At 69.7% G+C, this 113,226-nt stretch carries 105 protein-coding genes and 1 tRNA gene (2 of these 106 only partly in view); 59 read left to right on the forward strand and 47 right to left on the reverse strand.

Annotated elements, in window-relative coordinates; all coding sequences use genetic code 11:
* Nucleotides 1–497: the final stretch of a Gfo/Idh/MocA family protein gene (locus ACZK5N_RS09140; RefSeq protein WP_463624814.1), read on the forward strand. 724 nt of this gene lie to the left of the window's left edge; the window shows 497 of its 1,221 coding nt (coding positions 725–1,221); its start codon lies beyond the left edge, outside the window; its stop codon occupies nt 495–497.
* A gap of 61 nt (nt 498–558) precedes the next feature.
* On the opposite strand, the gene ACZK5N_RS09145 is transcribed toward ACZK5N_RS09140, so the two are convergent.
* The 5 genes from ACZK5N_RS09145 to ACZK5N_RS09165 all read right to left on the reverse strand — a co-directional run bounded on the left by ACZK5N_RS09145 (nt 559) and on the right by ACZK5N_RS09165 (nt 10,813).
* A complete protein-coding gene (locus ACZK5N_RS09145) occupies nt 559–3,939 on the reverse strand; it encodes a choice-of-anchor Q domain-containing protein (RefSeq protein ID WP_463624815.1) in 3,381 nt (1,126 codons plus the stop codon).
* A gap of 106 nt (nt 3,940–4,045) precedes the next feature.
* Nucleotides 4,046–5,104 carry a LacI family DNA-binding transcriptional regulator gene (locus tag ACZK5N_RS09150; RefSeq protein ID WP_459018979.1) on the reverse strand — a complete coding sequence of 353 codons (1,059 nt, stop codon included), beginning with the start codon at nt 5,102–5,104 and terminating at the stop codon, nt 4,046–4,048.
* Between the two features lie 175 nt (nt 5,105–5,279).
* Nucleotides 5,280–7,727 (reverse strand): carbohydrate-binding protein, encoded by a 2,448-nt coding sequence (locus tag ACZK5N_RS09155; protein WP_463624816.1) that lies wholly within the window; start codon nt 7,725–7,727, stop codon nt 5,280–5,282.
* Entirely contained in the window at nt 7,717–8,739 is a 1,023-nt protein-coding gene (locus ACZK5N_RS09160; RefSeq protein WP_463624817.1) for a LacI family DNA-binding transcriptional regulator, read from the reverse strand. The genes ACZK5N_RS09155 and ACZK5N_RS09160 overlap by 11 nt, the downstream gene beginning before the upstream one ends.
* Nucleotides 8,732–10,813, reverse strand: coding sequence for a glycoside hydrolase family 36 protein (locus ACZK5N_RS09165; RefSeq protein ID WP_463624818.1), 2,082 nt, complete (start codon nt 10,811–10,813; stop codon nt 8,732–8,734). The genes ACZK5N_RS09160 and ACZK5N_RS09165 overlap by 8 nt, the downstream gene beginning before the upstream one ends.
* Nucleotides 10,814–11,082: 269 nt before the next feature.
* Here ACZK5N_RS09165 and glmU point away from each other — a divergent pair, with 269 nt between their 5' ends.
* The 3 genes from glmU (at nt 11,083) to ACZK5N_RS09180 (ending at nt 15,133) form a co-directional block, all read left to right on the forward strand.
* Complete coding sequence (glmU, locus tag ACZK5N_RS09170; protein ID WP_459018983.1) at nt 11,083–12,564, forward strand: bifunctional UDP-N-acetylglucosamine diphosphorylase/glucosamine-1-phosphate N-acetyltransferase GlmU; 1,482 nt, start codon at nt 11,083–11,085, stop codon at nt 12,562–12,564.
* 5 nt (nt 12,565–12,569) lie between these two features.
* Nucleotides 12,570–13,544, forward strand: a complete 975-nt coding sequence (locus ACZK5N_RS09175; protein WP_459018984.1) for a ribose-phosphate diphosphokinase — start codon at nt 12,570–12,572, stop codon at nt 13,542–13,544.
* A gap of 164 nt (nt 13,545–13,708) precedes the next feature.
* Entirely contained in the window at nt 13,709–15,133 is a 1,425-nt protein-coding gene (locus tag ACZK5N_RS09180) for a sugar porter family MFS transporter (protein ID WP_459018985.1), read from the forward strand.
* Nucleotides 15,134–15,145: 12 nt separating this feature from the next.
* Here the strand turns inward: ACZK5N_RS09180 and ACZK5N_RS09185 are convergent, their stop codons facing one another.
* From ACZK5N_RS09185 to ACZK5N_RS09220, 8 genes are all read right to left on the reverse strand, one after another.
* The gene (locus ACZK5N_RS09185; RefSeq protein WP_527252187.1) at nt 15,146–16,351 is read right to left on the reverse strand and encodes an Nramp family divalent metal transporter; all 1,206 of its coding nucleotides are present in this window, start codon (nt 16,349–16,351) and stop codon (nt 15,146–15,148) included.
* 94 nt (nt 16,352–16,445) lie between these two features.
* Complete coding sequence (locus tag ACZK5N_RS09190) at nt 16,446–18,944, reverse strand: FGGY-family carbohydrate kinase (RefSeq protein ID WP_463624819.1); 2,499 nt, start codon at nt 18,942–18,944, stop codon at nt 16,446–16,448.
* Nucleotides 18,944–20,107 (reverse strand): L-rhamnose isomerase, encoded by a 1,164-nt coding sequence (gene rhaI, locus ACZK5N_RS09195; RefSeq protein WP_463624820.1) that lies wholly within the window; start codon nt 20,105–20,107, stop codon nt 18,944–18,946. Before rhaI ends, ACZK5N_RS09190 begins: the two co-directional genes overlap by 1 nt.
* Nucleotides 20,108–20,204: 97 nt before the next feature.
* Nucleotides 20,205–21,200: a LacI family DNA-binding transcriptional regulator gene (locus ACZK5N_RS09200; protein WP_463624821.1), complete on the reverse strand. Its 996-nt coding sequence runs from the start codon at nt 21,198–21,200 to the stop codon at nt 20,205–20,207.
* Between the two features lie 88 nt (nt 21,201–21,288).
* On the reverse strand, nt 21,289–22,113 hold the full coding sequence (locus ACZK5N_RS09205; RefSeq protein WP_463624828.1) for a carbohydrate ABC transporter permease: 825 nt from the start codon (nt 22,111–22,113) through the stop codon (nt 21,289–21,291).
* Nucleotides 22,114–22,118: 5 nt separating this feature from the next.
* The gene (locus tag ACZK5N_RS09210; RefSeq protein ID WP_463624822.1) at nt 22,119–23,051 is read right to left on the reverse strand and encodes a carbohydrate ABC transporter permease; all 933 of its coding nucleotides are present in this window, start codon (nt 23,049–23,051) and stop codon (nt 22,119–22,121) included.
* 148 nt (nt 23,052–23,199) lie between these two features.
* Entirely contained in the window at nt 23,200–24,537 is a 1,338-nt protein-coding gene (locus ACZK5N_RS09215) for an ABC transporter substrate-binding protein (protein WP_463624823.1), read from the reverse strand.
* A gap of 145 nt (nt 24,538–24,682) precedes the next feature.
* Nucleotides 24,683–27,457, reverse strand: coding sequence for a family 78 glycoside hydrolase catalytic domain (locus tag ACZK5N_RS09220; RefSeq protein WP_463624824.1), 2,775 nt, complete (start codon nt 27,455–27,457; stop codon nt 24,683–24,685).
* A gap of 181 nt (nt 27,458–27,638) precedes the next feature.
* On the opposite strand from ACZK5N_RS09220, the gene ACZK5N_RS09225 reads away from it, so the two are divergent.
* The 11 genes from ACZK5N_RS09225 to ACZK5N_RS09275 all read left to right on the forward strand — a co-directional run bounded on the left by ACZK5N_RS09225 (nt 27,639) and on the right by ACZK5N_RS09275 (nt 39,161).
* Nucleotides 27,639–28,637: a LacI family DNA-binding transcriptional regulator gene (locus ACZK5N_RS09225; protein WP_463624825.1), complete on the forward strand. Its 999-nt coding sequence runs from the start codon at nt 27,639–27,641 to the stop codon at nt 28,635–28,637.
* Between the two features lie 82 nt (nt 28,638–28,719).
* On the forward strand, nt 28,720–29,613 hold the full coding sequence (locus tag ACZK5N_RS09230) for a GTP-binding protein LepA (protein WP_459018993.1): 894 nt from the start codon (nt 28,720–28,722) through the stop codon (nt 29,611–29,613).
* A 142-nt stretch (nt 29,614–29,755) separates the two neighbouring features.
* A complete protein-coding gene (locus ACZK5N_RS09235) occupies nt 29,756–30,361 on the forward strand; it encodes a 50S ribosomal protein L25/general stress protein Ctc (RefSeq protein WP_459018994.1) in 606 nt (201 codons plus the stop codon).
* The gene (pth, locus tag ACZK5N_RS09240) at nt 30,358–30,942 is read left to right on the forward strand and encodes an aminoacyl-tRNA hydrolase (protein ID WP_459018995.1); all 585 of its coding nucleotides are present in this window, start codon (nt 30,358–30,360) and stop codon (nt 30,940–30,942) included. The genes ACZK5N_RS09235 and pth overlap by 4 nt, the downstream gene beginning before the upstream one ends.
* Nucleotides 30,943–30,973: 31 nt before the next feature.
* Entirely contained in the window at nt 30,974–34,468 is a 3,495-nt protein-coding gene (gene mfd, locus ACZK5N_RS09245) for a transcription-repair coupling factor (protein WP_459018996.1), read from the forward strand.
* 65 nt (nt 34,469–34,533) lie between these two features.
* Complete coding sequence (locus ACZK5N_RS09250; RefSeq protein WP_459018997.1) at nt 34,534–35,037, forward strand: hypothetical protein; 504 nt, start codon at nt 34,534–34,536, stop codon at nt 35,035–35,037.
* Nucleotides 35,038–35,054: 17 nt separating this feature from the next.
* Complete coding sequence (locus ACZK5N_RS09255; RefSeq protein ID WP_459018998.1) at nt 35,055–35,663, forward strand: nucleoside triphosphate pyrophosphohydrolase; 609 nt, start codon at nt 35,055–35,057, stop codon at nt 35,661–35,663.
* Nucleotides 35,664–35,739: 76 nt separating this feature from the next.
* Nucleotides 35,740–37,020, forward strand: a complete 1,281-nt coding sequence (gene eno, locus ACZK5N_RS09260; protein WP_459018999.1) for a phosphopyruvate hydratase — start codon at nt 35,740–35,742, stop codon at nt 37,018–37,020.
* 30 nt (nt 37,021–37,050) lie between these two features.
* Nucleotides 37,051–37,686: an FtsB family cell division protein gene (locus ACZK5N_RS09265; protein ID WP_459019000.1), complete on the forward strand. Its 636-nt coding sequence runs from the start codon at nt 37,051–37,053 to the stop codon at nt 37,684–37,686.
* Between the two features lie 36 nt (nt 37,687–37,722).
* Entirely contained in the window at nt 37,723–38,247 is a 525-nt protein-coding gene (locus tag ACZK5N_RS09270) for a DUF501 domain-containing protein (protein ID WP_459019001.1), read from the forward strand.
* Entirely contained in the window at nt 38,244–39,161 is a 918-nt protein-coding gene (locus tag ACZK5N_RS09275; protein WP_459019002.1) for a Ppx/GppA phosphatase family protein, read from the forward strand. The genes ACZK5N_RS09270 and ACZK5N_RS09275 overlap by 4 nt, the downstream gene beginning before the upstream one ends.
* On the opposite strand, the gene ACZK5N_RS09280 is transcribed toward ACZK5N_RS09275, so the two are convergent.
* From ACZK5N_RS09280 to ACZK5N_RS09290, 3 genes are all read right to left on the reverse strand, one after another.
* Complete coding sequence (locus ACZK5N_RS09280; protein WP_459019003.1) at nt 39,147–40,640, reverse strand: flotillin family protein; 1,494 nt, start codon at nt 40,638–40,640, stop codon at nt 39,147–39,149. The genes ACZK5N_RS09275 and ACZK5N_RS09280 overlap by 15 nt on opposite strands.
* A gap of 22 nt (nt 40,641–40,662) precedes the next feature.
* Entirely contained in the window at nt 40,663–41,181 is a 519-nt protein-coding gene (locus tag ACZK5N_RS09285; protein WP_459019004.1) for an NfeD family protein, read from the reverse strand.
* Nucleotides 41,182–41,242: 61 nt separating this feature from the next.
* Nucleotides 41,243–41,962 carry a hypothetical protein gene (locus tag ACZK5N_RS09290; protein ID WP_459019005.1) on the reverse strand — a complete coding sequence of 240 codons (720 nt, stop codon included), beginning with the start codon at nt 41,960–41,962 and terminating at the stop codon, nt 41,243–41,245.
* Nucleotides 41,963–42,117: 155 nt separating this feature from the next.
* Between ACZK5N_RS09290 and ACZK5N_RS09295 the strand changes: the two genes are divergently transcribed.
* The gene (locus ACZK5N_RS09295) at nt 42,118–42,675 is read left to right on the forward strand and encodes a hypothetical protein (RefSeq protein ID WP_459019006.1); all 558 of its coding nucleotides are present in this window, start codon (nt 42,118–42,120) and stop codon (nt 42,673–42,675) included.
* 234 nt (nt 42,676–42,909) lie between these two features.
* Here ACZK5N_RS09295 and trhA (ACZK5N_RS09300) read toward each other — a convergent pair whose 3' ends face one another.
* Nucleotides 42,910–43,587 (reverse strand): PAQR family membrane homeostasis protein TrhA, encoded by a 678-nt coding sequence (gene trhA / locus ACZK5N_RS09300; protein WP_459019007.1) that lies wholly within the window; start codon nt 43,585–43,587, stop codon nt 42,910–42,912.
* Nucleotides 43,588–43,729: 142 nt separating this feature from the next.
* Between trhA (ACZK5N_RS09300) and ACZK5N_RS09305 the strand changes: the two genes are divergently transcribed.
* Nucleotides 43,730–44,197: a TY-Chap domain-containing protein gene (locus ACZK5N_RS09305; RefSeq protein ID WP_459019008.1), complete on the forward strand. Its 468-nt coding sequence runs from the start codon at nt 43,730–43,732 to the stop codon at nt 44,195–44,197.
* Between the two features lie 153 nt (nt 44,198–44,350).
* Nucleotides 44,351–44,424, forward strand: a tRNA-Leu gene (locus tag ACZK5N_RS09310).
* Nucleotides 44,425–44,427: 3 nt separating this feature from the next.
* Here ACZK5N_RS09310 and ACZK5N_RS09315 read toward each other — a convergent pair.
* Complete coding sequence (locus tag ACZK5N_RS09315; RefSeq protein ID WP_459019009.1) at nt 44,428–45,846, reverse strand: MBL fold metallo-hydrolase RNA specificity domain-containing protein; 1,419 nt, start codon at nt 45,844–45,846, stop codon at nt 44,428–44,430.
* Nucleotides 45,847–45,973: 127 nt separating this feature from the next.
* Between ACZK5N_RS09315 and ACZK5N_RS09320 the strand changes: the two genes are divergently transcribed.
* Nucleotides 45,974–46,801: a Bax inhibitor-1/YccA family protein gene (locus tag ACZK5N_RS09320; RefSeq protein ID WP_459019010.1), complete on the forward strand. Its 828-nt coding sequence runs from the start codon at nt 45,974–45,976 to the stop codon at nt 46,799–46,801.
* Here the strand turns inward: ACZK5N_RS09320 and ACZK5N_RS09325 are convergent.
* A complete protein-coding gene (locus ACZK5N_RS09325; RefSeq protein WP_459019011.1) occupies nt 46,791–47,483 on the reverse strand; it encodes an NUDIX hydrolase in 693 nt (230 codons plus the stop codon). The two genes, ACZK5N_RS09320 and ACZK5N_RS09325, sit on opposite strands and share 11 nt — an antisense overlap.
* 93 nt (nt 47,484–47,576) lie before the next feature.
* Between ACZK5N_RS09325 and ypfJ the strand changes: the two genes are divergently transcribed.
* Nucleotides 47,577–48,467 carry a KPN_02809 family neutral zinc metallopeptidase gene (ypfJ, locus tag ACZK5N_RS09330; protein WP_459019012.1) on the forward strand — a complete coding sequence of 297 codons (891 nt, stop codon included), beginning with the start codon at nt 47,577–47,579 and terminating at the stop codon, nt 48,465–48,467.
* Nucleotides 48,468–48,470: 3 nt separating this feature from the next.
* On the opposite strand, the gene ACZK5N_RS09335 is transcribed toward ypfJ, so the two are convergent.
* The 3 genes from ACZK5N_RS09335 to ACZK5N_RS09345 form a co-directional block, all read right to left on the reverse strand.
* Nucleotides 48,471–49,481: a hypothetical protein gene (locus tag ACZK5N_RS09335; protein ID WP_459019013.1), complete on the reverse strand. Its 1,011-nt coding sequence runs from the start codon at nt 49,479–49,481 to the stop codon at nt 48,471–48,473.
* A 26-nt stretch (nt 49,482–49,507) separates the two neighbouring features.
* Nucleotides 49,508–50,137: a peptide-methionine (S)-S-oxide reductase MsrA gene (gene msrA, locus ACZK5N_RS09340; protein WP_459020351.1), complete on the reverse strand. Its 630-nt coding sequence runs from the start codon at nt 50,135–50,137 to the stop codon at nt 49,508–49,510.
* A gap of 73 nt (nt 50,138–50,210) precedes the next feature.
* Nucleotides 50,211–50,894 (reverse strand): uracil-DNA glycosylase, encoded by a 684-nt coding sequence (locus ACZK5N_RS09345; protein ID WP_459019014.1) that lies wholly within the window; start codon nt 50,892–50,894, stop codon nt 50,211–50,213.
* Between the two features lie 117 nt (nt 50,895–51,011).
* Between ACZK5N_RS09345 and ACZK5N_RS09350 the strand changes: the two genes are divergently transcribed.
* Nucleotides 51,012–51,806, forward strand: a complete 795-nt coding sequence (locus ACZK5N_RS09350) for a hypothetical protein (protein WP_459019015.1) — start codon at nt 51,012–51,014, stop codon at nt 51,804–51,806.
* Between the two features lies 1 nt (nt 51,807).
* On the forward strand, nt 51,808–52,269 hold the full coding sequence (locus ACZK5N_RS09355) for a DUF2089 domain-containing protein (protein ID WP_459019016.1): 462 nt from the start codon (nt 51,808–51,810) through the stop codon (nt 52,267–52,269).
* 1 nt (nt 52,270) lies between these two features.
* On the opposite strand, the gene greA is transcribed toward ACZK5N_RS09355, so the two are convergent.
* From greA to ACZK5N_RS09370, 3 genes are all read right to left on the reverse strand, one after another.
* Nucleotides 52,271–52,771: a transcription elongation factor GreA gene (greA, locus tag ACZK5N_RS09360; RefSeq protein WP_459019017.1), complete on the reverse strand. Its 501-nt coding sequence runs from the start codon at nt 52,769–52,771 to the stop codon at nt 52,271–52,273.
* 12 nt (nt 52,772–52,783) lie between these two features.
* Nucleotides 52,784–53,185 carry a DUF4307 domain-containing protein gene (locus tag ACZK5N_RS09365; protein WP_459019018.1) on the reverse strand — a complete coding sequence of 134 codons (402 nt, stop codon included), beginning with the start codon at nt 53,183–53,185 and terminating at the stop codon, nt 52,784–52,786.
* Between the two features lie 179 nt (nt 53,186–53,364).
* On the reverse strand, nt 53,365–53,949 hold the full coding sequence (locus ACZK5N_RS09370; protein WP_459019019.1) for a rhomboid family intramembrane serine protease: 585 nt from the start codon (nt 53,947–53,949) through the stop codon (nt 53,365–53,367).
* 51 nt (nt 53,950–54,000) lie between these two features.
* Between ACZK5N_RS09370 and ACZK5N_RS09375 the strand changes: the two genes are divergently transcribed.
* Nucleotides 54,001–56,010, forward strand: coding sequence for a thioredoxin domain-containing protein (locus tag ACZK5N_RS09375; protein WP_459019020.1), 2,010 nt, complete (start codon nt 54,001–54,003; stop codon nt 56,008–56,010).
* Between the two features lie 10 nt (nt 56,011–56,020).
* On the opposite strand, the gene ACZK5N_RS09380 is transcribed toward ACZK5N_RS09375, so the two are convergent.
* From ACZK5N_RS09380 to trhA (ACZK5N_RS09400), 5 genes are all read right to left on the reverse strand, one after another.
* On the reverse strand, nt 56,021–56,650 hold the full coding sequence (locus ACZK5N_RS09380; RefSeq protein ID WP_463624826.1) for a hypothetical protein: 630 nt from the start codon (nt 56,648–56,650) through the stop codon (nt 56,021–56,023).
* Nucleotides 56,637–57,209: an RNA polymerase sigma factor gene (locus ACZK5N_RS09385; protein ID WP_459019022.1), complete on the reverse strand. Its 573-nt coding sequence runs from the start codon at nt 57,207–57,209 to the stop codon at nt 56,637–56,639. The genes ACZK5N_RS09380 and ACZK5N_RS09385 overlap by 14 nt, the downstream gene beginning before the upstream one ends.
* A 101-nt stretch (nt 57,210–57,310) precedes the next feature.
* The gene (locus ACZK5N_RS09390; RefSeq protein ID WP_459019023.1) at nt 57,311–58,114 is read right to left on the reverse strand and encodes a DUF4397 domain-containing protein; all 804 of its coding nucleotides are present in this window, start codon (nt 58,112–58,114) and stop codon (nt 57,311–57,313) included.
* Between the two features lie 208 nt (nt 58,115–58,322).
* A complete protein-coding gene (gene phoH2, locus ACZK5N_RS09395; protein WP_459019024.1) occupies nt 58,323–59,669 on the reverse strand; it encodes an RNA 5'-3' helicase PhoH2 in 1,347 nt (448 codons plus the stop codon).
* Between the two features lie 159 nt (nt 59,670–59,828).
* Entirely contained in the window at nt 59,829–60,506 is a 678-nt protein-coding gene (gene trhA / locus ACZK5N_RS09400; protein WP_459019025.1) for a PAQR family membrane homeostasis protein TrhA, read from the reverse strand.
* Nucleotides 60,507–60,591: 85 nt separating this feature from the next.
* Between trhA (ACZK5N_RS09400) and ACZK5N_RS09405 the strand changes: the two genes are divergently transcribed.
* Nucleotides 60,592–61,392: an isoprenyl transferase gene (locus ACZK5N_RS09405; RefSeq protein ID WP_459019026.1), complete on the forward strand. Its 801-nt coding sequence runs from the start codon at nt 60,592–60,594 to the stop codon at nt 61,390–61,392.
* A 45-nt stretch (nt 61,393–61,437) separates the two neighbouring features.
* The gene (locus ACZK5N_RS09410) at nt 61,438–61,992 is read left to right on the forward strand and encodes a DUF4245 domain-containing protein (RefSeq protein ID WP_459019027.1); all 555 of its coding nucleotides are present in this window, start codon (nt 61,438–61,440) and stop codon (nt 61,990–61,992) included.
* A gap of 6 nt (nt 61,993–61,998) precedes the next feature.
* On the opposite strand, the gene ACZK5N_RS09415 is transcribed toward ACZK5N_RS09410, so the two are convergent.
* The 3 genes from ACZK5N_RS09415 to ACZK5N_RS09425 are packed head-to-tail and all read right to left on the reverse strand — an operon-like array spanning nt 61,999 to nt 64,190.
* Nucleotides 61,999–62,196 (reverse strand): exodeoxyribonuclease VII small subunit, encoded by a 198-nt coding sequence (locus tag ACZK5N_RS09415; RefSeq protein WP_459019028.1) that lies wholly within the window; start codon nt 62,194–62,196, stop codon nt 61,999–62,001.
* The gene (gene xseA, locus ACZK5N_RS09420) at nt 62,189–63,418 is read right to left on the reverse strand and encodes an exodeoxyribonuclease VII large subunit (protein ID WP_463624827.1); all 1,230 of its coding nucleotides are present in this window, start codon (nt 63,416–63,418) and stop codon (nt 62,189–62,191) included. Before xseA ends, ACZK5N_RS09415 begins: the two co-directional genes overlap by 8 nt.
* A gap of 19 nt (nt 63,419–63,437) precedes the next feature.
* Nucleotides 63,438–64,190 carry a hypothetical protein gene (locus tag ACZK5N_RS09425; protein ID WP_459019030.1) on the reverse strand — a complete coding sequence of 251 codons (753 nt, stop codon included), beginning with the start codon at nt 64,188–64,190 and terminating at the stop codon, nt 63,438–63,440.
* Between the two features lie 41 nt (nt 64,191–64,231).
* Between ACZK5N_RS09425 and ACZK5N_RS09430 the strand changes: the two genes are divergently transcribed.
* On the forward strand, nt 64,232–65,206 hold the full coding sequence (locus ACZK5N_RS09430; RefSeq protein ID WP_459019031.1) for a 4-hydroxy-3-methylbut-2-enyl diphosphate reductase: 975 nt from the start codon (nt 64,232–64,234) through the stop codon (nt 65,204–65,206).
* Nucleotides 65,207–65,210: 4 nt separating this feature from the next.
* Here ACZK5N_RS09430 and ilvA read toward each other — a convergent pair whose 3' ends face one another.
* Nucleotides 65,211–66,476, reverse strand: a complete 1,266-nt coding sequence (ilvA, locus tag ACZK5N_RS09435; protein WP_459019032.1) for a threonine ammonia-lyase IlvA — start codon at nt 66,474–66,476, stop codon at nt 65,211–65,213.
* Nucleotides 66,477–66,728: 252 nt separating this feature from the next.
* Between ilvA and ACZK5N_RS09440 the strand changes: the two genes are divergently transcribed.
* Nucleotides 66,729–67,013, forward strand: coding sequence for a hypothetical protein (locus ACZK5N_RS09440; protein ID WP_459019033.1), 285 nt, complete (start codon nt 66,729–66,731; stop codon nt 67,011–67,013).
* An 18-nt stretch (nt 67,014–67,031) separates the two neighbouring features.
* On the opposite strand, the gene ACZK5N_RS09445 is transcribed toward ACZK5N_RS09440, so the two are convergent.
* The gene (locus tag ACZK5N_RS09445; RefSeq protein WP_459019034.1) at nt 67,032–68,555 is read right to left on the reverse strand and encodes a DNA recombination protein RmuC; all 1,524 of its coding nucleotides are present in this window, start codon (nt 68,553–68,555) and stop codon (nt 67,032–67,034) included.
* 92 nt (nt 68,556–68,647) lie between these two features.
* Between ACZK5N_RS09445 and ACZK5N_RS09450 the strand changes: the two genes are divergently transcribed.
* The gene (locus ACZK5N_RS09450; RefSeq protein ID WP_459019035.1) at nt 68,648–69,913 is read left to right on the forward strand and encodes a M18 family aminopeptidase; all 1,266 of its coding nucleotides are present in this window, start codon (nt 68,648–68,650) and stop codon (nt 69,911–69,913) included.
* Here the strand turns inward: ACZK5N_RS09450 and ACZK5N_RS09455 are convergent.
* From ACZK5N_RS09455 to ACZK5N_RS09470, 4 genes are read right to left on the reverse strand one after another with little or no spacing between them, the layout of a single operon-like run.
* Complete coding sequence (locus ACZK5N_RS09455; protein ID WP_459019036.1) at nt 69,910–70,773, reverse strand: iron ABC transporter ATP-binding protein; 864 nt, start codon at nt 70,771–70,773, stop codon at nt 69,910–69,912. The two genes, ACZK5N_RS09450 and ACZK5N_RS09455, sit on opposite strands and share 4 nt — an antisense overlap.
* Nucleotides 70,770–71,747, reverse strand: a complete 978-nt coding sequence (locus tag ACZK5N_RS09460) for an iron chelate uptake ABC transporter family permease subunit (protein ID WP_459019037.1) — start codon at nt 71,745–71,747, stop codon at nt 70,770–70,772. The genes ACZK5N_RS09455 and ACZK5N_RS09460 overlap by 4 nt, the downstream gene beginning before the upstream one ends.
* A complete protein-coding gene (locus ACZK5N_RS09465; protein ID WP_459019038.1) occupies nt 71,744–72,760 on the reverse strand; it encodes an ABC transporter permease in 1,017 nt (338 codons plus the stop codon). The genes ACZK5N_RS09460 and ACZK5N_RS09465 overlap by 4 nt, the downstream gene beginning before the upstream one ends.
* 7 nt (nt 72,761–72,767) lie before the next feature.
* Complete coding sequence (locus ACZK5N_RS09470) at nt 72,768–73,718, reverse strand: siderophore ABC transporter substrate-binding protein (RefSeq protein ID WP_459019039.1); 951 nt, start codon at nt 73,716–73,718, stop codon at nt 72,768–72,770.
* A gap of 449 nt (nt 73,719–74,167) precedes the next feature.
* Here ACZK5N_RS09470 and ychF point away from each other — a divergent pair, with 449 nt between their 5' ends.
* The 4 genes from ychF (at nt 74,168) to ACZK5N_RS09490 (ending at nt 77,126) form a co-directional block, all read left to right on the forward strand.
* Complete coding sequence (ychF, locus tag ACZK5N_RS09475) at nt 74,168–75,241, forward strand: redox-regulated ATPase YchF (RefSeq protein WP_459019040.1); 1,074 nt, start codon at nt 74,168–74,170, stop codon at nt 75,239–75,241.
* A 114-nt stretch (nt 75,242–75,355) separates the two neighbouring features.
* Nucleotides 75,356–76,195: a serine O-acetyltransferase gene (gene cysE, locus ACZK5N_RS09480; protein ID WP_459019041.1), complete on the forward strand. Its 840-nt coding sequence runs from the start codon at nt 75,356–75,358 to the stop codon at nt 76,193–76,195.
* A 62-nt stretch (nt 76,196–76,257) separates the two neighbouring features.
* A complete protein-coding gene (locus ACZK5N_RS09485) occupies nt 76,258–76,686 on the forward strand; it encodes a CBS domain-containing protein (RefSeq protein ID WP_459019042.1) in 429 nt (142 codons plus the stop codon).
* A 35-nt stretch (nt 76,687–76,721) separates the two neighbouring features.
* Nucleotides 76,722–77,126, forward strand: a complete 405-nt coding sequence (locus tag ACZK5N_RS09490) for an NUDIX hydrolase (RefSeq protein WP_459019043.1) — start codon at nt 76,722–76,724, stop codon at nt 77,124–77,126.
* 1 nt (nt 77,127) lies between these two features.
* On the opposite strand, the gene ACZK5N_RS09495 is transcribed toward ACZK5N_RS09490, so the two are convergent.
* Entirely contained in the window at nt 77,128–77,937 is an 810-nt protein-coding gene (locus ACZK5N_RS09495) for an aldose epimerase family protein (RefSeq protein ID WP_459019044.1), read from the reverse strand.
* Nucleotides 77,938–77,990: 53 nt separating this feature from the next.
* Here ACZK5N_RS09495 and ACZK5N_RS09500 point away from each other — a divergent pair, with 53 nt between their 5' ends.
* The 7 genes from ACZK5N_RS09500 to dapC all read left to right on the forward strand — a co-directional run bounded on the left by ACZK5N_RS09500 (nt 77,991) and on the right by dapC (nt 86,297).
* A complete protein-coding gene (locus ACZK5N_RS09500) occupies nt 77,991–78,524 on the forward strand; it encodes a GNAT family N-acetyltransferase (protein ID WP_459019045.1) in 534 nt (177 codons plus the stop codon).
* Nucleotides 78,525–78,533: 9 nt separating this feature from the next.
* On the forward strand, nt 78,534–79,043 hold the full coding sequence (locus ACZK5N_RS09505) for a phosphoribosyltransferase (protein ID WP_459019046.1): 510 nt from the start codon (nt 78,534–78,536) through the stop codon (nt 79,041–79,043).
* A gap of 129 nt (nt 79,044–79,172) precedes the next feature.
* The gene (tkt, locus tag ACZK5N_RS09510) at nt 79,173–81,227 is read left to right on the forward strand and encodes a transketolase (protein WP_459019047.1); all 2,055 of its coding nucleotides are present in this window, start codon (nt 79,173–79,175) and stop codon (nt 81,225–81,227) included.
* Nucleotides 81,228–81,332: 105 nt separating this feature from the next.
* Nucleotides 81,333–83,009, forward strand: a complete 1,677-nt coding sequence (locus ACZK5N_RS09515) for a S49 family peptidase (protein ID WP_459019048.1) — start codon at nt 81,333–81,335, stop codon at nt 83,007–83,009.
* Between the two features lie 77 nt (nt 83,010–83,086).
* Nucleotides 83,087–84,784 carry a VanW family protein gene (locus ACZK5N_RS09520; protein WP_459019049.1) on the forward strand — a complete coding sequence of 566 codons (1,698 nt, stop codon included), beginning with the start codon at nt 83,087–83,089 and terminating at the stop codon, nt 84,782–84,784.
* Nucleotides 84,785–84,888: 104 nt separating this feature from the next.
* Nucleotides 84,889–85,209, forward strand: coding sequence for a ferredoxin (gene fdxA, locus ACZK5N_RS09525; RefSeq protein WP_459019050.1), 321 nt, complete (start codon nt 84,889–84,891; stop codon nt 85,207–85,209).
* Entirely contained in the window at nt 85,209–86,297 is a 1,089-nt protein-coding gene (gene dapC, locus ACZK5N_RS09530) for a succinyldiaminopimelate transaminase (RefSeq protein WP_459019051.1), read from the forward strand. Before fdxA ends, dapC begins: the two co-directional genes overlap by 1 nt.
* Here the strand turns inward: dapC and ACZK5N_RS09535 are convergent.
* Nucleotides 86,290–87,303, reverse strand: a complete 1,014-nt coding sequence (locus tag ACZK5N_RS09535) for a LacI family DNA-binding transcriptional regulator (protein ID WP_459019052.1) — start codon at nt 87,301–87,303, stop codon at nt 86,290–86,292. The genes dapC and ACZK5N_RS09535 overlap by 8 nt on opposite strands.
* A gap of 134 nt (nt 87,304–87,437) precedes the next feature.
* Here ACZK5N_RS09535 and arfA point away from each other — a divergent pair, with 134 nt between their 5' ends.
* The 7 genes from arfA (at nt 87,438) to ACZK5N_RS09570 (ending at nt 97,161) form a co-directional block, all read left to right on the forward strand.
* A complete protein-coding gene (gene arfA, locus ACZK5N_RS09540) occupies nt 87,438–88,940 on the forward strand; it encodes an arabinosylfuranosidase ArfA (protein WP_459019053.1) in 1,503 nt (500 codons plus the stop codon).
* A 20-nt stretch (nt 88,941–88,960) separates the two neighbouring features.
* Nucleotides 88,961–90,286 carry an ABC transporter substrate-binding protein gene (locus ACZK5N_RS09545; protein ID WP_459019054.1) on the forward strand — a complete coding sequence of 442 codons (1,326 nt, stop codon included), beginning with the start codon at nt 88,961–88,963 and terminating at the stop codon, nt 90,284–90,286.
* Nucleotides 90,286–91,251: a carbohydrate ABC transporter permease gene (locus ACZK5N_RS09550; protein ID WP_459019055.1), complete on the forward strand. Its 966-nt coding sequence runs from the start codon at nt 90,286–90,288 to the stop codon at nt 91,249–91,251. The genes ACZK5N_RS09545 and ACZK5N_RS09550 overlap by 1 nt, the downstream gene beginning before the upstream one ends.
* A complete protein-coding gene (locus ACZK5N_RS09555; protein ID WP_459019056.1) occupies nt 91,248–92,081 on the forward strand; it encodes a carbohydrate ABC transporter permease in 834 nt (277 codons plus the stop codon). Before ACZK5N_RS09550 ends, ACZK5N_RS09555 begins: the two co-directional genes overlap by 4 nt.
* On the forward strand, nt 92,078–93,100 hold the full coding sequence (locus ACZK5N_RS09560) for a glycoside hydrolase family 43 protein (RefSeq protein WP_459019057.1): 1,023 nt from the start codon (nt 92,078–92,080) through the stop codon (nt 93,098–93,100). Before ACZK5N_RS09555 ends, ACZK5N_RS09560 begins: the two co-directional genes overlap by 4 nt.
* Before the next feature lie 283 nt (nt 93,101–93,383).
* Nucleotides 93,384–95,240, forward strand: a complete 1,857-nt coding sequence (locus tag ACZK5N_RS09565; protein ID WP_459019058.1) for an ABC transporter transmembrane domain-containing protein — start codon at nt 93,384–93,386, stop codon at nt 95,238–95,240.
* Nucleotides 95,233–97,161, forward strand: coding sequence for an ABC transporter ATP-binding protein (locus ACZK5N_RS09570; RefSeq protein WP_459019059.1), 1,929 nt, complete (start codon nt 95,233–95,235; stop codon nt 97,159–97,161). The genes ACZK5N_RS09565 and ACZK5N_RS09570 overlap by 8 nt, the downstream gene beginning before the upstream one ends.
* On the opposite strand, the gene ACZK5N_RS09575 is transcribed toward ACZK5N_RS09570, so the two are convergent.
* On the reverse strand, nt 97,158–97,982 hold the full coding sequence (locus ACZK5N_RS09575; protein WP_459019060.1) for a hypothetical protein: 825 nt from the start codon (nt 97,980–97,982) through the stop codon (nt 97,158–97,160). The two genes, ACZK5N_RS09570 and ACZK5N_RS09575, sit on opposite strands and share 4 nt — an antisense overlap.
* Nucleotides 97,982–98,914: a 2,3,4,5-tetrahydropyridine-2,6-dicarboxylate N-succinyltransferase gene (gene dapD / locus ACZK5N_RS09580; protein WP_459019061.1), complete on the reverse strand. Its 933-nt coding sequence runs from the start codon at nt 98,912–98,914 to the stop codon at nt 97,982–97,984. Before dapD ends, ACZK5N_RS09575 begins: the two co-directional genes overlap by 1 nt.
* Before the next feature lie 117 nt (nt 98,915–99,031).
* On the opposite strand from dapD, the gene ACZK5N_RS09585 reads away from it, so the two are divergent.
* From ACZK5N_RS09585 to ACZK5N_RS09615, 7 genes are all read left to right on the forward strand, one after another.
* The gene (locus ACZK5N_RS09585; protein WP_459019062.1) at nt 99,032–100,603 is read left to right on the forward strand and encodes a circularly permuted type 2 ATP-grasp protein; all 1,572 of its coding nucleotides are present in this window, start codon (nt 99,032–99,034) and stop codon (nt 100,601–100,603) included.
* Nucleotides 100,597–101,517, forward strand: coding sequence for an alpha-E domain-containing protein (locus ACZK5N_RS09590; RefSeq protein ID WP_459019063.1), 921 nt, complete (start codon nt 100,597–100,599; stop codon nt 101,515–101,517). Before ACZK5N_RS09585 ends, ACZK5N_RS09590 begins: the two co-directional genes overlap by 7 nt.
* A 22-nt stretch (nt 101,518–101,539) precedes the next feature.
* Nucleotides 101,540–102,382: a transglutaminase family protein gene (locus ACZK5N_RS09595; protein WP_459019064.1), complete on the forward strand. Its 843-nt coding sequence runs from the start codon at nt 101,540–101,542 to the stop codon at nt 102,380–102,382.
* Between the two features lie 95 nt (nt 102,383–102,477).
* Nucleotides 102,478–103,548, forward strand: a complete 1,071-nt coding sequence (gene dapE / locus ACZK5N_RS09600) for a succinyl-diaminopimelate desuccinylase (protein WP_459019065.1) — start codon at nt 102,478–102,480, stop codon at nt 103,546–103,548.
* Nucleotides 103,545–104,279, forward strand: coding sequence for an LOG family protein (locus ACZK5N_RS09605; protein ID WP_459019066.1), 735 nt, complete (start codon nt 103,545–103,547; stop codon nt 104,277–104,279). The genes dapE and ACZK5N_RS09605 overlap by 4 nt, the downstream gene beginning before the upstream one ends.
* A gap of 3 nt (nt 104,280–104,282) precedes the next feature.
* Nucleotides 104,283–104,672, forward strand: coding sequence for a hypothetical protein (locus ACZK5N_RS09610; protein ID WP_459019067.1), 390 nt, complete (start codon nt 104,283–104,285; stop codon nt 104,670–104,672).
* Nucleotides 104,673–104,769: 97 nt separating this feature from the next.
* Nucleotides 104,770–104,937 carry a DUF3117 domain-containing protein gene (locus ACZK5N_RS09615; protein ID WP_459019068.1) on the forward strand — a complete coding sequence of 56 codons (168 nt, stop codon included), beginning with the start codon at nt 104,770–104,772 and terminating at the stop codon, nt 104,935–104,937.
* A gap of 60 nt (nt 104,938–104,997) precedes the next feature.
* On the opposite strand, the gene glgA is transcribed toward ACZK5N_RS09615, so the two are convergent.
* Nucleotides 104,998–106,179, reverse strand: a complete 1,182-nt coding sequence (gene glgA, locus ACZK5N_RS09620) for a glycogen synthase (protein ID WP_459020352.1) — start codon at nt 106,177–106,179, stop codon at nt 104,998–105,000.
* A 96-nt stretch (nt 106,180–106,275) separates the two neighbouring features.
* Between glgA and glgC the strand changes: the two genes are divergently transcribed.
* Complete coding sequence (glgC, locus tag ACZK5N_RS09625) at nt 106,276–107,502, forward strand: glucose-1-phosphate adenylyltransferase (RefSeq protein ID WP_459019069.1); 1,227 nt, start codon at nt 106,276–106,278, stop codon at nt 107,500–107,502.
* 58 nt (nt 107,503–107,560) lie between these two features.
* Here glgC and ACZK5N_RS09630 read toward each other — a convergent pair whose 3' ends face one another.
* Nucleotides 107,561–108,214, reverse strand: coding sequence for an O-methyltransferase (locus ACZK5N_RS09630; protein ID WP_459019070.1), 654 nt, complete (start codon nt 108,212–108,214; stop codon nt 107,561–107,563).
* Nucleotides 108,215–108,247: 33 nt separating this feature from the next.
* Here ACZK5N_RS09630 and ACZK5N_RS09635 point away from each other — a divergent pair, with 33 nt between their 5' ends.
* The 5 genes from ACZK5N_RS09635 (at nt 108,248) to ACZK5N_RS09655 (ending at nt 111,926) form a co-directional block, all read left to right on the forward strand.
* The gene (locus tag ACZK5N_RS09635; protein WP_459019071.1) at nt 108,248–108,469 is read left to right on the forward strand and encodes a biotin/lipoyl-binding carrier protein; all 222 of its coding nucleotides are present in this window, start codon (nt 108,248–108,250) and stop codon (nt 108,467–108,469) included.
* Nucleotides 108,469–109,368, forward strand: a complete 900-nt coding sequence (gene dapA / locus ACZK5N_RS09640) for a 4-hydroxy-tetrahydrodipicolinate synthase (protein ID WP_459019072.1) — start codon at nt 108,469–108,471, stop codon at nt 109,366–109,368. Before ACZK5N_RS09635 ends, dapA begins: the two co-directional genes overlap by 1 nt.
* A gap of 115 nt (nt 109,369–109,483) precedes the next feature.
* Nucleotides 109,484–110,065, forward strand: a complete 582-nt coding sequence (sigE, locus tag ACZK5N_RS09645; protein ID WP_459020353.1) for an RNA polymerase sigma factor SigE — start codon at nt 109,484–109,486, stop codon at nt 110,063–110,065.
* A 6-nt stretch (nt 110,066–110,071) separates the two neighbouring features.
* Complete coding sequence (locus ACZK5N_RS09650) at nt 110,072–111,490, forward strand: zf-HC2 domain-containing protein (RefSeq protein ID WP_459019073.1); 1,419 nt, start codon at nt 110,072–110,074, stop codon at nt 111,488–111,490.
* An 82-nt stretch (nt 111,491–111,572) separates the two neighbouring features.
* Entirely contained in the window at nt 111,573–111,926 is a 354-nt protein-coding gene (locus ACZK5N_RS09655; protein WP_459020354.1) for a Sec-independent protein translocase subunit TatB, read from the forward strand.
* Between the two features lie 4 nt (nt 111,927–111,930).
* Here the strand turns inward: ACZK5N_RS09655 and ACZK5N_RS09660 are convergent, their stop codons facing one another.
* On the reverse strand, nt 111,931–113,085 hold the full coding sequence (locus tag ACZK5N_RS09660) for an Mrp/NBP35 family ATP-binding protein (protein ID WP_459020355.1): 1,155 nt from the start codon (nt 113,083–113,085) through the stop codon (nt 111,931–111,933).
* Nucleotides 113,086–113,153: 68 nt separating this feature from the next.
* A protein-coding gene (locus ACZK5N_RS09665) for a hypothetical protein (protein WP_459019074.1) crosses the window boundary here: on the reverse strand, nt 113,154–113,226 show its final stretch. 317 nt of this gene lie beyond the right edge of the window; only the last 73 of its 390 coding nucleotides appear in the window; the start codon falls outside the window, past its right edge; the stop codon is at nt 113,154–113,156.

Consider the following 113,226-nt stretch of genomic DNA (forward strand, 5'->3'; position numbering starts at 1 on the left):
ACGAGTTCCGCCGGGTGGGCTACTGGAAGGGCCACGAGTCCCGGTTCCGCTTCTATGGCACCGAGGAGGTCTTCGAGCAGTCCGGCGACGGCGCGACCCTGAGCGTCAAGACCGAAGGCGAGGACTACGCCAAGGGCGCGACGCTCGACGTGAGCGACCTGCTCGCCACCGGGCCCGGCGAGCTGCCGGAGGGCTTCGGTGACGTGGATCCTGCGCTGATGCAGAGCTTCGCCTCCGGTAGCGCCAAGGTGCAGGACCGCGCGCGCCTGCCGCGCGAGTTCGACGGCGCCCACAACGGTCACGAGGGCAGCCACCACTACCTCGCCGACGACTTCGTCCGTGCCGTGACAACGGCCACCCAGCCCCCCGTCAACGCCTGGCGGGCGGCCCGGTTCACCCTGCCCGGGGTCGTCGCCTTCGAGTCCGCACGCCAGAACGGGGCGCGGCTCCCGATCCCGGACCACGGCGACGGCCCGGCCGATCCCGGCTGGGACTGACCCCGGTAGCAGGGTGGAGGCGAGCCACCCGCCGACGTGCTATCCGGCCTGCTGGGTCAGGTCACGGCACCTCCACCTCGAAGGCCCCGGCGTCGGGACCGGCGCCCTGCGGACGCGCGACGCCGCGCTGGTCCGTGGCGGGTGCCGCCCCCGCATCGCCCGCGTCGATGGCGGGGCTGCCGGGCAGCAGCGAGTGGGTGAGCGTCGGTCCGCCGTTGTCGGCGAGCGGCCCGAGGAGCGCGTCCGCGACGACGACGTCCGTGTCGGACGCCTCGCCGCACGATGCATCCCCGAGGACGTTGGCGCCGCCCGACTCCATTGTGAACGGACCGCCGTAGAAGATGACGCACTCGTCGCCCGTGTTCCCGGACACCAAGGAGCCCTGGATCGTGGCCCGGCCGTCCAGGGCGCCGAACGAGCCGAGGAACAGCCCGCCCGCGGTTCCCCCGGGTGAGCTGTTGCCGGTAACGGTCGAGGACGAGACAGTCAGGGCGCCGTCGGTGTGGAACACCCCGCCCCCGTGCCAGCCCGTCGACGCGTTGCCGCTGATCGTGCTGTTGACGATCGTCGTGTCGCCGAGCGACCGGATGCCGCCGCCGACGTCGTTGGCGGAGTTGCCGCTGACGGTCGAGCGCTCGATGGTGATGGTGGAGTTGAAGAACCCGTACACCCCGCCCCCGGCGCCGCCGGTCACGGAGTTGTCTCGCACCGTGCTGTCGCGCAGCACGAGCGTGGCGCCTTCGCCGGTGTAGATCCCGGCCCCGCCCTTCCAGAAGTCGATGCCACCGGTGGTGACCTCGCTGTCAGCGACCACGACGTGGTCGAGCGTCAGGTTCCCATTGTTGAGCACGCCGCCGGCGAGGTCGAAGCCGTAGCCGTCGCGCAGCGTGAGCCCGGTGACCGTGGCCGTCACGCCTGCGTTGACGACGAGCGCCCGCCTGGAGCCCTGGCCGCTGACGGTCAACCCCGGCGCCGCCGACGCGTCGATGGTGACGTCCTTGCCCAGTTTGAGCTCGGAGCCGCTGAGGATGGTCGCCCCGGCCAGGTCCTCGGAGAAGGTGACCGTCCCGCCGGCGCACACCGCGCCCAGCGCGGAGCGCAGGGACCCCGGACCGGTGTCCGCGTCCGTGGTGACCTCCATGGCCGAGGAGCAGGTCAGGCGCAGGTCGTCGGCCAGAAGGAACTGGCCGCGCTTGGTCTGCGCGCTGAGGGTGATCGCGCGAACGTCTGCGAGGTCGAGCGTGGCGCCGTCGTCGTTGATGAACGAGCTGAACGGAACCGTCATCGTGCGCCATCCCGCGACGTCGTCGCGGAAGGTCGAGGTGAACGTCACCGGACGGGCCACGGGCTGGTAGACGCGCACGTAGTCGATCTTCAGGGTCTGGGGAAACACCGTGTTCGCGCCCACCGACCCACCGAAGTTGCCACCGACGGCGGTGTTCATGATGAGGAAGAAGGGGTGATCGAAGACCCACTGGTTCGGGTCCACGTCGGCGGGAGCGGCGTCGTGGAACTCGATGCCGTCTACCGTCCAGGTGATCTCACCGGGGGCCCACTCGACTGCGAACGTGTGGAAGTCGTCGGCGACGGGGACGTCGAAGTCGTACGTGCCACCGTAGGACTGTCCGCCCGAGTAGCCAGGGCCGTGAATGGTGCCGAACACCGTGTTCGGGTTGCGGCCCACGTTCTCCATGATGTCGATCTCGCCCGACGCCGGCCACGGGTTGCGGTTGATGTCGCTGCCCAGTGCCCACACCGCGGGCCACAGGCCCGAACCGGACGGGACCTGCGCGCGGGACTCGATGCGCCCGTACTGGAACTCGGCCTTGTCCTGAGTCACCAGGCGGGCGGAGGTGTACTGGCAGGGGCCGTAGTAGCACTGCTGCGCCGTCTCGGGGTCGGTCTCCCGGGTCGTGATGACGAGGTTGCCCTCGCCGTCGGTGGCCACGTTGTCGGTGCTGTCGGTGTAGTACTGCAGCTCGTCGTTGCCCCAGCCAGGCTTGCCGATGATCGTGCCGTCGCCGATCTCGTGGGTCCAGATGTCGGCGTTCGGCGCAGTGCCGGCGGGCGTGTTGAACTCGTCGGCCCAGGCGAGCTCCCAGGTCGCAGGATCCGCGTCGCCCTCCTGCGTGGCATTGTTCTCGATGCCGACGCTCACCTTCTTACCGCTGCCGGTGCCGTGGTAGAGGAACTCGAGCCCGGCCGAGCTGCTCCAGTCCTGGGGCGCTGGGAACTCGCGGCGCACCGCGGTGTAGCCCGAGGTGGGGAGCGAGGCCTCGAGCACGTTTTCGTACGCGTCCTGGGCAGGCACGGCGAGCGGGTCGCCGGCGGCGATCTCACGGGTGTCGACCGTGGTGCGCTTGGTGGCCTCCCAGAAGTACGCTCCGGCCTCGAATCCGTCGACGAGGCTCGGGTCGTAGCTCTCGTCGTCGAGCATGAGAAGGCGGGTCAGCGGGGGCCGTCCCATCGCGGCGCCCTGAGGGTTGCTCAGCTCGAGGACGACTCCACGCTCGCCCTGGTAGGCGTCGTCGTCGATCGTCTCGACGGCGATCGTCGCGCGGGTCTGGTTGGGTTCGAAGGTGACCGTGCCGGAGCTGGGCACGTAGTCGCGCTCGGGTGTCGCGGTGCCGGTGGTGGTGGACCAGTCGACGGTCACCGGATCGGCCGAGGGCTTGCTCAGCTTCACCTCGACCGTCGCGGTCGATCCTTCCACCACCTGCGTGTCGGCCACGGAGAACCCGACGGTGAGCGGCCGCTCCGGCGCGACCCCGTAGAGCGTGAAGTCGTCGAGGTAGTAGGACTGGGTGCCGCTCGTCGCGAGCGTCCCGAACGCCCAGCCATGGACCTCGGTGAGGCCGAAGCCGTCGTTGGGGGCGCCGTTGCCGATCTCCTTGCGCGTCATGTCGGCGAACGGCAGCTGGATCGTCTTCCAGCCGGAGAAGTCGTCGACGAAGGCCGCGCTGAACCGTTCCGCGGTGTCGGTGGTGGACCCGGGGGTGGTGTTGTCGATGACGTCGATGAACAGGTTGGTGCCGGTGTTCTGGCCGTAAAGCTCGAACTGCAGGCCCTCGAAGGCGCTCCAGTCCTGGGAGACCCACTCGGCCCCGGTCTCGTCCTCGAAGCCGTGGATGATCACGCCGAAGGAGTTGACGGTGAAGTCGCCCTTCAGCACGTGGTTGCCCTCAGCGGACCCCGGTTCACGCTCCGGTGCAGACGTGGTGCGCTCGAAGGTCGTCGTGCTGTTCGGATCGGTGGCGACGAAGAAGCCGAGCGGCACGCCGCCGGAGGTGGAGGCGCCGGTCACCAGGGGAGCTTCGAAGTCGTCGACGACAGGAAGCTCATTGGCGATGGCGGAGGGAGCGGTGAGGAACGAGAGCAGCAGGGCGGTCGCCAGGACGGCGCCACCTGCTCTCGGGACGGAAGGGGACCCCGGTCCGGACATGCGGTGGCCTTTCGTGTGGGGGCTCCACGGGCATCGTCGCCCGTAGAGAGCGCTCCCAGAGAGCGCTCTCTCAGTGAACCAAAGAACTTCCGCCGAGGCAAGGGGGTCAGGCGGATTCGCGCGCGACCAGCGTGACCGGGAGGACGAGCCTGTCCAGTCCGTGCAGATCCGGGAGTCCGGGCTCAGGCGGGGCAAGCCGATCCGGGCGTACGGCTCCCAGAAGCATCCGCGCCATCGCGCGACCCTGCAGCACCGTGTCCTGACGCACCGTGCTGAGCGGCGGCTCCGCGGCGGCCGCCAGGGGGATGTCGTCGAAACCGACCACCGCCACATCGTCCGGCACCCGTCGACCGGCGCGGCGAAGGGCGCGCAGGGCGCCCAGCGCCATGAGATCGGATGCGGCGACGATCCCGTCGATCTCCGGGGAGCGGCTCAGCAGGCGCTCGGTGGCCAGCTCGCCGCTCGGCTGCGTGAAGTCCCCGTGCTCGACCAGGTTCGGGTCGAAGAGTGCCCCGAGGGCCTCGGTGAAGCCCCGTAGGCGGTCGATGCCGGCGGACATGTCGGCGGGTCCTGCCACCGTGGCGATCCTCCGGCATCCCCTCGCCATGAGGTGTTCGGCGGCGATCCGCCCACCACCGACGTTGTCGTTGTCGACGTAGGGCACGCCCGCGGAGTCATCGATAGGGCGCCCGCCGATCACGAGCGGCATCCCCGCGTCGAGCATCGCGCGGGGGATGGGGTTGTAGGTGGCGTGCTCCGAGATGAGCAACACCCCGTCGAGCGGTGCGCTGCGCAGGTAGCGTTCGATGCGGTCCAGATCGGGGTAGGACTGCGCCATCAGCAGGGTCAACTGGACGTCGGCGTCCAGCAGTTCCTGGCTCACCCCGCGAACGATGGCGGAGAAGAACGGGTCGCCGAACACCCGAGGGTCCGGCTCGGCGGCGACCAGGGCGACGGCGTCGGTGCGGCTGGTGGCGAGCGTCCGGGCCGCGTGATTCGGGACGTACCGCATGTCCGCGATCGTCCGCTTCACGCGCTCACGCAGCTCCGGATCCACCGTCGAGACCTCGTTGACGACGCGCGACACGGTTGCCCTGGAAACCCCGGCGGCGGCTGCGACCTGCTCGAGATTGGGGCGTCGTGGGGTGCGGGCCGATGATGCCACGACGTCTCCTCGCTACTGCCTTCCGCCGCGGCTGCGGCCTGACGCGATGCTACTCGGAGGGCTGCGCCGGAGCGGACGCGCCCGCACCCGAAGGAACCGTGCCACAGATGCTCGTCAGCTGGGCCTGATCTCCAGCCCGGAGGTGGATGCGATGACCACGGGGGATCTGGCCGACTCACCCTGACAGCGGCTGGACACGCAGGGGGGCGACCGTGACCTCACGGATGAGCGGGAGGTCGCCGTCCGGATTGAGCAGGCGTAGCGGCTGGTCCTTCGTGATCAGGGTCACCGGGATGGCGCGCTCGAGGACGTTGTCCCAGGAATATGTGTAGCGGCAATGGGCGCGGCCCACTCGTCGGTGCCCCTCCCACACCTCGATGCGCCGGTCCACCACCTGGGGGTTGTAGTCGTGGTCGCCTCGGAGCTCCGCGTTGGCGTAGGTCACCATGACGACGAACTCGCCCGCGGAGGACAGGGCCCCGGCGCGGGCGATGGAGCCCCCGTCGTGCCAGGGCAGCCGGATCACGGCGGCGTCGCCCTCGACGGCGCGCGTCACGAGCAGCGACGTCACCAGGGATGTTCCGGCGGGGCAGCTGAGCTCGATCTCGTTGACGCCCTGCACCAGGAACACCCTCGCAGTGCCCACATCGGCCCCCGCCGCGACCTCGAGGTTTCCGGCGTCCTGGCCATTGACCCTCACCGCAACACTCGCGCCCCCGTCACCCACCACCGCGACCGCAAGATCGTGGTAGCCCGACTCCCAAGCCGATGCGTACACGTCGGCGCGCCCGGCCCCAGCCAGCCTGGCCCCGCCGTCGCCCAGCGTCGTCCAGTCCAGACGGGCGCCGTCGAACAGCCTGAACGTGCTGGCCGGGTAGGTGGCGGGATCACCATCGGTGGCGTCCATGAGCACGAACCGGTCCAGGGTGACCTCGGCCCCCGGGAGCAGCGAGACCCCGTCGACGCTCGTCCGCAGCGACAACTCGCGCCGACCCGCGGCCAGCGGCACCGTCGCCTCCGCGCTCCCGCGGTACTTCCCCCGCGACCGTTCGTTGAGCGCGAGACTCGCCGGATGGTCGACGAAGACCGCGAACCCGCCGTCGACGAACAGCGCGTGACGCCCAGGCTCGCCTGCTGCGCTGCCGATCGCCTGAAAGCGGTACGTCCCGTCGCGGGGCACCTCCACCGTCCACGCGGCCGACGAGGAGACCTCCCGGAACGACGACACGTCCGCCCCACCCGCGGCCAGGAACTGCCAGCCCTCCTCGGCCTTCGGGTCGTACCGCGACACCTCGGCCCCCGTGAGGACCGTGTCCTCCGCCTCCACCGTCGCGCACCACGGATCAACGGCCGACGCCCCGGCCACGGCGGGGGTGATCAGCGCCTGGTAGGCGCAGAACCGGTCGTAGGGCGCGACGGGGAGGCTGAGCCCACCGTCGGCCAACGGCACCGCGCGCACCGACGACACCACCCGCGGCGCGGCGTGCAGTCCGTCGACGCCGGTCAACGCCGCCTCCCGGACCTCGATGTCCACCCGAGCCCCGAACAGTGCCGGGTCCAGCCCCGCCACCTCCAGCAGCACGTCGCTGTCCGTCCCGCCGAACAACACGGTGGCGCGGCGGTTGGCGTCGTCGACGGCGGCGATCCCCTGGAGGGTGTCCGGCACGTCGGGCCGCGGCGGCGTGACCGCCACCGTCGTCGCGCCCTCCAGGTCGCCGTACCACTTGAGCATCCACCAGCCACCGTTGGCACCGTGCGCGCGGGCGGTGTTGTCCGACAGGTTGCCCGCGTAGTTCCAGTAGGCCATCTGGGCGTCCACCTTGGTGTCCTCGAACATGGCCAGCCACTGGATCAGCTGCCCGGGGACGGCCATGTCTCGGAGCATGCCGTACTCGGTGATGTTGACGTCGATGGGCGCGATGCCCCGCTCGGCCTCCATCGCGCGATACTCGCGCAGGTGCCCCCTGTAGGTGCCGAGGTTGTCGATGCCCAGCTCGTGCCAGATGAAGACGTCCGGGCGGCAGTCGTGGACGACGGCGAACTCGAGGAAGTCGGCTGTGCGCTCGGGCTGCCATTGCATGTCGCCAGGCCCGCCGATCCTTGGCGCGCCCAAGCCGTGGCGCGCCCAGACGCGCCGGATCACGCCCACGACTGCGAGCCAGTCGGCGAGGAACTGCTCGCGATGCACGGGCCACTCGGGGTACCAGTTGCCGCCGTCGGGCTCGTTGAAGGGGATCAGCACGTAGTCGCGGGGCCGGGCCGAGCGGGTGGCGACGGCCTCGGTGATCCGTTCCACCACGTCGAGGAACGCCCAGGTGCCGTCCGGGCCGTCACCGGGCCTCCGGCCGCCGTGATACGGCCAGTCCGGGTAGTGGTCCTGGATGTAGATGTACATGTCGCGGCCGTGCTTGGCGAAGAAACCCCCCTCGACGGCGAGCGCGTCTCCGCTGGGGTGCTGCGTCCCGAACGGTGCCTTCTGACTCGTGTTGGTGAGGTGGGCGCCGTTGAGCAGCGCTGCCGTGGGGACGCCGTCGTCGCCCAACCCGTACAGCGTGCCGGAGGCGCCGCCGCGGAACGGGCCGACGGGGGAGGAGAAGTCCACGACGAGTCGGTCAGTGGTCACGGGCGGGCCTTCCGGTGCGGGGCGCGGCGGTGCTGGCGCGCAGGACGAGGTCTGGGGTGAGCGTGATGCGGGATGGTCCGACCGCGCGGTCGCGGAGGAGCTGCCAGCCTCGGCGGCCCAGCTCGGCGAAGTCCTGGGCGACGGTGGTGAGCGCCGGGTCCCACAGCTGTGCGAGTGGATGGTCGTCGAACCCCGCGACACTCACGTCACGCGGGACGCATACGCCCAGGTCTCGGAGGCCGGCGATCAGTCCCATGGCCACCTCGTCGTTTCCGCAGAACACTGCCGTCACGTCGTCGCGCCGAGCGAGCGCGGCTCCGAGAGGGCGGGCCTCGGCCGGGTCCCAGCCCGCCTCGATGATGACGGGCACCTGCCTGCCCGCCGCGTGCAACGCCCGGCGCCAGCCCGCGGTGCGGCCGCCCTCGCCCCCGGGGGAGGGGACGCGTACGTGGTGCACCGTCGGATGTCCAAGTGAGAGCAGGTGTGACGTGAGCGCGAAGGCGCCGGCGTCCTCGTCGATGACGATCTGCGCCCTTCCGTCGAAGCGGCCCCCCGCGAGCGCTACGGCCGCCACCCCGGAGGGCAGGCGATTGAGTGCCGCAACGCCCGCCGGGTCGAACGCCAGCACGATCACCCCGGCCACGGGCTGAGACAGGGCCAAACCGACGGCGGCGTCGAGCTGCGCCTCCCCGGCCCCGTCCAGCGCGGTGATGGTGACGAGGTGGCCGTCGGCCCGCGCGGCCTCCTCGATCCCGCGGAGGGTCTCGGCGTAGCCGTAGCGCGACGTGTTGCCCGCCAGCACCGCGACGACGCCGGGCGCCCGCCCACCCAGCGCCCGGGCGGCGGGATTCGGCGTGAAGTCCAGCTCTGCGACGGCGGCGGCGATGCGGGCGCGCTTGTCGTCGCTGACCCGCGCGGCGCCGGTGAGATACCGCGACACCGTCGGCACCGAGACCCCGGCCAGGGCGGCCACGTCCCTGATGGTGGCGGGCGGCGCCGGCGTCTCACCCACGGCGCTCCGAGGGCGTGAGTCGAATCAGGCGGGCGCTGGTGGTCAGGGCGGTCTCGGCGTGCAGCAGGCCGGTCGCGGCGTCCCAGCGGAGGTCCCAGCCGCCCGCGGCCTGCGGGAACACGGCGGTCACCGTCGCCTCCCGGCCCACGAGGCGGGGGACCGGCAGCGCCACGCCCTCGGCCTCGCCCCGCTTCCACAGCGCGACGAGGGCGTCGTCGCCGGTGCGGAGTCCGACGGCGACCCAGGTGTCCGCCCACGCAGGCAGTCCGAGCGGCCAGAAGGGGAGGGCGTGCGGGAGTTCGGCGCGCAGCCCTCTGGCTGCGGCGACCCCCTCGCGGACGAGGCCGAGCTCAGGCTCCGTCATGGTGTTGAGGTACCCGGAGAGGTAGATGCGGCCGACCAGCCCCGTGACCAGGCAGAACGCGATCTCCTCGGGGTCCATGCCGGGCTGCGGGTAGGCCCAGCTGGCGGCCTGTTCGGGGAGCATCTGCAGCGGCGCCGACGCGGCGATCGGCGGGTAGAGCCGGAAGTCCTGCTGGTCCGAGGTGGACTGCAGCTGCAGGCGGCTCAGCATGGCGAAGTCCGCGCGCATGCCGCCGGAGCCGCAGTTCTCCAGGATGAGCCCGGGGTGACGGTCGAGGACGCCGTCGAGCCAGGCCAGCACGGCGCGCGAATGCTCCAGCAGCCCATGTCCGACGCTCGGGGCCGCGTGATCCGTGCCCGAGCCGGGGTTGATGTTGTAGTCCAGCTTGAAGAAGCCCACCCCGAAGTCGCGCACGAGCCTGTCGACGACGTCGTCGAGGTGCGCGCGGGCGGCGGGGTGGCGCAGATCCAGGTGGTAGCGGTCCTGCTCGACGATCCGCTGGCCGTGCCGCTGCAGGAACGCCCCCGCGGGAAGCCGGTCCGCCATGGGGCTGCGCACGCCGATCACCTCGGGCTCGAGCCAGAGGCCGGGCGTCATGCCGTGGCCCCGGATCCGGCCGAGCACCTCGTCGAGCCCTCCCGGGAAGCGGCTGGTCGACGGCAGCCACTCGCCGACGCTGTCCCACCAGTGTCCGGAGTCGTCGTACCAGCCGGCGTCGACGCAGAACACCTCCGCGCCTACTTCGGCCGCCGCGTCGATGAGGGGGAGCAACTTCGCGCTGGTGGGATCGCCGTTCAGCGTGTTCATGTAGTCGTTGAAGCACACGGGGAGCAGCTCGTTGTCCGGGTGCGGGCGGCGCGCGGCGCGTCGGTAGCGGGTCATCGCGGCGGCGGCGTCGTCGAGGGAGGCGCCGAGGGCGACGGCGGACGCGACGGTGGTGAACGACTCTCCCGGGGCCAGGACGAGCGTCCAGGCGTGGTCCAGGTCCGTGGGGCCCGACAGGGCCACGGAGAAGTCCTCGTGCTCCTCACCCACCTCGATCCGCCAAGGCCCGTTGTGTTCCACCTGCCACAGCCAGGCCGCGCCCTCGGAGTCCGAGGTCGCGGAGGCGACCGGGGCGTGCTCGCCGCTGGACCAGGTGCCGCGGGAGACGAGTGTCGCGGTGCCCCTCGGCCGCACCCCGGTGAGCTGGGCGGCGATCGCCGGGAACAGGTCCGGACGGAAGGACCGGGCGCTCCACCGCGACTCGGCCAGCCAGTCGCTGGCCGCGCTGTGGAACTCCCAGGCCCCCGCGTCGCGCACGCCGAGCGGCGCGGCCCAGGAGGAGACGGACCGCAGGCAGACCGGTACTTCCCCGGTGGCCGTCACGGTGACCTCTGAGGAGAACGCGGCCACGCCGTCGGGGGAGGCCAGGAGCACGTCGGCCTGGATACCGGGGGTGGCGAGGGTGAGGCGGAGGCGGTGCCACGCACCCTCCGTTGACGTTTCGTGCCGGACGTAGCGGAGGTGTTCCCCGAGAGCGGTCATCCCGACGCGGGTGCTGGCCAGCGCGTGCCCGGAGCCGGCGGTGAGGATCTGAACGAGGCCGACGGGTTCGGCGGAGCTGACCTCCACCCCGTCGGCCCTCGCCGTGGTCAGTGCCACTGGCCCATCTGGACTCGTGGAGAAGGTCAGCGTGAGCCCTGCGTGCCCCCAGGCCAGATCGGTCACGGTCACTCCCTCGTCGCGCGGTCGCGGCCAGTCAAACACAGTCTGATAACGTTTTCAAGCGACCTTCATCGCGGAAACGCTCCCCCAGTGCGGGTGTCCCCGCTCAGACCCGAGCGAGGACACCGTCACTGGGGGAGAGATTCCGCGCTCCGGCCCCTTCGGTGGTCACCCGAGAGGCGTACAGCGCGCAGGGGCAGGGGCGGGGCTGGTATTTTGACCGGGTGAGCCCCCGGCGGAGCTCGCGGTCGGCGACCGAAGGAGAAACACCCGTGTCCACCACTGACAGCGACCTAGCGCCCGTCGCGGCAGTCGTCGTTCTCGCCGCCGGCGGCGGGACCCGCATGAAGTCGGCCAAGTCGAAGCTCCTCCACGAGGTGGCCGGGAAACCGATGCTCAGCTTCGCCGTCTCCGCGGCTGCCGCGCTGAACCCGGCGCACCTCGTCGTCGTGGTGGGTCACCTCCGTGAGCAGGTCTCAGACCACCTCGAGAAGCTGTCCGAGGCTGTTACCACCGCGGTCCAGGACGACCAGCTGGGCACCGGCCACGCCGTCGCGTGCGGACTGGCTGACCTCGGCGAGTTCGAGGGCGACGTGGTGGTCACCTACGCCGACGTGCCCATGCTCACCGGAGACACCCTCCGCCAGCTGGTGGCCGTGCACCGCGCCCACCACCACTCGGTCACCGTGCTGACGGCGCGCGTCGAGGACCCCACCGGCTACGGCCGCATCATTCGCGACGGCGACGCCGTGACCGGGATCGTCGAGCACAAGGACGCCAGCGACGAGCAGCGCGCCATCGACGAGATCAACTCCGGTATCTACGTCTTCGACGCCGCCACTCTCCGCGAGGGACTGGCCTCCCTGACCACGGACAACGCACAGGGCGAGCAGTACCTCACCGACGTGCTCACCTTCGCCCACCAGCGCGCCCAGCGCGTGGGCGCGCATCTGATCGACGATGTGTGGCAGACCGAGGGCGTCAACGACCGGGTGCAGCTGGCCCGGATCAACCTGGAGATGAACCGCCGCATCCGGGACGCCTGGATGCTGGCCGGCGTCACCATGGTGGACCCGTCGAGCACCTGGATCGACGTGGACGTGGACCTCGCTCGCGACGTGCTCCTCATGCCCGGCGTCATCCTCCAGGGCGCCACGACGGTGGGGGAGGGTGCCATCATCGGCCCGGACACCACGCTCATGGACGTGGAGGTCGGCCCTGGCGCCGAGGTGATCCGCACGCACGGCTCATTCGCGGTGATCGGTGAGAACGCCACCGTCGGCCCGTTCGCCTATCTGAGGCCCGGCACGGAGCTGGGTAAGGGCGGCAAGATCGGCACGTTCGTCGAGACCAAGAACGCGGTGATCGGCGACGGTGCCAAGGTGCCCCACCTCACCTACGCCGGGGACGCGATCATCGACGAGGGCGTCAACATCGGCGCGGGCACGATCTTCGCCAACTACGACGGCGTCAACAAGTCCACGACGCATGTGGGCACGCGGGCGTTCGTCGGCTCGAACACGGTTCTCGTGGCGCCGGTCGACATCGGTCCCGGGGCCCTCGTGGGTGCCGGGTCGACGATCACCGATGATGTCCCGGCGGGGAGCCTCGCCCTGGCGCGGGGCCGGCAGCGCAACATCGACGGCTGGATGACCGAGCGTCGACCCGAGTCGAAGGCGGCGGCCGCAGCCGCCGAGCACGACGGCAGCGTCCACCCCGCTGTCCTGGAATCCCGCGAGAAGAAGAAGGCCTGATCGACGTGTCGCAGATCGCCAAGAACAACAAGCACCTCATGCTCTTCAGCGGGCGCGCCTTCCCCGAGCTGGCGCAGGAGGTGGCCGCCATCATGGACGAGCCGATCGTGCCCACGCGTGCGCTCACCTACGCCAACTCCGAGATCTACGTGCGCTTCGAGGAGTCCGTTCGCGGCTGCGACGCGTTCGTCATCCAGTCCCACACCGCCCCGGTCAACGAGTGGCTGATGGAGCAGCTCATCATGGTCGACGCGCTCAAGCGGGCCTCTGCCAAGCGGATCACGGTGGTGGCGCCCTTCTACCCGTACGCGCGCCAGGACAAGAAGCACCTCGGCCGCGAGCCCATCTCGGCCAGGCTGGTCGCGGACCTGTACAAGGCGGCGGGCGCAAACCGGATCATGTCGGTGGATCTTCACGCGGCCCAGATCCAGGGCTTCTTCGACGGTCCCGTCGACCACCTGTGGGGCCTCCCCGTCCTCTCGGAATACGTCAAGAAGAACTACGACGTGGGCAACATGTGCGTGGTGTCGCCCGATGCCGGCCGGGTGCGGCTGGCCGACATGTGGACCGACGTGCTCGGCACCCCGCTGGCCATCGTCCACAAGCGGCGCGACCACGACAAGGCCAACACCGTGGCCGTGCATGAAGTGGTGGGCGACGTCGCGGGCAAGGTGTGCATCCTGGTCGACGACATGATCGACACCGCGGGCACCATCGCTCAGGCGGCGCAGGCGCTGCACGACCGCGGCGCCTCCAAGGTGATCACCGCGGCCACGCACGGCATCTTCTCCGGGCCCGCAGTCGAGCGCCTCAACGCGGCCAACGTCTCCGAGATCATCGTCACCAACACGCTGCCCATCCGCACGGAGCAGCCGATCAACAACCTGACCGTCCTGTCCATCGCGCCATTGATCGCCAAGGCGATCGCCGCTGTCTTCCTCGATGGCTCCGTGACGTCGTTGTTCGGGGGAGTGTCCTAACCTTCGTCCAGACAATTCTGACTCCGCCGATCTCCACTAGGACTCTTAGTGGGGGTCGGCGGGTCTTTTGTAAGTACATGATTTAGAGTGTGTGCACGGGCCCAGGTGCCAGCCGGCCCGGAATGAAGACTCATCGTCGAGCACTGACGGACAGGGAGGCGCACATGACAACGATTCGGGACGCACAGAACCAGGTGGCGCTGCCGCCCCTCCGGCCGGGCGCGCACCAGCGCCGGCTGGACAACATCGCGATCGTGGCCACCTTCGGCGGCCTCCTGTTCGGCTACGACACAGGCGTGATCAACGGCGCGTTGGAGCCCATGAAGATCGAGCTGGGGCTCACGAGCTTCACCGAGGGCCTGGTCACCGCGACCCTGCTCGTCGGCGCGGCCATCGGCGCCCTCATCGGCGGCCGCATGAACGACCGGCTGGGCCGCAAGAGGACGCTGACCATGGTCGCCGTCGTGTTCTTCATCGGAACCCTCGGCTGCGTGTTCGCCCCCGGCCTGGCCGTGCTGCTGCCGGCCCGCTTCGTCCTGGGCGCCGCCGTCGGCGCTGCCTCGGTGACGGTGCCCGTCTACCTGGCCGAGCTCGCCCCGACGGAGAGGCGTGGTGCCCTCTCCGGCCGCAATGAGCTCGCCATCGTGCTGGGGCAGATGCTGGCCTTCGTCATCAACGCCGTGATCGCCAACGTGTGGGGCGATCACGAGGGCGTCTGGCGCTACATGCTTGCGATGTGCGCGATCCCCGCGGTGGCCCTGTTCATCGGCATGCTCAAGATGCCGGAGTCGCCCCGCTGGCTGATCTCCGGCGGACGGCACGCGGAGGCACTCGAGGTCCTCGAGCAGGTGCGTACCCCGGATCGGGCCCGCGCCGAGATCGACGAGGTCGAGGGACTGGCCCGGGTCGAGGCCCGCACCCAGCTCGGCGGGTGGCGCGACATGGGCGCCCCCTGGATCCGGCGGCTCGTGCTCACCGGCCTCGGTCTCGCCATCGCCCAGCAGCTGACCGGCATCAACTCGATCATGTACTACGGCACCGAGCTTCTGAAGGAGGCCGGCTTCTCCTCGGATGCCGCCATCGTCGCCAACATCGCCAACGGCGTGCTCGCCGTGGTCGGGTCGGCGCTGTGCCTCTTCCTCCTGGTGGACCGCGTCCCGCGGCGCACCATGATCGTCGGTGGGTTCGCGGCGACCACGCTCGTCCACGGACTCATCCTGGTGGCCGCGGCCACCATGCCGCAGGGCACCACGCGGGCCTGGGTGATCCTGACGCTCTGCGTCACCTTCGTGTTCTTCATGCAGCTGGCCCTCAACGTGCCGGTTTGGGTGTGCCTGTCCGAGATCTTCCCCCTGCGCATGCGCGGTTTCGGCATGGGCGTGTCCATCCTGGGCATGTGGCTGATGAACGCGGCCCTCACGTTCGCCTTCCCGATCATCGTGAGCGTGTCGGGGCTCCAGGGCGTCTTCGGCCTCTTCTTCGGGGTCGGCGTCGTCTGCTTCGTGCTGCTGTGGAAGTACCTCCCCAACACCAGCGGACGCTCGCTGGAAGAACTGGAGGGGTCGTTCCAGGCGGGCATCTTCCGCTGAGCGGTACAGGGGCTACAGGCTGGTGACGATCACGGCGACGTTGAGCGCCAACACGGCCGCCACCACGGCCCACGCGACAGCGGTCAGCCACACGGGGTTGCGGTACTCGCCCATGGTGCGTCGGCTGGCCGTCAGCGCCACCAGGGGCACCACCGCGAACCCGATGCCGAAGCTCAGGATCAGCTGGGACTGCACGAGCGCCTGCGTGGGCGGCAGGCCGGCCAGCAGGATGGCGACGGCGGGCACCAGCGTGATCAACCGGCGCACCGTCGGAGTGATCCGGGGCGAAACGAGGTCGCGGACCATGCCCGCGCCGGCATCGGTGCCGACGATGGCCGAGCCCACGCCGGAGAACAGGAGTCCGATGGCGAAGACTGTCGCGGCGACGGGGCCCACGAGCGCCGCGACCTCGCCGTGTGCGGCCTCGATGGAGTCGACCGTCGCGCCCCGCAGGGCGGCGGCGGCGAAGAGCAGCATCGACACGTTGACGAAGGCCGCGACCGTGAGCGCCACCGCCACGTCCACCCGCTGCACGCGCAACAGCCGCGGCACCGTCTCCTCGGATCCCGAGTGGCGGGTCCGAGCCAACTCTGAGTGCAGGTACACGGCGTGCGGCATCACCGTGGCGCCGAGCATCGCGGCGACAAGCTGCAGCGACTCGGCGCCGTCGAACCTCGGGACGAGACCGCCCACCACCTGGATCGGATCCGGTGGCAGCCACAACAGGCTGGACAGGAAGCCGATCGCGATGATCGCGAGGACTCCGGCGAGCAGCGCCTCGAAGAAGACCTCTCCGCGGGACCGAAGCCATTGCAGCACCAGGATGGACACCAGGCCGACGATCACGGCCCCGGCGGGGAGCGGCAGCCCGAAGAGCAGGTTGAGCGCGATGGCGCCGCCCACGACCTCGGCCACGTCCGTGGCGATGGCGACGGTGAGCGCCTGGGCCGCGTACAGCGCGCGCCACACCGGCCCGCCGCGACGCCTCAGCAGGGCGGACCGGACCAGGCCGCTGAGGCTCTCGCCGGTCACCACGCCCAGCTTTGCGGAGAGGTACTGCACCAGCATGGCCATCAGGCACGCCAGCACCAACGACCACACCAACAGGTAGCCGAAGGTGGCCCCTGCGGTGAGGTTGGCCGCCACGTTTCCGGGGTCGACGTAGGCCATCGCCGCGACGAACGCGGGGCCCAGCAGGGCGACGGTGCGGCGACCCATCATGCCCGGAGTCTAGGCAACCATGGGCCGATGGTGTGAACCTGCCATCAACGCCGCCCCCCGACGGAGGCTCCGGCCGTCGGCTGAAGCCGGATCAGGCCTTGGCAACCTGCTGGCGGTAGGCCTCGGCCTCCCAGGTCTCGATGAAACGACGCTCCTGCTCGTTGAGTGCCCGGACCCGGCCCAGCGCCGTCGCCGCGCGGCCGACGGTCAGGGCGTCGACGTAGACCTGCAGCGCGGTTGTGGCGGACTTCTCGGAGTCTCCCACCGCGACCACGCCCGCGCCCGGGACCACCGCGATCACGGGGTCCACGCCCCGAGCCTCGCGGAACGCGGCGAGCGCGGCAGGTACTGCGTCGGCGCCTCCCGCGACGAGCGGGAACGAGCCGGCGTAGACGATCTGGTCCGGGATCAGCGGACCCTCGACAAGGAATTGCGCGCCGGCCTCGGTTGCCGGGAAGGTGCGCGCGATGTCGCCGTCGTCGGTGGCCACGGCCACCGCGTCCAGCGCGGTGCGGAACGCCTCGGCGACGGCGTCCAGGTCCGCAGTGGACCGCGCGGCCGGCTCGTCGGCAGAGGCCGAAGCCACCGCCTCCTCGATCCTGGCGAGGATCCGGTAGCTCTCGGCGCGCACCTCGCCCGGGTTGTCGCCGGCGACGATGAGGCCGTGGTTCATGAGGAACGTGGCCTTGGGGGCGGGCAGGCCGGTGCGGGCGGAGAACTCGTCGCGGCGTGCCGCGATCTCGCGGGCCAGCGGGAGGCCGGGATCGACGTAGGCCACCCACAGCACGTCGTTGCCGAACAGTTCGGTGGTGAGCCGCTCGCCGTCGGCGTTGCAGGTGACGGCGTTGATGAGCAGCGGGTGCGTGTGGAACACGTAGGTGTCCGGGATCAGCGCGTGGAACAGGATCTCCACCGACGGGCGCCGGGGGCCGTCGTCGAGGCGGGCGAGCCCGGCGATGTGGTTGACCGGGTCACCCAGGGCGGGGTCCGGGTCCGGGGCGTCGAGGGAGTCGAGCAGCACCTGCAGGTCCAGTGGCACCAGGTCCTCGGCGGTGATGCCGGCCAGGGAGACGCCGCTGGGCTTGATCCACAACACACCGTCGGCCTTGGCCGACGAGTTGCCGCCACCCGCGCGGACGAAGCCGGGATTGGCGCCGAACTCGTTGGACAGCGACGTGATCTCGGCGAGTTCCTTCTCGGGGCGGGGGAGGTACCGGGTCACGGTGGAGGAGGCCATCACTGTCTTTCTGAGGTCGGAGAGGGTGCCGTCGAGGAGGCCGACGGCGCGGGCGGCCACCAGGCAGTTGCCGAGCGCGGTGGCCTCGACGGGGCCGGCCGAGACCGGCAGCCCGGTGCGGTCCGCGGTCCGCTGGCACAGCAGGCGGTTGAGGCTGCCGCCCCCCACCACGACGACGCGCCCGGGCGTGCGCGCGGTGATCGACGACAGCTCGCCGATCACATCGGCGTAGGCGTCGGCGAGTGACTCGATGAGCGCGCGGGTGAACACGGCCGGGTCGTCGAGCCGCTCGTCGCCGCCGGCCAGTGCCTTGACGCGGCCGACCATGTCCCCGGGTGGGAGCAGGCTGGGGTGGGTGGCGTCGAAGTGCGGGGCGTCGGTGACCGCGCGGGCGGCCTCCACGAGGTCGGGAACGGGCAGCTCGCGGCCCTCGGCCGCCCAGTGGCGCACCGCCTCGGACAGGATCCACAGCCCCATGACGTTCTTGAGGTAACGCACGGTGCCGTCCACGCCGCCCTCGTTGGTGAGATTCGCCTGCCGCGACTCCTCCGTGAGGATCGGCGCGTCGAGCTCCATGCCGACCAGCGACCAGGTGCCCGACGAGATGAACACGTCGTCGGCCCCCAGCGGAGCGCCGACGACGGCGGAGGCGGTGTCGTGCGAGCCCACCGCCACGAGCGGCACGCCGGCGGCCGGGCCGGTGACGATCTCGCCCACCACCGTGCCGGGCTCCACGACGTCGGCGAAGATGCGACGCGGGAAGCCGAGGCGGTCGATCAGGTCCCAGTCCCACTGGCCGGTGCGGGGATCCAGCAGTGCGGTGGTCGACGCGTTGGTGCGCTCCGCCACTTCCTTGCCGGTGAGCCAGTAGGCGAGCAGGTCCGGGAGGAGAAGGAAGCGTGTGGCGCGCTCCAGCCGGCCGGCGGCGAGGTCGTCGGCCAGCTGGTTGACCGTGTTGAACGGCACGTCCTGCAGCCCGACGCGCGAGTACAGCTCCGCCTCCCCGATCCGGGCCCGCACGAGCGTGCGGCCGCGCTCGGTGCGGGGATCGCGGTAGTTGAAGGGGAGTTCGAGCAGTCCGTCATCGCCGAGGAGGCCGTAGTCGACGGCCCAGCAGTCGATGCCGAGCGCGGCCACGCCGTGGGGGGCGGCCTCCATCGCGCGGCCGATGCCGGCCTGGATCTCGTCGAACAGGGCCACGACGTCGAGCCGGAGCCCGTCGTCGCTCTGGTGGGCGGCGGTGGAGAAGCGGTGCACCTCGTCGAGGCTGAACCGCCCCTCCGTGAGCGTGGCCAGCACCACCCGGCCGCTCGTCGCGCCGAGGTCGACGGCGATGACGGACTGCTGCGGCATCAGGCGTCCCAGCCCGCCTGCGCCCCGCCCACGCGCTCCTCAGCGATCTTCGCCAGGTAGCCGGAGTCCGCGAACGCCTTCATCGGGTCTGCCGCGAGCCCGCGGGCCTCGCGCCACTCGGCCAGCATCGGGCGAACGTCGGTGTAGAAGGCGTCCATCATGATGGCGTTGGCTCCGAGGACGTCGTTGGAGTCCTGAGCCGCCTGCAGCGCGTCGGCGTCGACGAGCAGTACGCGGGCGGTCATCTCCTGGACGTTGAGCACGGAGCGGATCTGGCCGGGGATCTTGTCCTCGATGTTGTGGCACTGATCCAGCATGAACGCGACGCCGTTGGCCGGGTCGAAACCGTCGCCGCGGCGCACCTCCCACAGGATGCGGAACAGCTGGAACGGGTCCGCCGCGCCCACGACGAGGTCGTCGTCGGCGTAGAAGCGGGAGTTGAAGTCGAACGAGCCGAGCTTCCCGAGACGCAGCAGCTGGGCGACGATGAACTCGATGTTGGTGCCGGGGGCGTGGTGGCCGGTGTCCAGGCAGACCAGGGCCTGATCTCCGAGCGCGTTGACGTGGGCGTACGAGGTGCCCCAGTCCGGCACGTCCATGTGGTAGAAGGCCGGCTCGAAGAACTTGTACTCCAGCACGAGCCGCTGCTCGGCCCCGAGCTGGCTGTAGATCTTGGCCAGCGAGTCCGCCAGCCAGTCCTGACGACGGCGGATGTCACCCTGGCCCGGGTAGTTGGTGCCGTCGGCGAGCCAGATCTTGAGGTCGGTGGAGCCGATCTCGTTCATGATCTCCAGGCACTCGAGGTGATGGTCGATCGCCATCTGGCGGACTGATTCGTCGTTGTGGGCGAGGCTGCCGAACTTGTAGGCCTCGTCCTGGAAGGTGTTGGAGTTGACGGTGCCGAGTTCGACGCCCAGATCAGCCGCGTAGGCCTTGAGCGCGGACCAGTCGTCGACCTTGTCCCATGGGTAGTGCAGCGCGACCTTCGGTGACAGGCCCGTGTACAGGTTCACCTGGGCGGCGTCGGCCAGCTTCTCCTGGATGGTCCGGGGGGTGCCGGGCGTCCCGAACACGCGGAAGCGGGTGCCCGAGTTGCCATAGGCCCACGACGGGACCTCGATGACCTGGGCCTCGAGTTGCTTGCTGATGGTGTTGCTGATCATGGAGCGCCTCCTCGCGCAATTTAATCGTTTCAGGCGATTGATTGAAACGATACAACAGTGGGTGGGGCCGGTCAATGACCGGGTTGTGATCCGCGGATCACAGGACGCTCGACGCCCGGGGAATCAGCGTCGGCGTGTAGGTGATGGTGCGGTGCTCATGCGTGCGTCCGGCGTCCTGGTCCGCGATCTCCTCCAGCAGCAGGTCCGCCGCCGCGGCGCCGAGCTCCCGCCTCGGCTGGGCCACCGAGGACAGGGGCACCGTGGCGGCCGCGGCGAAATCGATGTCGTCGTAGCCGACGATGGCCACGTCGTGCGGCACCCGGATCCGGGCAGCCACCAGACCCTGAAGAAGGCCGATGGCGATCATGTCGTTGGCGCAGAAGATGCCGGTGGGCCGTTCGCTGACGGGCAGGACCGCCAGATGCTCCGCGGCGGACCGCCCGGACGCGAAGCTCAAGGAGGGCACGGAGATGGCCAGCAGGCTCGCTCCAGCCTCCTTGGCCGCCCGCTCGGCGCCGTCGCGACGGTCGCGCACCTGCGCAAGCGTCGAGGGTCCACCGACGAAGGCGAGGGCGACGTGCCCCTCGGCGATCAGGTGTTCGGCCGCGATCCGCCCGCCGGCCACGTCGTCCACACCGACGGTGCAGCCGGTGCCGCCGTGCGCCCGATCAACCAGCACCGTGGGGATGCGGGCATGCAGAAGGGCGTCGACCTCCGGCGGCGTGGCGCCGATGGGGCCGAGGATGACGCCCCGGACCCGCTGGTCACGGAAGGAGCGCAGCACCGATGCCTCGCGCTCCGGGCGGTTGTCGGAATCGCCGATGGTGGCGGCGAAGCCGGCTTCCTCGAGCCGCGCCTGGGCGCCGCGCAGGACGTCGGCGAAGAACGGGTTGGCCACGTCCATGACGCCCAGGCCGACGATCCGGCTCTTGCCGGCGCGCAGCGCCTGTGCCTGCTGGTTGGGTGCCCAGCCCAGTGCCGCGATGGCCTCCTGGACGCGCTCCCGGGTCGCCGGCAGCACGCGCTCGGGGTTGTTGACGACGTTGGACACGGTGCCGATCGAGACTCGCGCCATGTCAGCGACGTCACGCATGCTCAGGCGCGGATGGGGGTTCACCGGGCTCCGATCGGGATCAGGGGTCGGCGCATACTCTACGCGCCGTACCCCGGGGGGCACGTCGTCATCCCTTCACCGCGCCCGACGTCATGCCGGCGACGATCTGGCGCTGGAAGAAGATGTACATGATCAGCGGCGGGATGGTGATGAGAAGGATGTTGGTGAAGAGAAGGTTGTACGAGGTGTTGAACTGGCTCTGGAAGTTGAACAGGGTCAGCTGCACGGTGGCGTTCCTGTCGCCTGGGAGGAAGTAGAGCGGGTTCTGGAAGTCGTTGAACACGAACACCGATTGCACCACCACGACCGTGACGACAACTCCCCGCAGCAGCGGTAGGACCACCTGGAAGAACAGCCGCATCGGGCCGGCGCCGTCGACGATCGCCGCCTCATCGATCTCCTTGGGAATGCCTGCGATGAACGCCCGCATCATGAGGACGGTGAACGACAGGCCGAAGGCCACCTCGATGAGGATCAGGCCGGGCAGGGTCTTGAAGATCCCGAGAGTCTGCATCACCCAGATGGTGGGCACGACGGCCGGCGGGATGATCAGGCCGGCCAGCACGAGACCGTTGATCCATGGATTGATCCAGTTCTTGCGGCGCTGGAGCACGTAGGCGATCATCGCGCCGAAGATCACCATGAGCGTGACGCTTGCCACGGTGAGGATGGTCGAGTTGATGAACGCGATGATCAGCATGAAGTCGCGGGTCTGGATCACGTCGACGATGTTCTGCCACAGCACGATCTCGGTGGGCCAGGAGAACTGGAGCAGGTTCGCCTCGGCCTTGGGCTTCATGGCCGTGAGCAGGATGAAGGCGAAGGGCAGCAGGAAGATCACGCTGGTCAGCGCGATCCCGATGATCCCGACGATGTAGCCGATGGGCCGCATCCTGGTCACTGGGCCACCTCCTTGGAGTTGAGCCACCGCGAGAGTGGGTAGATGATCGCGGTCACGACGATGAAGAGGATGACGTTGCCCGCGGTGGAGAGGCCGTAGAAGCCCGCCTGGTACTGCTTGTAGATCACCGAGGCGATGACGTCCGAGGCGAAGCCGGGACCTCCCTGGGTGGTGGTCCAGATCAGGTCGAAGGAGCGAAGGCCGCCGATCAGCGACAGGATGATCACCGTCGACGTGGCGGGGAACGAGAGCGGCAGCATGATGCTGCGGAAGATGTCCCACGCGCTGGCGCCGTCCACCTTGGCGGCCTCGTAGTACTCCTGGGGGATGGCCACCAGGCCCGCGATGTAGATCAGTGTGGCCAGGCCGATGCCCTTCCAGACGTCGATGGCGGCCACGGTGAGCAGTGCGATGTTGGGGTCGACCAGCCAGCGCGGCCCCTCGATGCCGACCACGCCCAGTGCTGCGTTGACCACGCCCGACGTGGGGTTCAGCAGCACCTGGAACGTGAGGCCCACACCCACGGCCGAGACGAGCACCGGGAAGAAGGTGACCGAGCGCAGGTAGCCGCGGGCCCAGATGTGCTGGACCAGGACGACGGCCAGCAGCATGCCCAGCACCACCTTCGTGCCGGAGGTGACGAACGCGTAGATGAGGGTGTTGACCAGCGCCCCGACGAGGCCGGGCTCGCTGAAGAAGGTGACGAAGTTGTCGAAACCTACGAACGTGGACTTGAACAGCGTCCATCGCGTGAACGCGAAGTAGAAGGACAACACGGTGGGGACGATGAAAAGGGCGATGAACACGATGCCGCCCGGCAGGAAGAACCACAGCGGGTAGCTCTTGTCGATGTGCACGGGGGAGATGCGCGGCTTGGCGGCCGGCTGCGACCCGGCTGCCGCGCGCGGTGGGGAGTGGGTGGCGGTCACGGAGGCTCCTTGATGGCTGAAGATCACGTCGTCGTGGGCGGCTGCGGTGCCGCTGGTTTCAGTGTCGTGGGGAACAGGAGGGAGGGTGGGGAGGAGCGAACAACCCCACCCTCCGCGGGTGTGTGTCCGGCCTAGCGGCCGGGGTGGATCACCAGCCCTCGAGGCCCAGCTGCTGGGCCTGCTTCTCGACGTCCTGGTCGTACAGCTTGGCGCCGTCGGCGGCGGAGCGGATGCCGGAGCCGACCTCGACCGTGATCTTCTCGAGGTTCGGGCCCTTCACGGGCGAGAGGAACTCCAGCGCGGGGCTGGCCTTGCCCTCGTCGAAATAGACCTGCAGGTCGCCGACGGCGGCGGGCAGATCATCGGGAAGTTCGCAGCCCTTGACGAGGTACGGGCCGGTGGGGGTCACGGCGGCGGTCTGCGCGTCGCAGGCCTCGGGGGTGGCTACCCAGTCGACGAACTTCTTGGCCGCCTCGAGCTTGTCGCCCTCGGTGGTCTTCGGGATGTAGAGGCCGGCGGGCGTCCAGGCGGTCAGGCCGTTGGATGCGGCGTCGTCGCCCGGCTGGGCGAAGAAGCCGATGTTCTCAGCAGCGTCCTCGGAGAGGCCCACGTAGGTGTTGATGACGAAGGACAGCATGGGGTAGTGGGCGCCTTCGCCGCTGACGAGTTGGTTGAGTGCCTGATCCAGCTTGGCTGTGGCGAAGTCCTCGTTCATGTAGCCGGCCTTGTAGACGTCCTCGAGCCGCTGGAAGCCCTTGATGGCGGGCTCGTCGACGTACTTGGCCTGGTTGGCGGTGTACTTCTCGGCCCAGTCGGGCTGCTCGGCGGTGACGTTGTGGAAGTCCGCGAGGACGAACAGCTGGGAGGTCCAGGTGTCACCGTAGCTCTGGATGACCGGGTCGATGCCTGCGGCCTTGATCTTCTCGTTGTTGGCCATGAACTCGTCCCACGTGGTGGGCACCTCGAGTCCGAGATCGGCGTAGACGGCCTTGTTGTAGAGGATGCCGCCGCCCATGGCCTGGCCCACCGGGACGCCGAACATCGCCTCGCCGCTGCTCACGGCGGGCTTGAACGCGTCGTCGACGCGGTCCATCAAGGCCTCGCCTGACAGGTCGACCAGGGTCGTCGTCGGATCCAGGGCCTGGAGCAGCGAACCGGAGTTGTACCAGAAGACGTCGCTCATCTCGTCGGTGGCGAGACGGGTCTTGATCATGTTGTCGCCGTCGGCGCCCCCTGGTCGCGACTCGACCTCCACAACCACTTCTGCCTGGGCCGCATTGAAGCCGTCGGCGATGGCGTTGGCCGTGTTGAGGGAAGCCTCCGAGTTGTCGACCAGCAGGGTGATCTCGACGGCCTCGGCGGCGGGTGCGCCGCTACCGGAGGCGGTGGGATCGTCGGTGGAGCCGAGCGATCCGGGGGTGCAGGCGGCCAGCGCGGCGGCCGCGACGATCGCCATGCTGGCGATTCCGGTCTTCTTGAGATTCATGTAGTGCCCTCCGTTGGACTCAATCAGATGAAACGTTTCACCTGCATGTTGAAAGGTTAAAATGTCGCTGGTCGCCCTGTCAAGGGGTTCCAGATCTCAGTTTGGTCACGCCCGCCGCGACGGGGCGCCGGGCGTGACCGGTTGCTCAGGCCTGGCTCTCGCGCACCACGGCCATGATCTCGTCGCGGCCGCCGTCGCTGCCGCCGAGGGTGAACGCGTCCACCAGGACCTCCACGGGGTCCTCGAGGTGCGCGGCCATCCGGTCGGCTACCGAGGCCTCGTCGGTGAAGTGCACCATGCCCCTCAGGGGCGCCGCGATGGTGCCCTCCACGAAGCGGTCCCATCGCGTGGGATCGTCCATGAGTTCGCGCACTGTCGAGGGCGGACCGTAGGCCGGCTCGGGCAGGCTGACGCGCCACTCGTGGGTGCCGGATCCCGCCTCGACGGGGGCGCCGGGCAGGTCCACGTCCGCGGTCACGCCCGGGGGGATCGTGGCGGAGACCACCACGTCGTCGCCGTCCCGCTGCCAGCCCACCGCGATCTCGCCGAACGGCGACAGGTGGCGGGCGGAGGCGTGCGTCAGGCCGCCGCCGGGGCGCGGCGCTATGCGGATCCGCCGGTAGCCGGGTGCGGCGGGGGCGAGACCGGCGACGGTGCGGTGCAGCCAGTCGGCCACCGCGCCGAGGGCGTAGTGGTTGAAGGATGTCATCTCGCCGGGGTTGATGGTCCCGTCGGGCAGCATCGAGTCCCAGCGCTCCCAGATGGTGGTGGCACCCATGGTCACCGGGTACAGCCAGGACGGGCAGCCGGTCTGCAGCAGCAGCCGGTAGGCGGTCTCGACGTGGCCGTGGTCGGCCAGCGCATCGGTGACCAGGGGCGTGCCGACGAAACCGGTGGAGATCCGGAAGCCGGAGATGCGCACCAGATCGGCCAGTCGGGAGGCTGCCGCAGCGCGCTGTCCGTCGTTCTCCAGGAGGTCGAACACCAGGGCCATGGCGTAGACGGTCTGCGCGTCGCTGAGGATGCGGCCGCCGGGGGTGACGAACTCGCGGCGGAAGCCGGCGAGTGCGCGATCAGCGACGGAGCGGGCGTAGGCCTCGGTTTCTGCGTCGCCGACGATGGCGGCGGCGCGGGCCGTGAAGTCGGCGCTGCGGTACACGTGGGCGGTGGCCACCACGTCGGGGTCGGCCTTGGCGCGGGCGGGTTCCTCCGGGGGGGCCGTCGGGTCGAGCCAGTCGCCGAACTGGAACCCGCCGGACCACACGCCGTCGTCGCCTGCCGCCTTGTCGAGGAACTCCACCCACCGGCGCATGCTGGGCAGCTGGCGGGCCAGGACCGCGTCGTCGCCGGTGCGTTCGTGCAGCACGGTGGGCACGATCGCCGCGGCGTCGCCCCAGGCGGTGGCCACCATGCCGCCGAGGACGTTGGGCACCACGATGGGCACGCCGCCGTCGTCGAACTGGTCGGCCTCGAGGTCGCGCAGCCACGAGCGCAGGAAGCTGGTGGCGTCGTAGAGGAACTCGGCCGTGGGCGTGAACACCTGGATGTCACCGGTCCAGCCCAGGCGCTCGTCGCGCTGCGGGCAGTCGGTGGGCACGTCGACGAAGTTTCCACGCATGCCCCACACCACGTTCTCGTGCAGCCGGTTGAGCATGTCGTGGGAGGAGTTGAACCAGCCCGTGCGCTCCATGTCGCTGTGGATGACCACGGCCTCGGCCGAGACGATCTCGGCCTCGTCGACGCCGTCGACGCGGGCGTAACGGAAGCCGTGGAAGGTGAAGGTGGGCTCCAGGACCCCGTCGCCGGTGCCCGCGAGGTGGTAGGTGTCGGTGGCCTTGGCGGTGCGCAGCGGACGGATGCCGAGTTCGTCGTGCTCCAGCACCTCGGCCTGGGTCACCACCACCTGGCGGCCGGACTCGGCGCGCACGGTGAGGCGGACCCACCCGACGACGTTCTGGCCGAAGTCGATCAGCAGAGCGCCGGACGGGGAGCGCCACGTCTTCTGGGCGGGCACCACCTGGGTGACACGAACGGGCGGGCCGTCGGGGGCCACCAGCAGGCCGAGGTCGGCGTCGATCACTTCGACGGCGTCGTCGCCCCGGGGCTCGGTGATCCGCAGGTCGGTGGTGCAGCCGTCGTAGATGTCGTCGGCCAGCACGCGCCAGGTGTGGGCGCGCCAGGTGTCGTCGGTGCCGAGGACGAGCCGCGTGCCGTCGGCGGTGAGAACCTCGAGTTGGGCCAGGAGTGCCAGCCGGTCGCCGTAGATGGCGCGACGGTTGCCCCAGGTGAGGCGGCCGCGGTACCAGCCGTTGCCGAGCAGGGCGGAGACGTCGTTGGCGCCCTCCTGAAGCAGGTCCGTGACGTCGTGGGTCTGGTAGCGGAGCCGGTGGCTGTAGGTGGTCCAGCCGGGGGCGAGGTACTCGTCGGCTACCCGCCGGCCGTTGATGGTCATCTGGTAGAGGCCGTGCGCGGTGACGTGGAGGCGGGCGCTGACCACGTCGGCGGGAAGGGTCCACGCGGTGGTGAGCAGCGGCGCCGGGGTGAGGATGCCGCCGAGCGTGGCGGGGGAGATGAAGCGGGCCCGCCAGTCTTCCGCCTCGAGGAGGCCGGCCTCGATCGCGACGGGTTCACTCCATGCCGCCCACTCGCCGTCGTTGCCACGGGCGCGGACACGCACGACGGCGCGCTCGCGGGAGGCGAGGGGCGCCTGGGGCCAGGCGACGAACAGCTGCTCGGCCGAGGCCTCCTCGTGCACGGTCGCCGCGCCGTTGCGGTCGATCTCGATGGCGTAGCCGGACTGGACCCATCCGTCCGGGGCGTCGGTCACCTGCCAGGACAGGCGAGGGGCTGGGTCGCCCAGGCCAAGGACGACGGGTGAGATGGGACGGTTTTCGACTCTGAGCCGCGTGGTGGTGGTCATGCAGGTTTCCTCGACGTTGAGACGCACGCTTCCGTATGAAACGTTTCACCATCATGGTGGACCGAGATGGGGAATTCGTCAAGGGCCCGTCGGGGATGCGCGCGATCACAACTGGAGCGTTTCACCCCGGGGCCCTACATTGCTCTGTATGAACCCGCGCGCCGGCGGCAGGCTGCCCAGCATGAACGACGTCGCCCGTGAGGCGGGCGTGTCCCTCGGCACGGTGTCCAACGTGCTCAACCGGCCTGAGGGGTGCCGACCGGAGACCGTCGCACGAGTGCAGGCAGCCATCGACCGCCTCGGTTTCGTGCGCAACCTCAACGCGCGTTCCCTCGTGGGGGCGGGCTCGCACGCCATCGGGCTCAATGTGTTCGACCTCGGCAATAGCCTCTTCGTGGACATCGCCCGAGGGGCCCAGGCGGCCATCCGGGAGCGCGGCCATCAGTTGGTGATCACGGATTCGGACACCGATCCGCGGCAGCAGCGCGAGCACCTCGACTACTTCGACGAGACGCGCGTGGCCGGCGTGCTCCTGGCGCCGCAGTTCGACCCCGACGGCGACGTGGGTCGCCTGGCCTCCCACGGCCGTCGTGTGGTGGTGCTCAACCACGACACCCCGGGCGCCACCTGGTCCACGGTGCTGGTGGACAACGAGCACGTCGGGTACCTCGCGGCCACCCATCTGATGCAGCGCGGCTGCCGCCGGCTCGCGTTCGTCGGCGTCCCGGAGTCTCTGCAACCGGCCGACGAACGGCGCCGGGGCGTGCGACGCGCCGTCGCGGAGGCCGCCGGTGTTCAGGTGATCGACATCCACACCACCGACCTCCAGGTCGCCGGCGGCATCGTCGCCGGACGACGGCTCGTCGACCTGCCCCCGGGGGAGCGCCCAGACGGAATCATCTGTGTGGCCGACCTCACCGGGATGGCCGTCATCCAGGTCTTGGCCGCCGGCGGAGTGCGTGTGCCAGAGGATGTTCTCGTGATGGGCTGCGACGCCAACAGCAACGCGTGGGGCGGCCCGGTCACGCTCACCACCGTCTCGCAGCACGGCGACGAGATGGGCGCCGTCGGGGCCCGGATCCTGCTCGACGAGCTGGCCGACCCCACCCGGCCACCGACCCGCCACGTGATCAGGCCGGAGCTGATCGAGCGGTCGTCGACGGCGGCGCCCATGCACTGATCCGTGGTCGGCCGGGTGGTGGACTGGGTCATGACCGGGTGGTGGGAATCGGCCATGCTTGGAGGTGACTAGGAGGAGCGCCATGGCCGCACTGATCACTGACGCCTCGCTGAAGAGCTTCGTCCTGGAGCTGGGGGACAGGCATCCGCCGATCCAGCTGGGCTCGGCCGACCGAACCGTCCACAATCCCGAGGCGGTGCGCCGGCGGTTCGCGCACGTCATCGACTATCTCGCGCGCGTCGAACTGGAGGTGGACCGCAACGTCCTCGAGCTGCTCACCATCCTGCCCGATGTGAGCGAGGTGGACCGGATCTTCTACCAGGACGTCTGGTACGACCAGGAGATGGCGCACGGCTACCTGCTGGACCAGCTCCAGGGCGACCTCGGCATGGAGCCGCAGGAGCCGTTCATGACCATCCCGCTGCGCATGAAGCTCCTCGGCGCGCTCGCGCACTGGGAGCCCGTCCACGACATCTCACGGATGCTCTACTACCTCACCGGCGCGTCGACCGAGCGGCAGGCGGTCCTGGCGTACTCCTCGCTGATCAAGGAGCTCACCCGCATGGGGGAGACGGCCATCGCGGAGACGATCATCCACCCCATCAAGCAGCAGGAGCCCGGCCACTTCGCCTTCTACCGGCTGAGCGCTGAGAAGATGGTGCAGGACGGGGTGCTCAGGCCCTGGCAGGTACAGGTGGCGCGGCTGCTGCGCGCGAACTCCTTCACCATGGTGGGCGTGGACTACGTGACGTACTACCAGAAGGAGTTCGGGGGAGTGATGGCCGAGCTGGGCATCGACGCGGAGATCGAGATCTACGCGCGTGAGATCGGGCGGCTCGAGGCCAAGCTGCTGTGGGCCAACGAGAAGGGGATGGAGTTCCCGCCCTACTTCCTCACGGCGCTGCGCGAGTCCGTGGAGATGTACCGCGGGCAACGGAACTTCGATCAGCCGCGTCCGAACCAGGTCGTTCTCTAGGCCGATTCGCACGCCCCCACACCCGGGGGGTAAGCTTACGGGGCTGCCTGGCGAGGGACCCCCAGGGTCCGTGATCGACTAGCCTCCTTCCTCGCTCGGCGCCCGCACGCGTAGATATCCAAAGAGCTTGAGGAGTTCACCCATGGCCGACGTCGATCTGACCGCCACCACCCGCACCGAGTTCGGCAAGGGCGCCTCGCGCCGTCTCCGTCGCGCCGGTGCCACCCCCGCCGTGCTCTACGGCCACGGTATGGATCCCGTGCACCTGGCCCTCCCCGCCCGGGAGACCTTCCTCGCGCTCCGTCAGCCCAACGTGCTGCTCCAGATCACCGTCGAGGGCGAGCCCAAGCCCTTCCTCGCGCTGCCGAAGCAGATTCAGCGCCACGCCATCCTGCACTCCATCGACCACATCGATCTGGTACTGGTCACGGCCGGCGAGAAGGTCACCGTCGAGGTCCCGCTGGTCTTCACCGGTGAGGCGGAGCGCGGCGCGCTGGTCAACCACGAGCTCAACAACCTCACGGTCCTCGCGCCCGCCACCGACATCCCCAACGAGCTCGAGGTCTCCATCGAGGGCCTCACCATCGGCTCGCACCTCACCGTCGCGGACATCACGCTTCCCGAGGGCGTCATCGCGGGCGTCGAGGGCGATGTCGTGGTGGTCAGCGTCGGCCAGGCCCCGGTCGCGGACCTCGGTGAGACCGACGTCGCCGAGGGTGCGTCCGAGGGCGTCCCCGCGGCCGAGTGACCGATTCCACCTTCCTCGTCGTCGGGCTCGGGAACCCGGGCCCGACGTACGAGGCCACCCGGCACAACGTCGGGTACTGGGCCGTAGCGGACCTTGCGGACCGCTACGGTTCGTCGTTTTCCGTGAACTCGCGCCAGCGGGCGGAGCTGGCCACGGTGACCCTCCCGGGTCCGGAGCCCATCAAGCTGGTGCTGGCCAAACCCACCACCTTCATGAACGACTCCGGTTCCGCGGTGAAGTCCGTCGCGGCGTTCCACAAGATCAAGCCCTCGCACGTCATCGCCGTCCACGACGAGCTGGACCTGGATGCCGGCCGGCTGCGCGTGAAGATGGGCGGCGGGGACAACGGCCACAACGGGCTCAAGTCCATCCGCGCCCACCTCGGCACCGGTGACTTCCACCGCGTCCGCGTGGGCATCGGGCGGCCGCCAGGCAGGCAGGACGCCGCGGCCTGGGTGCTGGCGAAGATGAAGCCCTCGGATCTGGAGGGGCTGCGAGTGGACGCAGCGGTGGCGGCGGACGCCGTCGAACTGCTCGTCCGCGAGGGCCTCGTGGCCACGCAGAACCGCTTCAACTCCTGACGAGCGCGTCCTGTCGGAGAGCCGTGGAAGGATGGTCGCTGTGAAGTTCCCCGGACTGCTGCGCGCCCTCGAGCGCGATCCCGCCCTCGCCGCGACCCTCGCGGATTCGCGGCGCTCCGGCGTCACCACGCTGGACGTGACGGCGGTGCCGCCCTTCTTCCCGCTGCTGGCCGCCTCCCTCGCCGAGGAGTCCGGACGCACCGTCCTGCTGGTCACCTCCACCTACCGGGAGGCGGAGCAGGTCACCACCGAGCTCGGCAGCCTGCTCGGCGAGGACCAGGTGGCCTACTACCCTGCGTGGGAGACGCTCCCGCACGAGCGGCTCTCCCCGCGCGCGGACACCGTCGGCCGCCGCCTGGCCGTCCTGCGCCGCCTCGCCGGGAAGGGGGAGCAGCCCCCGCCCCGCGTCGTCGTGGCGCCCATCCGCTCCGTCCTGCAGCCGCAGGTCAGAGGGCTGGCGGACATGGCTCCCGTGCGCATCGTCGTCGGCGAGGAATACCCGCTCTCCACCCTGCTCGCGGACCTGTCCGGTGCCGCCTACAACCGTGTGGACCTGGTGGAGCGGCGCGGGGAGTTCGCCGTGCGTGGCGGCATCGTGGACATCTTCCCGCCCACGGCGGAGCACCCGGTGCGCATCGACTTCTTCGGTGACGAGGTGGACGAGATCCGCTCCTTCACGGTCGCGGATCAACGCTCGACGGGGGAGACGGCGGACGTCGTCATCGCGCCGCCCTGCCGCGAGCTTCTCCTCACGACTGCGGTGCGCAACCGCGCCAAGCGGCTCGCGGCTCAGCACCCCGAACTCGGCGACATGCTCGGCCGCATGGCCGAGGGGCAGGCCGTCGAGGGCATGGAGGCGCTCACGCCCGTGCTGGTGGACGGGCTGGAGCTCCTGGTCGACGTTCTGCCGGCGGGGTCGCTGGTGCTGGCCGCATCACCGGAACTGATCCGGGCGCGCGCCACTGAGCTGGTGCAGACGAGCCAGGAGTTCCTCGAGGCCAGCTGGGCCGCCGCGGCCGGGGGCGGGAAGTCGCCGGTGGATCTCGGGGCCTCCGCCTACTGGAGCCTCTCGGATGTGCGCCAGCACGCCCTGTCCATCGGGCACGGGTGGTGGTCGCTGTCGCCGTTCGCCGCGGACGACCAACCCCACGCGATGGACGCGGATTCCGTGCATTCGCGCACCGTCCGCGTGACCACCACGGAGTCCTTCCGCGGCGACACGGAGGTGGCCACCCGGCACATCGCCGCGAAACTGGCCGACGGGTGGGGCGTGGTTCTGTGCGTCGAGGGCCGCGGGCTGGCCGCTCGCATGATCGAGGTGCTCGAGGAGGCCGGCATCGCCGCCGCCCTCGACGACCTTGCGGAGCCGCCGACGCCCGCCCGCGTCTCGGTGGTGCTGTCCTCCCTGCGCCAGGGATGGCGCGCGGATGAGGCCAGGGTGGAGGTGATCACCGCGGCGGAGCTGACCGGCCAGACGGTCCTGGACCGGGCCGAGCGCAAGCTGCCCGCCCGTCGCAAGGCCGCCATCCAGCCGCTCGAGCTCAAGGCCGGTGACCCGGTGGTGCACGAGCAGCACGGCGTGGGCCGCTTCGTCGAGCTGGTGCAGCGCACGGTGCAGGGCGCCGCGCGGGACTACCTGGTCGTCGAGTACGCCCCCAGCAAGCGGGGACATCCGGGGGACCGGCTGTATGTGCCGATGGACCAGCTGGATCAGCTCAGCCGCTACGTTGGATCCGAATCGCCCACGCTGGACAAGATGGGCGGCGGGGACTGGACCAAGCGCAAGGCCAAGGCCCGCAAGGCCGTCCGCGAGATCTCCGCCGAGCTCATCAAGCTCTACGCGGCCCGGCAGGCCACCAAGGGCCACGCCTTCGGGCCGGACAACGTCTGGCAGCGCGAGCTGGAGGACGCCTTCAGTTTCGTGGAGACCCCGGACCAGCTCTCCGCCATCACCGACGTGAAGGCGGACATGGAGAAGGTCGTGCCCATGGACCGCCTGATCTGTGGGGACGTGGGCTACGGCAAGACGGAGATCGCGGTGCGCGCCGCCTTCAAGGCGGTGCAGGAAGGCAAGCAGGTGGCTGTCCTGGTGCCCACCACCCTGCTCGTCACGCAGCACTACCAGACCTTCGCGTCGCGTTTCGCGGGCTTCCCCGTGCACCTGGCTCAACTGTCGCGGTTCCAGACCGATGCGCAGTCCAAGAAGGTGGTCGACGGCCTGGCCACGGGCCGGATCGACGTGGTGATCGGCACCCACCGGCTGCTCAGCAAGGAGATCCAGTTCAAGGACCTCGGGCTGGTGATCATCGACGAGGAGCAGCGGTTCGGCGTGGAGCACAAGGAGCGGCTGAAGGCCATGCGCGTCAACGTCGATGTGCTGTCCATGTCCGCCACCCCCATCCCGCGCACCCTGGAGACGGCGATCACCGGCATCCGCGAGATGAGCGTGATCGCCACACCGCCGGAGGAGCGGCACCCGGTGCTGACCTTCGCGGGTCCGCACGACGACGCCCAGGTGAAGGCCGCCATCCGCCGCGAACTGGCCAGGGAGGGCCAGGTGTTCTTCGTGCACAACAGGGTGGGCACCATCGAGAAGACGGCCGCGCACCTGCGCGAACTCGTCCCCGAGGCAAGGGTGGTCACCGCGCACGGGCAGATGAGCGAGACGCGCCTCGAACAGGTCATGCTGGACTTCTGGGAGCGCCGGGCGGACGTGCTGGTGTCGACCACCATCATCGAGGCCGGCCTCAACATCCAGTCCGCCAACACCCTGATCATCGACCGCGCGGACACGCTCGGGCTCTCCCAACTTCATCAGCTCAGGGGCCGGGTGGGCCGTTCCCGTGAACGCGGCTACGCATACTTCCTCTACCCGGCGGACCGGCCACTGAGCGAGGCCTCGCACGAGCGCCTCGCCACCATGGCCGCCAACACGGACCTCGGCGCCGGCATGGCCATCGCCATGCGGGACCTGGAGCTTCGCGGGGCGGGCAATCTCCTGGGGGAGGACCAGTCAGGCCATATCGAGGGCGTCGGGTTCGACATGTACCTGCGCATGGTGGGTGAGGCCGTGGCGAACTACCGCGGCGAGGACACGGAGCCCGAGCCGCAGATGCGCATCGAACTGCCGATCGACGCGCACATCCCGGAGGACTACATCTCCTCGGAGCGGCTGCGGCTGGAGAGCTACAAGGAGATCGCCGAGATCCGCACCGAGTCCGATGTCGACGCAGTCCGCGCCGAGCTCACGGACCGCTACGGCGAGCTGCCGCCCCCCGTCGACGCGCTCCTGGGCGTGTCCCGGCTGCGGATGCTGGCCCGCTCGCACGGGATCCAGGAGATCGTTCCCCAGGGCAAGATGGTGCGTTTGTCCCCGCTGCATCTGCCGGAATCGAAGCAGATGAGGCTCCAGCGGCTGTACCCGGGCGCCAGCGTCAAGGCGTCCGCAGACCAGGTTCTGGTGCCCAAACCGGAGGACGATCACCTGGCCTGGGCCACCACGCTGCTGGCGCAATTGTTCGCCTGAAGCCATGCGCTAGGCTGACGGCGGCGCCCGCCGCGGCCCCACCGAAGGTTCTCGAGAGGACACCCATGAAGCTGATGCGCCTTGTTCCGCTGGTCGCCGCCGCGGCCCTGTTCGCAGGCTGCAGCCCCATGCCGAGCACCGCCGCCCAGGTGGGCGACGTGCGCATCACCGAGGCCCAGCTGGACCGTGACGTCGCCGGCTGCGAATCCGTAGGCATCGGCAGTGACCAGGTTGAGCGCAGCGCGCTCCTGATGTCGGAAATCCTCGGCGCCATCGCGGACCGGATCGCGACGGACGCGGACGTGACGGTCACCGACGAGGAGGCGCTGGCGGTGTTGCGCGAGAACGCCGCTGAGAGCCCGGCGCTGGGCAACGACGAGTGCGCGAGGGTCGCGGCCAACAGCGCCAAGCTGCAGCTGCTGGTCACCAAGCTCGGCGAAAGTGCCGATATCGCGGCGCTGCAGCAGCAGTTCGAGGCGGTCGAGGTAAACCTCAACCCGCGCTACGGCCAGTGGGATCCTGCGGGCGCAGGCGTCACCGGCACCGGCTCGATGTCGGTTCCCTCCTGACCCCCGACGCCACGGCCATGACCTCGGAGCTCGAACGGCTGCGCCAGGTCATGGCAGAGCTGCGGGTGCGGTGCCCGTGGGACGCCGAGCAGACCCACCGCTCCCTCCTCAACCACCTCATCGAAGAGGCGTGCGAGGTGGTGGACGCCGTGGAGACCGGGGACGACGTCGAGCTGCAGGAGGAGCTCGGTGACCTCCTGCTCCAGGTGTACTTCCACGCCCGCATCGCCGAGGACGAGAACCGGTTCACGATCGAGGATGTGGCGCGCGGCATCGCGGACAAGCTCGTGCGGCGCCATCCCCACGTGTTCGCCGACGAGGACGTGCCGCAGGACATGTGGCAGTCGTGGGAGGAGCGCAAGCGGGCAGAGAAGGGAAGGTCCTCGGCGCTGGAGGGGATCGCCGAGTCGCTCAGCGTCCTGGGGCGCGCCCACAAGGTGATCTCCCGCAGCCGGTCACACGGCGTCGCCGTCGACCTCCCGGACGAGCCGGTGGACGAGGCCACGGTGGGTCGCGGCATCCTCGCGCTGGTGGCGCGCGCACAGGCGCACGGCATCGACGCCGACGCGGCCGCCAGGCACGCGCTCCGGGAGCTCGAGAGCCGCGTCCGGAGCGCGGAAAGTTAAGCCGTCCCGCCGCTGCTTTCCACCTCGTGGCTAGCTAGGCTGGACAGATAAGAGAAACCTCTTTGAAAGGGAGCACATGGCATCCATCGAATTCATCCAGGCACGCGAGATCCTCGATTCTCGAGGAAACCCGACCATCGAGGTCGAGGTCGAGCTTGACTCTGGTGCCAGCGGCCGCGCCGCTGTCCCCTCCGGTGCCTCAACCGGCGCCTTCGAGGCCGCTGAGCTCCGCGACGGTGACAAGGGCCGCTTCGGCGGCAAGGGCGTGCTGACGGCCGTCCAGAACGTCACCGAGGTCATCGGCGAGGAGATCCTCGGTCTCGACGCCTCCGAGCAGCGCATCGTCGACTTGGCCATGATCGAGCTCGACGGCACGGAGAACAAGTCCAAGCTGGGCGCCAACGCCATCCTGGGCGTGTCGCTGGCAGTGGCACACGCCGCCGCCGAGGAGGCCGGCCTGCCGCTGTACAAGTACGTCGGTGGCCCCAACGCCCACATCCTGCCCGTGCCGATGATGAACATCCTCAACGGTGGATCCCACGCCGATTCCAACGTCGACATCCAGGAGTTCATGATCGCGCCCATCGGCGCCGAGAGCTTCGCTCAGGCCGTCGAGATGGGCGCCAGCGTCTACCACGCCCTCAAGGCCGTCCTCAAGGAGAAGGGCCTCAACACCGGGCTCGGTGACGAGGGCGGGTTCGCTCCCAACCTCGAGTCCAACCGCGCCGCCCTGGACCTGATCGTCGAGGCCATCAAGAAGGCCGGCTACGAGCCCGGCGTCGACGTGGCGCTCGCGCTCGACGTCGCGGCGTCCGAGTTCTACAAGGACGGCGGCTACGCGTTCGAGGGTGCCACCAAGACGGCCGACGAGATGGTGGACTACTACGCCGAGCTCGTCGACGCCTACCCGCTGGTCTCCATCGAGGACCCGCTCAACGAGGAGGACTGGGACGGCTGGAAGGCCATGACCGATCGCCTCGGGAGCAAGGTGCAGATCGTGGGCGACGACCTGTTCGTCACCAACGTCACCCGCATCCAGAGGGGCATCGACACCGACACCGCCAACGCGTTGCTGGTGAAGGTCAACCAGATCGGCTCCCTGACGGAGACCATCGACGCGGTGGACCTCGCGCACCGCAACGGCTACCGCACCATGATGTCGCACCGCTCGGGTGAGACCGAGGACGTGACCATCGCGGACCTGGCCGTCGCGCTCGGCTGTGGCCAGATCAAGTCCGGCGCCCCCGCGCGCACGGACCGGGTGGCGAAGTACAACCAGCTGCTGCGCATCGAGGACGACCTGGACGAGGCGGCCGTCTACGCCGGTCGTTCGGCCTTCCCGCGTTTCAAGGGATGAGTTGAGGGCCTGATCCGGCACACTGGATCAGTGCCTCAGACTCCTCGGAACAAGCCGACCACCAGTGGTCCGGGTCGCGGAACTCCGCGGGCCCGGACCACTGCGCGTCCGGGGGAGCGCACCCACCGCCCCCGCGTCGAGCCGCTCGCCGAGCCGGACGTCCGGGCGGCCATGGACACCCGCCCGGGTCCGGTGCCGCGCGCGCAGAGGGCGCTGTCGGCCACGTGGCGGCTCGCGGTCCTCCTCGTCGTGACCGCCGGACTGGCGCTGGTGCTGGCGCACTCGCTGCGGGTGTACTTCGCGCAGTCTCAGGAGATCGCGGCCGTTCGGGCCGACATCGCGGCCAAGCAGGAACGGATCGCCGACCTGGAGGACAAGCTCAACCGCTGGAACGATCCGGAATACGTCCGCTCCGTCGCCCGGGTCCGGCTCGGCTGGGTGATGCCCGGCGAGGTGGGATACCGCGTCATCGGCGCGGACGGGCAGCCGCTGGACGGCGCCACCATCGAGGACGCCCCGGGACCCGGCGAGACCGGTCTGTGGTGGGAGCGGATGTGGGGCTCCGTCGCGGTAGCGGACCAGCCCGTTCCCGAGCCCAGCGCGTCACCGGCGGCGGATCCCGACCGCACCGTCGCACCCAGCCCGGCGCCGACGCCGGAGCGCTGAGATGGCCGCTAGGCTCGGGCATCGGAAGGAGGCCTCATGACCCAGACCCAGCACCCGGACGCCCACGACGGCGGGCCCAGCGAGGCGGACCTCGCCGCCGTCGAGGCGCAGCTCGGACGTGAGCCGCGCGGTGTCGCGGCCGTGGCGTGGCGCTGCCCCTGTGGGAGGCCGGGCGTGGTGAAGACGCAGCCGCGGCTCGCCACCGGCACCCCCTTCCCCACCACCTACTACCTCACCTGCCAGCGCGCCGTCGCCGGATGCTCCACCCTCGAGGCGTCGGGCCTGATGGCCGAGATGACCGAGCGGCTGGCCGCCGACGGTGAGCTGGCGGACCGGTACCGCGCGGCCCACGAGGCCTACCTCGCGGACCGTGCCGAACTCGGCCACGTCGAGGAGATCGACGGCATCTCGGCCGGCGGCATGCCCACGCGGGTCAAGTGCCTGCACGTGCTCGTCGGCCACTCGCTCGCCGCCGGACCCGGCGTCAACCCCCTCGGGGACGAGGCGCTGGCGCTGCTCGGCGAGTTCTGGACCACCCCCTGCCTCCCGGAGGACGCATGATCACCGTCGCCGCCGTCGACTGCGGCACCAACTCCATCCGCCTGCTCATCCTGCGCCGGGAAAGCGACGGCGGCGTCACGGAACTGGCCCGAGAGGTGCGCCTCGCCCGCCTGGGTCAGGGCGTCGACGCCACGGGTGAGTTCCACCCCGACGCACTCGCCCGCGCGGAGGTCATCTTCGAGGAGTTCGCGGGCCTGATCGAGCGCCACCAGGTGGGTGACGTCAGGTTCGTCGCCACCTCTGCCGCCCGTGACGTGAGTAACCGCGACGTCTTCGAAGCCTCGGTGCGCCGGCGCCTGAATGTCGAGGTGGACGTCATCTCCGGCGACGAGGAGGCGCTCCTCTCGACGATGGGTGTCCTCAGCGGCGTGCACACGCCAACGCCGGCGCTGGTGTTCGACATCGGCGGAGGGTCGACCGAGCTGATCGTCGTGCACGACGGCCCCACCATCGCCTCGGCGGTCAGCCTGGACATCGGCGCCGTCCGGGTCCGGGAGCGCCTCATGCCCTCGGATCCCGCCACGGCGGACGAGGTGGCCGCCGCCCGCGCGCATGTCGGCAACCTCCTCGACGGCGCGGGCGTGGACTTCGCCTCCCTGACCTCCGCCATCGGCGTCGCCGGGACCGTCACGAGTGTCGCGGCGTCGGTGCTGGGGCTGCAGGAGTACTCCCGCCAGGCGGTCCATGAGACGGTGCTGAGCCGCGACGACATTGCCCGCACGGTGGACCGCTGGCTGGCGCAGACCGCCGAGGAGACCGCCGCAGAGCCGTGCATGCACCCGCTCCGCGCCGCCGTCCTCGGCGCCGGCGGGCTGATCCTCGACGAGATCTCCCGCCGCGTCCCGGGAGGAGCGGTGCTGGTCAGCGAGACCGACATCCTCGACGGGATCGCGCTCGGGCTACTGCACCGCTGACTCCGGGGCCGCGTCCCTGGCGGCGAACCGGTCAAGGACCGCGGTGAGGTCGTAGCCGGTGGCGTCCTTCACCATCTGCATCGTCTGCAGCATGTTGGAGGTGACGGCCTTGGGGAGTGCCGCAGCGCCCTCGGTGGACACGATCGTCAGCGTGTCGATGTTGCCCATCGGCGCGGCGATCTTCTCCGCGATCTGTGGCAGCACCTCGATCAGCATCTGCAGCACGGCGGCGTCGTTGTAGTGCGCGAACGCCTCGGCGCGCTTGTTCATGGCCTCGGCCTCCGCCTGGCCGACGGCCAGCACCGCGGCCGCCTGAGCCTCGCCCTCGGCGCGGACCGCTTCCGCTTCCGCCGTGCGCCGGGCCTTCTCAGCCTCGCCGCGGCGGGCGCCCTCGATGGCCTCGGCCTCCGCCAGCGCCGAGCGCCGGGACTTCTCGCCGACGCCGCTCAGCCGGGCCTTCTCCGCCTCCGCCTCGGCGTTGGCGATCGAGGCGGCCTTCCGGGCGTCGGCCTCGAAGATGGCCGCGTTGCGCTGAGCCTCAGCGGCCGTCTCGACGCGGTAGCGCTCGGCGTCGGCTGGGCGCCGGACCTCGGTGTCGAGCTGGCGTTCCTTCAAGGCCGCCTGCGCCACGGCCACCTTCTCCTGCTCGAACAGGATGGACTGGTCCCGGTCCGCCTGCGCGAGGGGCCCGGCGGCGGCCGCCTGGGCGCGGGCGGCGTCGGTCTCGGCCTGGATCTCGGCCTGCTTGAGGACGAGGGCGCGGGTGGCGATCGCGATCTCCTGCTCGGCGGCGATCTGCGCCTGCTCGGCCTCGCGGCGCGCTTCCGCCTCCGCCACGGCGGCCATGCGGCCCAGCTTGGCCGACTCGGGGCGGCCCAGGTCCGACAGGTAGGTGCCGTCGTCGGTGATGTCCTGGATCTGGAACGTGTCGAGCACCAGGCCCTGTCCGGTGAGCGAGGACTCCGACTCGTCCGTGACGCGCTGCGCGAAGGCCGCCCGGTCGCGGATGATCTGTTCGACCGTCAAGGACCCGACGATGGAGCGCAGCGAGCCGGCGAGCGTCTCCTGCGTGAACGTCTCGATTTCGGCCTGCTGGCTGAGGAAGCGCTGGGCGGAGGCCCGGATCGAATCCTCGTTGCCGCCGACCTTCACGATGGCCACGCCGTCGACGTTGAGCTTGATGCCCTGGCCGGACACGGCGTTGCGGATGGTCACCATGATGCGACGTGACGACAGGTCCAGCACGTGGAGGCGCTGGATGAACGGAACCACGAACACGCCGCCTCCCATGACCACCTTCTGGCCGCTGAGGTCGGTGGAGACCAGCCCGGTCTCGGGGTTGCGCACCTCCTTGCCCTTGCGGCCGGTGATGATGAACGCCTCGTTGGGTTTGGCCACCTTGTAGCGGCTGGCGACGAGGAGGCCCACGAGGAGCAACAGCAGGAGGAGTCCCGCGATCGGGAGCAGGGCGGGGGGCATGGCAGTGCCTTTCTAGGCGGGATCAGTCGGTGATCTCGGGGGTGTGGTCTGTGGGTGTGACCTCGACGGCGGTGGGTGACATCACTGAGGAGACCCACACCTCGGTGCCTGCAGCGACGGGCCGGGCGGACCGGGCGCTGACCTTGCGCACGTGGCCGCCGACGGTGACGTGGATCTCCCCGTACCCGTCGGCGGGGATGGGGGTGATGACACGGGCCGGGTGGCCGATCATCGAGTCCGAGCGGAAGGTCGCGGCGTCTTCGCCGGCACGCAGCCGCCTGGTCAGCCACAGGGCGCCCCACGCGGCGGTGGAGCCGATGGCTCCGCCGACCACGACGGCGAGCAGCGTGTTGGGGACCAGTGCCAGGGAGAGCGCGCCGCCGAACCCGAAGGCCCCGACGAACGCCGCGATGCTGGAGATCGAGAAGAGATCGCTGTCCAGGGCGTCGAGGCCGAGCACTCCGTCGAGCACATCACCGAGGATCAGGGTCGCCAGTACGAGCGCGATGCCGACAGCGCCGATGATCAAGAACGTAGTCAACGGCTGCTCCCCTCCGGTGGGTGGACACTCCCAGCGTAGCGGGCGCCCCGTGCACCTCTCGCTAGGCGAGCATGCGGGTGCCGGTGGGTGTGGTCTCGTAGCGGTAACCGAGAGGGCTGAACCAGTAGAACTGTCCGGGTCTGGGTTGGTCGACGCGCCAGTGTCGTGCGGTCTTGGCGCGGTGGGCTTTGCGTCCGAGGGGGGCGAGGTTCCCGACGCAGGTCTGGCCGTGGCAGCCCGGCACGTAGGGCTGGGTGTGATCCAGGTCCAGGCCGTGGGCTCGGCGCTGTGAGTAGGGAAACATTTCGTGGTGCAGGGTCAGTAGGAGGGCCTTCTTCAGCCCCACGGTGGGCACGTAGTGGTCCTCGGCGGGGATTTCCGGCAGGTCGATCACCGGCTGCACTGTGATTTCGAGGCCCGGAAGGAGTTCGGCCAGCAGCGCGGTGGTGATGTGCCCGGCCTTGTCGACGCGGGCAGCGCCGGTGAGGTGGCCGATGGCGTCGGTGTGGATGTGGACGGCGAGCTCCAGTTTGGGGCGGAGCTTGGCCAGCGGCGTGGTGATGGTGCCGCAGAGGGCGCCGACGCAGTGCGGATCGTGCCGCTGTGCGCCCCCCGACTCGTCGGGAGGGTCCGGCAGGGCGACGCCCGCACCGAGCGGGATGCTTTGGTTGTCGGGCGTGGCGGCCGCGCTCTCGAGGGCGACGGCAGAGGGGCCGTCCAGGAGGGCGGGTTGTGCGGCGCGTTGGAGGAGGGCCAGCGCGTAGGCGGGGTTGGCGAGCACTCCGAGCGCCTTGGCGCGCAGGATCGTCTTCGACGTTGCGGGCTGCTCGGCTGCGAGGAGGTCCGCGATGCGGCGACGGCCGCGTCGAGGTAGCGGGCGTCGATCACGTCGAGGCGGCCGGTGAGGTTCATCACCCCGTCGTACAGGCCCCAGAGGTGGACTCCGCGGGTGGCGCGCTGTTGCCGTTCGCGTTCCGCGGCGCGGGCCCGGTCTGCCTCGATGATCATCTTCCGCAGCAGGTTGAGCGAAGCCGTCCAGCCCAACGCATCCTGCTTCGCGACCCACCGCATGGTGACATGATCTGCCATGTCGGCCGGGAGGTCCAGGCACAGCTCTGCGGCCTTGCAGGCACGCGCCGCCTCGATCTCCCCCTGCTGCACCGCGGTGTACAGGCGGGGATGGCGGTGTTTGAGGTTGAGTGCGGCGGCGAGCTTGGAAGCGGCGACGACCGGGGGGCAGCGCAGGAGCCCTGCCAACTCCAGACCGATGAACTCGGACACCGCCGGGGTGCCGCTGCCGCCGACGATCACCTTCCGCTCCGCGAGGACTTCCAGCACGTCGTCGTCCTCGACGTGGTACTGCTCGGCAAGCTCGCAGATCAAGGTGAGCGTGGTCGCCTCGGCGAAGCGGCGCAGCTCGTCGACGGAGCGCAGCTGCTCCGCGATCTCGCGCGCCGAATCCTTCATGTGCTCCACGCTAGAACCGACCACTGACAATTTTCGATCAGGCGTACCAATCGGGTGAAGTCGTAGAGAGATTCTTTCTGGCCGGGCCGACGTCCGCTGGGCTGGCAGGACGCCGGCGGCTTGGGCCACGTCCGCAACGATCCTCGCTCTGCGGATGAGTTCAGCGGAGCAACCGCGGCCGACGGTGGTACGGGTGATCGACGCCTGTGAACTCCGAGAGCGGCAAACGAGCCGCGTCTCGTCGTCTCGACAAGGCGTGGATCACGCCGGCAGCACGTAGCGATACATCAAGAGGTAGTGCAGGAACGCCGCCACGGCCACGAGCACGTGCCAGATCTCGTGGAAGCCGAACCGGCCGGGCCAGGGGTTCGGCCGCTCGATCACGTAGATCACGAAGCCCGTGCTGTACACCAGACCGCCCGCCGCAAGCAGGACGAGTGCCGTCGGCGGGAGCGAGACGTCCGCGCCCAACAGCGCGATGGTCATCCAGCCGAGCGTGATGTAGAGGGTGTTGGTGACGTACTTCGGGATTCGACGCCACACCGAACGGAGCACGATCCCTAGAATCGCGACGGCCCACACCGCGCCAAACACCGCCCATCCGTAGACACTGCGGAAGAGCACCAGCACGAGGGGAGTGACCGTGCCGGCGATCAGGGTGAAGACCGATGCGTAGTCGAGCGTCCGCAGCGCCTCGTTCACCCGGGGTCCGCGGTCGAGCCCATGGTGGAGCGTGCTCGCCGCGAAGAGCGTCATGAGGGACAGCCCGTAGACGCCGAACCCGACGATCTTCCAGGGGTCTCCCTGAGCGACGGCCTGGGAGACGAGCAGGACCGTCCCCATGACCGAGAAGCAGAAGGCCACCAGGTGCGAGAGGGTATTGAACCGCTCGTCGGTCACGTGGATGCTGCCGTCCCTGCTTCTGATAGCGCTGTTCACCAGCCGCCTTCCGCCGTGTGGCCGTGCGTGAGGGGGGTCCCGTCACGACGCAGTTTACCGGGGCGAAACTGTCGTACCTGCGCCCTAGCGTCGGCGTCAGTCGTCGACACTCAGGTCGGCGCGCGGACGGTAGGAGGTCCTCATGGACGACGTGATCGATCTGGAAGCCACGGTGGAGGCGTCGTGGCGGACGTTCGAGCAGGAGTACGCAGCCGCGGTGCGGGAGTTGCGTCCAGGGCAATACCTGCTGGCGAGTATCGATGACGGCTACGTGGACGATGACGACGAGGACGGCGGATCCGGGATGGAAGCCACCCCCTCCGTCATGACCTTCGCATGGGAGGGCGAGGTCGGCGTCATCGTGGAGGGCAACGATGTCCTGGCCTGCGCCTATCGCTTGACCCGGGCCGACATGTCCGCGTTGCGGAAGTGTGGGCTGCGCCGTTTCAGCAGGCACAGCTCGGCGTATCGGCTGGTGCTCCCCGTCAGTGAGGCGATGCAGGCCGCGGCCGTGGCAGCCTCCGTGCTCCGCGACGTGTTCTCCGTGATCCACCCAGCCTTTCTCAAGGGTGGAGGATTCGCCGTTCGCGGCGACGGGTTCCGCGACTGACATCGGCACGTTTCCGGCAACGGCAGTGGGAGGGAGGTGACGGCCTTCGGGCTGCTGCGCAAGTACAGGTACCCGTCGGACCGATCAGAGGAGGCGGTGAAGCGGGTGGTGCACCAGATGGAGGTGTTGTCGCGCGGCTAGAATCGCCGTCGCGCCCTCGTGGCCCAACTGGCAGAGGCAGGCGGCTTAAACCCGCTTCAGTACGGGTTCGAATCCCGTCGGGGGCACCCTCAGTCCGCGACGTCCAGGTCATCGGGATCCACGCCGTCGGCCAGCAGGCTGACCACCTCGCCGAACCGTGGCACCACCGCCACCCAGCCCAGCTCGTCCTCGATCCGACGAGCGAACGTGGCCGCGACCTGCGGCTCGCCGTGCGTGATGAACACCGTCTCTGGCTCCCTGTCCAGCTCACGCAGCCAGTCGAGGAGGTCGGAGGCGTCCCCGTGCACCGAGAACTCGTGGTCCCGGACGATCTCAGCCTTGACGGGCACGTACCGGCCGTTGATCTTCACCGAGTGGGCGCCCTCCTCGAGCGCACGGCCGCGCGTCCCCTCTGCCTGGAAGCCGGTGAGGACCACCGTGTTGCGCGGGTCCGGCAGAAGCCGCTGCAGGTGATAGAGCACCCTCCCGCCCTCCGCCATGCCGGAGGAGCTGACGATGATCATCGGGTCGGTGCGGCTGTTGAGCTTCTTCGAGTCCCGCGCCTCGCGAGCCTCACCGAGGTCGAGGTCGGTGAAGTCGGCCAGTGTGATGTCCTCGGCCAACTCGCCCAGCGATTCGTCGGCGTACACGGCCAGGGCCGCGATCGACATCGGCCCGTCCACGACGACGGGTACCCGAGGGATGCGACCCTCCCGCGTCAGGCGCACCAGCGCGTGCAGCACCGTCTCGGTCCTGTCGATCGCGAACGCCGGCACCACCACCTGCCCGCCACGCTCGACGGTGCGACGGATGGCCGCGGCGAACGGCTCGTGCGCCAGCTCGGGCTCGAGATGCTCGCGGTCGCCGTAGGTGGACTCACAGAGCACGACGTCGGCCCCGGGCGGCGTCTCACGGGGCTTGAGGATGGGGTGGTCGTGGCGGCCCAGGTCTCCGGAGAACAGCACGCTGCGGTCCCCGAACCGGACGTGGATGCTCGCGGAGCCGAGGATGTGGCCCGCGCGCACCCAGCGGGCGGTGACACCGTCGAGGTCCACATCGGTGTCGAACGGGACGGGGCGCATCAGCGGCAGAGTGTCCTCGACGTGCACGCCGGTGTAGAGCGCCTCGGGCGGCTCGTGCCTCGAGTAGCCGCCGCGGAGCGCATCCGTGACCGACTGCTCCTGGAGCCGGCCGGAGTCCCGCAGCACGATCTCGGCGAGGCGGATCGTGGCCTCGGTGCACCAGATGGGCCCCCGGAACCCGTGCTTGACGAGTGCCGGAAGGTAGGCCGAATGGTCCGTGTGCGCGTGTGTGAGGAGCACGTCGGTGATCGAGGCGGGATCAACCGGGAAGTCCGCCCGGTTCTGGGTCCGCCACTGCTTCTCGCCCTGGAACATGCCGGCGTCGACGAGGATCCGCCTGCCGCCGAGGGTCAGCAGGTACTTCGAGCCGGTGACAGTGCCGGCCGCACCGAGGAACGTGAGGGTCGCGGTCTGAGGAGTGCTCATGACTCCGATCGTCGCACGACGGCGGGGTCGCCACGCCGAACCCGTCGAAGGGCAGATGTGTTGCGGTCCTCGGTACCATGGAGACCGACAGACTCCTCCTTGGGTCAGCCCAGAAAGAGCAAGTGACATGGCAAATCCGATCATCGGTCGCCCCGACGCCTTCGCGCGGAACGCTGCCCCGCAGCAGCAGTACCCGCAGCCCGGCTACGGCTACGACCAGCCGCAATACTCCCAGTACCCCCAGCAGTCGCCCTACGCACCCTCCCAGCAGCCGGCCCGCGTCGGCGGCGTGATGACCCTGGACGACGTCATCGCCAAGAGCGCGATCACGCTCGGCGTGGTGCTCGTCGTGGCCATCGCCACGTTCATGTTCATCCCCACCAGCCTGCTGATGCCGGCCGTGATCGTGTCGGCCCTCGTCGGGTTCGTCACGGTGCTGTTCGTGGCCGGCAGGGCCAAGCTCCCCGTCGGCGGCGTGCTGTTCTACGCTGCGGTCGAGGGCGTCTTCGTGGGCGCGTTCTCGCTCCTGTTCGAGCTGATGTACCCCGGCATCGTGGTGTCCGCGGTGCTCGCGACCTTCGTCACGGCAGGCGCCACGCTCGCCGCGTACAAGTTCTTCAACATCCGCGTCACCGCCAAGTTCCGCAAGGTGGTCTTCATTGCCACCGCGTCGCTGGCGGCCGTATTCCTGGTCAACCTGGTGCTCGCGCTGTTCGGCATCGATCTCGGCATCCGCGACATCGGCTCAGGCGCCGGACTGCTGTCCATCGGCATCTCGGTGCTGGCGGTCATCCTCGCGGTGCTCAGCCTCGTCGTGGACTTCGACTCGATCGAGCGCGGCATCGCGGCCCAGGCCCCGGCTCAGGAGTCGTGGCGCGCGGCCCTCGGCATCACGGTCACCATGGTGTGGCTGTACACCGAGATCCTGCGCATCATGAGCTACTTCAGGAACTGAGCGGACGGCCCAGCTTCCGGGCGAACTGCGACAGCAGCGTCCGGGAGCTGTTGGTCCAATGCAATCTGCGCCATGAGCGCGTCGGCACCCAGCTGGCCTCTTGCGTCGATCCACCCACATCGTGGACGACGGGGTCACTGGGTGTCTTGCATGTGGCGCCGTAGATGACCCGCAATGCGTGGAAGTCCTCCAGCCTCCCGGAGAGCGAACGGCCCACCCAGTGCTCGGACTCCAGGGTCAGCACCCTGTCGATCACCACCTCCTGGCCCGTCTCCTCGTAGATCTCGCGCAGCACCGCATCCGACGGGGACTCACCCGGGTCCACCCCACCGCCCGGCAGCGCCCAGGTTCCGGGGGCCGCCGTGGCTGAGGAGTTCACGGTGCCCAGGATCCCGCGGTCCGAGAACACGAGCGCGTAGGCGCCGACACGCTGGTGCAGCCGGGGCGTCTCCTGCGACGGGGCCACGTAGACCGTGTGACGCTCCTGAGGGCGGTGGTCCGCCGCGCACACCTCGCGCACGAGCCACGTGAAGACGATGTCATCGCTCTGCATGGTGGCCCCGAGGGGGCGGAGGGGCACGAAGCCATGGTCGAACATGGTGACCCGGGGGTGGCGTCCGTGCTCCACGGGGAAGCCTGCCACCGGCGCCCCCACGGGACTGGTGACACCGACGACGCGCATTGGACAAGTCTAGTCGCTGGTCCGGAGATGATCCTCTGCCGCGTCGACGGCCGTCCGGTTAGGATGGACGGACCAAGCGTGAGGGAGCGATCCATGGAGTTCCGGGACAATGCCCGCATCGACAACGCCAACGTCCGCTACGGCGGGGGAGGCGGCGGTCGCCGTGGCGGCCGCGGGATCGCCGTCGGTGGCGGCATCGGCGGCCTCATCATCACCCTGCTCCTGCTGGTCTTCGGCGGGGGCAACCTGGGCATCAATCCGGACGACATCCTGGGCGGTGGTCAGGCGCAACCCTCGACGGTGGGCCAGAACCCCGAGTGCCAGACCGGCGCGGACATCGACACCAACCCGGACTGCCGATGGCCGGCCTACGTGGTGGCCATCGAGAACTACTGGAGTCAGGTCGTCGAGGGCTACCAGCCCGGCACCACCCAGCTGTTCACCGGCCAGGTGGCGACGGCATGCGGTACCGGTTCGTCTGAGATGGGCCCCTTCTACTGCCCCGGAGACCAGACCATCTACATCGACACCGAGTTCATGGGCGTTCTGCTCAACCAGCTCGGCGCGGCCGGCGGTTACGCCGCGGAGGCCTACATCGTCGCCCACGAGTACGGCCATCACATCTCCAACCTGACCGGCACCATGCAGCAGGCGCGCTCCATGGGCAACGACACCGGACCCACCTCCGGCCAGGTGCGCCTCGAGCTCCAGGCCGACTGCTACGCCGGGGTGTGGTTCAACAACACCCTCAAGGATCCGCAATCGCCCATCGAGTCGATCACGCAGGACGACCTCAACCGCATCGTCGACGCCGCCCGAGCAGTCGGCGATGACCACATCCAGGAGCAGCAGGGCGGCCGTGTCGTTCCGGAGAGCTGGACGCACGGTTCATCCGAGATGCGGCAGCTGTGGGTGGCCAAGGGCTTCAACAGCGGAGACCCGAACGTGTGTGACACGTTCTCCACCGACGATCTGGGGCAGTAGCGGTCAGCCGACAAGGTCGGTCATGTCGCGGCCTTCGAGGTCCGCGTAGTGCACTTCGCCCTGGCAGTCCACGCGTGCCACCGGCGCGGAGCGCTGGAGGCTCATGTCGATGAGCACGTCGCACTGCTCCTCCGACGTGGTCTGGAACTGAGCCACGGTCTTGGCGAGTGCCGCGGGTTGGATGAGCGCGGGGTCGAACGTGGTGAGAGCGGGCGAATCGGTGCGCCTCGTCTCGAACACGGGGACGGCTCCGACGCGCGCGCGGTTCAGCACCACGCCTGGATCCACGTCCGGCAGGTCTGCCCAGTACCCCCGGGCTAGGTTGAAGCCGACGGCGTACACCTCACGGGCGTCGCCCAGAACCTCGGCGAGTCCGGCGGTGATGTCCGCCACCGAGGTCACCCCCAGGACCGCGACCGCGGTGCCGTCCTGCCGGTAGAACACGGTCTCGGACTCCGGGCGGGAGGTGACGGTCATGAGTACCTGACCGTCGCGGTAGTCCACGATCTGGAGCACCAGGTCACCGCGTACCCCGCGCAGGTCCGCCACGTCGAACATTCGGCCGACGGACTCCAACGGGAAGTCATTGGGGTCGAAGGTGGCCTGGTCGAAGTACTGCACGTCCGAGTCCACTCGGTCGATGACGCCATCGCGCCATTGGTAGGTGGCCACGCCGAGGTCCGGCAGAAGGGCACTGAGGGTCGCGGCGTCACTGGTGACGTCCACCTTGAGCACAGGGAGGCCACCCGCCACGCGGTGCAGCTCCCCCACGACCTCGGCGGCCGAGCCGTCGACCAGATCCTCGGTGACAGGGAAGCTGACGGGCAGGGCACGGGCAGGGAGCGGGCTGCCGCTGGGCGACGGGGCGGCAGTGGGGGAGTTGCTGACGGGCGGCGCCGACACGCCGACTGTGGTCGACGGTGCGGCGGTGCCGGTGGGCGCGGGAGTTGGGTCCGTACAGCCGGTGGCGACGGCGAGGGCAAGCGCTGCCACCCCCACCCGCCAACTCCGCATGGCGCAAGTGTAGGAGACGCCGGTGGTCAGCTCCGCGGGCCGCAGGTCACGCCCGTGGCGTGGTTGGGGCAGTAGCCCTGGGGATTCTTGTGCAGGTACTGCTGGTGCTCCACCTCGGCGTAGTAGAACACCTGCCCGGGAGCGATCTCCGTGGCGATCCGGCCGAACCCGGCGTCCGTCAGCTGAGCCTGGAACTCCTCACGCGTGCGCTCGGCGGCCTCCCGCTGTGCCTCGTCGACGGGGAAGACGGCCGATCGGTACTGGGTGCCGACGTCGTTGCCCTGGCGGTTGAGCTGGGTGGGGTCATGATTCTCCCAGAACAGGCGCAGCAGGTCCTCGTACGAGACGCGGACCGGGTCGAACACCACCCGCACCGTCTCCGTGTGGCCGGTCCGGCCGGTGCAGGTCTCCTGGTAGGTGGGGTTCGGGGTGATCCCACCCATGAACCCCACGGCGGTGTTGACCACGCCGTCGACCTCCCAGTACAGGCGCTCCTCGCCCCAGTAGCAGCCCAGGGCGAAGTAGGCCACCTCGCAGCGCGGGGGTACCTCGTCGAGGGGAAGTCCGAGCACCGCGTGCCTGGGGATGGGCGCCAGGACGGGGGACGTGCGCCCCGGCAACGCGTCGGCTTCGCCCACCTTCTGGGGCGTGGACATGCGGGCATTGAGCCAGGCGAGAACGTCGATCTCCATGCTCCCGATGCTAACCCCGATGGGCAACCGGTTCGTTTCACCCTGCAGAGGGCAGGCGCCAGTCGATGGCGGAGCCGCCCTGCGCTTCGAGGAGCCGGTTGGTCTGGCTGAAGGGCCTCGACCCGAAGAAGCCGGTCCGGGCGGACAGGGGCGACGGGTGGGCGCTGGCGATGACCGGGACCTCACCGAGCAGCGGACGGGCCGTCTGGGCGTCCCTGCCCCAGAGGATGGCCACCAGCGGTCCGCCGCGGCCGGCCAGAGCTTCGACCGCGCACGCCGTGACCGCCTCCCACCCCTTGCCGCGGTGGGACGCGGGGGCGCCCGGGCGCACGGTCAGTACCCGGTTGAGCAGGAGCACGCCCTGCTCGAACCAGCGTGTGAGATCCCCGTGCTTCGAGGCGGGGATGCCGAGGTCCGCGTCGAGCTCGCGGTAGATGTTGACCAGACTCCCCGGCAGGGGACGCACCTCCGGCGCCACGGAGAACGACAGGCCGACGGGGTGGCCCGGCGTCGGGTAGGGGTCCTGGCCGAGGATGAGGACCCGGACGTCCGCCAAGGGACGCGTGAACGCCCGGAGGATGTTCTCGCCGGACGGCAGGTATCCGTGCCCGGCCGCGATCTCCGCGCGCAGGAAGGCGCCCATGGCCGAGATGTTGTCCTCGACCGGGCCAAGGGCCTCCGCCCAGTCCGGAGCGATGAGATCGGTGAGCTGCTTCGGCATGGGGCAACTCTGGCACACGGCCCCGGGCGATCGGTTGGGTCAGGGTTGAGCCTGACTCGACCCGGGAAAGTGGCAAGCCTGCCTTTCCGTAATGGAAAGGCCGATTACCATTGAGTCATGAGCAATCCCGATATCGGTCCCATCTTGGACGATCTCGCCGCCGGCCGCATCGACGCCGCCGAGGCTAGCCGCCGCATCGAGGCGGCCAAGGCACCCACCCCCGGGGTCAAGGCCGGCACCGACATTCCCGAGGACACCACCACCAACGGCGGCCCGAAGGTGGGCGGGCTGGCGCGGGTGGCCGTCACCGCCGTCGGGCGCCGGGTGCGCATCGAGGGTGACGCGTCGGTCACCACGCTCACCATCGACGGCCCGCACGTGCTGCGGCGCGTGGGCACCGTCATGGAGGTCAACTCCACCGGCGAGTTCGGCCCGAGTTTTCAGGGCTTCTCGCTCATCCGGCCGCCGCGCAACCTGGAGGACCTCCGCGACATCGGTCTGGGCAAGGAACTGGTGATCCGCGTCAACCCCTCGCTCATCGTCGACGCCGAGGTCACCACCGGCGGCCTGCGCACGGTCGGGGTGCCCCGCCTCGGCCGCATCCGCGTCACGGCGGGCGGCTCGAACCTGGAGGACGTCCACGAGATCGAGGACCTGCTCAGCCAGGCGGGCGGCATCGCGGTGAGCGGCCCCATCAGCATGGGACGCTCCCGCCTACGCGTCGAATCGGGCACCCTGACCGTGCACCTCACCAAGGGGGCCAACGTGACCATCCGCGGCGAGGCGCGGCTCGGCCGGATCAGCTGGCCGGGTGGCAGTGAGGGCGTCGACGAGTACGTGGTGGGCAACGGCTCCGCCCGGCTCGACATCGCCGTCGTCATGGGCATGGCCACGATCAAGACGGAGGACTGAGATGACCGGACGCCACCTCTACCACGCTCCCGCGGAGTGCCCCGTGTGCGGGGACCCGCTCATGACCATCCGTAAGGGCTGCCTGCACTGCGGCACCGAGATCGCCGGCGAGTTCGCCAGCTGTGACTTCTGCGCCCTCTCCGAGGCGGACCTCAGCCTGCTTCGCGTGTTCCTGGGCTCACGGGGAAACCTCCGAGAGGTGGAGAAGCACCTCCAGGTGAGCTACCCCACGGCTCGGGGCCGGCTGGATGCCGTGTTGGCCAAGCTGGGACTCACCCCGAGCGCGGAAGCGGAACCCACCGTCGACGCCGCGCCCGCCCCGCCCCACGCTGAGGGGGGCGACGAAGCGTCCGAGTATGGCGAGGAGGTGCCGGCCACCGGATCAGCCCAGGATCAGATCCTGGCGCGCGTGGCGAGGGGGGAGTTGAGCGCGGAGGTCGCGGCTCAGCTGCTGAGGGCCTGAATCAGAGGAGATCGATCTTGGTGACCACCACTGTGATCTCGCGGCCGTTGGGTGCCTCGTAGGTGACCTTGTCGCCCAGTTTCGCGCCCACGACGGCGGCGCCGAGCGGCGCCTGGGGTGAGACCGCGTGGCCCACCGAGGAATCCGTGCCGAGGATCTCCCGGGAGCCGAGCAGGAACGTCTCGGTGTCCGACTCGTCCCCGTCGAAGGCCACCGTGACCACTTTGCCGGGGGCCACCTCGTCGTGCGCGCCCTCGGGCTCGCCCACCTGGGCGCGGCGCAGCAGGTCCTCCAACTGGCGGATGCGGCTCTCCATCTGCCCCTGCTCCTCGCGGGCGGCGTGGTAGCCCCCGTTCTCGCTGAGGTCACCCTCTTCGCGGGCGGAAGCGATGCGGGCGGTCACTTCCGGGCGCCCGACCGTCTTCAGGTCGTTGAGTTCGGCCGCGAGCTTGTCGTGGGCCTCTTGCGTGAGCCAGACCACGTCGGTAGAAGTTTCGGACATTGAGCAAGCCTATCAGCCCACCGTGCGGCAGCCCTCGATGCTCACGCTCGTGGCCTCCTTCACCGTGCGCAGGGTGATGTGGACATCTGTGAGCACGGCGTCGCCGGCGGGGACCTCGACAAGCTGCTCGGCCACCTTCTCGAACGATGTGGCCTGTGCGTACACCTGGCACTCCACCGGGACCGCCGGGTCCTCCCGCTGGATCACGAGCTCGGCGGTCACCTTGGAGGGGCTCTCCACCTCGAACCCGCGGATCATCGCGGCCACCGGCGGGCTGGAGCGCACCACGCCGGTGACGATCACCAGGATGATGGCGCCGAGGACCGCCGCCCCCGCCAGGCCTCCGAGGATGAAGTCCACGGGGGAGCGCTGGGGATAGCGGGCGGCGATGCGGGCTTCGTCCTGGCTGGTCACCGGTCCATTGTGCCCTGACACGCCCACCGGTCCCGCCGGGCCTGCCAGAATGTCATGTTCGCGCCCGAGCCCCCCTAGGGGCCAACGCGGCTCGGTGCTCAACCCCAGGCTCGCCGGGGACCCGCACGCGACCTCCTCTCCGGGCTTCGTCAGGTGCCGCTGGTCCCGGAGTTCTACATCTAGACGGGAGCGGAATCGCGGCGGCGGTGCAGCTGCCACGCGGCGGCCACGCCTCCGACGGCTCCGCCCAGGTGGGCCTGCCAGCTGACGCCGGCGGCGGTGGGGAAGACGCCCCACAGCACGGAGCCGTAGAGCAGGAACACCACCACCGCGATGGCGATCTGGCCGGGCCTCCCGCTGAAGATTCCGCGCACCAACAGGTAGGCGAGCCAGCCGAAGATCACTCCGGAGGCGCCCGCCGTGATGGTGCCGAGGGGGGACAGCAGCCAGGCCGCCAGCCCCGACGTCACCACCGACGTGAGGCTCGCCACCATCCATCGGACGACGCCGGCGAGATAGGTGAGCACGCCGAGCACCAGAAACGGCAGCGAGTTGCCGATCAGGTGGCCCCAGCCGTAGTGCAGGAACGGCGCGAGGAGAATGTTGGGCAGATCCTCGGCCTGGCGGGGCTCGATCCCGTAGTAATCCAGGCTGTTGAGTGTCATGGCGTCCACAATTTCCAGCACCCACATCACGGCGAGGAGGCCGCCGATGATGACGAGGGCGCGGGACAGGGTGGGCTTGCTGACCGGCTCGACGCTCATGCCACCAGTGTGACGGACGAGGGCAAGCACGCGGCCGTTACCCTTGTCCGCATGGTCAACCGCCTCGCACAGTCCGCCAGCGACTATCTCCTCCAGCACGCGCACCAGAACATCGACTGGTGGGAGTGGTCACCTGAGGCGCTCGAGTCCGCCGTCGAGCTGGACCGTCCCATTCTGTTGTCCGTCGGCTACGCCTCCTGCCACTGGTGCCACGTGATGAGCCACGAGTCCTTCGACGACGCGGAGATCGCGCGCTACATCAACCAGCATTTCGTGGCGATCAAGGTGGATCGGCAGCAGCACCCCGACGTCGACGCGCTGTACATGGTGGCCACGCAGGCCATGAACGGTGGCACGGGCGGGTGGCCGATGACCGCGTTCCTCACGCCGACGGGGGAGCCGTTCTTCACCGGCACGTACTTCCCGCCGGTGGCCCAAGGGGGCCAGCCGTCCTTCCGTCAGGTGCTGGAGGCGATGGCCGACGCCTGGCATTCACGCCGCGACAAGGTGGTTGCCTCGGCCGCGTACGTGGTGCAGACGCTGAGGTCGCAGGCCGCACCGTCGCCCGACACCTCCCCGGACCTCCGGGCCGCCATCGACGCCGTCGAGTCGTCGTTCGATCTGATCCACGGTGGGTTCGGCGGGCAGCCCAAGTTCCCGGCGCCCACCCTCCTTGACGCGCTGCTCGTCAAGGGCGACCCCAGATCGCTGGAGCTGGCGCAGCGCACCCTCGAGGCGATGGCCCGCGGCGGCATCCACGATCAGGTGGGCGGCGGCTTCCACCGCTACGCCGTCGACCCGGGCTGGGTGGTGCCGCACTTCGAGAAGATGCTCTACGACAACGCCCTCCTCCTGGGCGCCTACGTCCGCGGGTGGCGGCGCACGGCGGACCACGATGCGGGCCTGCGGGCTCTGCTGGAGCGCACCGCGTACGGCATCGTCGAGTGGCTGGAACGGGAGATGGTCACCGACCACGGGGGATTCATCAGCGGCCTCGACGCCGACTCCTGCGACATCCGCGGCGCCGTCCACGAGGGAATCTTCTACCTGTGGAACCCTGAGCTGCTTGACGACGCCCTCGGCCCCGAACTGGGGGAGTGGGCCGCGGACGTGTTCCACGTCACCCGAGGTGGCACCTTCGAGGACGGACTCTCCACGCTGCAACTGCGCGGGCGCCCGGACTTCGCCAAGCTCGAGTCCGTGGCGGCCATCCTGCTGGAGGAGCGCGCCACGCGGTTCCGGCCCGGGTCGGACACCCTGGTGGTGGCGTCGTGGAACGGCTGGGCCATCTCGTCGCTCGTCACGGGGGCGTTGGTGTTCAACGAGAAGGGGTGGCTGGAGCTGGCGGTCCGCGCCGCTCAGCACCTCGTCGACGTCCACCTGGCCGACGGCGACCTCCGGCGGTCCTCGCGCGACGCCGTGGCCGGGCCGGGCGTCGGCGCCGCGGAGGACTTCGGCGCCGTGGCGGAGGCCTTCGCGCTGCTCGCGGGAGCGACGGGTGACGCGGCTTGGCTGCGTCGGTCCGAGGGGTTGGTGGACCGCGCGGTCGAGCTGTTCGGACACGACGACGGCGGTTTCTACGACGCGGCCGACACGGGGCTCTTCGACCGTCCCCGGTCCACCACGGACAACGTGACCCCGAGCGGCACGTCGGCTCTGGTGGCGGCTCTCCGGGTGGTGGGTCTCCTCGCGGAACGCCCGGACCTGATCGAGCGCGCCGACGCGGCCGCGCGCACCACCTGGCCCGCCGTGGCCGAGAGTCCAAGGTTCGCGGGGGCCGCGCTGGCAGACCTGCTCATCAGTGACGAGGCTCGCCGCGGGCTCAAGCCGGCGGTCGCCGTCGTCGTGAGCCAGGACCCGTTCGACGAGCTGGCGCGCGCGTCTTGGCGGCTGGCGCCGGCCGGATCCGCCGTCGTCACCGCTCCGGCCGGGGCCGAGGGCTGGGGCTCTCATCTGGAGAACCGGACCGCCCACGCGGTGTACGTGTGCCGCGGCACGGTCTGCTTCGACCCGGTGACGGACTACAACGAGCTCAAGACGCCGCTCTGGACCCGGGTGTAGAACGGCCCGCTTACTGCTGGAGCGCGCCGCGCATGATGGTGTCACCCGAGTGCCGAGGCTCGTCGTCGAACAGCTCGTTGGACAGGTCCACGATGAGGTAGCCGGCCTCGATGAGCGCCTCGTCCACGGTGAACCGCCCAACGGTCTCGGCCGTGAACACGCCCACCGAGATCATCCGCGCCAGGTCCGTGTTGATGAGCCAGACCTCGACGTATCCGCTGGGGTTCGCAACGCCCTGAGGTACCTCCACGGACAGGCTGTACCCGGCGCTGCGCCGCAGGAGTTCGGCGGTTCCCAGCCGTTCGTCCGGACGATCCAGCGGGGTGAGGACTGCCCGCCGGACGGCGTCGCCGGCGTCATCGGGTCCCACTGCCGCCCACATCCCGGCGGCCCCGGCCGCGGCGCCCAGCAGCAGTCCACCCACACCGAACAACCATGCGCGCCGGCCGACGGTGGGACCGGCCGCCGGCGCGCGCCGGGGGGTGGCGTCCTGAGCGGCCCCGGGGGAGACGCCTGTGGCCGCCGCGATGGCCTCCCATGTGCCCGGCCCAGGATCCGACCATGCGGGTTCGGTGCGCGCGGCCCGGCGGAAACGCTCGGCCACCTCGTCGAGTGGGTACTCGCGGTCAGACACCTGCATCCACCTCCTCGAACACTGCCCTCAGCCTTTCCAATCCTCGTCTGACGTGCGACTTGACCGTGCCCAATGGTAGGGCGAGCCGCTGTGCGACCTCGTCATGCGTGCGGTCCTCCAGGTACACCATCCGCAGGATCGTGGCCCGGGGATCACCCAGGGTGGCGAGAGCGTCGTGCACCACCACCGCATCGACCACCGCGTCGGTGCGCGCCGCCTCGACGGGCGGGTCACCCACCAGGGCCTCCCTGGCCACCGCTTCGTCCGTGCGAAAACCGCGGGACCTGGCGCGCAGCGCGTCGATGACCTTGAGCTTGCAGATCCCGATCAGCCAGGCCGGCAGCGATTCGTCGGTGGCGCGCAGAGTCGCCCGGGATTTCCAGGCGGCGATGAACACCTGTTGGGTCACGTCGTCCGCGTCCGTGGAGGAGCCGAGCGAGCTGCGCGCGATCGTGTGGACGAGTCGGGACCAGCGCGAGAAAGCTTCCCGAAGGGCCGATTCATCACCTGCCGCGAAGCGCGCGGCCAACAGGCTCACCGGGGTGGCAAGCGTATCGGCGGTCACGCAGATCAGTGTGGCACACCCCTCTCCGGCTTGGTGGTGGCGCGGCGAGGCTCCCGTCCCGCGGAGCGGTCCGCGGGACGGGAGCCGGCCTCTCGGATGGATCAGGCCTGGCTGCGCGCCCGAGACCGCTGGGCCGCGACCACCGTGGTGGCGACGCCGGCGATCATGAGGGAGGCGGCGGCGAGGCTGAGGAATGACGTGTCGCCCGGGCCCTCCGCGCCGGTGCTGGGCATGCCGTGCACCAGCTTGACGCTCTGCACGGCGAGGGCGAGGCTCTCGTCCTCCAGGGAACCCCATGCGTAGACGATGGTGTTCATCCCTGCGGCCACGTCCACGTCGGCCGGGCCGAGGACGACGGTGTCGGTACCGGCTGCGACGACGTCAGCCGCGACCGTGCCGGCCGCGAGGGCAAGCATGGCCTCCTTCGGGTTCTCGAGGCCCGGTACGACGACGGCGCCGCCCGCTCGGACGTCCACCGCAGGGGCGGCGGCCACATGGCGGACCGTCAGGCGGGCCCCCTCGTCGGAGGCGGAGGTGTCGTTGACGAACGGGGTGAGTGCGGGCTTGCCGTCGGCGGTGAGGTGGGCCACGACGGTGATGTTCGCGCCGGCCGGGACATTGACGTCCATGGCCTCCACGACTGCCGCACCGTCGGCGCCGGCGCCGGCCGCGACGACCTTGAGGTCGTATTCGCCGGCAGGAAGCATCTGGGGATCGGTCAGGGTGCCGGGGGCGAAGTTGGTCAGCAGTTCGGCGCCGTTGGCGTAGACGTCGACGGTGGCGCCCGGGACTCCGTGCAGGATGGAGACCGTGGCGGTGTGGTCGTCGGCGTGGGCCAGCGCGGCGGGTGCGGCGACGGCGGCGAGGGCCAGGGAGCCGGCGGCGAACAGGCGGGCGAGCTTCATGGGAGTGTCCTTTCGAAGTGTCCACGGGCGACGATCGCCCTGACATGGAGTACTTCGCCGGCTCCCCCCGATTCGGATGCACCGAATGCGACTTTTTTTCAAGGAACTTTCTGCACCGGCTCCCCGGGTCTCTGAGGAGGCCGCCGACGCGGTCCCTGAGCCTCCTCAGGGACCGCGTCGGACGCAGCCGTCGCCTGGCTGACTTCCGTCAGGAGAGCTCGTCGACCTCCAGCATGTCGGTCACCAGGGCCGCGATCGGCGAGCGCTCGGAGCGGGTCAGTGTCACGTGGGCGAAAAGCGGGTTGCCCTTGAGCTTCTCGATCACCGCGACGATGCCGTCGTGCCGGCCCACCCGCAGGTTGTCCCGCTGCGCCACGTCGTGGGTGAGTACCACGCGCGAGTTCTTCCCTACGCGGGAGAGCACCGTGAGCAGCACGTTGCGCTCGAGCGACTGGGCCTCGTCGACGATGATGAAGGCGTCGTGCAGCGACCGGCCCCGGATGTGGGTCAGCGGCAGCACCTCGATCATCTCCTGCTCCAGGAGTTCGTCGATGACGTACTTGTTGGTCACCGAGGAAAGCGTGTCGAACACGGCCTGCCCCCAGGGTGCCATCTTCTCGCCGGCGGTGCCGGGCAGGAACCCGAGGTCCTGGCCCCCGACGGGGTAGAGCGGGCGGAACACCATGACCTTGGTGTACTTGCGCTGCTCGAGCACCGCGTCGAACCCGGCACACAGCGCGAGCGCGGACTTGCCGGTGCCGGCGCGACCGCCCAGGGAGACGATGCCGATGGAGTCGTCCATGAGCAGGTCCAGCGCCACCCGCTGCTCGGCCGATCGGCCGTGGATGCCGAACACCTCGCGGTCGTGCTTGATGAGCTTGACCGAGCCGTCGGGGAGCCTTCGCCCCAGTGCGCTCGACCCGGGCGCGTGGAGCACGATGCCGGTGTGGGTGGGCAGGAATGCCGCCTCGTCGATCACCGCGTGGCCGTCCTCGTACAGCGCGGAGACGTCATCGGTGGTCACCTCGATCGTGGCCATGCCGGTGAAGCCCGCCTGGAGCGGCAGCTCGTTGCGATACTCCTCCGCTGCCAGGCCGACGGCGGCCGCCTTGACTCGTAGCGGCAGGTCCTTCGAGACCAGCACCACATCGTGGCCCTCGTTGGAGTAGTTGAGCGCCACGGCCAGGATCCGGGTGTCGTTGTCGCCGAGCCTGAAGCCGGCAGGCAGTGACTCGGGATCCGTGTGGTTGAGCTCGACCCGCAGGTTGCCGCCCTGCTCGTTGGTGGCCATGGGGGTGTCCAGGCGCCCGTGCTGGATGCGCAGGTCGTCGAGCAGGCGGAGCGCGGACCGTGCGAAGTAGCCCAGCTCCGGGTGGTGGCGCTTGGATTCGAGCTCTGTGATCACCACGATGGGCAGGATCACGTTGTGCTCGGCGAAGCGGAGCATCGCCTTCGGGTCCGAGAGGAGGACGGAGGTATCGACGACGTAGGTCTTGATGGCCGTGTCGGGCCGGACATCGGTGTGGGAAGCCTGCTGGTGGGACGCGTTGAGCACGATTGCTCCCTTTCGCCGGGGGCCGCGCTCACCACGTCGGTCCCCGAATCTTGCTAGAGGACCGTCTGGGCTGGGATGGAGTGCATCTCCATGGGCCGACAATAACCCCCCGGCCCCTCCACGGCTAGAGGAATCACACCGATGTCATTCGCTGTTCATTCAGCCCGGGAAGACGGCCAGACCGATCGCGACGGCGTGCAGCAGGGCCGCGATGATCGTGCATGCGTGGAACACCTCGTGGAAGCCGAACCAGGCGGGTGACAGCTGCGGCCGCTTCGTGGCGTACGCGACGGCGCCCAGGGAGTACACCAGGCCACCGGCGAGCACCAGGAGTACCACCGCCGGCCCACCGGAGGCCCAGAGCTGGGCAAGCCACCCCATGGCGGCCCAGCCCATGGCGACGTAGAGGAACGTGTAGAGCCAGCGGGGGGCGCCGAGCCAGAGGATGCGGAAGAGCACGCCGAGCAGCGCGACGCTCCAGATCAACGCGAGCAGCGTCACGCGTGAGCTGCCCTCGAGCAGCGTGAGGGCCAACGGGGTGTAGGTGCCCGCGATGAAGACGAAGATGTTGGAGTGGTCGATGCGCCGGAAGAGGGCGTTGGTCCGGGAGGACCACGTGCCGCGGTGGTAGGCGGCACTGGTGCCGAACAACTGCACGGCCGCCAGCGTGTATATCCCGCAGCCGATCCGCGCGGTCAGCGTCGGTGCGAACACGGTGAACGTCAGCCCGATGAGGAAGGCGACGGGGGCCATGCCGAGATGCAGCCATCCGCGCAGCTTCGGCTTTGTGGTGGCTGCGTGGGTGGCCTGGAAGGGGGGCTCAGCGATGCTGGTCATGTTCATACCTACGGTAGAGTAACTTACGCCACCGTAGGTTACTCCTGCGGCGCTGCGAAGCCAACTGGGCGCTAGTGTATTTCGCATGTCAGCGGTGCAACGCCTCGTCGAACGCTGGTGGCCGCCCCGGTGGCTCTACGCCTGGTACGAGCGGCAGGTGCTCAGTCAACTCGACCGCGCCAGCCTCCCGCGGCACGTGGCGGTCCTCGCCGACGGCAACCGGCGCTGGGCGCGCATGAACGCTCCTGGTCAGCCCCTGGTCGCGGGGTACCGGGCGGGGGCGGCGAAACTGCTCGAGTTCGTGGAGTGGTGCGACGAGACCGGGATCCCCGTCATCACGCTCTGGGTGCTGAGCACGGACAACCTCGAGCGTGCCGAGGACGACGAGCTGGCCCCGCTCCTCGAGGTGATCAGCCAGCTCGTGACGGATCTGGCGGCCACCGGCCGCTGGTGCGTCCAGGCCGTCGGAGCTCTGGACCTGCTCCCCGAGGATGTGGCTCAGGCGCTGCGGAGGGCGTCGGAATCCACCGCCGGCGTCACCGGCATGCACGTCAACGTGGCCGTGGCCTACGGAGGGCGGCATGAGCTGCGCGACGCGGTCCGGTCACTTCTGGCGGCCCGCGCGAGGGATGGCGCCACGCTGAGCGATGTGGCCGAGACGCTGGAGATCGACGAGATCTCCGCGCACCTCTACACGAGGGGGCAGCCGGACCCGGATCTGATCATCCGCACCTCGGGTGAGCAGCGCCTGTCCGGGTTCCTGCTCTGGCAGTCGGCGCACAGCGAGTACTACTTCTGCGAGGCCCTCTGGCCGGACTTCCGGCGCGTGGATTTCGTCCGCGCGCTGCGCGCGTACTCGGCCCGCGAGCGCCGCTTCGGACGCTGAGCGTCGCGTTGTCCGCCCACCCGGGGGCGTGGGACGATGGCGCCCATGGCCCGCCGCAACCCGAACGCCCGCACGCGGGACATGGTGATCTCGATGGCTGTACTGCTGGTGCCCATCGCGCTGATCGCGTGGTGGTTCACCGTCACGCCGGAGCCCCGGCCCGAGGCGGTCAGCGTCGAGGAGACCCTGGCCCGGGCGGTGGCCGAGTCGCCCTACCCGCCCCTGCGCGCCGCGGAGCCCGGCGCGGACTGGATCCCCGTCCGGGTCGCCTGGGCCAAGGAGGGCGACCCCTGGATCACCGGTGATCCGGCCACCGGCAACTGGTGGCAGGTGGGTTACCTCGCCCCGGATGAGATCTACTACGGCGTCCAGCAGCGCGACGGCGCGCCTGCCGGCTTCGTCGCGGACACCACACGGGAGGGCCGTCCCCTCGGCGATGACGTCGACCTGGCCGGGCGCACCTGGGAGCGCTACGAGAGCGCCGACGGCCGCACCCGCAGCCTCGTCCACGCCGACGACGTCGTGACCTCCATCGTGACGGCCGATGCCGACTTCACGGCCCTGGAGGCGTTCGCCGCGACGTTGGTCGAGGCGCGGTAGGCCGCGCTAGTCCGCGGCTGGTCGCGCCTTGGCCACCTGCTCCTTGGCGCCGTCGAGAAACCCCTGGCAGATGTCGGCGAGCTTCTCGCCGCGCTGCCACAGGTCCATGGACTCGGCCAGCGACGCCCCGCCGGACTCCAGCCTTCGCACGACGTCGACGAGCTCGTCGCGTGCGGCCTCGTAGGTGAGTTTCTGGTCAGCCATGGTGGGTGTCCTTCGGGGTGGTGGCGACGACGTCGAGGTCGAGCGAGCCGTCGGCGAGATAGGCGTGGATGCGGGCGCCGGTCGCGGTGTCCGCGACGGCGGAGACCGAGTGGTGCCCGTCGTCGACGAGGACGGCGTAGCCGCGCTCGAGGGTCCGCTTCGGGGACAACGCCCGGATGGAGCTCACGGCGGACCGCAGCTGGGACTCCTCGTCGCGCAGGCGTCGTTCGATGGACGAGTCGAGCTTGTGCCGCAGCAGGCTGAGCCGGTCGTAGTGCGCCGCGAAAGCGCTCGTGGGGTCGATCATCACCGGGCGGGAGCGCAGCTGGTCGAGATGCCGCTGGGCCTCGGTGATCCGTGCGCCGATGGCGCGGCGGAGCCTGGCCCGCCCGTCCCCGAGGGCTGAGGCCTCGACGGCGTGGTCCGGTACGACGCGCTTGGCGGCGTCGGTGGGGGTCGAGGCCCGCAGGTCCGCCACGAGGTCCACGATGGGCGCATCGCGTTCGTGCCCGATGGCGGTGACGACGGGAGTGCGGGCGGCGGCGACGGCCCGCACCAGGCCCTCGTCGGAGAAGGAGAGCAGATCCTCCAGGGATCCGCCGCCGCGCGCGAGAATGATCACGTCCACCTCCGGATCCTGGTCGAGGGCGGCCAGCGCCAGCATGACCGACTCCGCGGAAGTGGGACCCTGCACGACGGCGTGCCGTGTGCGGATCCGGGCCGCCGGCCACCGTCGGGCCACGGTCGTGACCACGTCGCGCTCGGCGTCGGAGTCCTTACCGGTGACCAGCCCGATGACGCGGGGAAGCAGGGGGAGGCGACGCTTGCGGGCCGGGTCGAACAGGCCCTCGGCCTGCAGCTTGCGCTTGAGCTGCTCGATCGCCGCCAGGAGGCGCCCCTCCCCGGCGACCTGGATCTCCAGACACTCGAAGGACAGCGACGCGTTGCGTTCCCACATCCTGGGCCTCAGCCGGGCGGTCACCCGCGACCCCTCAGGCAGCGGCCCGGCAGCGTCCAGCACCAGGGAGGACACGGTGACCTGGGCCGACATGTCCGCCACCCGGTCGCGGAAGATGAGGAACTGCGTCGGCGCGCTGCGACGCTTGATCTCCACGACCTGCGCGTCCACCCAGACCTCGCCGAGCCGACCCACCCAGTCCTTGACCGCCATGATCACCCGGCCCAGAGGCTGGGGCTGCTCGGCGGAGCTCTGCATGCCCATCAGAGGATCCCGGTCACGGTCAGTCCCACATTCCGGAGCTGCAGGTGGCGTACCAGGTGCCGTGGATGATGTTGCCGACCTCGACGGTGACCCCCGCCGGCACCGCGCAGCCGATCTCCACCGCGCCACGCCCGGTCACATACTGGAACTCGACGCCGGTCAGGGTGTTGCGGCGCCGCTCGACGCTGAGCACCTCCACGCCCATGAGCACGGCGGGTGAGGCCTCAGCAGGGGGGATGGCGGCGGCCTGCAGTGCCAGGAGGCTGGGGGACATGAGGACGTCGGCAGCGATCCGCAGGTCGCCCCCCGGCCGGGCCTCCGGGGAGGCCTCGAAGGCCGCCGCGTCCGCGTGGACGCTCACCTCGATGGCGAGGGCTCCCACCGTCAGCTGCTCCACGACGGAGTATCGGCCGTCGGCGCGGAGCTCGTGCTGCGGGTAGGCCACCGGGTCGTCCACCAGCGCGACGAACTGCGCCAGCAGCGGCCCGGGTGCCTCCGCGCCGTACAGCGCGACCCTGGCCAGCAGGTCCGTGAACCGCACCACCTGGGCGCGGTAGCGGGCATGCGAGGCCAGCGCCCCCGTCGTGCTGACGCCCTGGCCCGTTCGCTTGACGAAGCTCAGCCTCGCCCCGCTGGGGTCGGTGTAGCTGCCCACCAGATCGAAGCCGGGGGCGGAGTCGATTCCGCGCACTCCGGCGTCGAAGGCGGCCTTGACGAGCTGGTCCATGGACTCGAAGTCGAAGCCGACGGCGTGGAGCTGGGGCGATTGCATGCGGCTAGGGTACCGGCGGGCCACCACCTAGACTGGGCGCCATGACCACCGAAGCCCCGGCCATCAAGCGCGTCGTCCTCGCAGCCCCCCGTGGGTACTGCGCGGGTGTGGACCGCGCCGTCGTCACCGTCGAGAAGGCGCTGGACCTGTACGGGCCGCCGGTCTACGTGCGCAAGCAGATCGTGCACAACAAGCATGTGGTGGAGACGCTCGAGCAGCGCGGTGCCATCTTCGTGGAGGAACTCGACGAGGTGCCGACGGGCGCGACCGTCGTGTTCTCCGCCCACGGGGTCTCTCCGGCCGTGCACACGGAGGCGGCCGAGCGGGGGCTGAAGACCATCGACGCCACCTGCCCGTTGGTCACGAAGGTGCATCACGAGGCCAAGCGGTTCGCCTCCGAGGGCACCCAGATCCTGCTCATCGGCCACGCCGGTCACGAGGAGGTCGAGGGCACCATGGGGGAGGCGCCGGACCAGACCATCCTGGTGCAGTCTCCCGCGGACGTGGCGGGCCTCGAGCTGCCGCAGCACGGCAACGTGGCGTGGCTGAGCCAGACCACGCTGTCAGTGGACGAGACCATGGAGACCGTCGGCCGCCTGCGCGAGAAGTTCCCGCTGCTCATGGACCCGCCGTCGGACGACATCTGCTACGCCACGCAGAACAGGCAGCAGGCCGTCAAGCAGATCTCCCCCGGGTGTGACCTCATGATCGTGGTGGGCTCGCAGAACTCGTCGAACTCGGTCAGGCTCGTCGAGGTGGCGCTGGAGGCGGGCGCGAAGGCGTCCTACCGCGTGGACAACGCCGCCGAGATCGACCCGGCCTGGCTGGAGGGCGTGGCCAGCGTGGGCGTCACGTCGGGGGCCTCGGTGCCGGACGAACTGGTGCAGGGCGTCCTGGACTACCTTCAGGGTCTGGGTTTCCCGCCCGCCGTCGAGGAGCGGCTCACCGAGGAGACGTTGCAGTTCTCGCTGCCGCCGGAGCTGCGCAAGGACCTGCGTCGCGCCGTCAGGCATTGACCTCTCAGGTGAGGAAGCGGAAGAAGGGGCTGTCGTAGGCCACTTCCTCCGCCGTCATGCCGCACTCGTCGATGCGCTGCAGCAGGAACGGGTAGTCGCCGGGGTTGCCCAGCTCCACGCCCACCAGTGCCGGCCCGGTGTCGCGGTTGCTGCGCTTGACGTACTCGAAGTAGGTGATGTCGTCCTCTGGGCCGAGTACCGAATCGAGGAACATGCGCAGCGCGCCAGGCTGCTGGGGGAAGTCGACGAGGAAGTAGCGCTTGCGGCCCTCGTGCATGAGCGAGCGCTCCACCACTTCGGCGTAGCGCGACACGTCGTTGTTGCCGCCGGAGACCAGCACCAGCACGCGTGACCCTGTGGGGATCTGCACCCGTGGCCCCACGCCGCCGGTGGGGAGGGCCGCGGCCGCGAGGGCGCCCGCGGGCTCGGTGATGATGCCGTCGGTCTGATAGAACTCCAGCATTTCGGAGCACACCTGGCCCTCGGGCACCCGCACCAGTTCCACGCGCGCCTCCCGGATGACCTCGAAGGTGAAGTCGCCGACGCGCTTGACCGCGGCGCCGTCGACGAACGTGTCGATGTCGTGCAGGACCACAGGGCGGCCCGCAGAGATGGCCGCCGCCACGCAGGGGGCGCCCTCCGGTTCCACCCCGATGAGACGGACCTCGGGGTGGGCGCTGCGCAGCCAGGCGGCCGCTCCTGCGAGCAGCCCTCCGCCGCCGACAGGGAGGACCACCACGTCGGGCACGAAGCCGAGCTGGTCGAACGCCTCCACCACGACGGTGGCCTGTCCGGCGGCGGTGCGCGGGTCGTTGAACGCCGGCACCAACACCTTGCCCCGCTCGGCCAGGCGGGCCGCCTCGTCGGAGGCGTCGTCGTAGTTGGCCCCGAAGAGGACGAGCTCGACGAAGCCGTGGCCGATCTCCACGATCCGCTGGCGCTTCTGCCTGGGCGTGGTGTGCGGGACCACGACGGTGGCCATGATGCCGAGCGCGGCGGCCGAGAACGCGACGCCCTGGCCATGGTTACCGGCAGATGCGCACACCACGCCAGCCCGCTTCTCCTCCTCGGTGAGCTGGGACATGAGGTTGTACGCGCCACGCAACTTATAGGAGCGCACCGGCTGCAGGTCCTCGCGCTTCAGCCACACCTCGGAGCCGGTGGCCTTCGACAGCCGTGCGTTGCGCTGTACGGGCGTACGACGCGCGACCCCATCGAGGCGCACGGCGGCGGCGGGGATCTGGGCGGCAAGATCTGACAGGGCACTCACCCGACCATTGTCGGGGTCCGCCACCCGCGGAGCCAACAGCCCGCCGTAGCTCTGGTGCGATACCCCTGGGGGTGGCACCATGGCGGGATGGCGGCGGCGAGGCCCCGGAGCATCGACGGCGGCCACCCGGGGGGCCCCGGGTGGGCCGGGCATCCGCCCGCCGACGACACGGTCTTCAGGCCGCCGGGAGCGCCCCGCAGCCTGCCGGCACGCGGCGGATCGTGGACGCGCGACCTACCACCCGATTCGGGGATGCCCACACCACTGCGGAGCGCAGGGACGCAGGCTCCCAGGCCGGATCTGCATGTGGTGCGTGCGGTCGGTCAGGTGCGACCCGAGCCGATCCAACCGGAGGTGGTGGACGACGGGCCGGACTGGGCGCGCATCCTCACGCGATCCCTCGCGCTGGTGGCCGTGGGCCTGTGCGCGGGGATCCTGCTCTCCCGGCCGTGGGCGCCCAGGGAGGATGCACCGCGGCCGACGGCGGAGTCCAGCGTGGGCGTGCCCGCTGCGTCGGCCGACCCGACGGGACGGTGACAGGCAGGGCGTTCGGCCTCAGGCGTCGTCTGTGCCGGTACGGCGGCGCAGCTGGCGAACCGACGGCTGATCCAGCAGTTCCGCCTCGTCTGCCACCGCTGCCCGCTCGAGGCTGCGCAGGTCCTCGAACTCCAGCATCTCCGGCACCGCGATCTCGCGCGCCGTCTCGGTGACCGGGGCCAGCTCGGGGAGCTCACCGGAGGTGACGCCCAGGTCCTTGAAGCGGCGCGCTGACACCATGACGCGCGTCTCGACGGCGCCCACCGCCTTGTTGTAGTTGGACACGGCGCTGCCCAGCGAGCGGCCGAGCTTGTCGAAGTGCTGGCCGAGGGTGGCAAGGCGTTCGTAGAGTTCACGGCCCAGCTTGGAGACCTGACCGGCCGTCTCCGCGAGGGAGACCTGCTGCCAGCCGTTGGCCACGATCTGCAGCTGCGGGATGAGCAGTCCGGGGGAGGCGAGGACGATCTGGCGGCGGGTGGCGAAGTCGTGGAGGGCAGGATCCTGCTCCAGCGCCAGCCGGTAGAACTCGTCCGAGGGGAGATACAGCACCACGAACTCCGGGGAGCCGAGGTCCAGCTGCCAGTAGTGCTTGCCCGAGAGATCATCGATGTGCTTACGGACATGGCCGGCGAACGTCTTGAAGTAGGCCTTCTGGGCGTCCTCGTCCTCAGTGTTGTAGGCCTCGAGGACCGCGCTGAGCGGCACCTTGGAGTCCACGAAGATCACCTTCCCCGCGGGGAGGTTGATGCGCATGTCAGGCCGGAAGCGACCGTCGTCCGACGTGTAGGTGGCCTGGGCGTCGAAATCGCACCGCTCGGTGAGGCCCGAAATCTCGACGATGCGCTTGAGGCTCCGCTCCCCCCAGGCGCCGCGCACCTGCGGGCTGCGAAGGGCGTTGCTCAGGCTCACGGTCTCCTTACGGATGGCGTCCCCTGACAGGCGCACCGCCTGGACCTGCTCACCCAGCTCGGCCGCCATGCGGATCCGGTCCTTCTCCACCGATTGGAGCTTCTCCTGCAGCTGCCTGAGGCCGTCCGCGAGGGGCCCGACGAGCTGCTCGGTGGCCTTGAGGCGGTGCTCGGCCACCTCGTCGGCCTGCCTGCCCTGGCGCTCCAGGGAATCTGCGGAGAGCGCCTTGAACTGCGTCAACAGGACCTCGCGGTCCTGCGCCTGCTCGGCGGCCTTCTGCACCGCGGCGTCCCGCTGGGCGGTGAGGGCGGCCACCTGAGCCGCGACCCCGGCGGTCTCGCCCCGGGCCTCCGCCAGCTGGCGTTGCGCATCCATGGCCGCGGTGCGGAGATCCGCCTTCTCGGCCAGATGCTGCGCCGCCTCCGACCTCACGGCGGCGGCCTCGGCGCGGGCACGGCTGGCCTCCTCCAATGCCCGCGACACCTCCTGGCGCGCCGACGACAGCGCGAGCTGCTCCTCCGTGCGGGCCTGGCGCCCGGCCTCCGCGGAGGCCCGACGGCGTCCGTAGAGGTAGCCGGCGAAGGCCCCGGCGACGAGGGTGACGAGGCTGAGCAGGATGGCGAGAACGTCCATGGGTCCACTCAATCAGGGGCCACCGACAATTCCTCCCTGCCACTCCGGAGGAGGGCCCGAACGTCTCGGCGGCCCGGGCTACCGTAAGGGGCATGCTCGACTCCGCCCAGGACCACATCGCCCACCTCATGGACTTCGTGTCCGCGTCGCCCACCTCGTTTCACGCGGCGGACCAGATCGCGGTGCAGCTCAGGCAGGCGGGCTTCGAGCAGGTGGACCCCCGGCGGCCCTGGGGTGGAGTCGCCGGTCGTCGTTTCCTGGTGCGCGACGGCGCCGTCGTGGCGTGGGTGGCGCCTGAGGAGCTCGGACCCGACGCGGGGTTCCGGATCGTCGGCACGCACACGGATTCGCCCGGCTTCAAGGTCAAGCCCGGCGCCCTGCTCCGGAGCGCAGGCTGGACCCAGCTCGGCGTCGAGGTCTACGGCGGGCCGCTGCTCAACTCGTGGCTGGACCGGGATCTCGGCCTCGCCGGCCGCCTCGTCAGCCGCGACGGCACGGTCCACCTGGTCAGGACCGGCGCCATCGCCCGCATCCCGCAGCTGGCCGTCCACCTGGACCGCTCCGCCAACGACGCCCTCACCCTGGACCGGCAGACCGGTACACAGCCGGTGCTCGCCGTCGAGATGGGGCAGGACCTCATGGAGTACCTGGCCGCGCTGGTGGGCCTGACCGCGGCGGACGTCGCGCTGCACGACCTGTTCGTCGTCGACACCCAGCCCCCCGCCGTGATCGGGGTGGAGCGCGAGTTCCTGGCCTCGGGGCGCCTGGACAACCTCGCCTGCACCCACGCGGCGCTCACCGCCGCGGCCGCCGTGCAGCCGGGAGCGGATGTCGCGGTGTTCGTGGCGTTCGACCACGAGGAGGTGGGATCCGACACCACCACCGGCGCCGGCGGACCCGTACTGCAGGACGTGCTCGAGCGGATCGCTGCGGGATATGGGCTGGGGCTGGACGCGAGCCGCGCGATGGTGGCCCGTTCGAGTTGCATCTCCGCGGACACCGGCCACCTCGTCCACCCCAACTACGCCGGCCGCCACGACCCCGTCAACCGGCCGCTGCCCAACCGCGGCCCTCTGCTCAAGATCAACGCCAACCAGCGCTACGCGACAGACGGCGTCGGCGCCGCACTGTGGATGCGGGCGTGCGACGCGGCGGGCGTGCCCACCCAGGCCTTCGTGTCCAACAACGCGGTGCCCTGTGGCTCCACCATCGGCCCCATCACCGCCACCCGGCTGGGGATCACCACCGTCGACGTCGGTGTGGGGCTGCTGAGCATGCACTCGGCCCGGGAGCTGTGCGGCGTGGAGGACCCCTGGTACCTGGCCCGCGCGGTCGCGGCCTACTGGGCCGGTGCCTAGGCGGACGTGCGCGTATCCAGGGTGAGCGGCACCGGGCCTGGCTCATCGTCCAGACGGCAGCCGCCGCAGGAGGCGGCGCTGCAGTTGTCGCAGGTCGGGACCGGCAGGTAGAAGTGCGCGATGCGCCGGCCGTGGAATTCCGCCACCTCGATGTCCAGGTCGAACACCTCGCGTAGGAGCCGGCGCTCGACGATCACCTCCGGCGAACCGATCGCGCGGACGTGGCCGTTCTTCATCGCGACGATCTGATCGGCCCAGCACGAGGCGTAGTTGATGTCGTGCACCACGATGACCACCGTCTTGCCGAGGTGGTCGGCTGCCCGGCGCAGGGTCTGCAGCATCGCGTGGGCGTGGGCGACATCCAGGTTGTTCAGCGGCTCGTCGAGCAGGAGGTACTCGGTGTCCTGGGCCAGCACCATGGCCACGAACGCGCGCTGGCGCTGGCCGCCACTCATCTCGTCGAGGAACCGGTCCCGCAGGTCGTCGAGGTCCATCCAGGCGATGGCCTGGTCGATCACCTCGCGGTCCTCCGATGTCAGGCGCCCGCCGGAGTGCGGGTAGCGCCCGAATCCGACGAGGTCGGCGACGGTCAGGCGGGACTGCAGGTCGTTGGTCTGGCGCAGCACGGCGAGCCGGCGGGCCAGTTCGCGGGAGTCCGCCGTCGCGACGTCGAGGTCGCCGACGGTGATGGTGCCGCCGTCGGTGCCGAGCAGGCGGGCGATCATCGACAGCAGGGTGGACTTGCCGGCTCCGTTGGCACCCACGATCGCGGTGAGCCCACCGCTGGGCAGGGTGAGGCTGACGTCGTCGACGACGATCGTGCGGCCGTAGCGCTTGGACACGCCTGAGATGGTGATCATTGCTTGGCCTTCCGCATGACGAGCCAAATGAAGGCGATGCCACCGACGAATTCGATGACCACCGCCAGCACCGTGGCCTGATGGAGGATCTGTTCCAGGACGGTCTGCCCGCCGACCAGCACGCCCACGCCCAGCAGCCCGGCCATCGGCATGACGATGGCGTGCCGCCCCGTGCCGCTGACCTGGTAGGCGATCGCGGCGACGATGAGGCCGAGGAAGGTGATGGGTCCCACCAGCGCCGTGGAGACGCTGACCAGCAGGGTCGCCACCAGCAGGACGCGGCGCACCACGCGCGAGTAGTCGACGCCGAGGCTGATGGCGGCGTCGCGGCCGAGGGTGAGGACGTCGAGGGTGGCGCGCCGGCGCCACAGCCAGTAGCTGGCACCGGCGACGATGGCCGCGGCCGGCCAGATGAGGTCCGGGTTGACGGTGGTGAAGCTGGCCAGCAGCGCGTCCTGGAGCACCTGGAAGCTGCTCGGGTCGAGGATTCGGGTCACCAGGGAGGACAGCGAGCGGAGGACCGCTCCGAGGACGAGGCCCGCGAGGACCACCACGTACACCGAGCGGCTGGTCCTCCCGAACAGGACCCCGGTCAGCCCGGAGGCCACGGCGAGCATGAGCGCGACGTTGAGCGCGAACATCGTGGAGGAGCCCACCTGGGCGACGAGCGTGACGCCGAGCAGGAGCACCAGCAGGGACTGGATGAAGGCGTACAGGGCATCCAGGCCCATGATCGACGGTGTGAGGAGGCGGTTGTTCGTCACCGTCTGGAAGGCCACCGTGGCGACCCCGGTGGCCCAGCCGACCAGCAGCATGGCGGCCACCTTCCGGCCGCGGAGCTCAAGGATGAAGCCGAGGTTGCCCGTCAGGTTGAGCGCCATGAAGGCCACCGTGGCCGCTGCCACGAGGCTGGCCGCGACGATGACGCGACGCCCCGGCAGGAGGCGGGTGGCCGAGGCGGCCGCGGCGGTCATCGGGTGGCCACCCGTCCACTGAGCAGCAGCGCGAGGAACACGGTGCCGCCGAGCACGCCCGAGACCGTGCCCACGGGGATCTCGTAGGGCGGGTTGAGGGTCCGCGCGAGGAGGTCGCATACCAGCACGAACCCGGAGCCCGCCAGCGCCGTCCAACCGATGTTGCGACGCAGGTTGTCGCCGCGCCACAGCGCGATGAGGTTGGGGACCACGAGTCCGACGAAGGCTATCCCGCCGACGACGACGAGGGTGATGGCGCTGGAGACGGCCACCAGGGCCAGGCCCAGGTTGAGCGTCGCCTTGTAGGACAGGCCGAGTGCCGTGGCGTGGTCCTCGCCGAGGCCCGCCAGGGTGAATCGATCGGCGAACAGCCACAGCATCACGGCCACGCCGCCCAGGAGCCAGAGGAGCTCGTAGCGACCGCGCAGCACGCCGGAGAAGTCCCCCTGCATCCAGATGCCCATCGTCTGCATCAGATCCAGCCGGTAGGCGACGAACGTGGTGCCCGAGGCGATGACGCCGGCGAGCATGATGCCCACGAGCGGGACCGCCACCACCGGCGCCGTCGGCGGGAGCGAGCGCACCAGCGTCAGGAACAGGGCCGTGCCGGCCAGCGCCGTCACCACGGCGATGAGCATCTTCACCACCAGTGGGGCTCCCGGGACCAGCAGGACGGCGATGAGGATGCCGACGCCCGCGGACTCGGAGGTGCCCACCGTGCCCGGCTCGACGAATCGGTTGCGCACGAGGATCTGCATGAGCATGCCGGACAGCGCCAGCGCCGCGCCGGCCAGAAGGACGGCGACGGTCCGGGGAATCCGGGAGACGGTGAGGGTGCGCCAGTCCTCAGCGGTGGCCCCGCCGGTCAGGAAGTCGGTCAGCGCCAGGTCGGCGGCACCGACAGACAGCGAGACCACCGACAACGCCAGCAGCACGGCGAGGGCGCCGAGCCAGCCCCAGGCAGGGGACTGGCCGGCGGGCCTCCGGAGCGTGGCGCTCGAGGTGGAGGTCACAGGCGCGTCAGAACGCCGAGACGGCTTCGTTCAGCATCTCCACGGCGTTGTCGACGCCGTGGATCATGATGTACCAGCGTCCCCCGTCGAGGTAGGTGACGTTGTCCTGGGACCAGGCGGTGGTGCCGGCGACGAGGTCGTTGTCGAGCACCTGCTCGGCGGCCTCGCTCTCCTGGCCGATGGCCGCGTCGCGATCCACGACGTAGAGGTGGTCGGGGTCGGCCTCTGCGATGGCCTCGAAGGAGATGGCCTCGCCGTGGGCCTCCACCTCGACGTCGCTGATGGCGGGCTCGAGACCCAGTTCGGTGTGGACGAGCCCGAACCGGGACCCCGTGCCCTGGGCGGAGACCTTGCCGCCGCTCGTCATGAGGATCATGGCGGTGTCACCCGCCGGAGCCTTCTCCTGGGCGGCGTCGAGCGCTTCCTGCACCTCGGCCAGTTCGTCGGCGGCTGCCGCCTCCTTGCCGACCGTCTGCGCGACGACGGTGGTGGAGTACTCGATGCCTTCGTAGAACGTCATGGCGGTGGCGTCGTAGGTGACGTCGATCGTCGGGAAGTTCCGGGAGAGTTCCTCGACGAGCCCCGCCGTGCGGAAGCCGGCGATGACCAGATCCGGGTCGAGTGCTGCGATCGCTTCGAGGTCCGGTTCCTTCACGGTGCCCACGTCGGCGTACCTGTCGTCGTCGAAGTCGGCGAGGGCTGCGGGGAGAGCGGCGCCCTTGGTGAGTCCCACGACGCTGTCCTCGGCGCCGAGCGCGCGCAGCGTGTCGAGGGCGCCGAGGTCCAGGACGACGATGCGCTGGGCGGGGCCCTGGAGCGTGGTCTGGCCCTGGGTGTGGGTGATGGTGATGGGGTCCCCGCTCGCGGCGGGCTCGTCGGCGGCCGATTGGCCTGCGCAGGCGGTGAGGGAGAGGAGGATGAGTGCGGAGGCGGCGCCGGTGAGGCGGGTGAGCGGCATATCGAACCTTTGGGTGGTACTGACAGGGGGAGTCGACTAAGGCAACCCTAACTTGTATGAAATTGGCAACGCAACGCTGTCCAAATTCAGTCCCCACGTCGGCGGCGTGGGTGCGGTTGCCGAGGTCGCGGCCCGTCGTCGGAGGGCGACGTGAGCCGGACACGGCTGTCGGTGCCCGTGCATGAGCCGGACACGGCTGTCGGTGCCCGTGCATGAGCCGGACACGGCTGTCGATGAAGCTGATTGAGCCGCATCCAGGGCTCATCTGGCTGAGAACGTTGCCATTGGCCGGATAGCTCGTCGAGTGCCGTGTCCGGCTCATGCCCCCGAACTGAGTGCCGTGTCCGGCTCATGCGCCGCGTCGAGTGCCGTGTCCGGCTCAAGCCCCAGGCGACAGCCGTGTCCGGCTCATTCGGTGGGGCGCGGCGCGCCCGGTAAGCTCGTCCCTCGTGGCACTCACCATCGGGATCGTCGGTCTCCCCAACGCCGGCAAGTCGACCCTGTTCAACGCGCTCACCCGCAACAACGTGCTCGCGGCGAACTACCCATTCGCGACGATCGAGCCCAACGTCGGCGTTGTCGGTGTCCCGGACCCGCGCCTCCCGAAGTTGGCGGAGTTGTTCGGGTCGGAGCGGATCGTGCCCGCGACGGTGAGCTTCGTCGACATCGCCGGCATCGTGAAAGGCGCCTCGCAGGGCGAGGGCATGGGCAACGCCTTCCTCGCCAACATCCGCGAGGCCGACGCGATCTGTCAGGTGACCCGGGTGTTCGACGACGAGGACGTCACGCACGTCGACGGCGAGGTCAATCCGGCCAACGACATCGACACCATCGCCACCGAGCTGATCCTGGCGGACCTCGCCACAGTCGAGAAGGCGCTGCCGCGGGTGGAGAAGGAGGCGCGGATCAAGAAGGAGTCGCAGCCGAGGCTCGCCGCCTACCAGGCCGCCAAGGACGCGCTCGAGCACGGCAAGGGCGTGCGTGCCGCGGGTCTCGACGTGGAGGAACTCCGCGACCTCTTCCTCCTCACGGCCAAGCCCTACCTCTACGTCTTCAACTGCGACCAGGATGAGCTCGGCGACGACGACCTCAAGGGCCGCATGCGGGAGCTGGTGGCGCCGTCGGAGGCGATCTTCCTCGACGCCAAGTTCGAATCCGAGCTGGTCGAGATGGAGGAGGACGAGGCCCGCGAGTTCCTCGCCGAGATGGGCGTCGAGGAGCCGGGCCTCGATGTCCTGGCGCGTGTCGGATTCGACACCCTCGGCCTGCAGAGCTACCTCACGGCCGGCCCGAAGGAGTCGCGAGGCTGGACCATCCCCAAGGGGGCGACGGCGCCCGAGGCGGCCGGGGTGATCCACACCGACTTCCAGAAGGGCTTCATCAAGGCCCAGGTGATCGGCTTCGAGGACCTGATGGCCGCCGGCTCGGAGGCGGCCGCGAAGGCAGCCGGCAAGATGCGCCTCGAGGGCAAGGACTACGTGATGCAGGACGGCGACGTCGTCGAGTTCCGCTTCAACGTGTGACGCCGTACGCCGCATACCCCAGGGACGCCTCAGGTTCGCCGTCAGCGGACGGGGGCGACGCGGCCGACGCAGGTGGGTAACGTTGGCAGATGTAGCCCAGCTGAGGAGACCCCCATGGATCCCACACTCATCGTCCCCGACGATCAGATCTGGGAGGCCATCAAGCGCGAGTGCGCAGAGGCGGCAGCGCACGAGCCGCTGCTCGCCGGCTTCCTGCACACCGTCGTCCTCAGCCAACCGGACCTGGAGGACGCGCTCAGCCTGATCCTGGCCGCGAAGCTGGACAACACCACCCTGCCTGCGCTCAGCCTGCGCGACATCATCCACGACGTGATCCTCGACGACGAGTGCATCCAGCGCGCCATCCGTGCTGATCTGCAGGCCGTCGTCAGCCGCGACCCCGCGTGCCCGGGCTACGCGAACCCGCTGCTCTACTTCAAGGGGTTCCAATCCATCCAGGCCTACCGGGTGGCGCACTTCTACTGGATGCATGACCGCAAGCCGCTGGCGCTCTACCTGCAGAGCCGCATCTCCGAGGTCTTCGCCGTCGACATCCACCCGGGAGCGCGGATCGGCAAGGGCATCATGTTCGACCACGCAACCAGTGTGGTGATCGGCGAGACCGCAGTGGTGGAGGACGACTTCTCGATGCTGCACGAGGTCACGCTCGGTGGATCGGGCAAGGAGGGGGGCGACCGTCACCCCAAGATCGGCCGCGGCGTGATGATCGGCGCCGGGGCGAAGGTCCTGGGCAACATCCGCGTCGGAGAGGGCGCCAAGATCGGCGCCGGATCGGTCGTCCTGCACGAGGTCCCCCCGCACACCACCGTCGCGGGGGTCCCTGCCAAGATCGTCAACATTCCGGCGTGCGCCCTGCCCGCGTTCGAGATGGATCAGAGTATCGACGACCTGGATGATGCGGGCCGACGCGAGGCCGTCCCGCAGGGCCAGTAACCGATCGGCCTCTTTCAGCGAAATAGCTACCGCGCTCCCCACCGCCGGCGATACCGTGAACCATGCGCATCACCGACGTCATCGCCAGCAAGGGCTCCACTGTCATCACCGCCCGCTCTGACCAGAGCGTCGCGGACCTCGTCAAGCTCCTCACCGACAACCGCATCGGCGCCGTCGTCATCACCGACGACGGCCAGAGCGTCACCGGTATCGCCGGGGAACGCGACGTGGTCCGCGCCCTCGCCGAGCGGGGCGCGGCGGCCCTGGACGCCACCATCGGTGAGATCCTCGACCGCGACGTGCACGTCTGCGTGCCCGACGACGATCTCGCGAGCGTCGCGGCAGCCATGACCGAGTTCAGGACGCGGCACATGCCCGTCGTCCAGGAGGGCCACTTCGTGGCCATCGTCAGCATCGGCGACATCGTCAAGAGCCGCATCGATCAGCTGCAGACCGAGCAGGAGCACCTCATCAAGTACGTGCAGAGCTGACCGCCGGCGCGCCAGGCACGGGTCACCCCGCCCGCATGGAGCGACGCATCCACGTGACCGCCGTGGTGCTGCGCGACGCGTCCGGGGCGGTGCTCCTGGTCCGCAAGCGGGGCACGACCATGTGGATGAACCCCGGCGGCAAGCCCGAGCCGGGGGAGTCGCCGGAGGAGTGCGGAGCCCGCGAAGTGAGCGAGGAATTGGGGTTGCACCTGGACCCGGCGCGTCTTGAGCCACTCGGACTCTTCGAGGCGGCCGCCGCCAACGAGCCGGGCCATGTCGTCGTGGCGCACGTGTTCTCCTGGCCTGAGCGCGTCGTCGGGCCGGTGCTGCCCGCTGCGGAGATCGACGCCGTTCGCTGGTCGGACCCACTCCAGGCCGTGGCCCGGACGGACCGCACGCTGGCGCCGCTCTACACCGACGCGATCGCTCCGCTGCTGTGACTCACACCTCGACGCGCAGCGCGATGGTGTGGCTGCCGCCCGCCGGGATGCTCACCGCGTCGCCCTGGACGCAGCCATACTCCACGCACGCGAACCCGCTCCATCCGCCCCCGGCCACCTGAGCGCCACCCGGGCCGGGGTTCCACACCACGACGTTCGCGGCCCCGTCGGCGGACAGCCGCAGGTCGCATGAGCCGTCGCGCAGGATGGTCGCTGGAGCCCCGCGGTACACCCGGTCCACGTGCCGGCCCACCGGCACCGGGGCGTCCTCGACATCGGCGGCCGCATCGACGGCGAAGTCACGGAACGACACGCCCTCAAGCCCCGCGACGACGGCACGGCCGGCGTCCACCGCGAAGTAGGGATGCAGCGCGACATCCGCCACGACGTCGCGCGTGGGGCTGGTCACGGTCAACTCGACCGAGAGCCGCCGTCGCCCGGTTCGCACGTCCAGCCGGTAGTCGAGGTCCGGTGGGTAGAGCTCAGCCCCGGGCAGGTGCGCCACGCCGGGGGACCCGAGGACGAGCACCACCTTGGCGCCTTCGTCGCTCTGTTCCACGAGCTCGGTCTCCCACGTCACCCGCGAGACCAGGCCGTGCGGGAAGGGCACGGCGAATTCGCCAGTGCCCACCCCGAACCAGGGCGCACACACCGGGATGCCGCCGTGCCACATCTCTCCCGGCCGCAGCTGGGCCTCGCGCGCCATCCAGAGCATCTCGCCGCGACCCTCGGGCGCCCAGGACAGCACGCACCCGCCGAGCTCCGAGACCCGGCCGCGACCCCAGGCGCCATGCAGCTCGTGAATGGTCATGCCCGGCACGCTACCCCCGCGACACGCACGCGGCAGCCCAATACGATGTGGCCATGCCGACGATTCGTCCCGCCCAGCCCCGAGACCTGCCGGCCATCACCGAGATCTACAACGAGGCGGGTGTGGGAACCACCGCCTCCTACGCCCTCGAGCCGGTGACGCTGGAGGACCGGCGCGCCTGGTTCCAGCGGCTCACCGGCAGCGACCACCCGGTGCTGGTCCTCGAGGACGACGACCAGGTCATCGGGTTCGCCAGCTACTCGCAGTTCCGCCCCCTGGCCGGCTACGCCCACACGAAAGAGCACAGCGTCTACATCCGCTCCGGCCGCCGCGCCGCCGGCGGGGGCCGCATGCTGATGCTGGCGCTGCTGGACTACGCGCGGGGGCGCGGCGTGCACGTCATGGTGGGAGTGGTCGACGGGGCCAACGAGGAGTCGCTGGCGTTCCACCGGGCGTTGGGCTTCGTCGAGTCCGGGCGCCTCCCGGAGGTGGGGCGCAAGTTCGACCGGTGGCTGGACGTGGTGTTCATGACCCAGGTCCTCGGCGCGCCGGGGCCCGACCGGGCCGGCGCGCCCGGCTCGCACTAGCATGTCGGCATGGCTTTCCACGCTGACGCGACCGACCTCACCCACAAGGAGATCCTGACCTGGGAGGGCTTCGGGGCGGCCCAACGCGAGTTGGCCGGCATGGTGGCGGGGTCCGGATTCCGGCCGGCGATCATCGTCGCCGTGGCCCGCGGCGGCATGCCGGTGGCAGGCGGGCTCACCTACGCGTTGGGCGTCAAACTCACCGACGTGATCAACGTCGAGTTCTACACCGACGTCCACCAGACGCTGCCGGACCCCATCCTCCTCGCGCCGATGCTGGACACCGAATCCATCGCCGGCCGCAGGATCCTCGTCGTCGATGACGTGGCGGACTCCGGACGCACCCTGGGCCTGGTGATCAAGCTGCTGCGCGGCTTCGGCGCCGAGGTGCGCAGCGCGGTGCTCTACGCCAAGTCCGGCACCCTCGTCGAGCCGGACTACGTGTGGAAGCAGACCGACGAGTGGATCGTGTTCCCGTGGTCCGCGGAGCCACCGGTGACGGCAGCGGAGCCCCGCTGAGCATCTGCCCAACCTGGCGGGAAGCCGTGGCAACGGATGGGAACCCAGGCCATCTCACGCAGGGCGCACGATAGTCTTGGCGGCATTCCGGCGCGGCCTCGTGCCACATCTCCAGTAAGGAACAACAACGTGACTCTTGAGTGGACCGAACAGGATTCCCGGGCCGTCGACACCGCCCGTATCCTCGCCGCCGACGCCGTCGAGAAGGTGGGCAACGGGCACCCCGGCACCCCCATCTCCCTTGCCCCTGTGGCCTACCTGCTCTACCAGAAGGTCATGAACACGGACCCGACCGACGACCTGTGGCTGGGTCGCGACCGTTTCGTGCTGTCGGCGGGGCACGCGTCGCTGACCCAGTACACCCAGCTGTACCTCGCGGGCCTGGGGCTCGAGCTGGATGACCTGAAGGCGCTGCGCACCTGGGGCTCCAAGACCCCTGGCCACCCCGAGTACCACCACACGAAGTTCGTCGAATGCACCACCGGCCCGCTGGGCGCCGGCATCTCCAACGCCGTCGGCATGGCCATGGCGGCCCGCCGCGAGCGCGGCCTGTTCGACCCCGAAGCCGCCGTCGGCGAGTCGGTCTTCGACCGCCAGATCTACGTCATCGCCGGTGACGGCTGCCTGCAGGAGGGCATCTCGTCCGAGGCGTCGTCGATTGCCGCCACCCAGAATCTCGGCAACCTCACCCTCATCTACGACGACAACCGCATCACCATCGAGGGTGAGACGGACATCTCGTTCACCGAGGACGTCAACGCCCGCTACGAGGCCTACGGATGGCACGTGCAGAGCGTGGACTGGACCCACGGCGGCACCGAGTACCGCGAGGACATGGACGCCCTCTACGCCGCCATCGAGGCCGCCAAGGCGGTCACCGACAGGCCCAGCTTCATCAAGCTGACCACCGTCATCGGCTGGCCCCTGCCCACCAAGCAGGGCATGCATGCCGTGCACGGCTCGAAGATCGGCGGCGACGAGATCGCCGCGATGAAGGAACTGCTGAACTTCGCCCCTGAGCCGTTCGCGGTGGACCAGGAGATCGTGGACCATGCCCGCGCCAACGCCGCGGAGCGGGGCCGCGCCGCGCGCGCGGCGTGGGACGAGAAGTTCGACGCCTGGGCAGCCGCCAACCCCGAGCGCGTGGCGTTGCTGAAGCGCGCCGCCGCCCGCAAGCTGCCCGAGGACCTGAGCCTGCCGGTGTTCGAGGAGGGCAAGAAGTCCACCCGCGCCGCGTCCGGTGAGGTGCTCTCGGCTCTGGCTTCCCAGCTGCCCGAGCTGTGGGGCGGCTCCGCCGACCTCGCGGGCTCGAACAACACGACGATGAAGGGCGAGCCCAGCTTCCTGCCGGAGGAGCGCGCCACGCACGACTGGCCCGGCCACCCCTACGGTCGCACGCTGCACTTCGGCATCCGCGAGCACGCCATGGGCGGCATCCTCAACGGCATCAACCTCTCCGGCCTCACCCGTGCCTACGGCGGCACGTTCCTGGTGTTCGCGGACTACATGCGCCCGGCCGTGCGGCTCGCCTCGATCATGCAGGTGCCCACCATCTTCGTGTGGAGCCACGACTCCGTCGGCGTAGGCGAGGACGGTCCCACGCACCAGCCCATCGAGCACCTCGCGTCGCTGCGCGCCATCCCCGGCCTCGACGTCGTGCGCCCGTCGGACGCCAACGAGACCGCCGTGGCGTGGGGCGAGATCCTGCGCCGCGCGGACCGCCCGGCCGGCATCATCCTGTCCCGCCAGGACCTGCGCACCATCCCGCGCGGCGAGAAATTCGCCTCCGCCGAGGGGGTCGCCAACGGTGCCTACGTGGTGAGCGAGGCAGACGGCGAGGCCCAGGTCATCCTGCTGGCCTCCGGCTCCGAGGTGGAGCTGGCGCTGGCGTCGCAGGACGCGCTGCAGGCCGAGGGCATCGCCACCCGCGTGGTGTCCGTGCCCTGCCAGGAGTGGTTCGACGAGCAGACGCCTGAGTACAAAGAGTCCGTGCTGCCCGCGGCCGTCACGTCGCGCGTCAGCATCGAGGCCGGCATCGCCATGGGATGGTCGAAGTACCTCGGCGCGAAGGGCGCCTCGGTCAGCATCGAGCACTTCGGTGCCTCGGCATCGGGCAACAAGTGCTTCGAGGAGTTCGGGTTCACGGTGGACAACGTGGTGGCCACCGCGAAGTCGGTCCTCTGAAAGCCACGTCCGCACCGCTCGACGGCGGCGTTCCCTCCCGGGGCGCCGCCGTCGAGCGTCTCCCGGCCCTGCGGTGGTGACATGGCAGGTCCGTATGCTGGGCGCATGGGAATCAAGGATCTCGTGGGCAAGGTCGTCGGCGACACGACGATCGTGCTGGAACTCGACATGGCCCGCGGCGTGCTGGTGACCAAGCCCACCAACCCGATGCAGGCCATTCAGCTGATCAACAGCGCCACGCTCGGGGCGCTACGCCAACACCTCGCAGACGCCGCCGAGGACCCACGGGTCGTGGGGCTCATCGTCCACGCTGTCCCGTCGCAGACACTCCTTGCCCACGTCGAGGAGATCGCGGGTCTCGTGGAGGCCTTCGGGGAGAAGAAGCCGACGATGGCGTGGGCGGAGTCCTTCGGGGAGCTGTCGGGCGGGCTGGCGGCCTACCGGCTCGCGGTCGCGGCAGACGAGATCTGGGTGCAGCCCACGGGCATGCTCAGCATCCACGGCGTCGAGCTCACCATCACCCTGATGCGTGGGCTGTTGGAGAAGATCGGCGTTGAGCCGCAGTTCGGCCAGCGGCACGAGTACAAGACCGCGGCGGACACCTATCAGGCGGACCACGTCACCGAGGCCAACCGCGAGATGATCAAGCGCCTGGGTCAGTCCCTGGTCGACGAGATCGTGGCGTCCATCGCGCGCCGCCGCGGGCTGAGCGCGGAGCAGGTCTGGACCGGCGTCAACGAGGCCCCCGTCACGCCGGAGCGGGCCCACGCGCTCGGACTGATCGACCACATCGGCTACCGCGACGAGGCGTACGCCGCCGCGCTCGGCGCGTGGGGGGCCGAACCGGAGCACCTGCTGTTCGCTCATCGCTATACCTCCAAGCAGGCGCTCAAGCGCAAGCTGCGCCGCGGGCAGCCGAAGGTCGCTGTGGTGACGCTGCGTGGCGCCATCGTGACCGGCCGGGGCCAGCGCTCGCCGTTGGGCGGCGAGCAGGCGGGCGCGGACGTCATCGACGAGCACCTGCGCGCGGCCCTGCACGACGACGACGTGAAGGCGGTGATCTTCGACGTCGAGTCCCCGGGCGGCTCGGCGGTGGCGTCGGACTTCATCCGTCGTTCCGTCCTTCGGCTCCGCGACGCGGGCAAGCCCGTGGTAGCGCAGATGGGGCACTTCGCGGCGTCGGGTGGCTACTACGTGTCGATGCCGGCCAACGAGATCGTCGCCCACGCCGCCACGCTCACCGGCTCCATCGGCGTGCTCGGCGGCAAGATGGTCACGCAGGGGCTCTACGACAAGCTGGGCCTGATTCGCGAGGCCCTCCCGATCGGCGAGAGCGCCGGGTTCCTGTCCGACACCTCGCGGTTCTCCGACGCGGACTGGGAGCGGCTCAACGCCTGGCTGGACCGCGTCTACCTGGACTTCACCACGTTCGCGGCGCAGGACCGGGGCATGGCCTACGACGACCTGGAGGCCCTCGCCCGCGGGCGGGTGTGGACCGGTGCCGACGCCAAGGAGAGAGGCCTGGTGGACCACCTTGGCGGTCGCAGGGTCGCGGTGGGGCGGGCCTGCGCACTGGCGGGCCTCGACCCGGACGCGATCAAGGTCACCCATCAGGGGGATTCCGGGGTGTTGGCGTTGATCAAACCCGCCACGTCCAGCGAGACGGCCGCCGGGGGAGTGGGCCCTTCGGATGCGGAGGCAGTGCTGGCGGCCTTGGCGGGCAGAGCGGGCCTGCACGGCTCCGGCGTGCTCAGCCTGCCGTGGAACCTGCGCGTGCGCTGAGTGGGCATTTGGGCGGCTGGCTCCGCGTTTCGTACGATGGGAGCCGTTGCGCGGCATTTGGCCGCTGAGGGGTGGACGTGAAAAAAGCTACGAAGATCGCGATCGGCGTCGGAGCCGGTGCCATGGTGGTCCTGGGGGGTGGGTACGTCGCCTCCTATTTCATCGCGGGCAACCAGGTGCCGGCCAAGGCCTCCGTCGAGGGGGTCGCGATCGGTGGCATGTCCCCCTCCCAGGCCACCGAGATACTACGCGCTGAGCTCGGCCCGAAGGTCGACGCACCCCTTACGCTGAGCGCGGGACCCATGTCCGTGCCCCTCGAACCGGCAGAGATCGGGTTGTCGGCAGACTTCGACGCCACCGTCCGCGCCGCGGGCGGGGGGTTCAGCTGGAACCCAGTGGAGATCTTCACCACGCTCGCCGGCGGCGAGGAGGTGGCGCTCATCCGCGTCGTCGACGACGCGGCACTGACGGATGCCGTCTCCGCCGTCGCGGACAACTTCACCGTCGAGGGTGTCGACGCCTCACTGGGGTTCGAGAACGGCCGGATCGCGCGGACCGAGGCGGTCGCGGCTCAGGAGATGGACGCCGACGCCACCGCGACGGCTGTGGAGGAGGCATTCCTCGCCGGCCGTGGCAACGTGCAGGCGGTCACCACCGAGCGGGCGCCCGCGGTCACCGACGCCATGGTCGACGAGGCAATCACCACCTACGCGGAGCCCCTGCTCAGCGGCCCGGTCACCCTGACGCACAAGAATGCCTCGATGCAGATCGCACCCGGGTCCCTGGCGGAAGTGACCACGTTCTCCGTGGTCGACGGCGCGCTGCAGCCGCAGATCGACGGGCCGGCGCTGTTCGAGGCCACGGCCGAGGCGCAGGAGGCGCTGGATCTGAACGCGCCGAAGGATGCCAGCTACAGCTTCACCACAGGCACGCCCGTGGTGGTGCCCGCGGTCACCGGCGAGGTGCTGGAGGAGGCCGCGTTCGTGGAGGCCGTCACCGCGGCGGCCACGGCCACCGGGGATGCCCGCACCGTCCCGGTGACCATCACCACCAAGGAGCCGGAGTTCACGACGCAACAGGCGCAGGCCGCCGCGCCCAAGGAGGTCATCGGCGAGTTCACCACGCGCTTCCCGCACGCGGACTACCGCAACACCAACCTCGGCCGCGCCGCATCGTCGGTCAACGGCACGGTGCTGCTCCCCGGGGAGATCTTCTCCCTCAACGACACCCTGGGGCCACGCACCACCGCCAACGGATATGTGGATGGCTACGTCATCAACCAGGGACGCCTCGTCAAGGAGGCGGGCGGCGGGATCTCCCAGGCCGCGACCACCCTCTACAACGCCGGCTTCTTCGCCGGCTTTGAGGACATCGAACACAAGCCGCACAGCCTCTACTTCGATCGCTACCCCGCAGGCAGGGAGGCCACCATCTACTACGGCGCCCTCGACATGCGCTTCAGGAACGACACCTCGTACCCGGCCATCATCCAGGGCTACGTCAGCAAGTCCAGCCCCGGAGTCCGAGGGAGCATCACCTTCCGCATCTGGTCGCAGCGCACCTACACCAAGGTGGAGTCCACGGAGCTGAGGAAATCGGACTTCTACGCCGGCGAGGAGCGGGTCGTCACGGAGGCGCCGTGCGAGCCTCAGGCGCCCATCCAGGGGTTCACCGTCACGTGGCAGCGGCTCTTCTACCAGGGCTCCGAGGTGGTCAAGCGCGAGGACTACCGCTGGAAGTACAGCGCGGGCGACAAGATCACCTGCGCCGGCTGATCGCCAGCAGCGAAACGACGCGCAGCCCGCGCGTCCGGGCGGCGGGGACCCCGGCCGCGGACGCCACGCTAAGCTGTCCTCGTCCGCCCTTGAAGGAGTGAGAAGTGACGTACATCATCGGTTTGCCCTGTGTTGATCTGAAGGACCGCGCCTGCGTCGAGGAGTGCCCGGTGGATTGCATCTACGAGGGCAATCGCATGCTCTACATCCATCCGGAGGAGTGTGTGGACTGTGGCGCCTGCGAGCCCGTGTGCCCCGTCGAGGCTATCTACTACGAAGACGACGTGCCTGAGGAGCAGGCCCAGTTCTACGACGTCAACGTGCAGTTCTTCGACGAGATCGGCTCGCCCGGTGGCGCCGCGAAGCTCGGCGTGATCAACAAGGATCACCCCTACGTCGAGGCGCTGCCGCCCCAGGCGCAGTGATGGGCCTCGGGGCAAGGCTCCCCGACTTCCCCTGGGACACGCTCCGCGACGCACGGCGCGTCGCGGAGGCGCATCCTGACGGCATCGTCGACCTCTCGGTCGGCACCCCGGTCGATCCCACACCGCAGCTCGCCCGCGACGCTCTGGCCTCGGCGGCGGACGCCCACGGGTATCCGACCGTGTGGGGTGCCCCCGCCACCCGCCGGGCCATCCTGGATTACCTGGAGCGGCGGTGGGCGGCGCTGCCGCTGCCGGACGAGGGCGTGCTGCCTGTCGTGGGCACCAAGGAACTCGTGGGCTGGCTGCCCACCCTGCTGGACCTCGGTCCGTCGGACGCCGTGGTCTTCCCGGTATGCGCCTACCCCACCTACGAGGTGGGCGCGCTGACCGCGGGGGCACGGCCGGTCCCGCTGGATGACCCGGCCGTCCTCCCGGAGGACGCGCGGCTCGTGTGGATCAACTCACCCGCCAATCCCACGGGTCGGATCCTGTCGCTGGAGGAGATGCGCGCGTTCGTGTCCGCGGCCCGCGCTCGTGGCGCGGTGCTGGCCAGCGACGAGTGCTACGGCGAATTCGCCTGGGACGCGGAGCCCACCTCGGTGCTGGATCCACGCGTCAACGACGGCGACGTGACCGGCCTGCTGGCGGTGGGGTCACTGTCCAAGCGGTCCAACGCGGCCGGCTATCGGGCAGGTTTCGCGGCGGGTGACCCGGCCGTCGTCCAACAGCTCGTGGCCGCGCGCAAGCACCTAGGCATGATCGTGCCGGCCCCCATCCAGGCGGCCATGGTCGCGATGCTGGGGGACCAGACCCACGTGGAGGAGCAGCGCGGGCGCTACCTCGCGCGACGGTCGCTGCTCAGACCCGCCCTCGAGTCCGCGGGGTTCTGTATCGAGCACTCCGAGGGGTCCCTCTACCTGTGGGCCACGCGTGACGAGGACAGCCGAGCGAGCGTGGCCTGGCTTGCCGAGCGCGGGATCCTGGCCGCCCCGGGCGACTTCTACGGCGCAGCTGCGGCGAGGCATGTGCGGGTTGCGTTGACGGCCACCGACGAGCGGGTCGCGGCGGCGGCGGCGCGCCTCACCTAGGCCGCCGCCCCCTGGTGGACTCCCGGACCGTGAGTCTCCAGGGGATGTGGATCCGCTCTCCGGGTCCGGTGTAGCCCTCGATGCGCCGGATGAGGATGCGGAGGACCTCCCGCACGAGGATGTCCATGTCCGGGGTGACGGTGGTCAGGCTGGGGGTGGTGTAGCGCCCCTCCACGATGTCGTCGAAGCCGGCTACCGCAACGTCCTCGGGAACACGGGCCCCCGCCTCGGCGCAGGCTCGGAGGGCGCCCACCGCCAGGACGTCGTTGAAGCAGAACACCGCGTCTGGGGGGATGGTCAGCGCGAGGAGTTCGTGCATCGCCGTTCGCCCCGCCTCGCGCGTGTACGCCATCGTGCCCTTGAGGTAGTCAGGATGGACCGTCATGCCCGCGGCGTCCATGGCGGAGGCAAACCCGGATTGTCGAACTGAGCCCGTGGTGACGCCCTGGCTCCGGCCGATCGTCCCGATCCGCTCACGGCCGATATCGATCAGGTGCTGTGTCATCGAGCGTGCGGCGGCCACCGAGTCCACCGCTACGTGGTCCACACCCGCAGGGATGGCCCGCTCACCCAGGAAGACCATGGGCACCTCAGCCTTCATGTTGGCCTCGATCTCGCCGCGATCCAGGCTCATGGGGGAGAAGACGACGCCATCGATCATCCGGGACTGGACACCGCTCAACACGACGCGTTCGACGCCGGGGTCGGCCCGCGTGATGTCGAGGAGCATCATGAAGCCCAACTCCGCCGCCGCCGCGTCGAACTTGGCCGCCAGCTCCGTGAAGTAGGGAATGGCCAGTTCCGGGACGGCGAGCGCGAGGAAACCGCCACGGCCGTACTTGAGGTTGCGGGCAGCGAGGTTGGGCCGGTAGCCGAGCTCGTCAATGGCGGCCTGGACGCGGGAGCGCGTCGACTCACGCACGTTGACCGCGCCGTTGACCACGTTCGACACCGTTTTGAGCGACACCTTCGCCAGGTCCGCCACGTCACGCAGTGTCACCGCCATGTGTGCAGGGTACCGCTGATCGGTCAGGCGAGATTTACTACCGTTGTAAAATTGTGATCTTCGCGGACTTGCGCCGTGGACGGTCGAGGATGCAGACTCAGAATCATAAATTACTCCCGTTGCAAAGGCGCTCAATGGCTGAGTCCCACATCACGATCCATCCCTCCTACCGCGTGGGCCCGCTGAACCGTCGAATCTTCGGCAGCTTCGTCGAGCACATGGGCCGGTGCGTCTACACCGGCATCTACGAACCCGCACACGCCACGGCGGATGAGCACGGATTCCGCCAGGACGTGGCCGAACTCGTCCGCGAGTTGGCGCCCACCGTGATCCGGTACCCCGGCGGCAACTTCGTGTCCAACTACAAGTGGGAGGACGGTGTGGGCCCGAAGGACCAACGGCCCCGTCGCCTCGACCTCGCCTGGCGCTCCATCGAGACCAATCAGGTGGGCACCGACGAGTTCCTCGCCTGGTGTGAGCGTCAAGGGATAGAGCCCATGCTGGCGGTCAACCTCGGCACGCGCGGGCTGGAGGATGCGGTCGAGTACCTGGACTACGTCAACGGCACCGGCACCACCCTGGCCGCTCAGCGCGCCGCCAACGGCCGCGTCGAGCCCTGGGGCGTGAAGGTGTGGTGCCTGGGTAACGAGATGGACGGGCCCTGGCAGATCGGCCACATGACGGCGGCAGACTACGGACGCGCGGCCGAGGAGGTGGGCAGCGCCTTCCGTCGCTTCGACGACACCCTCGAACTGGTGGCGTGCGGCTCCTCCAACCGCATGATCGCGACGTTCGGCGCATGGGAGCGAGAGGTCCTCGAGCGGTCCATCCACGTGGTGGACCATATTTCGGCCCACGCCTACTACGAGCCCGTGGGCGGCGACATGGCGTCGTTCCTCGCCAGTGCGGAGGACATGGACCGGTTCATCCGATCCGTCACCGCAACGGCAGACGCCGTGGCCGCGGCCCACAAGCTGGACAAGAAGATCTCCGTCTCGTTCGACGAGTGGAACGTCTGGTTCCAGGAGCGCTTCGACGGCGAGAACTCCCTCGCGGTCCAGGAGGCGCCGCCGCTGATTCAGGACGTCTACTCGGTCGCCGACGCGGTCGTCGTCGGATCGTTGCTCATCACCCTGATGCGTAACACCGATCGCGTCGCCATGGCCTGCCAGGCGCAGTTGGTCAACATCATCGCGCCCATCCGCACGGAGCCCGATGGCCCGGCGTGGCGCCAGACCATCTTCCACCCCTTCGCGTTGACCAGCCGCTATGCCCGTGGGGAGGTGCTGGACCTCCGCGTGGAATCGCCCATGATCGACACGCCGATCTTCGGTGAGGTGGATCAGATCTGGTCCACGGCCACCCTCGATGCGGCAACGGGCGATCTGGTCCTGTTCTGCGTCAACCGGTCCGAGCGCGACGGTCTCACCACGACGGTTGATCTCAGCGCGTTCGGCGACGTGGACCTCGTCGAGCACATCCTCGTCCACGAGAACGACCACACCCTCACCAACACCGCCGGGAACGAACAGGTGGCCCCCAAACAGGGCGCCAGCTCCCTCCACGATGCCGTTCTCACACTCACCCTCCCCGCAGTGTCCTGGCACTGCGTCCGGCTGTCCGTCCGGTCAGCCTGAACACCTCGAAAGGAACCTTCATGAATTCGATCAGTCGACGTGGACTGCTCGGTGCCGGCCTCGCAGTCGGGGCCACCGCCGGACTCGCAGCCTGTGGCCAGAGCGCCACCACCCCCACCAGCGCGGCCTCTGCCACCGGCGACGGAGGCGCGGCGGGATACGACGGTCCCGCCGTCACCCTCGCCTTCTGGAACGGTTTCACGGGCGGCGACGGTGCCTACATGAAGAAGCTCGTGGACCAGTTCCAGACCGAGCACGAGAACATCGCCGTCACGGTGCAGACGATGCAGTGGGGCGACTACTACACCAAGCTGCCAACCGCGGTGCAGTCCGGCAACGGCCCGGACGTGGCGGTCATGCACGTGGACTCAGTGGCCACCAATGCCGCGCGCAAGGTCATCCAACCGCTCGACGATGTGGCCGCCGCCCTCGAGCTCACGGAGGGCGACTTCGCGCCCGTGCCGTGGCAGGCCGGCGTGTACAAGGACGTGCGTTACGCCATCCCGTTGGACGTGCACCCGCTCGGCTTCTTCTACAACAAGACCGTCATGGAGAGCGCGGGGCTGGACCCCGAGGCGCCACCGATGGATCACGACGCCTACATGGCCGCGCTCGACGCGCTCAAGAGCAAGGGCATCGCCGGTCACTGGGCCTCCCCGTTCAACTTCACCGGCGGCCTGACCTGTCAGTCGCTGGTCTATCAGTTCGGCGGCACCCTCTTCTCCGAGGACGCCTCGACGGCGGCCTGGGGGGAGGACGGTGGCGTCGAGGCGCTCACCTGGTGGCAGAACCTCATCAAGGAGGGCTACTCCAACCCGAAGGTCGGCCAGGACGCGGACTTCATCGCGCTGCAGAACGGCCAGACGGCCTTCAACTGGAACGGGATCTGGTCCATCAACACCCTCGCCGAGAAGAAGGACCTCGACTGGGGCGTCACCGTCCTGCCCAACATCGGTGGCGAGAAGGCCGCCTGGGCCGGTTCCCACCAGTTCGTGCTGCCCACCCAGAAGTCGGGTGACGAGAACAAGGGTCAAGCCTCCCGGGTGTTCCTGAACTGGATCTCGCAGCAGTCGCTCGAGTGGGCGAAGGGCGGACAGATTCCGGCCCGCAACTCCGTGCGCGAGTCGGCCGAGTTCGCCGCGCTCACGTACCAGGCCGAGCTGGCCAAGCAGATCGACGATCTGCGCTTCCCGCCGGCCGTTGCCGGCATCGGAGACGCCATGCTCGAGTTCGAAAAGGCGGTCAACGAGATCACGCTTGGGATGAAGGACGTCGCGACGACGCTGAACGCCTCCGCTGAGCGCGCCAACAAGATCCTCGAGGCGAACGCGAAGAAGTACGTCTGATGTTCACCAGCCCGACCCGCCGGCGCCGAGGTAACGCCGGCGGGTCGCCGCTGACCGCTTACCTCTTCCTGGCGCCCTACCTGCTGCTGTTCGGTGTGTTCGTCGCCCTTCCGGCCCTCTACGGTTTCTGGATGTCGTTGCACGACTGGGACTTCACCCTGGAGGCGCGCCCCTTCGTCGGCCTGTTGAACTACGCGGACCTGTTCGACCCGCTGGCGGTCCAGTTCCAGCCGTTCTGGCGCGGCATGAGCAACACCGCGATCTTCACCCTGGCCAGCGTGCCGTTCCTCGTCACCGTCCCACTCGGACTGGCTGTGCTCCTCAACACCGCATTTCCCGGCCGCACGTTCTTCCGTGCCGTCTACTTCGTCCCGTATGTGCTCGGCGTCGCGGTGATCGGCGTCATGTGGCGCTACCTGCTGGACGGCAACTTCGGCATCGTCAACGCCATCTTCGGGGCCAACATCCAGTGGACGACGGATCAGCCCTGGGCGTGGATGGCGCTCGTGGGCGTGACCGTCTGGTGGACCATGGGCTTCAACGCCATCATCTACATGGTCGGCCTCGGCGACATCCCGCCTTACCTCTACGAAGCTGCGGCGCTCGACGGGGCGGGCCCGTGGCGGCGTTTCATCCACGTGACGGTGCCGGGCCTGCGCCCGGTGCTGATCTTCATCATGGTCACCACCATCCTGGCCAGCGCCAACATGTTCGGGCAGTCCTACCTGATCACCCAGGGTGGCCCGACCGAGTCCACGATGACGGCCATCATGGTCATCACGGGCGTCGGCTTCGGGCAGAACCGCGCTGGACAGGCAGCGGCGATGAGCTACCTGCTGGCCGTCGCACTGGCACTCGTGTCGGTGCTGAACTTCTGGCTCATGCGCGACAAGGACGCCGCGCGTGAGGCGAGGGAACTCAAGCGGCAGCGGAAGCTCGACGTCAAGGAAGGGGCCCACGCATGAAGGCCAGCAAGCGAAACCGCAACCCGTTCTTCTGGCTGGCCCTCCTGCTCCTCTCCGTCGTGTTCGTCGGACCGGTGGTGATGATGATCCTGACGTCGTTCAAGACGAGGATCGAATCGCAGAGCGTGCCTCCGACGATCATGCCGCAGGAGTGGACGATGCGCGCCTACGAGATTCTCTTCGCCGCAGACTCCACCACTCCGGTGCTCCGATGGTTCCTCAACTCGATGGTGGCGGCCACCGGGCACGCGATCCTCGTGGTGACGGTCTGTTCCATGGCCGGCTACGCGCTCGCGAGGCTCACCTTCCCCGGCAAGAACATCATCTTCGCCGTGATCATCTCCACGCTGTTCGTGCCCGGATTCATCTTCCTCATGCCCAACTTCGAGATGATGTCGCGCCTCACCTGGCTCGACTCGTTCCTGGCGCTCATCGTGCCCGGCGCGGCCGGCGCTTTCGGCGTGTTCTTCATGCGGCAGTTCTTCCTCGGGCTCCCGATGGAGCTGGAGGAGTCGGCCCGCATCGACGGGGCGGGGCCTTGGAGGATCTTCCTGAGCATCGTGCTGCCCAACGCCCGCGCCGCAGTGGTCACCCTGCTGGTGATCTCCTTCCTCGCCAACTGGAACGACTTCGTCTGGCCGCTGTACGTGATGTTCTCCACCGAGATGCTCACGATCCCGATCGGGCTTTCGCGGCTCCAGGGTGCCTACACCATCGACTACCCGGTCATCATGGCCGGCGCCACCGTCGCGGCAGTGCCGGTGCTGCTGCTGTACGTGTTCGTGCAGCGTTACATCATCGAGGGCGTCGCGAGCTCGGGGATGAAGTGACCCGCCGTCAGCTGCGCCCGCTCATCGCCGTGATCAGCCTCGTTCTGGTCACGGCATGCAGCCCCCAGGAGGAGCCGTCGTCTCCCTCCGTCACGTCCACCGAAGGAGAGTCGACAGTGTCGCAGCCCACCAATCCGGTCTACCCGCTGGACTTCCCCGATCCACAGGTACTGACCGACGGCGACGGCTATCTGGCCATCGCCACGAACGGCAACGGGATGAACGTGCAGACGATCAGCAGCGACAACCTCGTGGAGTGGGCGCAGGGCCGCGACGCGCTGCCCAGCGTCGCGCCGTGGTCGTCGTCGGGCAAGGTGTGGGCGCCGGAGATCATCGCGTGGCCGGACGACACCTACCGGTTGTACTACACGACGAAGGCGCCGGATCCGGCGTGGCAGTGCGTGAGTGTCGCGACATCGGAGACGCTGGCCGGGCCGTACGTGGACGAGTCCACCGAGCCGCTCATCTGCGAGATCGACGAGGGCGGGTCGATCGATGCGTCACCCTTCGTCGATGAGGACGGCACGGCCTACCTGTACTGGAAGAACGACGGCAACGCCATCGGGGTGGACACCCTGATCAAAGTCGCCCGTCTGAGCGCGGACGGCCTGTCGCTCGACGGCGAGGTGACGGATCTCTTCAAGCAGGACCTGTACTGGGAGGGTCACCTGGTGGAAGGACCGGCGGTGGTCAAGGTCGACGGCGTTTACCACATGTTTTACTCTGCCAACGATTACGGTTCGGACAAGTACGCGGTGGGCCACGCGGTGGCGGATTCGGCGCTCGGGCCGTTCACGAAGGACCCTGAGCCCGTGCTCGCGACCAACGAGGTCGCGGCAGGGCCGGGTCACTGCCAGCTGTTCCTCAAGGACGGCCAGTGGTGGATGGTCTATCACGCCTGGAAGCCGGGCTTCGTGGGCGACTCCCTGGAGGGCCGCAAGATGTGGTTGTCCAAGGTCGCCTTCAATGGTGAGACCGTTGAGGTCGACCCTCCGGCCACGGAGTTGGGCCTTCCCTAGGGGGACCGGTCGCCCTCAGAGACGCGGAACCCCGCCAAGGTCCTTGCGGCCTGGCCCGATGGCTGTTGACAAGCCCGGATTGAGTGCTTAGTGTGTCCATGTCGCCGACACGGAGGAGGTGCATGCAGATGTTTACCGTTTCTGCCGCCCTCGGTCGGCCGCGCGCGTTCGTCGCCCGCTGACCAGGCCTGCGCCGGGGCACCGCCCCTCGTGACGCTTTAGCGTCCCACCCCCTCCGCCCAGACATCTGTTGCGTCGGTCGTCGACGCCCGTCAGGACCCTCATGCATGCAGCACCGCGTGGACGGTACGACTTCCCGCCCGCCATCCCTCCCGATTCGCGCCCTGACGTGCGCTCGCCCAGCCGGTTCCTGTTCTGGCTGATGCGCCAGTACGGCTGGGTCGTCCCTGCCATGACGCTGGCGGCCTCGTCGTGGATGGTGCCCGCAGCGCTCACACCCTGGCTGCTCGGCCGCGCGATCGACGCGGGCGTGGGCCGGAGCGACCCCTCGGCCACCCTCGGCTGGGTGGCGCTGCTGCTGGCCGTGATCGTGGTGGGCGTCTCCGGTGGCATTCTCTTCCACACGTTCGCCGTGCGCATGTGGCTGCTCGGCATCTACGGCGTGCAGCGCCGCGTGTCGCGCCAGTCGGTCCGCCTGGGCCACGTCCTCAACCGGCGTGTCCCGACAGGTGAGGTGCTGAGCGTCTCCTCCTCGGACAGCGACCAGTTCGGCGCCACGATCGACTCCTTCGGGCACGTGATCGCCGCCGCGGTGAGTTTCTGCCTGGCGTCGGCGCTCATGCTGACCACCTCCCCGACGCTCGGTCTGGTCGTGCTCGTCGCGACCCCGGTCCTCCTGTTGGCTTCGACACCCGTGTTGCGCCCCCTGACGCTCGCGCAGTCCGCGGAACGGACTGAGAGCTCGTCGCTGACCTCGTTGGCCAGCGACATCGCCACGGGCCTCCGGATCCTCCGGGGCATCGGCGGGGAGCGGACGTTCGCCCGCAATTATGAGCGGCAGTCCCAGAAGGTCCGCGCGCTCGGGGTGCGGCTCGGCACGTGGCAGGCGATCGTCGAGGCGATCAGCATCCTGCTGTCCGGGCTGCTCCTCGTCGCGCTGGTCTACCTCGGGTCGCGTGCGATGTTCGACGGCACCCTCAGCGTCGGCGAGCTGATCAGCTTCTTCGGCTATGCGCTGTTCCTCACCTCGCCGATGCAGACCTTCTTCGACTTCGCCCAGAAATGGGTTCAGGGCCTGGTGGCCGCGCAGAAGACGCTCTCCTTCCTCGGCGCGGACGTACCGTGGCCCCGCTCTGGGCAGCCACTCTCCGGCCGGCCGGTGCTGCACGACGAGGTGTCCGGCGTCGAGGTGCGACCCGGGCTGATGCTGGGCATCGTGTCGGCCGATCCGGACGCGTCGGCCGCCCTCGCTGACCGGCTCGGCCGCTACCTGCCGGAGGGGTCGCACGAGGCGGACGACGACAAGGATCTCACCGGCCGGGCACTCAAGGCGGCGCGTCGCGCCAGGATCGCGGAGCGCGAGCGGCGTGCGGCGGCAGACGCCGAGTTTGTCGGCCGCACCTGGGGCGTCACCGCCGACGGGGTGGACTACTCGCAGCTGGACATCACCGACCTGCGCCGAACGATCGTCGTCTCGCATACCGGCGCCTCGCTCTTCTCCGGCACACTGCAGACCGCCGTCGATCCCTGGGGCACCCACAGCCGTGAGCAGGCGGAGCGGGTCCTGACCGTCGCGTCCGCCGAGGACATCTACGACGCGCTCCCGGGCGGGTGGCAGGGCCGGATCGACGAGAAGGGCCGGGGCCTGTCCGGCGGTCAGCGGCAGCGAGTCGTGCTGGCGCGTGCGCTGCTCCTGGATCCCGAGATCCTGATCCTGGTCGAGCCGACGTCTGCTGTCGACGCGCACACCGAGGCCCGGATCGCGCAGCGCCTGGCTGACCATCGCCGGGGCCGGACCACTGTCGTCGTCACCGCCTCGCCGTTGCTTCTGCGGCAGTGCGACGACATCTCGGTGCTGGTCGACGGGCGTGAGGCGGCCCGCGGCAGCCACCACGATCTCCGGGACCACCCTGATTACCACCGTGTCATCGCGCGCGGCATGGAGGACGACGATGAGTGAACAGACGCTGACGGCCACGTCGGCCAGCACGTGGCGCAGCGGCGAGCCGGAATCGAGGCTTCAGCAGGGGCTCGACGTGCCCAGCGGCGTCGGCCCGCGCAGGCGTCTGGAGGCGCTGATCAGGCGCCACCACATCCGGACCGCGGCGGCGCGAGCCGTCTACGCGGATGCCCGCGCGCCCGAGCACGGGTTCCCCGTGGCCACCTCCGGCCAGGCGCTGGGCTTCCTCGGGCGGATGCTGCGGGGCCGACGGGCGGCGCTGGCAGGGGCGATCGTGCTCAACGTCGCGGCGGCCGGCGCCGGCCTGGTCGCGCCGTACATGCTCGGCCGGCTGATCGACCAGGTCACCGGCGGACTGCTCGACCTGCCCGGGCTCACCAGCCTCGTGTCGATCATCGCCGGCGTCATCGTCGCGCAGGCGCTGTTGACGTTCGCGGCCCGGCGGGCCTCGGCGGTACTGGGCTACGACCTGCTGGCGGCCGCGCGGGAGGAGGTCGTGCGCATCGTGCTGCGGCTACCGCTCGGCCACGTCGAGTCCTCCGGCTCGGGGGACCTTCTCACCCGCATCACCTCCGACGTGTCGAAGATGGCCACCGCCGCCCGATGGGCCTTCCCGAACCTCATCGTGTCCGTCGTGCTCATCGGCGCGACACTCGTGGCCATGGTGGCCAACTCCTGGCTGTTGACGCTGCCGATGGTGGGTACGGCACTCGTGATGTGGCTGGGTGGTCGCTATTACCTGTCACGGGCGACGGCGGGCTACATCACCGAATCGCGGTCCTACTCGACGATCAACGCCACGACGACCGAGACCGTCGAGGGCGCACGGACGATCGAGGCGCTGGATCTGGGCGGCCTGAGGGTCGCGCAGTTGGACGAGGACACCGAGGTCTCGGCGCAGGCCGAGCGGTACACGATGACCCTGCGCAACATGCTGTTCGCCATGGTCGACTCGTCGTTCCAGCTGCCACTGGTCGGCGTCGTCCTCCTCGGCACGTGGGGCTACGCGGAGGGCTGGGTGAGCATCGGACAGATCACCACGGCGGCGCTGTACGTCTCGCAGCTCCAGGGACCGCTGGACCGCGTCATCATGGTGCTCGATCACCTGCAGCTCGGCATCGTCGCGACGGCGCGCCTCATCGGCGTGGCTCAGCTGGAGGATGACCGGACCCCCGGTGAGGAGCAGCCCCGCGGCGTCAAGCTCACCGGCAACGGCCTGAGATTCGGCTACCGGGCGGGGGTGGACGTCCTGCACGGCGTCGACGTCGACCTGCGGCCGGGGGAGCGGCTGGCCATCGTGGGGCCGTCGGGTTCCGGCAAGTCGACGCTCGGCCGGCTCGTCGCCGGCATCAACCGGCCGCGCGTCGGCGAGGTGACGGTGGGCGGCGTGGACGTCATGGACCTGCCGCTGGACCGGCTCCGCACAGAGGTGGCGCTGGTCACGCAGGAGCATCACGTCTTCGTCGGCTCGGTGCGCGACAATGTGGTGCTCGCGCGGGAGGCCACGGCCTCGGACTTGGAGGTGGAGGAGGCGCTGCGTGCAGTGGATGCGTGGGGCTGGGTGTCGAAGCTGCCCGGCGGGTTGGCCGCCGAGCTCGGCCATGGCAAGACGTCGCTGACGCCGGCGCAGGCCCAGCAGGTGGCGTTGGCGCGGCTGATAGTGGCCGACCCGCACACGCTCGTCCTGGACGAGGCCACCTCCCTGATCGACCCCTCCTCGGCCAGGCACATGGAGGGTTCGATGGCGGCGCTGCTTGACGGCAGGGCGGTCATCGCCATCGCTCACCGCCTCCACACCGCGCATGACGCGGACCGGATCGCGGTGCTCGACGGCGGGCGCATCGTCGAGATCGGGTCCCACCACGAGCTCCTGGAGCTTGACGGGCAGTACGCCGACCTGTGGCGGACGTGGCGGGATTAGCCGAGGGTGAGCACGGCCGTGCCGGTGGGGGCCGGCTCGGAGGCGTCGCGCCAGGCGCCCTCGGCACTGGTCCACTCGCGGTCTCCCACCACCACGGCGGTGAGCCCGCTGGCGTAGGTGTTGGCGACGGCGAGCTGGGCCGCCGCCCACAGCGTGGTCTCGTCGGCGGACGTGAGGATCACGCCGGTGTCCGTCGCAGCCACGGTCACGCCTGATCCGAGGGTGCCGAGGACCCGGTCGAAGACCGTCCTGTCAGGGGTTGGCGAGTCCTCGAAGCTCAGGCAGGCGATGCCCTCAGGCCGCGACCCCCGGAGAGTACCGGCCACGGCCGTCGCCTTGTCCACGTGCTGGCGGTACGCCTCTGGGAACCCGCTGCGCTGGACCTGCTGGGCGACGTCGTTGATGTCGCCGGTCTCCCATCCGCTGAACGTGACCAGCTCCTCGTAGAACCGCGCGGACGAATACCACGGGTCCAGGATCTCCTCCTCGGTGCCCCAGCCGTAGGAGGGGCGCTGTTGGAAGAGGCCGAGGGAGTCGCGGTCGCCGTAGTCCAGGTTGCGCAGGTCCGACTCCTGGTACGCCGTCGCCAGTGCGATCACCGCGGCCCGCTCCGGAAGACCGCGTTCCGCCGACACCGCGACGATGACCGCCGCGTTGCGCGCCTGTTCGGCGGACAGCGTCGTGGTGCCCTGCTCCATCACGACTGTGCACTGCTGCGGGGTGATCCGCTGGTACACGGCCCGGTAGGCCTTCCAGCCGGCGAAGCCGAGGCCCGCGAGCACGGCGAGCGTGACGAGAGCCGCGATGAGGCCTCTGCGCATCAGTTCGCGTGCAGCGCCGCGTTGAGCGCCACCTTCGAGCCCCGACGGTTGCGCGCGATCACCGCGCCGGTCTGGGAGTCGCGCATGAAGAGCAGGTCATCCTGCCCCGACAGCTCGCGCGCCTTGACGACGCTCCCGTCAGGGAGCCGCACTTTCGTGCCCGCCGTGACGTACAGACCGGCCTCCACCACGCAGTCGTGGCCCAGCGAGATGCCCACACCGGAGTTGGCGCCCAGCAGGCAGCGCTCCCCGAGGCGGATGACCTCCTGGCCGCCGCCGGACAGGGTCCCCATGATGGACGCGCCACCGCCCACGTCCGTGCCGTCCCCGACGACGACGCCCGAGGAGATGCGACCCTCCACCATGGACGTGCCCAAGGTGCCGGCATTGAAGTTGACGAAGCCCTCATGCATGACGGTGGTGCCCTCGGCCAGGTGGGCGCCGAGCCGGACGCGGTCAGCGTCGGCGATCCGCACGCCCAGAGGGGTCACGTAGTCCACCATGCGGGGGAACTTGTCCACGCCGTACACGGTGAGCTGTTCGCCGCGGGCGTGCAGCAGCATGCGGACCCGGTTGACGTCGGCCACGCGCACCGGTCCGCGCGTGGTCCACGCGTTGTTGGGCAGGACGCCGAAGATGCCGGTGAGGTTCAGCCCGTGCGGGGGTACGAGGCGCGCGCTCAGGAGGTGGAGGCGCAGGAACGCGTCCTCCACCGACTCCGGGGGCTCGTCGAGGTCGATCTCCACCCTCACCACCCGGGACTCCACCTGGCGGATCTCATCCACCTGCTGGGCCTCCGCCAGCAGCGAGGGCGGCTCGTCGGTGACGGCGGAACCCAGTCGCGGCTCCGGGTACCAGGCATCAAGAACGGCCCCGGTGGTGTGGACGGTGGCCAGGCCCCAGGCCCAGGCGGTGCGGGTCTCGTTGGTCATGCCGGCCAGTCTAGTGGCGGTCGCAGGCGTGCTCCCCTGGTCACGGGCACGTAAGGGTTGTGTGACAGATCGGCGCCGTGTGCGCTCCGGCGCCCCGGACCCAATAGCCTGTGCCCCATGAGTGCGCTGTTCGACGATTACCCGCCGGGGGAGGCCTTCGACGAGATGGTCGGGCCCCAGGGCATCCGGGGCGCGGCGAAGACCGTTGCCGAGGGTCTCGAGCGGCTCGGCATCGACGAACTCCGGGCCCGCTCCGAGTACCTGCGCACCATCTACATCGACCAGGGGGTCACCTTCGACATCGGCGGTGAGGAGCGCCCCTTTCCGCTCGACATCGTGCCGCGCATCCTCCCGGCGGACGAGTTCGCCCACGTCGAGGCCGGCAGCAAGCAGCGCGTCCGGGCGATGGACGCCTTCCTCGACGACATCTACACCGAGGGCCGCTGCTTCGTCGACGCTGTGATCCCCCGCCACGTCGTGGCCTCGTCGCCGCACTTCCACCGCGCCATGGCCGGTTTCACCACCCCCAACGGCGTGCGCGTCCACATCGCGGGCATCGACCTGGTCCGCGGTCACGACGGCGTCTTCCGCGTGCTGGAGGACAACGTGCGCAGCCCCTCGGGGGTGTCCTATGTGATGACCAACCGCCGTGCGATCAACGCCGCGCTGCCGGAGATCGCCGGGAAGCACCGGATCCGCCCGGTGGAGGACTACCCGTCCCAGCTGTTGACGGCCTTGCGCGCGGCGGCACCCTCCAGCATTGCGGACCCCACCGTCGTGGTGCTCACTCCCGGCGTCTACAACCCCGCGTACTTCGAGCACGCCATGCTGGCCCGGATGATGGGCGTCGAGCTGGTCGAGGGCCGCGACCTCGTGGCCCACGGCGGCCACGTCTCGCTGCGCACCACCCGCGGCCTGCGGCCGGTGCACGTCATCTACCGGCGCATCGACGACGAGTTCCTGGACCCCGCGGTGTTCCGCGCCGATTCGCTCATCGGCTGCGCGGGCCTGCTCAACGCCGCCCGCGCCGGCAACGTGACCATCGCCAACGCCGTCGGCAACGGGGTGGCCGACGACAAGCTGGTCTACACCTACATCCCGGATCTCATCCGCTTCTATCTGGGTGAGGAGCCCATCCTGGCCAGCGTCGACACCTGGCGCCTCGAGGAGCCGGACGCCCGCGAGGAGGTGCTGGACCGCCTGGCGGAGCTGGTGGTCAAGCCCGTCGACGGCTCCGGCGGCAAGGGCATCGTCATCGGACCGCGCGCCACGCAGGAGGAACTGGACCGCCTGCGTCGGCTCATCATCAAGGATGCCCGCGGGTGGATCGCGCAGCCCGTGGTGCAGCTGTCCACGGTGCCCACCATGATCGACGGCGAGCTGAGGCCCCGCCACGTCGACCTCCGGCCCTTCGTGGTGAACTCCGGCAGCGACAACATCTTCGTCCTCCCTGGCGGACTCACCCGCGTGGCGCTGCCCGAGGGCGAGCTGATCGTCAACTCGTCCCAGGGGGGCGGCTCCAAGGACACGTGGGTGCTGACCTCCGGCCGTCCGGTGGCACCGGCCATGCCGCCGGTGCCGCCGCCGCGGCCCTCGTCGGTGCCGATGTCCGAGCCGGTGCTCAACCGCGTCATCCGTCACCAGCACGAACAACAGCAGCAGAGCGGGCTGGAGGGGGAGCCATGCTGAGCCGCATCGCCGATTCACTGTTCTGGATCGGCCGCTACCTGGAGCGCGCGGAGGACACCTGCCGCATCGCCGAGGTCCACCTCCACCAGCGCCTCGACGACCCTGGTGCCTATCCGGCGCAGGCCACCCGGGATCTCCTCGTCCTCATGGGACAGGAACCCACGGACGACGATCCGGACGTCCTGCAGGAGTTGTGCTACGACGAGCAGTCACCGGTGAGCTTCCTGGCGGCGCTCGGCAGTGCCCGCGAGTCCGCCCGACGCGCGCGGGAGACGGTGTCGACGGAGGTGTGGGAGTCCATCAACACCACCTGGCTGGCGATGCGCGGTGGGCGCCTGCAGCGGATGCGGCCCGCGTCGATGTTCAAGTTGGTCCGGGAGCGGTGCACAGTCATCTCAGGCCTGGCCCACGGCACGATGAGCCACGACGAGGGCTGGCTCTTCCTCACCCTGGGCCGCAGCATCGAGCGGATCGACATGACGTCGCGGCTGCTGACCACCCCGGCGCTGGTGGGCAACTCGGCCAGGGCGTGGGATCACGTCCTCAGCGGCTGCGGCGCGCATCACGCGTTCGTCCAGCGCTACGGGGCGCTGGCGTCGGACCGTGACGCCGCCGAGTTCCTCATCCTGGACAGGCTGTTCCCGCGGTCGCTGATCTACACGCTCAACACCGCCGTGGACTCGCTGTCGCTGCTGGGCCCCGGCAACCAGCGGATCCGTCCCGACGATCCGGCCACCAGGCTGCTCGGCGCGGCCCGGGCGAACCTGGAATATCTTCCTGCCGAGGAGATCCTGCTGGACCTCACCGAGCAGATGGCCAGGCTGCAGGTGGTCTGCTCCGAGGCCACGCAGGCCATCTCCATCCGCTACTTCGAGGGCTCCTCGGCGGCGGAATGGGTCGGTGGAGCATGGTGAACCACCAACGATGGAGCCTCCGATGAGCCAGTTCCGGATCGTGCACACCACCGGGTACAACTACGGCGGCGGCGCGACAGACTCCTTCAACGAGGCGCGGATGACGCCGCTGACCAGCCGTCGGCAGCTCGTGCTGTCGTCGCGCCTCGACATCACGCCGGTGGCATGGACCCATTCCTACAAGGACTACTGGGGCACCTCCGTCGTGGCGTTCGAGATCCACGAACGGCACTCCGATCTCAAGGTGGTGGCCACCTCCACCGTCGAGATCCACGACGTCCTCAGCGACGCCGAGCCCCTCGGGTGGGCGGGACTGGACAACCCGGACCTCCGGGACCGCTACGTGGAGCTCCTCACCCAGACCGGCTACGTCCGCCCCCATCGCGAGGTGCTGACGATGGCCGCGCATGCGCGCCGGACCGCGGCCACTCCCGGGGAGGCGGTCGTGGAACTGACCAGGCGCCTGCGCGAGCAGGTGGACTACGTGCCCGGCGTGACCCAGGTGCACACGCTGGCCGCCGAGGTGTGGGAGCATCGCGCCGGCGTTTGCCAGGACATCGCGCATCTCACCCTGGGGGCGCTCCGCTCGATCGGGATCCCGGCCCGCTACGTGTCGGGCTACGTGGTGCAGCGGCAGGACCCGGCCATCGGGGAGGCGATGGTGGGGGAGTCGCACGCCTGGATCCAGTACTACGACGGCGAGTGGCTCGGCTTCGACCCCACGAACCAGACGCAGCCGCGCGGCTCGCACGTCGAGGTGGGGTTCGGGCGCGACTACTCCGATGTCGCGCCGCTCAAGGGCATCTACACCGGCTCCGGCGGGTCCGAGATGTTCGTCGCGGTGGAGATGACGCGGCTCACCTGACCGGCAGCAGCTGACATGTTGATGCCCCGACGGCGAACGACTGCGGGAGCGCTGGTCCATCCGGAAAGGCGATGCGGATCTACTAGGCTCGGGACATGAGCCGGCTGACCGCACTGCTGCAGGAGATCATGGACGTCGAGTCCGTGTCCGGAGACGAGCGGCAGTTGGCGGACCTCGTCGAGGCGCGATTGTCTCGGCTGAACCATCTCGAGCTGCACCGCGACGGGGACTGCGTCGTCGCGCGCACCGCACTGGGGCGCGCCGAGCGCGTGGTGATCGCCGGCCATCTCGACACGGTCCCGGTGGCGGGCAACCTGCCGTCGCGGCTGATCGAGCACCCGGACGGCCCACGCGTCTGGGGCAGGGGTGCGTGCGACATGAAGGGCGGGGTCGCGGTGATGCTGGCGCTGGCCGAGGAGCTCGACGAGCCCACCCGCGACATCACGTGGATCTTCTACGACCACGAGGAGGTGGAGGCCGCGGCCAACGGGTTGGGCAGGCTCGCCCGCAACCGTCCGGACCTCGTGCAGGCGGACTTCGCGGTCCTCATGGAGCCGACGAGCGCCCAGATCGAGGGCGGATGCCAGGGCACCATCCGGATCGACCTCACCGTCAGCGGCACGGCGGCCCACAGCGCGCGGGCCTGGATGGGGCACAACGCCATCCACGACCTCGCCCCGGTGCTGGCCACGCTCGCCGCCTACGAGTCCGAGGAGATCGAGGTGGAGGGGCTCGTCTTCCGCGAGGGCCTCAACGCGGTGGGGGTCAGCGGCGGCGTGGCGGGCAACGTGATCCCCCCGTCGGCCACGCTGCAGATCAACTACCGCTTCGCACCGGACAAGACCGTCGACGAGGCACTCGCGCGGCTGCGCGGCTGGTTCCCCGGCCAGCGTCTCGTCGTGGCCGACGCCTCCCCTGCGGCCAGGCCGGGATTGAATCGCCCCGCGGCGAGGCAGTTCGTGGCGGCCATCGGGCAGCCGGCCCGCCCCAAGTACGGGTGGACCGACGTGGCCCGGTTCAGCGAGCTCGGGATCCCCGCGGTCAACTACGGACCGGCGGACCCCTCCGTCGCCCACCGTGACGACGAGTTCTGTCCCGTGGCAGACCTCGACACGTGCGCCGCGGGACTCCGCCGCTGGCTGAGCACAGAAGGAGCATCCTCATGACCCAACCCAAGCGCCGCGCCGGTGCCGTCGAGCTGGGCGGCGCGGAACGCACGCGCCAGCCCATGGCCGACGAGGCCCTGCTCCAACACACGCGGCTGCCCTGGAGCCACCTGGACCCGTGGCGGGTGCTGCGCATCCAGTCGGAGTTCGTCGAGGGCTTCGACGCCCTCAAGGAGCTGCCGCCGGCGGTGAGCGTCTTCGGGTCCGCGCGGACCAGCTCGGATCACCCCATGTACGAGTCGGCGGTCGAGCTGGGGCGGGGGCTGGCGCGCCGAGGCTTCGCCGTCATCACCGGTGGCGGCCCCGGCATCATGGAGGCGGCCAACAAGGGCGCCACCGAGGCGGGCGGGATGTCGGTGGGGCTGGGCATCGAACTGCCCCACGAACAGGGCATGAACGAGTACATCAGCCTCGGGGTCAACTTCAGGTACTTCTTCGCCCGCAAGACGATGTTCCTCAAGTACAGCCAGGGGTTCATCACCATGCCGGGCGGCTTCGGCACCCTGGACGAACTGTTCGAGGCGCTCACGCTCATCCAGACGGGCAAGGTCAAGAACTTCCCCATGGTGCTGTTCGGCGCGTCCCACTGGGAGCCGCTCATGGACTGGATCCGCGACACCGTGGCGGAGCACGGTTTCATCTCGCGCGCCGATCTCAGCCTCGTCACCGTCACCGACGACGTGGAGGAGGCGCTCGACGCCATGGGCACGCCCGGGCAGTTCGAGGGCTGAGCCGTGTGGATCGCGGTCGTCGCCGTCGCCATCGTCACGCTGGGTTTCGCCGCGTTCGCGGGCCTGGGGCGCCTGGGCGAGATGCCCGCCGAGGCGGTCACCGACCGCCCTCGCGGCCGCGTGCCCGTCGGCCCGGTGACCCACGACTTCCTGGCGGAGGCGATCCTGCCGACGGCCTGGTCCGGGTACCGGCGGGATCAGGTGGACCGATACCTGGCCGGGCTCGCCGACGGCACCGCGTCCCCCGCATCCGAGACCGTGTTCGACGTCGTGCGCCGCGGCTACGACATGCAGGTCATCGACGAGCTGCTGCTGCGGGGCGGCTACGAGCGGCCGACGCAGGCGGCGGCCGATGCCCCTGGAGAGGCGGATCAGCCCCCTGACACGGTGTGATGGCAGCCGGTTTCGCGCCCGGATGGGCCGGTGCTTGGTGGGATGCGGAATAATGGGGGCAGGTTCCACAGTTCGAGCAAGAGAATGAGGGTGGCAGATGGCAGCGATGAAGCCCCGCACGGGTGACGGTCCGATGGAGGTCACGAAGGAGGGTCGCGGCATCGTGATGCGCGTTCCCGTCGACGGAGGGGGCCGCCTCGTCGTCGAAATGAACCCCACTGAGGCCACGGCATTGCTCGACGCTCTCAAGGGCGTCGTGGGCTGACCTGTTCTCCCCCGACAACGAGAAGGGCCGCCCGTTTCCGGGCGGCCCTTTCTGCGTCGTCTAGCCCCTGGCGCCGATGGCCCGTTCGTAGACCGCCACCGTCTCCCCTGCGATCCGGGCCCAGGAGAACTCGTCGATGCACCGCTGCCGCCCGGCCAGGCCGAACTCCTTCGCGAGGCCCGGATCCCGCGTGAGCCGGTTGACCTTGGCCGCGAAATCGGACTCGAACGCCTTGACGAACCCGGGGTCCCCGGCCTGGGAGGGGTCGTAGGCCACCAGGAGGCCCGTCTCACCGTCGTTGACCACCTCGGGGATTCCGCCGACGGCGCTGGCCACCACGGGGGTCTCGCAGGCCATGGCCTCCAGGTTCACGATGCCCAACGGCTCGTAGACGGAGGGGCAGGCGAACACGGTGGCGTGGGTGAGGACCTGACGCACGGAGGCGCGCGGCAGCATCTCCTGGACCCAGATGACGGGGGCGCTGCGCTGCGCCTGCAGCTCGGTGAAGGCGGCCTGGAACTCGGCCGCGATCTCCGGGGTGTCCGGCGCACCGGCCAGCAGGACCACCTGCGTGTCCGGATCGAACTCGGTGGCGGCGCGCACCAGATGCACCAGGCCCTTCTGGCGCGTGATCCTCCCCACGAAGACCACTGACGGCCGTCCCAGGTCCACGCCCAGACCGGTCACCACATCGGTGCCGTGATCCGGGCGGAACTCGTCGGTGTCGATGCCGTTCTTGACCACGTGCACCTTCGCCGGATCCAGGTTCGGGTAGCTCTCCAGCACGTCGCGGCGCATGCCCTCACTCACGGAGATGACCGCGTCGGCGGCCTCGTAGGCGGTCTTCTCCGCCCAGGACGAGACACGGTACCCGCCCCCCAGCTGTTCGGCCTTCCACGGACGGTGAGGCTCCAGCGAGTGGGAGGTCACGACGTGCGGGATGCCGCGCATCAGGCCCGCCAGATGACCGGCCATGTTCGCGTACCAGGTGTGGGAGTGCAGGATGTCCACCTCGCCGACGGCGGCTGCCATCGAGAGGTCCGCGCCCAGCACGCGAAGGGCCGGGTTGGCGCCCGGCGGGAAGTCCTCGGCGTGCGCCGTCGCGCCCTCCCTGGGTTCGCCCATGCAGTGCACCTCGACGTCGATCAGCTTGCGCAACTGTGGCACCAGCTGGGCCACGTGGACACCGGCGCCGCCGTAGATCGTCGGGGGGTATTCGCGGGTCAGGAGGGACAGCTTCATGGTCATGACGGCATCGTGTCACAACCGCCCGAGACTCGTGGTGGACATTTGGTGGATTTCCCTGTCGACGGGCTTCATTGGCAATAGGTTCAAGCCATGGTTGCTCACCCTAAAGTCCTGTCCATCGTCCTTGCCGGCGGTGAGGGGAAGCGGCTGATGCCGCTGACCGCGGACCGGGCCAAGCCGGCCGTCCCCTTCGGCGGCAGCTATCGCCTCATCGATTTCGTCCTGTCCAATCTCGCCAACTCCAACCTGCGCCAGATCGCCGTGCTGACGCAGTACAAGTCCCATTCGCTGGACCGCCACATCTCGAAGACGTGGCGCTTCTCCACCATGCTGGGCAACTACGTGGCGCCGGTCCCCGCCCAGCAGCGTCTCGGCCCGCGGTGGTACCAGGGCAGCGCGGACGCCATCTACCAGTCGCTCAACCTGATCCGTGACGCGAACCCGGACTACGTCGTCGTGTTCGGAGCGGACAACATCTACCGCATGGACGTCGAGCAGATGATCGACGCCCACATCGACTCCGGCCTGGGTGCCACGGTCGCGGGCATCCGCGTGCCGCGCAGCGAGGCGTCGGCGTTCGGCATCATCGACGCCGCCGCGGACAAGAAGATCAAGAGCTTCATGGAGAAGCCGGCCGATCCCCCCGGCCTGCCGGGGTCGCCCGACGAGTCGTTCGCGTCCATGGGTAACTACGTGTTCAGCCACCACGCGCTGGTCGAGGCGTTGCGCGCCGACGCGGAGGACCCCACCGCCCGGCACGACATGGGCGGAGACATCATCCCGTGGTTCACCGAGCAGGGCTCTGCTCAGGTCTACGACTTCCAGGACAACGTCGTGCCCGGCGCCACCGAGAAGGACGTCAACTACTGGCGGGATGTGGGGACGATCGACGCGTACCACGAAGCGCACATGGATCTGGTCAGCGTGGAGCCCGAGTTCAACCTGTACAACTACGACTGGCCCATCTGGACGGATCAGATCCAGGCCCCCGGGGCGAAGTTCGTCATCCGTGGGCGTGCTGAGGACTCCATCGTGACCAACGGCTGCATCATCTCCGGCGGAGAGGTGGACCGCACGGTGCTCAGCCCCAACGTGCGCGTGGACAAGTGGGCGCAGGTGTCGGAGTCGGTCCTCATGGATTCCGTGCAGATCGGCAAGAACGCCGTGGTGCGCCGCGCCATCCTGGACAAGCACGTGGTGGTGCCCGACGGCGTGCAGATCGGCGTCGATCCCGAGCACGACAGGGCCCGCGGGTTCGTGGTCTCCGACGGTGGGATCACCATCGTGGGCAAGGACCAGGTGGTCCCGCACGACTGACGCCTGCGTGATGCGGCCCCCACCCGGACGGGGTGGGGGCCGCATCACGTGCGGACATTCAGTCCTTGACCGCCACCAGGAGTCCGTTGCCGACGGGCAGCAGCGCCTGCGTATAGGACTCGCTGGCCGACACGGCGTCGAGTGCCTCGCGGATGATGATGGACTCGTCTGATTCGACGGTGTTGTCCGCGACCTCGTTGTGCCACAACGCGTCGTTGACGATCAGGAGCCCCCCGTGGCGCAGGAGACGCAGCGAGCCGGCCACGTACTCGACGTACTCCAGCTTGTCCCCGTTGATGAAGACGATGTCGTAGGCGCCGTCGCGCAGCTTGGGCATGATCTCGATGGGAGAGCCCGCGATGAGGCGGAACCGTGAGGACGAGAAGCCGCCCGCCGCGAAGAACTTGCGGGCGGGGAGCTGGTTGTCCGCCTCGACGTCGATGGAGGTGACCACCCCCTCATCACCCATGGCCTCCAGGAACGCGAGCCCGGACCCGCCCATCAGCGTGCCGACCTCCACCACCGCCTTGGCCCCGCTGGCGCGGGTGAGGACCTTCAACAGGGCGAGGACGCCGTGGGACACCGGGGTGAGCCCGGCGATGACGGCCTCGTCGCGCGCCTCCGAGATCTCGGCGGTGGGCGGCACGTGGTCCTCGGCGAATTCCCAGCTGGCTGCGGTGGGCGGTTCGAGGTGGCTTGCAGGCGTGTTCACGCGCCCAGCCTACTGGCCAGTAAGATGACGCGCATGAGTCACGTCGTCAACGCCGAGATCGCCGCCACGGTGCTCTCGGTCTCCGTCGAGGCCGGCCAGCAGGTCCGGGCGGAGGACGCGGTCGTCGTACTCGAGACCCTGAAGATGGAGATCCCGGTGCTGGCCGGGGTCCCGGGAACCGTCACGGAGGTCGTCGTCCGTGTGGGCGACGTGGTCCACGAGGACGACCCGCTTGTGATCATCGCGGAGGATTGATGACAGACGACATGCAGCCCGTCTTCGGGCGCGTCCTGACGGCGATGGTCACCCCCTTCACGGCCGACGGGTCCGAGGTGGACTATGCGCAGGTGGCGCGGTTGGCGGCGCACCTCGTCGATGACCTCGGCAACGACGGGCTGGTGGTCAACGGCACCACAGGGGAGTCGCCCACCACCACGGACAAGGAGAAGCGGGCCGTGCTCGATGCGGTGGTCACGGCCGTGGGGGACCGTGCCAGCGTCGTGGCAGGCGTGGGCACCTTCTCCACCGCCCACTCTGTCGAGCTCGCGAAGCAGGCCGCGTCCGTGGGCGTCGACGGCGTGCTGGTGGTGACGCCCTACTATTCGCGTCCCCCGGCGGACGCGCTGGAGGACCACTTCGTCGCGGTGGCAGACGCGACAGACCTGCCGGTGATGCTCTACGACATCCCCCACCGCTCAGGGATCCCGATCCCCGAGGACATGTTGATCCGCCTGGACGCGCACCCGCAGATTCGTGCGGTCAAGGACGCCAAGGCCAACATCGTGTCCTCCTCGGCCGTCCTGTCCCGCACCAACCTGGCGTACTACGCCGGGGACGACGCGTTCACCCTCCCGCTGCTCGCCGTGGGTGGCGTGGGCGTGGTGGGCACTTCGACGCACTTCACGGCGCCGGCGATGCGCGAGATCATCGAACACTTCCTGGCCGGCCGCGTGGAGCAGGCGATCCAGGCAAACAAGTTCGCCCTGCCCGCGTTCCAGGGGGTGTTCGCCACCCAGGGCTGCATGATGGTCAAGGCGACGCTGGCGGCGCGCGGATTCGACGCCGGGCCCTGCCGCGCGCCCATGGGACGGGTGCCAGACGACGTCCTGGCCCGCTACACCTCGCTGCTCACGGACCACGGCTTCGAGGCGTAGGGAACAAAACGGGCCGGTCGGGCGTTGACTCTAGGAGTCACCCCGCCACGTGGGTGGGGTTCACAGGCTCCGCACAGGGAGACCTGTCAGGCTGGATGTCATGGAGAGGCGAGCAATGTTCGGAGGCACCAAGGCGGCCAAGGCCGGCCAGGAGCCCACGTGGACTGCGCCCACCTGGCAGGAACTGGTCCGTGACCACTCCGCTCAGGTCTACCGGCTCGCCTACCGCCTGACCGGAAACCAGCACGACGCGGAGGATCTCACGCAGGATGTCTTCGTCCGCGTGTTCAAGTCCATCCACACCTTCCAGCCCGGCACACTCGACGGCTGGCTCCACCGCATCACCACCAACCTCTTCCTCGATCAGGCCCGGCGTCGCCAGCGGATCCGGATGGATGCGCTCAGCGTGGCACCGGAGCACGTCTGGGGCGCAGCCAGCAGCCCCGCGCAGCTGCACGACGACGCCGAGCTGGACGCGGACGTCTCCGCAGCCCTGCGTTCCCTCAACCCGGAACAGCGGGTCGCGGTGGTGTTGTGCGACATCGAAGGGCTGAGCTACGAGGAGATCGCCACGGTCCTCGACATCAAGCTCGGCACGGTGCGCAGCCGTATCGCCAGGGGCCGGGCCGCGCTGCGCGACTCGTTGGCGCACCGCGCCCCAAGCGAAGGCCGCCACAGGTACCTCGGAGTGTCCTGAGCCGCCGTGCCTCGCTGTGATCGCATCCGTCCGGACCTGTCGGCCTTCGCCGATGGGACCTTGGCGCCCCGACGGTGGGAGCAGGTCAGCTATCACCTCGCCGGGTGCCGGTCCTGCCGCGACGATGTGGCGGCCATCTCCTCGGTCTGCACCACCCTCAGCAGTTGCCGCCGCTCGGCCGCGCCGGACACGTTGGCGGCCAAGCTGGAATCCATCGCCGGTGAGCACGCGGCGGCGCCCCTCTACATGGCCGCCGGTGCGGGGGATCTGCCCTCGGCTCGTCGACGCCGGACCCGCCGGATGGCCCAGTCCAGCGCCGCGTTGCTGGCCGTCATGGTCTCCGTCGTGGTGCTGGCCGTGCTGGTGGCGCCCGAGCCGGTGCGCCTGCTCGACCCCGTGAAGTCCGCCCGCGAGCAGTACTCCATGTCCAGTTCGGCCATCAGCGTGACGGAGGCCGTCGGCGCCGTGCTGCTGGCCCACGAGCGCGGGGCGGACCTCGGGGAGTCCGTCGGCTACGACAGGCGGGCCACTCCTGACGGCGGCAGTGAGCTCGGCGGCGATCACGCTGCCGCCCTCCTGCGCGCCTCCACCGAGACGGACCTCACCCTCACCGGGGTGCAACGGGTCTGGATCTCCGACGGCGCCGGGCGCTACCGCACAGCGGACGTGCGCACCACGAAGGTGGAAGGACAGGGCGCGCAGCTCGAGGTGATGGATGCGCGCGGCGACATGTTCAGCTCCAGCTTCCTGCCGGAGTTCGCCGCCCGCCCCGTCGCCGCCCCCACCCGCTGGACGTTCACGCAGGGGAGGCTGCCGGAGCAGGTGGCCGGCCGTGCCGCCCTCCGGCTCGTCGCGGCGGACGACACGGGCCCGGTGGCGAGCTGGTGGATGGACGCCTCCACAGGGCTCCTACTGTGGGCCGAGCGGTATGACACCGCCGGTGAGGTGACCATCGCCGTCGGATACACCGCCCTGACCCTCGGTGCGGCCCGGTTCCGGGATGATTCGCTGACCCAGCTCATCGCTCTGCAGCCCGCGACCGCCAGCGGCACGGACGGCTGGTGCGTCGGTCTGCCCACCTGCCCGCAGGAGGTGGCCGGGCTCCCGCTGGTGGCGTATTCGTCCTCCGTGCGGCACGGGGCCGCCTCGATGAATCTCGTCTACTCCGACGGCATCGAGACCGCGGTGGTGGGGTGGACGGAGGGCGTCCTGGCCGGCGGCGTCACCTCACGCACGGATCGTGCGTCGGGCCTCCCCACGGTGAGCGTGTGGCAGGCGGGGCCCGCCGTCGTCTCGGTGGCCACCAACGGCACCCAGGGGCTGATCGCCTCCATCTCCGGCCACCTGCCCGCCGAGAAGCCCGCCGAGACGACGCTGCTGGACCGTGCGGCCGCCGGGTTCGCCCGGCTTGCCGGCGTGCGGTGACGCCGCCGAGAGGCGGTACCCTAGCCCTGTGTTCGGCATCGACGCGGTAGACCTGGTCCTCATCCTCGTGCTGGCCGTCGTCATGTTCGGCCCTGAGAGGCTTCCGGAGTATTCGCGGAAAGCGGCGAGGGTGTTTGTGTATTTGCGGGACATCGCCAACAACGCCAAGTCCACGCTGCGCACCGAACTGGGGCCGGACTATGCGGACATAGAGCTGCGCGATCTCCACCCCAAGACCTTCATCGCCAAGCACATGCGCGAAGAGGTGGCCCTCATCGACGACGCCCGCCGCGAGCTGCAGGACGCGCAGGCCTCCCTCAAGCAGTCCACCCGGGACGTGGAGAAGACGGCGGGGGAGGCCATCGAGGCCGTCAAGGAACAGCCTGCGCTGCCGGCTCCCGTGCTCATCTCCCCGTTCGACCCCGAGGCCACCTGACCGGTCAGGTGGACAGCGGCAACCTCGTCCCCAGCAGGCCCCTCCGGCGCGACGCCACCTCGTGGGCCAGCCGCACCATCGCCTGTGCGGCGGGGTGGGCCGGGTGGGTGTCCACGATGGGGCGCCCGGTGTCTCCGCCCGCCAGCAGGGTTTCGTCGAAGGGCACCTGGGCAAGCAGCGGCACCTCGTAGACGAGCCGGTCGGTGAGGGCCTCCGCCACCAGGGTGCCGCCGCCGGAGCCGAACAGCTCCATCCGGTGCGGCTCCGAGCAGTGCGGGCACACCGTCTCCATCCAACTCATGTTCTCCACCACGCCAAGGACCCGCTGTTCCATGATGTGCGCCATGGTGCCGGCGCGCTCGGCCACCTCCGAGGCGGCCGTCTGCGGCGTGGTGACCACGATCACCTCGGAGCTGGGGATCTTCTGCCCCAGGGACATCGCCACGTCGCCCGTGCCGGGCGGCAGGTCGATCAGCAGGTAGTCCAGGTCACCCCAGTACACGTCCGCCAGGAGCTGCGTGAGCGCCCGGTCCAGGATTGGCCCGCGCCACGCCACCACCTGGTCCCGCGACGGCTTCAGCATGCCGATGGAGATCACCTTGAGGCCGCCGATGGAGGGCACGGGCATGATCATGTCGTCGACGACGGTGGGGCGGGCGTCCCCGAGACCCAGGAGGTCCGGGATGGAGTGGCCGTAGATGTCCGCGTCGAGGATGCCGACGGAGCGGCCCTGGGCGGCCAGCGCCAGCGCCAGGTTGACCGTGACGGAGGACTTGCCGACGCCTCCCTTGCCGGAGGCCACGGCGATGACGCGGGTGAGGTTGCCGGGCTGCGCGAACTGGATGACCCGCTCCTTCTGGCCGCCGCGCAGCATGGTGCGCATGGCGCCGCGCTGCTCGTCGTCCATGACGCCCAGGTCGACGGTGACGGAGGTGACTCCGTCCACCGCGGACACCGCGGCCGTCACGCGGGTCGTGATCTCTGAGCGCATGGGGCAGCCCACCACGGTCAGCAGGACGCGCACGTGCACCGCGCCCAGGTCCGACACGCTGACGTCGTCCACCATGCCGAGGTCCGTGATGGGGCGACGGATCTCCGGGTCCTCCACCTCATGGAGGGCGGCGCGGACGTGGGGCAGCAGGGGGTGTTCGGTCACGATGTCCTTGACTTTCAGCGGGTAGGGGGCAGTGCCAGTCTACGGATACCCGAGGAGGGTCTCCCGGTGGGTCAGCGGGACCGCTCGTTGAGAGCGTCGCCGAGGATCACGACGATGGTGGCCATCAGGGCAGGGAGCCACAGG

It is taken from the genome of Tessaracoccus pujii, assembly GCF_055326215.1.

Excerpts from the sequence above, each read along its gene's own strand:
- ACZK5N_RS09145 (WP_463624815.1), bottom strand. The coding sequence starts at position 3,939 with ATGTCCGGACCGGGGTCCCCTTCCGTCCCGAGAGCAGGTGGCGCCGTC.
- ACZK5N_RS09180 (WP_459018985.1), top strand. The coding sequence starts at position 13,709 with ATGACAACGATTCGGGACGCACAGAACCAGGTGGCGCTGCCGCCCCTC.
- ACZK5N_RS09185 (WP_527252187.1), bottom strand. The coding sequence starts at position 16,351 with ATGGGTCGCCGCACCGTCGCCCTGCTGGGCCCCGCGTTCGTCGCGGCG.
- ACZK5N_RS09190 (WP_463624819.1), bottom strand. The coding sequence starts at position 18,944 with ATGCCGCAGCAGTCCGTCATCGCCGTCGACCTCGGCGCGACGAGCGGC.
- rhaI (WP_463624820.1), bottom strand. The coding sequence starts at position 20,107 with ATGATCAGCAACACCATCAGCAAGCAACTCGAGGCCCAGGTCATCGAG.
- ACZK5N_RS09200 (WP_463624821.1), bottom strand. The coding sequence starts at position 21,200 with ATGCGTGACGTCGCTGACATGGCGCGAGTCTCGATCGGCACCGTGTCC.
- ACZK5N_RS09205 (WP_463624828.1), bottom strand. The coding sequence starts at position 22,113 with ATGCGGCCCATCGGCTACATCGTCGGGATCATCGGGATCGCGCTGACC.
- ACZK5N_RS09215 (WP_463624823.1), bottom strand. The coding sequence starts at position 24,537 with ATGAATCTCAAGAAGACCGGAATCGCCAGCATGGCGATCGTCGCGGCC.
- ACZK5N_RS09220 (WP_463624824.1), bottom strand. The coding sequence starts at position 27,457 with ATGACCACCACCACGCGGCTCAGAGTCGAAAACCGTCCCATCTCACCC.
- ACZK5N_RS09225 (WP_463624825.1), top strand. The coding sequence starts at position 27,639 with ATGAACGACGTCGCCCGTGAGGCGGGCGTGTCCCTCGGCACGGTGTCC.
- ACZK5N_RS09230 (WP_459018993.1), top strand. The coding sequence starts at position 28,720 with ATGGCCGCACTGATCACTGACGCCTCGCTGAAGAGCTTCGTCCTGGAG.
- ACZK5N_RS09235 (WP_459018994.1), top strand. The coding sequence starts at position 29,756 with ATGGCCGACGTCGATCTGACCGCCACCACCCGCACCGAGTTCGGCAAG.
- mfd (WP_459018996.1), top strand. The coding sequence starts at position 30,974 with ATGGTCGCTGTGAAGTTCCCCGGACTGCTGCGCGCCCTCGAGCGCGAT.
- ACZK5N_RS09250 (WP_459018997.1), top strand. The coding sequence starts at position 34,534 with ATGAAGCTGATGCGCCTTGTTCCGCTGGTCGCCGCCGCGGCCCTGTTC.
- ACZK5N_RS09255 (WP_459018998.1), top strand. The coding sequence starts at position 35,055 with ATGACCTCGGAGCTCGAACGGCTGCGCCAGGTCATGGCAGAGCTGCGG.
- eno (WP_459018999.1), top strand. The coding sequence starts at position 35,740 with ATGGCATCCATCGAATTCATCCAGGCACGCGAGATCCTCGATTCTCGA.
- ACZK5N_RS09270 (WP_459019001.1), top strand. The coding sequence starts at position 37,723 with ATGACCCAGACCCAGCACCCGGACGCCCACGACGGCGGGCCCAGCGAG.
- ACZK5N_RS09275 (WP_459019002.1), top strand. The coding sequence starts at position 38,244 with ATGATCACCGTCGCCGCCGTCGACTGCGGCACCAACTCCATCCGCCTG.
- ACZK5N_RS09280 (WP_459019003.1), bottom strand. The coding sequence starts at position 40,640 with ATGCCCCCCGCCCTGCTCCCGATCGCGGGACTCCTCCTGCTGTTGCTC.
- ACZK5N_RS09305 (WP_459019008.1), top strand. The coding sequence starts at position 43,730 with ATGGACGACGTGATCGATCTGGAAGCCACGGTGGAGGCGTCGTGGCGG.
- ACZK5N_RS09315 (WP_459019009.1), bottom strand. The coding sequence starts at position 45,846 with ATGAGCACTCCTCAGACCGCGACCCTCACGTTCCTCGGTGCGGCCGGC.
- ACZK5N_RS09320 (WP_459019010.1), top strand. The coding sequence starts at position 45,974 with ATGGCAAATCCGATCATCGGTCGCCCCGACGCCTTCGCGCGGAACGCT.
- ACZK5N_RS09325 (WP_459019011.1), bottom strand. The coding sequence starts at position 47,483 with ATGCGCGTCGTCGGTGTCACCAGTCCCGTGGGGGCGCCGGTGGCAGGC.
- ypfJ (WP_459019012.1), top strand. The coding sequence starts at position 47,577 with ATGGAGTTCCGGGACAATGCCCGCATCGACAACGCCAACGTCCGCTAC.
- ACZK5N_RS09335 (WP_459019013.1), bottom strand. The coding sequence starts at position 49,481 with ATGCGGAGTTGGCGGGTGGGGGTGGCAGCGCTTGCCCTCGCCGTCGCC.
- msrA (WP_459020351.1), bottom strand. The coding sequence starts at position 50,137 with ATGTCCACGCCCCAGAAGGTGGGCGAAGCCGACGCGTTGCCGGGGCGC.
- ACZK5N_RS09345 (WP_459019014.1), bottom strand. The coding sequence starts at position 50,894 with ATGCCGAAGCAGCTCACCGATCTCATCGCTCCGGACTGGGCGGAGGCC.
- ACZK5N_RS09350 (WP_459019015.1), top strand. The coding sequence starts at position 51,012 with ATGAGCAATCCCGATATCGGTCCCATCTTGGACGATCTCGCCGCCGGC.
- ACZK5N_RS09355 (WP_459019016.1), top strand. The coding sequence starts at position 51,808 with ATGACCGGACGCCACCTCTACCACGCTCCCGCGGAGTGCCCCGTGTGC.
- greA (WP_459019017.1), bottom strand. The coding sequence starts at position 52,771 with ATGTCCGAAACTTCTACCGACGTGGTCTGGCTCACGCAAGAGGCCCAC.
- ACZK5N_RS09370 (WP_459019019.1), bottom strand. The coding sequence starts at position 53,949 with ATGAGCGTCGAGCCGGTCAGCAAGCCCACCCTGTCCCGCGCCCTCGTC.
- ACZK5N_RS09375 (WP_459019020.1), top strand. The coding sequence starts at position 54,001 with ATGGTCAACCGCCTCGCACAGTCCGCCAGCGACTATCTCCTCCAGCAC.
- ACZK5N_RS09380 (WP_463624826.1), bottom strand. The coding sequence starts at position 56,650 with ATGCAGGTGTCTGACCGCGAGTACCCACTCGACGAGGTGGCCGAGCGT.
- ACZK5N_RS09390 (WP_459019023.1), bottom strand. The coding sequence starts at position 58,114 with ATGAAGCTCGCCCGCCTGTTCGCCGCCGGCTCCCTGGCCCTCGCCGCC.
- trhA (WP_459019025.1), bottom strand. The coding sequence starts at position 60,506 with ATGACCAGCATCGCTGAGCCCCCCTTCCAGGCCACCCACGCAGCCACC.
- ACZK5N_RS09405 (WP_459019026.1), top strand. The coding sequence starts at position 60,592 with ATGTCAGCGGTGCAACGCCTCGTCGAACGCTGGTGGCCGCCCCGGTGG.
- ACZK5N_RS09410 (WP_459019027.1), top strand. The coding sequence starts at position 61,438 with ATGGCCCGCCGCAACCCGAACGCCCGCACGCGGGACATGGTGATCTCG.
- ACZK5N_RS09415 (WP_459019028.1), bottom strand. The coding sequence starts at position 62,196 with ATGGCTGACCAGAAACTCACCTACGAGGCCGCACGCGACGAGCTCGTC.
- xseA (WP_463624827.1), bottom strand. The coding sequence starts at position 63,418 with ATGGGCATGCAGAGCTCCGCCGAGCAGCCCCAGCCTCTGGGCCGGGTG.
- ACZK5N_RS09425 (WP_459019030.1), bottom strand. The coding sequence starts at position 64,190 with ATGCAATCGCCCCAGCTCCACGCCGTCGGCTTCGACTTCGAGTCCATG.
- ACZK5N_RS09430 (WP_459019031.1), top strand. The coding sequence starts at position 64,232 with ATGACCACCGAAGCCCCGGCCATCAAGCGCGTCGTCCTCGCAGCCCCC.
- ACZK5N_RS09440 (WP_459019033.1), top strand. The coding sequence starts at position 66,729 with ATGCCCACACCACTGCGGAGCGCAGGGACGCAGGCTCCCAGGCCGGAT.
- ACZK5N_RS09445 (WP_459019034.1), bottom strand. The coding sequence starts at position 68,555 with ATGGACGTTCTCGCCATCCTGCTCAGCCTCGTCACCCTCGTCGCCGGG.
- ACZK5N_RS09450 (WP_459019035.1), top strand. The coding sequence starts at position 68,648 with ATGCTCGACTCCGCCCAGGACCACATCGCCCACCTCATGGACTTCGTG.
- ACZK5N_RS09455 (WP_459019036.1), bottom strand. The coding sequence starts at position 70,773 with ATGATCACCATCTCAGGCGTGTCCAAGCGCTACGGCCGCACGATCGTC.
- ACZK5N_RS09460 (WP_459019037.1), bottom strand. The coding sequence starts at position 71,747 with ATGACCGCCGCGGCCGCCTCGGCCACCCGCCTCCTGCCGGGGCGTCGC.
- ACZK5N_RS09470 (WP_459019039.1), bottom strand. The coding sequence starts at position 73,718 with ATGCCGCTCACCCGCCTCACCGGCGCCGCCTCCGCACTCATCCTCCTC.
- cysE (WP_459019041.1), top strand. The coding sequence starts at position 75,356 with ATGGATCCCACACTCATCGTCCCCGACGATCAGATCTGGGAGGCCATC.
- ACZK5N_RS09485 (WP_459019042.1), top strand. The coding sequence starts at position 76,258 with ATGCGCATCACCGACGTCATCGCCAGCAAGGGCTCCACTGTCATCACC.
- ACZK5N_RS09490 (WP_459019043.1), top strand. The coding sequence starts at position 76,722 with ATGGAGCGACGCATCCACGTGACCGCCGTGGTGCTGCGCGACGCGTCC.
- ACZK5N_RS09495 (WP_459019044.1), bottom strand. The coding sequence starts at position 77,937 with ATGACCATTCACGAGCTGCATGGCGCCTGGGGTCGCGGCCGGGTCTCG.
- ACZK5N_RS09500 (WP_459019045.1), top strand. The coding sequence starts at position 77,991 with ATGCCGACGATTCGTCCCGCCCAGCCCCGAGACCTGCCGGCCATCACC.
- ACZK5N_RS09505 (WP_459019046.1), top strand. The coding sequence starts at position 78,534 with ATGGCTTTCCACGCTGACGCGACCGACCTCACCCACAAGGAGATCCTG.
- ACZK5N_RS09515 (WP_459019048.1), top strand. The coding sequence starts at position 81,333 with ATGGGAATCAAGGATCTCGTGGGCAAGGTCGTCGGCGACACGACGATC.
- dapC (WP_459019051.1), top strand. The coding sequence starts at position 85,209 with ATGGGCCTCGGGGCAAGGCTCCCCGACTTCCCCTGGGACACGCTCCGC.
- ACZK5N_RS09535 (WP_459019052.1), bottom strand. The coding sequence starts at position 87,303 with ATGGCGGTGACACTGCGTGACGTGGCGGACCTGGCGAAGGTGTCGCTC.
- arfA (WP_459019053.1), top strand. The coding sequence starts at position 87,438 with ATGGCTGAGTCCCACATCACGATCCATCCCTCCTACCGCGTGGGCCCG.
- ACZK5N_RS09545 (WP_459019054.1), top strand. The coding sequence starts at position 88,961 with ATGAATTCGATCAGTCGACGTGGACTGCTCGGTGCCGGCCTCGCAGTC.
- ACZK5N_RS09550 (WP_459019055.1), top strand. The coding sequence starts at position 90,286 with ATGTTCACCAGCCCGACCCGCCGGCGCCGAGGTAACGCCGGCGGGTCG.
- ACZK5N_RS09555 (WP_459019056.1), top strand. The coding sequence starts at position 91,248 with ATGAAGGCCAGCAAGCGAAACCGCAACCCGTTCTTCTGGCTGGCCCTC.
- ACZK5N_RS09565 (WP_459019058.1), top strand. The coding sequence starts at position 93,384 with ATGCATGCAGCACCGCGTGGACGGTACGACTTCCCGCCCGCCATCCCT.
- ACZK5N_RS09570 (WP_459019059.1), top strand. The coding sequence starts at position 95,233 with ATGAGTGAACAGACGCTGACGGCCACGTCGGCCAGCACGTGGCGCAGC.
- ACZK5N_RS09575 (WP_459019060.1), bottom strand. The coding sequence starts at position 97,982 with ATGCGCAGAGGCCTCATCGCGGCTCTCGTCACGCTCGCCGTGCTCGCG.
- dapD (WP_459019061.1), bottom strand. The coding sequence starts at position 98,914 with ATGACCAACGAGACCCGCACCGCCTGGGCCTGGGGCCTGGCCACCGTC.
- ACZK5N_RS09585 (WP_459019062.1), top strand. The coding sequence starts at position 99,032 with ATGAGTGCGCTGTTCGACGATTACCCGCCGGGGGAGGCCTTCGACGAG.
- ACZK5N_RS09590 (WP_459019063.1), top strand. The coding sequence starts at position 100,597 with ATGCTGAGCCGCATCGCCGATTCACTGTTCTGGATCGGCCGCTACCTG.
- ACZK5N_RS09595 (WP_459019064.1), top strand. The coding sequence starts at position 101,540 with ATGAGCCAGTTCCGGATCGTGCACACCACCGGGTACAACTACGGCGGC.
- dapE (WP_459019065.1), top strand. The coding sequence starts at position 102,478 with ATGAGCCGGCTGACCGCACTGCTGCAGGAGATCATGGACGTCGAGTCC.
- ACZK5N_RS09605 (WP_459019066.1), top strand. The coding sequence starts at position 103,545 with ATGACCCAACCCAAGCGCCGCGCCGGTGCCGTCGAGCTGGGCGGCGCG.
- ACZK5N_RS09615 (WP_459019068.1), top strand. The coding sequence starts at position 104,770 with ATGGCAGCGATGAAGCCCCGCACGGGTGACGGTCCGATGGAGGTCACG.
- glgA (WP_459020352.1), bottom strand. The coding sequence starts at position 106,179 with ATGAAGCTGTCCCTCCTGACCCGCGAATACCCCCCGACGATCTACGGC.
- glgC (WP_459019069.1), top strand. The coding sequence starts at position 106,276 with ATGGTTGCTCACCCTAAAGTCCTGTCCATCGTCCTTGCCGGCGGTGAG.
- ACZK5N_RS09635 (WP_459019071.1), top strand. The coding sequence starts at position 108,248 with ATGAGTCACGTCGTCAACGCCGAGATCGCCGCCACGGTGCTCTCGGTC.
- dapA (WP_459019072.1), top strand. The coding sequence starts at position 108,469 with ATGACAGACGACATGCAGCCCGTCTTCGGGCGCGTCCTGACGGCGATG.
- sigE (WP_459020353.1), top strand. The coding sequence starts at position 109,484 with ATGTTCGGAGGCACCAAGGCGGCCAAGGCCGGCCAGGAGCCCACGTGG.
- ACZK5N_RS09655 (WP_459020354.1), top strand. The coding sequence starts at position 111,573 with ATGTTCGGCCCTGAGAGGCTTCCGGAGTATTCGCGGAAAGCGGCGAGG.